Annotated in this window: 92 protein-coding genes, 1 tRNA gene and 1 riboswitch (1 of these 94 only partly in view); of the genes, 23 read left to right on the top strand and 70 right to left on the bottom strand. The window is 64.3% G+C overall.

Going from position 1 to position 115343, the window contains the following annotated elements; translation table 11 throughout:
* Window positions 1-68 precede the first annotated feature (68 nt).
* Window positions 69-1004, top strand: coding sequence for a LysR family transcriptional regulator (locus AC5RTB_RS13260; protein WP_494061537.1), 936 nt, complete (start codon window positions 69-71; stop codon window positions 1002-1004).
* Window positions 1005-1082: 78 nt separating this feature from the next.
* On the opposite strand, the gene metE is transcribed toward AC5RTB_RS13260, so the two are convergent.
* Together metE and AC5RTB_RS13250 are read right to left on the bottom strand one after the other, a co-directional pair.
* A complete protein-coding gene (gene metE / locus AC5RTB_RS13255; RefSeq protein WP_494061536.1) occupies window positions 1083-3410 on the bottom strand; it encodes a 5-methyltetrahydropteroyltriglutamate--homocysteine S-methyltransferase in 2328 nt (775 codons plus the stop codon).
* 35 nt (window positions 3411-3445) lie between these two features.
* Window positions 3446-4390: a methylenetetrahydrofolate reductase gene (locus AC5RTB_RS13250; protein ID WP_494061535.1), complete on the bottom strand. Its 945-nt coding sequence runs from the start codon at window positions 4388-4390 to the stop codon at window positions 3446-3448.
* Between the two features lie 338 nt (window positions 4391-4728).
* On the opposite strand from AC5RTB_RS13250, the gene AC5RTB_RS13245 reads away from it, so the two are divergent.
* Complete coding sequence (locus AC5RTB_RS13245; protein WP_494061534.1) at window positions 4729-5841, top strand: FUSC family protein; 1113 nt, start codon at window positions 4729-4731, stop codon at window positions 5839-5841.
* Here the strand turns inward: AC5RTB_RS13245 and AC5RTB_RS13240 are convergent.
* Complete coding sequence (locus tag AC5RTB_RS13240; protein ID WP_494061533.1) at window positions 5838-7046, bottom strand: App1 family protein phosphatidate phosphatase; 1209 nt, start codon at window positions 7044-7046, stop codon at window positions 5838-5840. The genes AC5RTB_RS13245 and AC5RTB_RS13240 overlap by 4 nt on opposite strands.
* 414 nt (window positions 7047-7460) lie before the next feature.
* On the opposite strand from AC5RTB_RS13240, the gene AC5RTB_RS13235 reads away from it, so the two are divergent.
* A complete protein-coding gene (locus AC5RTB_RS13235; RefSeq protein ID WP_494061532.1) occupies window positions 7461-8390 on the top strand; it encodes a 5'-3' exonuclease in 930 nt (309 codons plus the stop codon).
* On the opposite strand, the gene AC5RTB_RS13230 is transcribed toward AC5RTB_RS13235, so the two are convergent.
* From AC5RTB_RS13230 to AC5RTB_RS13165, 14 genes are all read right to left on the bottom strand, one after another.
* A complete protein-coding gene (locus tag AC5RTB_RS13230) occupies window positions 8387-9589 on the bottom strand; it encodes a MalY/PatB family protein (protein WP_494061531.1) in 1203 nt (400 codons plus the stop codon). The two genes, AC5RTB_RS13235 and AC5RTB_RS13230, sit on opposite strands and share 4 nt — an antisense overlap.
* Window positions 9590-9648: 59 nt before the next feature.
* A tRNA-Ala gene (locus AC5RTB_RS13225) sits at window positions 9649-9724 on the bottom strand.
* Between the two features lie 91 nt (window positions 9725-9815).
* Window positions 9816-10517 carry a histidine phosphatase family protein gene (locus tag AC5RTB_RS13220; protein WP_494061530.1) on the bottom strand — a complete coding sequence of 234 codons (702 nt, stop codon included), beginning with the start codon at window positions 10515-10517 and terminating at the stop codon, window positions 9816-9818.
* Complete coding sequence (gene rsfS / locus AC5RTB_RS13215; RefSeq protein ID WP_494061529.1) at window positions 10514-10951, bottom strand: ribosome silencing factor; 438 nt, start codon at window positions 10949-10951, stop codon at window positions 10514-10516. Before rsfS ends, AC5RTB_RS13220 begins: the two co-directional genes overlap by 4 nt.
* Window positions 10952-10976: 25 nt before the next feature.
* Window positions 10977-12098 (bottom strand): hypothetical protein, encoded by a 1122-nt coding sequence (locus tag AC5RTB_RS13210; RefSeq protein ID WP_494061528.1) that lies wholly within the window; start codon window positions 12096-12098, stop codon window positions 10977-10979.
* Window positions 12099-12197: 99 nt separating this feature from the next.
* Window positions 12198-12842 (bottom strand): nicotinate-nucleotide adenylyltransferase, encoded by a 645-nt coding sequence (gene nadD / locus AC5RTB_RS13205; RefSeq protein WP_494061567.1) that lies wholly within the window; start codon window positions 12840-12842, stop codon window positions 12198-12200.
* Window positions 12843-12898: 56 nt separating this feature from the next.
* Entirely contained in the window at window positions 12899-13129 is a 231-nt protein-coding gene (locus tag AC5RTB_RS13200) for a hypothetical protein (protein ID WP_494061527.1), read from the bottom strand.
* A 151-nt stretch (window positions 13130-13280) separates the two neighbouring features.
* A complete protein-coding gene (locus tag AC5RTB_RS13195; RefSeq protein WP_494061526.1) occupies window positions 13281-14618 on the bottom strand; it encodes a glutamate-5-semialdehyde dehydrogenase in 1338 nt (445 codons plus the stop codon).
* Between the two features lie 43 nt (window positions 14619-14661).
* Window positions 14662-15810, bottom strand: coding sequence for a glutamate 5-kinase (gene proB / locus AC5RTB_RS13190; RefSeq protein ID WP_494061525.1), 1149 nt, complete (start codon window positions 15808-15810; stop codon window positions 14662-14664).
* A 45-nt stretch (window positions 15811-15855) separates the two neighbouring features.
* Window positions 15856-17454, bottom strand: a complete 1599-nt coding sequence (gene obgE / locus AC5RTB_RS13185; protein ID WP_494061524.1) for a GTPase ObgE — start codon at window positions 17452-17454, stop codon at window positions 15856-15858.
* Between the two features lie 131 nt (window positions 17455-17585).
* Complete coding sequence (gene rpmA / locus AC5RTB_RS13180; RefSeq protein WP_026545518.1) at window positions 17586-17846, bottom strand: 50S ribosomal protein L27; 261 nt, start codon at window positions 17844-17846, stop codon at window positions 17586-17588.
* A gap of 56 nt (window positions 17847-17902) precedes the next feature.
* Window positions 17903-18211, bottom strand: coding sequence for a 50S ribosomal protein L21 (gene rplU / locus AC5RTB_RS13175; RefSeq protein ID WP_299165252.1), 309 nt, complete (start codon window positions 18209-18211; stop codon window positions 17903-17905).
* Between the two features lie 151 nt (window positions 18212-18362).
* On the bottom strand, window positions 18363-19973 hold the full coding sequence (locus AC5RTB_RS13170; RefSeq protein WP_494061523.1) for a bifunctional hydroxymethylpyrimidine kinase/phosphomethylpyrimidine kinase: 1611 nt from the start codon (window positions 19971-19973) through the stop codon (window positions 18363-18365).
* A riboswitch (TPP riboswitch) is annotated at window positions 19965-20080 on the bottom strand. (Overlaps the previous gene by 9 nt.)
* A 113-nt stretch (window positions 20081-20193) precedes the next feature.
* A complete protein-coding gene (locus AC5RTB_RS13165) occupies window positions 20194-23523 on the bottom strand; it encodes an Rne/Rng family ribonuclease (protein ID WP_494061522.1) in 3330 nt (1109 codons plus the stop codon).
* 393 nt (window positions 23524-23916) lie between these two features.
* Here AC5RTB_RS13165 and AC5RTB_RS13160 point away from each other — a divergent pair, with 393 nt between their 5' ends.
* Window positions 23917-24555 carry a vitamin K epoxide reductase family protein gene (locus tag AC5RTB_RS13160; protein ID WP_494061521.1) on the top strand — a complete coding sequence of 213 codons (639 nt, stop codon included), beginning with the start codon at window positions 23917-23919 and terminating at the stop codon, window positions 24553-24555.
* A gap of 23 nt (window positions 24556-24578) precedes the next feature.
* Here AC5RTB_RS13160 and dxs read toward each other — a convergent pair whose 3' ends face one another.
* The 4 genes from dxs to AC5RTB_RS13140 form a co-directional block, all read right to left on the bottom strand.
* The gene (gene dxs / locus AC5RTB_RS13155; protein WP_494061520.1) at window positions 24579-26552 is read right to left on the bottom strand and encodes a 1-deoxy-D-xylulose-5-phosphate synthase; all 1974 of its coding nucleotides are present in this window, start codon (window positions 26550-26552) and stop codon (window positions 24579-24581) included.
* 168 nt (window positions 26553-26720) lie between these two features.
* On the bottom strand, window positions 26721-29528 hold the full coding sequence (acnA, locus tag AC5RTB_RS13150) for an aconitate hydratase AcnA (protein WP_494061519.1): 2808 nt from the start codon (window positions 29526-29528) through the stop codon (window positions 26721-26723).
* A 173-nt stretch (window positions 29529-29701) separates the two neighbouring features.
* Window positions 29702-31006: a class I SAM-dependent RNA methyltransferase gene (locus tag AC5RTB_RS13145; protein WP_494061518.1), complete on the bottom strand. Its 1305-nt coding sequence runs from the start codon at window positions 31004-31006 to the stop codon at window positions 29702-29704.
* On the bottom strand, window positions 31003-32979 hold the full coding sequence (locus AC5RTB_RS13140) for an APC family permease (RefSeq protein WP_494061517.1): 1977 nt from the start codon (window positions 32977-32979) through the stop codon (window positions 31003-31005). The genes AC5RTB_RS13145 and AC5RTB_RS13140 overlap by 4 nt, the downstream gene beginning before the upstream one ends.
* An 83-nt stretch (window positions 32980-33062) precedes the next feature.
* Here AC5RTB_RS13140 and AC5RTB_RS13135 point away from each other — a divergent pair, with 83 nt between their 5' ends.
* Both AC5RTB_RS13135 and AC5RTB_RS13130 read left to right on the top strand, forming a co-directional pair.
* Window positions 33063-33737 (top strand): potassium channel family protein, encoded by a 675-nt coding sequence (locus tag AC5RTB_RS13135; RefSeq protein WP_490892359.1) that lies wholly within the window; start codon window positions 33063-33065, stop codon window positions 33735-33737.
* Window positions 33734-34396, top strand: a complete 663-nt coding sequence (locus tag AC5RTB_RS13130) for a potassium channel family protein (protein ID WP_494061516.1) — start codon at window positions 33734-33736, stop codon at window positions 34394-34396. Before AC5RTB_RS13135 ends, AC5RTB_RS13130 begins: the two co-directional genes overlap by 4 nt.
* A gap of 4 nt (window positions 34397-34400) precedes the next feature.
* On the opposite strand, the gene AC5RTB_RS13125 is transcribed toward AC5RTB_RS13130, so the two are convergent.
* The 4 genes from AC5RTB_RS13125 to dut are packed head-to-tail and all read right to left on the bottom strand — an operon-like array spanning window position 34401 to window position 36774.
* Window positions 34401-35138, bottom strand: coding sequence for a DUF3159 domain-containing protein (locus AC5RTB_RS13125; RefSeq protein WP_494061515.1), 738 nt, complete (start codon window positions 35136-35138; stop codon window positions 34401-34403).
* Entirely contained in the window at window positions 35135-35485 is a 351-nt protein-coding gene (locus AC5RTB_RS13120) for a hypothetical protein (RefSeq protein WP_494061514.1), read from the bottom strand. The genes AC5RTB_RS13125 and AC5RTB_RS13120 overlap by 4 nt, the downstream gene beginning before the upstream one ends.
* Window positions 35478-36239, bottom strand: coding sequence for a DUF3710 domain-containing protein (locus AC5RTB_RS13115; protein WP_494061513.1), 762 nt, complete (start codon window positions 36237-36239; stop codon window positions 35478-35480). Before AC5RTB_RS13115 ends, AC5RTB_RS13120 begins: the two co-directional genes overlap by 8 nt.
* 55 nt (window positions 36240-36294) lie before the next feature.
* Complete coding sequence (gene dut / locus AC5RTB_RS13110) at window positions 36295-36774, bottom strand: dUTP diphosphatase (RefSeq protein WP_494061512.1); 480 nt, start codon at window positions 36772-36774, stop codon at window positions 36295-36297.
* A gap of 187 nt (window positions 36775-36961) precedes the next feature.
* Between dut and AC5RTB_RS13105 the strand changes: the two genes are divergently transcribed.
* The gene (locus tag AC5RTB_RS13105) at window positions 36962-37432 is read left to right on the top strand and encodes a DUF3093 domain-containing protein (protein WP_494061511.1); all 471 of its coding nucleotides are present in this window, start codon (window positions 36962-36964) and stop codon (window positions 37430-37432) included.
* 41 nt (window positions 37433-37473) lie between these two features.
* Here the strand turns inward: AC5RTB_RS13105 and AC5RTB_RS13100 are convergent, their stop codons facing one another.
* A complete protein-coding gene (locus AC5RTB_RS13100; protein ID WP_494061510.1) occupies window positions 37474-37773 on the bottom strand; it encodes a DUF4193 domain-containing protein in 300 nt (99 codons plus the stop codon).
* A gap of 276 nt (window positions 37774-38049) precedes the next feature.
* On the opposite strand from AC5RTB_RS13100, the gene sepH reads away from it, so the two are divergent.
* Window positions 38050-39333, top strand: a complete 1284-nt coding sequence (gene sepH / locus AC5RTB_RS13095) for a septation protein SepH (RefSeq protein WP_494061509.1) — start codon at window positions 38050-38052, stop codon at window positions 39331-39333.
* 85 nt (window positions 39334-39418) lie between these two features.
* Here sepH and AC5RTB_RS13090 read toward each other — a convergent pair whose 3' ends face one another.
* From AC5RTB_RS13090 to AC5RTB_RS13075, 4 genes are all read right to left on the bottom strand, one after another.
* On the bottom strand, window positions 39419-40150 hold the full coding sequence (locus tag AC5RTB_RS13090; RefSeq protein ID WP_494061508.1) for a thymidine kinase: 732 nt from the start codon (window positions 40148-40150) through the stop codon (window positions 39419-39421).
* Between the two features lie 3 nt (window positions 40151-40153).
* Entirely contained in the window at window positions 40154-41347 is a 1194-nt protein-coding gene (locus AC5RTB_RS13085; protein ID WP_494061507.1) for an alkaline phosphatase family protein, read from the bottom strand.
* 8 nt (window positions 41348-41355) lie between these two features.
* Window positions 41356-42033 (bottom strand): DUF5998 family protein, encoded by a 678-nt coding sequence (locus AC5RTB_RS13080; RefSeq protein WP_490892369.1) that lies wholly within the window; start codon window positions 42031-42033, stop codon window positions 41356-41358.
* A 75-nt stretch (window positions 42034-42108) separates the two neighbouring features.
* On the bottom strand, window positions 42109-44814 hold the full coding sequence (locus AC5RTB_RS13075; protein WP_494061506.1) for a bifunctional acetate--CoA ligase family protein/GNAT family N-acetyltransferase: 2706 nt from the start codon (window positions 44812-44814) through the stop codon (window positions 42109-42111).
* Window positions 44815-44948: 134 nt separating this feature from the next.
* Between AC5RTB_RS13075 and AC5RTB_RS13070 the strand changes: the two genes are divergently transcribed.
* Window positions 44949-47426, top strand: coding sequence for a DNA gyrase/topoisomerase IV subunit A (locus tag AC5RTB_RS13070; protein WP_494061505.1), 2478 nt, complete (start codon window positions 44949-44951; stop codon window positions 47424-47426).
* 38 nt (window positions 47427-47464) lie between these two features.
* Here the strand turns inward: AC5RTB_RS13070 and AC5RTB_RS13065 are convergent, their stop codons facing one another.
* From AC5RTB_RS13065 to AC5RTB_RS13050, 4 genes are read right to left on the bottom strand one after another with little or no spacing between them, the layout of a single operon-like run.
* Complete coding sequence (locus tag AC5RTB_RS13065) at window positions 47465-48457, bottom strand: GNAT family N-acetyltransferase (protein ID WP_494061504.1); 993 nt, start codon at window positions 48455-48457, stop codon at window positions 47465-47467.
* Window positions 48444-51842 carry a thiol reductant ABC exporter subunit CydD gene (gene cydD / locus AC5RTB_RS13060; RefSeq protein WP_494061503.1) on the bottom strand — a complete coding sequence of 1133 codons (3399 nt, stop codon included), beginning with the start codon at window positions 51840-51842 and terminating at the stop codon, window positions 48444-48446. The genes AC5RTB_RS13065 and cydD overlap by 14 nt, the downstream gene beginning before the upstream one ends.
* A complete protein-coding gene (cydB, locus tag AC5RTB_RS13055) occupies window positions 51839-52861 on the bottom strand; it encodes a cytochrome d ubiquinol oxidase subunit II (RefSeq protein ID WP_494061502.1) in 1023 nt (340 codons plus the stop codon). The genes cydD and cydB overlap by 4 nt, the downstream gene beginning before the upstream one ends.
* Window positions 52862-52903: 42 nt before the next feature.
* Window positions 52904-54478 (bottom strand): cytochrome ubiquinol oxidase subunit I, encoded by a 1575-nt coding sequence (locus AC5RTB_RS13050; RefSeq protein ID WP_494061501.1) that lies wholly within the window; start codon window positions 54476-54478, stop codon window positions 52904-52906.
* Between the two features lie 208 nt (window positions 54479-54686).
* Here AC5RTB_RS13050 and AC5RTB_RS13045 point away from each other — a divergent pair, with 208 nt between their 5' ends.
* Window positions 54687-55058, top strand: a complete 372-nt coding sequence (locus AC5RTB_RS13045; protein WP_494061500.1) for a BlaI/MecI/CopY family transcriptional regulator — start codon at window positions 54687-54689, stop codon at window positions 55056-55058.
* Between the two features lie 6 nt (window positions 55059-55064).
* Window positions 55065-56039 carry a M56 family metallopeptidase gene (locus AC5RTB_RS13040; RefSeq protein WP_494061499.1) on the top strand — a complete coding sequence of 325 codons (975 nt, stop codon included), beginning with the start codon at window positions 55065-55067 and terminating at the stop codon, window positions 56037-56039.
* A 47-nt stretch (window positions 56040-56086) separates the two neighbouring features.
* On the opposite strand, the gene AC5RTB_RS13035 is transcribed toward AC5RTB_RS13040, so the two are convergent.
* Window positions 56087-58183, bottom strand: coding sequence for a DNA gyrase/topoisomerase IV subunit B (locus tag AC5RTB_RS13035; RefSeq protein ID WP_494061498.1), 2097 nt, complete (start codon window positions 58181-58183; stop codon window positions 56087-56089).
* Between the two features lie 239 nt (window positions 58184-58422).
* On the opposite strand from AC5RTB_RS13035, the gene AC5RTB_RS13030 reads away from it, so the two are divergent.
* Window positions 58423-58647 carry a DUF7455 domain-containing protein gene (locus AC5RTB_RS13030; protein ID WP_490892379.1) on the top strand — a complete coding sequence of 75 codons (225 nt, stop codon included), beginning with the start codon at window positions 58423-58425 and terminating at the stop codon, window positions 58645-58647.
* Between the two features lie 126 nt (window positions 58648-58773).
* Here the strand turns inward: AC5RTB_RS13030 and AC5RTB_RS13025 are convergent, their stop codons facing one another.
* The 4 genes from AC5RTB_RS13025 to AC5RTB_RS13010 form a co-directional block, all read right to left on the bottom strand.
* On the bottom strand, window positions 58774-60006 hold the full coding sequence (locus AC5RTB_RS13025) for an RNA polymerase sigma factor (protein WP_494061497.1): 1233 nt from the start codon (window positions 60004-60006) through the stop codon (window positions 58774-58776).
* Between the two features lie 378 nt (window positions 60007-60384).
* Window positions 60385-61632, bottom strand: a complete 1248-nt coding sequence (locus AC5RTB_RS13020) for a DUF4192 domain-containing protein (RefSeq protein WP_494061496.1) — start codon at window positions 61630-61632, stop codon at window positions 60385-60387.
* 95 nt (window positions 61633-61727) lie between these two features.
* Complete coding sequence (locus AC5RTB_RS13015; protein WP_494061495.1) at window positions 61728-63092, bottom strand: MFS transporter; 1365 nt, start codon at window positions 63090-63092, stop codon at window positions 61728-61730.
* Entirely contained in the window at window positions 63061-64107 is a 1047-nt protein-coding gene (locus AC5RTB_RS13010; protein WP_494061494.1) for a proteasome assembly chaperone family protein, read from the bottom strand. The genes AC5RTB_RS13015 and AC5RTB_RS13010 overlap by 32 nt, the downstream gene beginning before the upstream one ends.
* 268 nt (window positions 64108-64375) lie before the next feature.
* On the opposite strand from AC5RTB_RS13010, the gene AC5RTB_RS13005 reads away from it, so the two are divergent.
* The 4 genes from AC5RTB_RS13005 to AC5RTB_RS12990 all read left to right on the top strand — a co-directional run bounded on the left by AC5RTB_RS13005 (window position 64376) and on the right by AC5RTB_RS12990 (window position 69966).
* Window positions 64376-65926: a leucyl aminopeptidase gene (locus AC5RTB_RS13005; protein ID WP_494061493.1), complete on the top strand. Its 1551-nt coding sequence runs from the start codon at window positions 64376-64378 to the stop codon at window positions 65924-65926.
* 173 nt (window positions 65927-66099) lie between these two features.
* A complete protein-coding gene (gene lpdA, locus AC5RTB_RS13000; RefSeq protein ID WP_494061492.1) occupies window positions 66100-67482 on the top strand; it encodes a dihydrolipoyl dehydrogenase in 1383 nt (460 codons plus the stop codon).
* 124 nt (window positions 67483-67606) lie between these two features.
* Window positions 67607-69388, top strand: coding sequence for a 2-oxoglutarate dehydrogenase, E2 component, dihydrolipoamide succinyltransferase (sucB, locus tag AC5RTB_RS12995; protein WP_494061491.1), 1782 nt, complete (start codon window positions 67607-67609; stop codon window positions 69386-69388).
* Window positions 69389-69534: 146 nt separating this feature from the next.
* On the top strand, window positions 69535-69966 hold the full coding sequence (locus tag AC5RTB_RS12990; protein ID WP_494061490.1) for an OsmC family protein: 432 nt from the start codon (window positions 69535-69537) through the stop codon (window positions 69964-69966).
* A gap of 81 nt (window positions 69967-70047) precedes the next feature.
* Here AC5RTB_RS12990 and AC5RTB_RS12985 read toward each other — a convergent pair whose 3' ends face one another.
* The gene (locus tag AC5RTB_RS12985) at window positions 70048-73461 is read right to left on the bottom strand and encodes a S41 family peptidase (RefSeq protein ID WP_494061489.1); all 3414 of its coding nucleotides are present in this window, start codon (window positions 73459-73461) and stop codon (window positions 70048-70050) included.
* Window positions 73462-73493: 32 nt separating this feature from the next.
* Complete coding sequence (locus AC5RTB_RS12980) at window positions 73494-75206, bottom strand: serine/threonine protein kinase (protein ID WP_494061488.1); 1713 nt, start codon at window positions 75204-75206, stop codon at window positions 73494-73496.
* 103 nt (window positions 75207-75309) lie between these two features.
* Here AC5RTB_RS12980 and lipB point away from each other — a divergent pair, with 103 nt between their 5' ends.
* The 3 genes from lipB to AC5RTB_RS12965 all read left to right on the top strand — a co-directional run bounded on the left by lipB (window position 75310) and on the right by AC5RTB_RS12965 (window position 77896).
* Window positions 75310-76032, top strand: coding sequence for a lipoyl(octanoyl) transferase LipB (lipB, locus tag AC5RTB_RS12975; protein ID WP_494061487.1), 723 nt, complete (start codon window positions 75310-75312; stop codon window positions 76030-76032).
* Window positions 76029-77030 (top strand): lipoyl synthase, encoded by a 1002-nt coding sequence (gene lipA / locus AC5RTB_RS12970; RefSeq protein WP_494061486.1) that lies wholly within the window; start codon window positions 76029-76031, stop codon window positions 77028-77030. Before lipB ends, lipA begins: the two co-directional genes overlap by 4 nt.
* A 92-nt stretch (window positions 77031-77122) precedes the next feature.
* Window positions 77123-77896 (top strand): DUF4191 domain-containing protein, encoded by a 774-nt coding sequence (locus tag AC5RTB_RS12965; RefSeq protein ID WP_494061485.1) that lies wholly within the window; start codon window positions 77123-77125, stop codon window positions 77894-77896.
* A gap of 49 nt (window positions 77897-77945) precedes the next feature.
* On the opposite strand, the gene AC5RTB_RS12960 is transcribed toward AC5RTB_RS12965, so the two are convergent.
* Window positions 77946-78383, bottom strand: a complete 438-nt coding sequence (locus tag AC5RTB_RS12960; RefSeq protein WP_494061484.1) for an RDD family protein — start codon at window positions 78381-78383, stop codon at window positions 77946-77948.
* A gap of 307 nt (window positions 78384-78690) precedes the next feature.
* On the opposite strand from AC5RTB_RS12960, the gene glnA reads away from it, so the two are divergent.
* The gene (glnA, locus tag AC5RTB_RS12955; protein ID WP_494061483.1) at window positions 78691-80115 is read left to right on the top strand and encodes a type I glutamate--ammonia ligase; all 1425 of its coding nucleotides are present in this window, start codon (window positions 78691-78693) and stop codon (window positions 80113-80115) included.
* 64 nt (window positions 80116-80179) lie between these two features.
* Here the strand turns inward: glnA and AC5RTB_RS12950 are convergent, their stop codons facing one another.
* On the bottom strand, window positions 80180-83197 hold the full coding sequence (locus AC5RTB_RS12950; RefSeq protein WP_494061482.1) for a bifunctional [glutamine synthetase] adenylyltransferase/[glutamine synthetase]-adenylyl-L-tyrosine phosphorylase: 3018 nt from the start codon (window positions 83195-83197) through the stop codon (window positions 80180-80182).
* Between the two features lie 18 nt (window positions 83198-83215).
* The gene (locus tag AC5RTB_RS12945; RefSeq protein ID WP_494061481.1) at window positions 83216-84556 is read right to left on the bottom strand and encodes a glutamine synthetase family protein; all 1341 of its coding nucleotides are present in this window, start codon (window positions 84554-84556) and stop codon (window positions 83216-83218) included.
* A gap of 207 nt (window positions 84557-84763) precedes the next feature.
* Between AC5RTB_RS12945 and panB the strand changes: the two genes are divergently transcribed.
* A complete protein-coding gene (panB, locus tag AC5RTB_RS12940; protein ID WP_494061480.1) occupies window positions 84764-85630 on the top strand; it encodes a 3-methyl-2-oxobutanoate hydroxymethyltransferase in 867 nt (288 codons plus the stop codon).
* A gap of 31 nt (window positions 85631-85661) precedes the next feature.
* Here the strand turns inward: panB and AC5RTB_RS12935 are convergent, their stop codons facing one another.
* On the bottom strand, window positions 85662-85826 hold the full coding sequence (locus AC5RTB_RS12935) for an SPOR domain-containing protein (protein ID WP_494061479.1): 165 nt from the start codon (window positions 85824-85826) through the stop codon (window positions 85662-85664).
* A gap of 66 nt (window positions 85827-85892) precedes the next feature.
* On the opposite strand from AC5RTB_RS12935, the gene map reads away from it, so the two are divergent.
* Complete coding sequence (map, locus tag AC5RTB_RS12930) at window positions 85893-86771, top strand: type I methionyl aminopeptidase (RefSeq protein ID WP_494061478.1); 879 nt, start codon at window positions 85893-85895, stop codon at window positions 86769-86771.
* 72 nt (window positions 86772-86843) lie between these two features.
* A complete protein-coding gene (gene ppgK / locus AC5RTB_RS12925) occupies window positions 86844-87686 on the top strand; it encodes a polyphosphate--glucose phosphotransferase (protein WP_494061477.1) in 843 nt (280 codons plus the stop codon).
* A gap of 92 nt (window positions 87687-87778) precedes the next feature.
* Here the strand turns inward: ppgK and nrdR are convergent, their stop codons facing one another.
* From nrdR to AC5RTB_RS12800, 25 genes are all read right to left on the bottom strand, one after another.
* The gene (nrdR, locus tag AC5RTB_RS12920) at window positions 87779-88279 is read right to left on the bottom strand and encodes a transcriptional regulator NrdR (protein ID WP_494061476.1); all 501 of its coding nucleotides are present in this window, start codon (window positions 88277-88279) and stop codon (window positions 87779-87781) included.
* Window positions 88280-88452: 173 nt separating this feature from the next.
* Window positions 88453-89805, bottom strand: a complete 1353-nt coding sequence (gene hisD / locus AC5RTB_RS12915; protein ID WP_494061475.1) for a histidinol dehydrogenase — start codon at window positions 89803-89805, stop codon at window positions 88453-88455.
* Between the two features lie 57 nt (window positions 89806-89862).
* Window positions 89863-90375, bottom strand: a complete 513-nt coding sequence (locus tag AC5RTB_RS12910) for a hypothetical protein (RefSeq protein WP_494061474.1) — start codon at window positions 90373-90375, stop codon at window positions 89863-89865.
* Between the two features lie 32 nt (window positions 90376-90407).
* A complete protein-coding gene (dnaE, locus tag AC5RTB_RS12905) occupies window positions 90408-93944 on the bottom strand; it encodes a DNA polymerase III subunit alpha (protein WP_494061473.1) in 3537 nt (1178 codons plus the stop codon).
* A gap of 59 nt (window positions 93945-94003) precedes the next feature.
* Window positions 94004-94939: an RluA family pseudouridine synthase gene (locus AC5RTB_RS12900; RefSeq protein WP_494061472.1), complete on the bottom strand. Its 936-nt coding sequence runs from the start codon at window positions 94937-94939 to the stop codon at window positions 94004-94006.
* A complete protein-coding gene (gene lspA / locus AC5RTB_RS12895) occupies window positions 94923-95525 on the bottom strand; it encodes a signal peptidase II (RefSeq protein WP_494061471.1) in 603 nt (200 codons plus the stop codon). The genes AC5RTB_RS12900 and lspA overlap by 17 nt, the downstream gene beginning before the upstream one ends.
* Before the next feature lie 118 nt (window positions 95526-95643).
* Entirely contained in the window at window positions 95644-96300 is a 657-nt protein-coding gene (locus AC5RTB_RS12890) for a DivIVA domain-containing protein (RefSeq protein ID WP_494061470.1), read from the bottom strand.
* A 151-nt stretch (window positions 96301-96451) separates the two neighbouring features.
* Window positions 96452-96745: a YggT family protein gene (locus tag AC5RTB_RS12885; RefSeq protein ID WP_494061469.1), complete on the bottom strand. Its 294-nt coding sequence runs from the start codon at window positions 96743-96745 to the stop codon at window positions 96452-96454.
* A 57-nt stretch (window positions 96746-96802) separates the two neighbouring features.
* On the bottom strand, window positions 96803-97318 hold the full coding sequence (locus tag AC5RTB_RS12880) for a cell division protein SepF (RefSeq protein ID WP_494061468.1): 516 nt from the start codon (window positions 97316-97318) through the stop codon (window positions 96803-96805).
* 86 nt (window positions 97319-97404) lie between these two features.
* Entirely contained in the window at window positions 97405-98148 is a 744-nt protein-coding gene (locus AC5RTB_RS12875; protein ID WP_494061467.1) for a YggS family pyridoxal phosphate-dependent enzyme, read from the bottom strand.
* Window positions 98141-98857 carry a purine nucleoside phosphorylase YfiH/LACC1 family protein gene (locus AC5RTB_RS12870; RefSeq protein WP_494061466.1) on the bottom strand — a complete coding sequence of 239 codons (717 nt, stop codon included), beginning with the start codon at window positions 98855-98857 and terminating at the stop codon, window positions 98141-98143. Before AC5RTB_RS12870 ends, AC5RTB_RS12875 begins: the two co-directional genes overlap by 8 nt.
* A gap of 3 nt (window positions 98858-98860) precedes the next feature.
* Window positions 98861-100060 (bottom strand): cell division protein FtsZ, encoded by a 1200-nt coding sequence (gene ftsZ, locus AC5RTB_RS12865; protein ID WP_494061465.1) that lies wholly within the window; start codon window positions 100058-100060, stop codon window positions 98861-98863.
* A gap of 183 nt (window positions 100061-100243) precedes the next feature.
* Entirely contained in the window at window positions 100244-101146 is a 903-nt protein-coding gene (locus AC5RTB_RS12860) for a cell division protein FtsQ/DivIB (RefSeq protein ID WP_494061464.1), read from the bottom strand.
* Window positions 101143-102546 (bottom strand): UDP-N-acetylmuramate--L-alanine ligase, encoded by a 1404-nt coding sequence (gene murC / locus AC5RTB_RS12855; protein ID WP_494061463.1) that lies wholly within the window; start codon window positions 102544-102546, stop codon window positions 101143-101145. Before murC ends, AC5RTB_RS12860 begins: the two co-directional genes overlap by 4 nt.
* Complete coding sequence (gene murG, locus AC5RTB_RS12850) at window positions 102546-103658, bottom strand: undecaprenyldiphospho-muramoylpentapeptide beta-N-acetylglucosaminyltransferase (protein WP_494061462.1); 1113 nt, start codon at window positions 103656-103658, stop codon at window positions 102546-102548. Before murG ends, murC begins: the two co-directional genes overlap by 1 nt.
* Window positions 103659-103675: 17 nt before the next feature.
* Window positions 103676-105043: a putative lipid II flippase FtsW gene (gene ftsW / locus AC5RTB_RS12845; RefSeq protein WP_494061461.1), complete on the bottom strand. Its 1368-nt coding sequence runs from the start codon at window positions 105041-105043 to the stop codon at window positions 103676-103678.
* Window positions 105043-106623, bottom strand: coding sequence for a UDP-N-acetylmuramoyl-L-alanine--D-glutamate ligase (gene murD, locus AC5RTB_RS12840; protein ID WP_494061460.1), 1581 nt, complete (start codon window positions 106621-106623; stop codon window positions 105043-105045). The genes ftsW and murD overlap by 1 nt, the downstream gene beginning before the upstream one ends.
* Window positions 106605-107708: a phospho-N-acetylmuramoyl-pentapeptide-transferase gene (mraY, locus tag AC5RTB_RS12835; protein ID WP_494061459.1), complete on the bottom strand. Its 1104-nt coding sequence runs from the start codon at window positions 107706-107708 to the stop codon at window positions 106605-106607. The genes murD and mraY overlap by 19 nt, the downstream gene beginning before the upstream one ends.
* Entirely contained in the window at window positions 107705-109228 is a 1524-nt protein-coding gene (locus AC5RTB_RS12830) for a UDP-N-acetylmuramoyl-tripeptide--D-alanyl-D-alanine ligase (protein WP_494061458.1), read from the bottom strand. Before AC5RTB_RS12830 ends, mraY begins: the two co-directional genes overlap by 4 nt.
* A 6-nt stretch (window positions 109229-109234) precedes the next feature.
* Window positions 109235-110836 carry a UDP-N-acetylmuramoyl-L-alanyl-D-glutamate--2,6-diaminopimelate ligase gene (locus AC5RTB_RS12825; protein WP_494061566.1) on the bottom strand — a complete coding sequence of 534 codons (1602 nt, stop codon included), beginning with the start codon at window positions 110834-110836 and terminating at the stop codon, window positions 109235-109237.
* 55 nt (window positions 110837-110891) lie between these two features.
* Window positions 110892-112682 (bottom strand): peptidoglycan D,D-transpeptidase FtsI family protein, encoded by a 1791-nt coding sequence (locus tag AC5RTB_RS12820; RefSeq protein ID WP_494061457.1) that lies wholly within the window; start codon window positions 112680-112682, stop codon window positions 110892-110894.
* Between the two features lie 36 nt (window positions 112683-112718).
* Window positions 112719-113291: a cell division protein FtsL gene (gene ftsL, locus AC5RTB_RS12815; RefSeq protein ID WP_494061456.1), complete on the bottom strand. Its 573-nt coding sequence runs from the start codon at window positions 113289-113291 to the stop codon at window positions 112719-112721.
* Window positions 113292-113392: 101 nt separating this feature from the next.
* Window positions 113393-114382 (bottom strand): 16S rRNA (cytosine(1402)-N(4))-methyltransferase RsmH, encoded by a 990-nt coding sequence (rsmH, locus tag AC5RTB_RS12810; protein WP_494061455.1) that lies wholly within the window; start codon window positions 114380-114382, stop codon window positions 113393-113395.
* A gap of 214 nt (window positions 114383-114596) precedes the next feature.
* Window positions 114597-115028 carry a division/cell wall cluster transcriptional repressor MraZ gene (gene mraZ, locus AC5RTB_RS12805; RefSeq protein ID WP_494061454.1) on the bottom strand — a complete coding sequence of 144 codons (432 nt, stop codon included), beginning with the start codon at window positions 115026-115028 and terminating at the stop codon, window positions 114597-114599.
* Between the two features lie 284 nt (window positions 115029-115312).
* On the bottom strand, window positions 115313-115343 hold the 3' portion of the coding sequence (locus tag AC5RTB_RS12800) for an SCO2097 family morphological protein (protein WP_494061453.1). 347 nt of this gene lie beyond the right edge of the window; only the last 31 of its 378 coding nucleotides appear in the window; its start codon lies beyond the right edge, outside the window; its stop codon occupies window positions 115313-115315.

Below are 115343 nucleotides of genomic sequence, written 5' to 3'. Positions count from 1 at the left end.
GCACGGAAACGATCCAGCGCCGGGGGCGGCAGGGTCAGGACCGGAATGAGGCGTGAGAAGATGTCGACGTGGTCAATCCCGTTCATCTGCGGACCCTGCTTGAGGTCATTCGGCACGGATCCTTTGCGTCCGCCGCCACCCGGCTCGGGTACACCGCGTCAGCGGTTTCGCAGCAGATGTCGGCCCTCGAACGGGACACCGGCGTCACCCTCTTCACGCGGTCCGCGCGGAGCGCGGTGCCTACGGAAGCCGCCGTCGTAATGTCGCGCCACGCTTCCAAGGTGCTGACCGACATAGATACCCTCATGGCATCAACAGCGAAGGCCGGAGCGGCAGTCACGCAGGAACTGCGGTTGGGCATTTTCCCTAGCCTCGCCACCTTCGCTCTCCCCCGCCTCGTTGGCACCCCGCAGTGGAATCAGCTCGGCATTAACCTGAAGGTCTTCGTCGGCGAGCCGGCGCAGACCATTCATGGACTGCGTACCGGTGGAGAACTCGATCTCGCTCTGGTGTTCCAGGTGGGGCAGGGCGGGTTGGCATGGCCCTCCTCGGTAAGCCGCCAGTGGATCGGCGATGACAATTTCCGCGTGGTGCTGCCGGCGGCGTGGGGAATAGCAGAGGATTCCGCGGTCTCGGCCGAGCAGCTGGCGGATATGCCCTGGATCATGCACCACCCCGGCACCTCGGACGCAACGGTTATCGAGAGACTGTTTGCCAGCTGCAACCTGCACCCGCACATCGCGGCGTACTGCGACGATTTCAATGCCAGCCTGGCCATGGCGGCGGCCGGCATGGGCGCTGCCCTGGTGCCCGAGCTGGCCATGCTGCGCTCACCTGAGGGCATCGTTGCGCTGGATGTTCCCGAGATCCGCCTCGCGCGCAGCATCTTCGCCCTGCAGATTGCGGGAAAGCAGACCACCGAGGTGCGCCTCTTCATGGACCAGCTCACTGATGTCCTGAAGGACCGGCAGATCGCCCCGCGGACGAGCAGCCGTCCGGCGTAACCTCCCGCATCAGATAAAGCAGAAGCGCGGACCGGAAACCGGCCCGCGCTTCAGTCACTTCTTACGGCGAGGTACTGACTAGGAGACCGAAGCCTCCAGCTGGGAGCGGACAGCCACCGTGGCGTTGACGAGGTTCCGCAGTGACTCCTCAGTCTCCGCGTAACCACGGGTCTTCAGGCCGCAGTCCGGGTTGACCCAGAGCTGGCGTGCCGGCACATGCTGGACAGCCTTCTCGAGCAGTTCGACGACCTCTTCCTGGCCGGGAACGCGCGGCGAGTGGATGTCGTAGACGCCTGGACCGACGCCGCGCCTGAAACCATGCGCTTCAAGGTCGTGCACAACCTCCATGCGTGAACGCGCGGCTTCAATCGAGGTGACATCAGCGTCGAGTCCATCGATGGCATCGATGATCGCGCCGAACTCCGAGTAGCACAGGTGCGTGTGGACCTGCGTCTCGGGAGCGGCTGACGACGTCGAGAGCTTGAAGGAGTTGACCGACCATTCGAGGTATTCGGCCTGATCCTCCTTGCGCAGCGGCAGGAGTTCACGCAACGCCGGCTCATCCACCTGGATTATCTTGATGCCGGCGGCTTGCAGATCGGACACTTCGTCGCGGAGAGCAAGGGCAACCTGGTTCGCGGTGTCGCCGAGCGGCAGGTCGTCACGGACGAAGGACCACGCGAGGATGGTGACGGGACCGGTCAGCATCCCCTTGACCGGCTTGTCGGTCAGGGTCTGCGCGAATTCCGTCCATGGAACCGTGATCGGAGCCGGGCGGCTGACGTCGCCCCACAGGATGGAGGGCCGGGTGCAGCGCGAACCGTAGGACTGGACCCAACCGTGAACCGTGACGTCGAAGCCGTCGAGGTTCTCCGCGAAGTACTGGACCATGTCATTGCGCTCGGGCTCACCGTGGACAAGGACGTCGAAGCCGAGCTCCTCCTGCAGGTCAATGACGCGCTTGATCTCGTCCTTCATAAGCTGCTCATACTGCTCAGCGGTCAGGTCGCCCTTGGTGGCGCGGGCACGAGCCGAGCGCACCTCGGCGGTCTGCGGGAAGGAACCGATGGTGGTGGTCGGCAGGGCGGGCAGATTCAGTGCCTCTTCCTGCGCGGCGAAGCGAGCAGTGAAGTCACCGCGGGAGAAGTCCGACGGCGAGAGTGCAGCAGCGCGGTCGCGTACCTCACTGCGGTTCACACCGGGTGCACCGGCACGTGACGCGAGGACCTCAGACGCAGCCTTGATGTCGGCGTCAATCGCTCCCGGGTTGCCGATCGCCTTTGCGAGCGTGACGACCTCGGTCACCTTCTGGTCTGCGAACGCCAGCCAGCTGCGCAGTTGGGCGTCGAGCTGCTGCTCGTCCTCGACGCTGTGCGGGACGTGCTGCAGCGAGGTGGAGGTGGATACGGCGAGTGCGGGCACGGAGGCTTCCAGCTCGGCCAGCTTCGCCGCCGCAGCGCCCAGGTCGGCCTTCCAGATGTTGTGTCCGTCCACGACGCCGGCAACCAGGGTGGTCGAGCCGAGCTTCGCAAGATCCCCGGCAGACGGGACAGCGCCCTTGAACACGTCAATGTGCAGGGCATCGATGGCGGTTCCCGCCAGTACCGGCAGCAGCGAACCGAGCGACCCGTACTGGCTGGTGACCAGGATCGCCGGGCGGTTCTGGGCCTCCGCGGCAAGGACTGAGTAGGCGCGCTCGACGGCGGCGGCTACTTCGCTCTCGGGAAGCGCCTGGTCTGCAACCAGGGAAGGCTCCTCGAGCTGCACCCACTCGACGCCGGCCTCGGCGAGCTTGCCCAGCAGCTCCACATAGAGCGGAAGCAGGTCGTCCAGGCGGCTGAGCGGGTTGAAGCCCGCAGGCGCCTCGTCGGCAGCCTTGCTGAGCAGCAGGAAGGTGACGGGGCCGATCAGGGTCGGGCGCACGGTGTATCCGGCCGCGGCGGCTTCAGCGACGTCGCGCAAAACCCAGTCGTTCGCGAGGGAGAAGGCGGTCTCGGGACCGATCTCCGGCACGAGATAGTGGTAGTTCGTGTCAAACCACTTCGTCATCTCGAGCGGCTGGCGCTCCTTGTCACCGCGTGCAAGCGTGAAGTATGCGTCGAGGCCCAGCGAGCCGTCGCCGTCGTACAGGTCCTTGAAGCGGTCCGACACGGCGCCGAAGGTTACGGCAGTGTCCAGCACCTGGTCGTAAAGGGAGAACGACGCTGGGATCGAGTAGTTGGCTGCCTCCAGCCCGAGCTCGCTCAAGCGGGCATAGGAGGCAGCGCGGAGTTCGGCTGCGGTGGTCTCCAGCTCGGCGGCTGAGGTGCGGCCGACCCAGTAGGCCTCGACGGCTTTCTTCAGCTCGCGGCGGCGGCCGATGCGTGGGTATCCGACGATGGTGGCTTTCGGGAATGCGGTGGTCATAAGGATGTCCTTTTTCTAGCGGTCGTTAGGTTTCGTTATGCGGTACGTCCGAGCCCACCCGGAACGGGGGGACGGCGAAGCTGAAGGTTCTCGAGCACGTCAAGCGCTGCCGCGTGCTCGTTGAAGGTGTAGAGGTGGATCCCCGGCGCTCCGGCGTCAAGCGCTGCGTTGGCGAGGTCCACCGTGGCCTGGACACCGATGCGGCGACGCGCGGCGTCGTCGTCCGCGGCTGCCAGCCGGTCACGCAGTTCGTAGTCCATGTCAATGCCGGCAAGCTCGCTCAGGCGGTCGAGCCGGCGCACGCTGGTGAGCGGCATGACGCCCGGAATGATGGGAATTTCGACGCCGGCTCGACGGGCGGCCGACACCAGTCGCTTGAAGTGGTCGGAGTGGAAAAACACCTGTGTGATCGCGAAATCGGCCCCTGCGGCCTGCTTGGCGAGCAGTGCCTCAATATCGTGGTCGAAGCTCGGTGATTCCGGATGCCTGGTGGCGTAGGCGGCGACGCCTACAGCAAGCCGGCCCGCGCATAGATGCGCCGTCCTTCGGCGCTCGGCCTGACGGATGAGGCTCACCAGGTCGCTGGCGTAGGAGAGGTCACCCCGACCCACGGTGGGATCTTTCGGAGTGTCGCCGCGGAGGGCCAGAATGCCCCGGACGCCGAGGGTGATGAGCTCGTCGACGAGATCCGTCAGGTATTCGCGGGTGTTTCCCACACAGGTGAGGTGGGCTAGAGGCCGCAGTGAGGTCTCGGTGAGGAGCCTGGAGAGCAGTTCCACGGCGGTGTCCCGGTTGGAACCGGAGGCGCCGTAGGTCACCGAGACATAATCCGGGCTGGTCTGCTCAAGTTCACGGATTGTGCGCCAGAGCGTTTCGGCCGCACTGGTACTGCGGGGAGGGAAGAGTTCATAGGACAGGGCGGGGTACGGCTCGCAAGCCGGCGGACCCACGGTATGGACGGACTTTGATAGAGGTGACATTCGTATCCTCGGTCGTTAGGACATCCGGTTGCCGCTCGAAATACACTCAAAAGCAGGCACAACCAGCATGAAATAAGGAAAGGAAGCAGGACAGGACCCAAACACCGCACGGCCGCGCGGCAGGGAACTCCTGCGAAACAAATGTCAGGCCCACATGGGGGCACCCACACTCCCAGCAAAAGGGGAGTCGCTGACCCGTTACGGAAGTAACTTGACGTGAACGTTACGGCACTGCCGAGCAGGCCTTCAACAATGTTGCAGGGGGCTACGCAACATTTCGTCCAGCGCGTCATGAGTGCACTCACGAGACTCTCATAAACGGTTGCCATACTGATGAAATGCCAAGTTCACTCACCGGCTCGGGGGTACGGATCCGAGCCCGGCAGTTACTCACCCACCAAAGGGTGCTCCTGGCGATCAAGACCGCGCTCGCCGCGGGCATCGCATGGTGGATCGCACTGCGGATGCCAGGAGTCGCCGCCCAATACCCGTACTATGCCCCGCTCGGCGCGGTGGCCTGCATGTACCCAACGGTGGCCGGGTCGGCCCGTCAGGGGCTCGAAACCCTGATCGGCCTGGCGATGGGGTTTGCCCTGGCCTTCCCGATCATCCTCATCGGCGATATCTCCGTCGTGTCCGTAGCCATCGTCGTCGGCGTCGGGGTACTTGCGGCCGGACTGCCAAGGGTTGGTGCGGGTCGTGACTGGATTCCGATCGCGTCGCTGTTCGTCCTGCTGGTAGGCGGCGAGAATCCCCAGGAGTACTCCTTCAGCTATCTCATCCAGATGCTGGTCGGTGTGATCGTCGGACTCCTCGTCAACATGCTGGTGTTCCCGCCCCTGAACCTCGACGGCGCCGTCCGCGGTCTCCAGAACTTCCGGGCACTGCTGGCCCAGCAGCTCTCCGACATGGCCGAAGCCATCAATGAGTCCTGGCCGCCCGAACACGAGGAATGGGCGGAACGCGAGAACAAACTGTCCCGGCTCGGCCAAGAGGTACGGTCCGCAGTCCAACTCGCCGACAACAGCAGGCGGGGAAATCCACGAGGGCGGCGCCACAAGCGCGACCTCGCCGCGGACTATCACTGGCTACAGGCAATGGAGCGAATCGCCTTTTATGTTCAGAACATGACTGAGGTGCTCGCCGGCGTCATCTGGCGCCCCCCGGAGTCCACCCCCCTGCCGCCTGCCCTGGTACAGCCCCTCGGCGATGCGATTGCCCGCACTGCCGCAGCCATCGATGAGTGGGATCCGGAAGGTGACACCATGCTGGAGGCTGAGGAGGCTGTTGAACGCCTCCTCCAGCAGATACACACCGAGGCAGCGGAGGGGCGCATCCAGGCAACTGCGGCGCTCGGTATGGATCTGCGACGGATCCTGCTGACGGTGCGCGCTGAATCCGGACCCACCTACGACGGCACCACCGACAGCCCCGAGGACCGGCTGGCCTAGGCTTCGTCCTCGGGGTCAATACGGACAGCGCTTTCGACGATTCCCATGTCGCTCAACTGCTCCGACATGCCGGCGCCGTCCCTCGCGTAGATCCATGGGATGCCGGGTGTGGAACCGGAAGGGTTGGCCTTGGACCGGCCGCCGGCCAGTACTGCCTCGCTCGCGGAGAGCTGCCGGATGGCAATTGCCCGGACGTTTCCGGGGTGGTTTCGGGCGAACTCCGCATAGATTGCCTCGTCATGCTGGCCGTCGTCGCCGATCAGCAGCCACTTCACTGAGGGGAACTCTTCGGCGAGCCGCTCCAGCGATGATCGCTTGTGCTCCTGGCCGCTGCGGAACCAGCGGTCGCGGGTTGGACCCCAGTCTGTGAGCAGCTTGGGCCCGGCGGGGTATAGATTCCTCGACAGGAAGCGGGTCAAAGCGGGTGCCACGTTCCAGGCGCCGGTGGACAGGTACAGCACCGGCGCTGCTGGGTGCTTCCGGACAATCCTTTCCATGAGAACCGACATGCCGGGAGTGGGCGTGCGCGCATGCTCGTCCAAGACGAACGTGTTCCAGGCCGCGAGGAAGGGACGCGGCAATGCTGTCACCATGACGGTGTCGTCAATGTCGGAGACAACTCCAAAGGTTACGTTGTCCTCAACGACACGCACGGGAGCATCCGCCACCACTGAGTCCCCGGACTTGATCCGGACGGTATGCCAACCAGGCTCCAGCGAAGCTTCAACGCGAACGTCGATCACACCGCCCCGGTCCGCATGTACGACGGCGCTTGTTCCGTCGAACTCCACAGTCACCTCGGCGTAGCGCACCGGCGCACTCACGAAGTTGCGCCACCCACGAAGCCCTTCCTTGAGGGGCTTCATCATCTCCTTGCCTTCGAGCGGTTTGAGGTCCCGCGGGTTGGACAGAACCACCCGTCCCAGGATCCGGATCCACTTGGTGGTTCCGTAGCCGGTGTAAGGAATGATTGTCTCGACGCGGCCCCGCTGGTGCGCGACGCGTGTCTGCACTGCGTGCCACGTGTCGCCGATCTTAAGGCCGAGATGCGTTCGTTCCCGGACCTCATCCTCGTGTGGCGGCAGCGGCGGAGGCGCGGACTGCACGTTCTCGGATGGAGTCTTGTCAGCCGGAGGTGCATTAAGTGCCTCAGCTGGTGCTCCGTCAGATGGGGCCTGCTCGGAAGGTGCCTGGTCGGTTGCCATGCCTTTAGTCTTGCATGATCGAACGGGGTTGCTACAGGTCAGTGGGCCGCCCGCGGTGACTGACCGTAATGCGAAAGACCTACGCCGTGGCTTTGGCGTGCTGCTCGACAGGTTTCCAGATGGTCACCGTCTTGTGACCGGGGTTAAGGAAAGTGTGGTTCCGGGACGTGACCGTTTCGGCAGCCCTGGTCTCGACGATCCAGGTTCTCTGACACTGGCGGCACCGCATCTGTCCAGTCATAATTCCCCACAATTCGCTTGTACTTCAGGTTGCCCGACACCAGTTTGAACCTGTCTGCTCAAAGCTTCAAGGGTTTTCGTCGATCAAATGGATTTATTTCTGAAGGTGAAGTCGCCCGCTCGTTTCCGTGCCGACGTCGTGGTTCCGGGCTCCGCCCGTGAAAGGATCAGAGGGTGGCCGAACGACTGATGCTTCTGGATACTCCGTCCCTGTATTTCCGTGCCTTCTACGGGCTGCCCGACAGCCTCAAGGCAGCAAACGGGATGCCGGTCAACGCCGTGCGCGGGCTGCTGGACATGATCGCCCGCCTGACGACCGACTACGAGCCAACACACCTTGTGGCCTGCTGGGACGATGACTGGCGGCCCAGGTGGCGGGTAGACCTTATCCCCAGTTACAAGGAACATCGGGTGGCCAGGGAAGTTCCGGACGGCCCAGATGTGGAGGAGACGCCGGAGGGCCTGGTTGCCCAGCTCCCCCTCATCCGCGAGGTCCTTGCCGCGCTCAACCTGCCGATCATCGGAGCCACGGATCACGAGGCCGATGACGTCATCGGCAGCCTTGCCAGCCAGGCCACCTCGCCAGTCGATATCGTGACCGGTGACCGGGATCTGTTCCAGCTGGTCGACGACGGCACGGCAGTTCGCGTTCTGTACACCGCCAGGGGAATGAGCAAGCTTGAGGCAGTGACCGATGTGACCGTGGTAGGCAAGTACGGCGTGCTTCCCGGCCAGTACGCCGACTTCGCCGCGCTGAGGGGTGACACCTCCGACGGGCTCCCCGGGGTCTCCGGCATCGGTGACAAGACGGCGGCCAGCCTGCTCAGGGAATTCGTCGATCTCGACGGGATTATCGAGGCGAGCAAGGACCCGTCCAGTGCCATGTCGGCGTCGGTACGCCAAAAACTCACGGCTGCTGCCGATTACCTGGCTGTCGCTCCTACGGTCGTGGGCGTTGTCCGGGACCTGGATCTGGGATCGTTCGATTCACGGATTCGGCCGCTTGATGCCGGGCAGGAAGAGACACTGAAGAAGCTCGCCACCGAGTGGAACCTCGGTGGTGCGGCGGACCGCGTGCTCAAGGCGTATGCCGCCCGGCGCTAGCCCACTCTCCGTTCCTTGAGCGCACGGTCCATGCGCTGGATAGCTTCGGTGAGGATGTCGGGGTGGGTGGCGTAATTGATCCGCGCGTGGCCCGCTCCCCCGTGTCCGAAGACGTGCCCCGAACTCAGGGCAACGCGCGCGTGATCGAGGAAGAACCGTGCCGGTCCGGCAACCTCGGTAACCACGGCGAGATCCCCGGATTGTGATGACTCGTCGAGGTCCAGTGCACGGAAGTCGAGCCACGCCAGATACGTCCCTTCCGGGCGCAGGAGTGAAGTCTCTGGGAGATGCTCGGAGACCAGCCCGTGGAGAAGCTCGCGATTGTCTTCAAGTCCGGCCAGCAGGGCGTCAAGCCAGGAACCTCCCTCGCGGAAGGCAGCCGCATGTGCAAGGACGCCAAGGTGGCTTGGACCGTGACTGACTTCTTCCGGAAGCCGGGCGAGGTCGGATGCCGCGGCCCTGCCCGCGATCAGGAGCGCCGCCTTCAGGCCGGCAAGGTTCCACGCCTTTGATGCGGAAGTCAGTGCGAAGGCGTCCTCGCTTCCCTCAACGCTGAGGTACGGCGTGAAGCGGGCGCCGGAAAGAACAAGCGGCCCGTGGATCTCATCGGATATAACCCGTACGCCGTAACGACGGGCAAGGACTGAGACCTCTTCGAGCTCCTGCCGGGTGTGAACCACTCCGGTGGGATTGTGCGGGTTGCTCAGCAGGAACACGGGATGCTCGGACTGGGCGCGCGCATGCTGGAACACGCCATCGAGACGGTCCAGGTCCAGGCGGCCGTCGCCGCCAAGCGGCGCTTCGACGATGGACCGGTCGGCATGGGTGACGAAAGCGAAGAATGGTGCATAGACAGGAGGAGTGATCACAACCACGTCTCCCGGCTTCGTGATCAGCCGCAAAGTCTCGACGATCCCCATCATGACGTCGGGGACGAGGGCCGTCCGGTGCAGTCCGACGTCGTCCCAGCCCCAACGGTCGGCTGCAAAGCCGCGGAACGCCTCTGCGTAGTCATCCCCCGCGGGATAGCCGGTGTCACCGAGGTCTATCGCCCGCCGTAACGTGGCATGGACGGGTGGCGCCAGCGGAACATCCATCTCAGCGACCCACAGTGGGAGCACATCTGCCGGGTATCGCCGCCACTTGATGCTGGTCCGTTGCTGCAGCTGTTTCAGGGTGAGTTCGGTGAGCGGGTTCATGAGGTCAATCTAAACAAAAATGCCCCGCCGTGAGGCGAGGCATTTCCGATGGGTGAATTTGGTGGAGCTGAGGGGACTCGAACCCCTGACCCCCTGCATGCCATGCAGGTGCGCTACCAGCTGCGCCACAGCCCCAAACTCGTTTGCCCCGTCCTGACCGGCCGAAGCAACTTGTCCAGTTTAGACAATTTTCCGGCCCCCGCAAAATCGGTGCGGTTGGGCCGTTTCAGCCCTCCAATGGGGTGGACGGCATGGAAGCCAAACCGACATTGTGCTCGGTCAATTGCCATCTCAGCGGTACCGGTGACGACGACGGATTCAGCTCCTCCAGCACCGACCAGTGACAGTTCGCCACACCCGCCAATGATCCCCACAGCTCCGGTGGAATGCCCATCAGAGCGGCAACGCCTGCACGGATGGCTCCACCATGGCTGACCACCACGAGGGTCTGGCCGGGCCGTAGTTCGGCGACCGCGTCGAGCGTTCCCGCTTTCATGCGTTCCCCCACCGCAAGCCGGCTCTCTCCCCCGCCGGCGGTGACACGAGGATCGCCCTCATGCCAGGCCTGCTGGTCTGCCGGGAACCTGCGTCCGATCTCGGCGAAGGCAAGGCCCTGCCAGCGGCCGGCGTAGGTCTCCCGGAACCGCGCGTCAGTGCTGGCGGTGACCCCGGTGGCTACGCACAGCGCGGCAGCGGTTTCCCGCGCCCGCTCAAGGTCGGACGAGACAATGAGCGACGGCCACAGGTGCTTCAACTCGTAAGCAGCCTGCGTGGCCTGTTGCCTTCCGAGATCGTCGAGGGCAATGTCTTCCTGGCCCTGGAACAGGCCGCGCGCATTCCACTCAGTCCGCCCGTGCCGCCAGAATACGATCCTGCGACCCTCGGGCGCGGAGTCACCCGCCGCGCTGTCGACGGCGCGTGGGCTCACTCGGCGTCGGCGGGCGCTGTGCCGGCAGGTGCCGCGTCAGCAGACTCATTGTCGGAGGCCGCGACGTTTGCGCCGTCCTCCAACTGGAGGTCCACCTTGGGGCAGTCGCCCCACAGTCGCTCCAAGGCGTAAAAGACTCGGTCCTCCTGGTGCTGGACGTGGATGACCACCTCTGCGTAGTCAAGCAGCACCCAACGGCCTTCGCTGCGGCCCTCGCGGCGTACGGGCTTCAAATCCTGCTTGGAGAGTTCTTCCTCGATGCCGTCGACAATCGCGTTGACTTGCCTTTCGCTGGGGGCCGAGGCCACGAGGAAGACGTCAGTGATCGCGAGGCGTTCACTGACATCCATGGCCACGATGTCCTGTGCAATCTTGTCCGTTGCCGCACGTGCTGCGGTGCGGGCAATCGCAATGGACGATTCCGATGCGCTCACTAATCTCCTAGGGTGTGGTCAGCAGCTAAGCGCCGCTGACAATCATCATGATTCCGGTAATGAGCGCGAGCGCGCCCAATCCAACTACCGAATACTGCGCTATCCGCATGCGTTGAACGCGAGCCAGGCCCGCGGTCATGGCGTCAAGGGGGTCCAGTCCGTGGGCGCTGCGCGCACGGATGGGGGTGACGCCGTCGGACCCTGGACGGCGCTGCTGGCGCACCATCGCTTCCGCTTCCGCGAGTACGCGTGAACGTCCCGCGGAGTCAGGAGACAGAGCCGACGACGGCGGGTTACTCGGCACAGCCGGGGCGGTAACGACCGGCTGCTCTGCGTCCCTGCCGTCGGACGCCGTGCGCTGGGGAGGCGCTGGAGGCGCCGCGGGGCCAGGTGAGCTGCTGCTCGAGGCCGGCGGAGTTTTGGTCACGACAGGAATATGGGAGGTTGACGGCGCCGGAGCGTCCGGGCTCTCTACCAGGGGGCGAATGAACTCCACGGGCGAGACGATCGAAAGGTTGTGCGCCGTCGTCGGGTCACTGAGCAGCGGCTTGCGCTGCCGGTTCTCCTGCGTGAGCTGCTGAATCTTCTGCGCACGCGTATTGAGCACGGCAGCCCGCTCGGCAAGCGCCTTCTGCTGGGCGAGGATTTCCAGGTCCACCGAGAAGGGATCTTCCTTGGCGGCTGCCTCCATCACCGCGACCTGGTTCTTTGCCTGGTTGATGATCGCTTCGCGGGCTGCCAGCGCCTGCTCCACGGTCATCTCGCCCCGGTGCGCAGTGTCCGGCTGGCCGTCCTGGTCATCCTGGTTGATTGGCGGGACCGCTTCGGCCTGCAGCGCCTTTTCCCGGGCGGCCTGCTGCTGAAGACGAAGCTGCCGCCGAGTGGGGACGCTGGAGGGCCGCTCAGCCTGCTGGTCCGCCAGCGCACGATAATTGCGGAGCATTTCGCGGTCGCGGGCGCGCACCTGCGACACACGTTCCGTCGAAGGAGCAGACGACGGCGCGTCCACCGGAGCATCCGCTGCCCGCCGGCTGCGCCGCTCGCGGGCCGGCGCAGGCTCAAGGCTGACGGCCGCCGGTTTGGCGGACTTCGCAAGCGGCCGGTGTACGGACGCCGCGCGCGCCTCGGAACCTCCAGGGGACGGCAATTGATGCTCCGCGCCAGAAGTCGCGCGCGCTTGCCGGAGCGACCTCCGGCTCTGTGCGGACTCGTGACCGTTACTCATTACTTCTTCACCCAGTGATTGTCATGTTGTTGTGGACACTTCAGGTTGGACCGGCGTTCCCGTAGTAGGCCCGCCCTTCCGGTAGAGCCCATGCTTGGCGATGTACTGCACCACGCCGTCCGGCACGAGATACCAGACCGGTTCATCATCGGACACCCGCCGCCGGCAGTCCGTCGAGGAGATCGCCATCGCCGGGACCTCCATCAGGCTGACATCCTTGCGCTGCGTACTCAGCTCATGTCCCGGCCTGGTGACCCCGACAAAATGCGCAAGCGACCACAGCTCATCAACGTTCTTCCACGACAGGATCTGCGCCATCGCGTCCGCGCCGGTAATGAAGAACAGCTCGGCTTCCGGACGTGTTGCGTGCAGGTCGCGGAGCGTATCGATCGTGTAAGTAGGGCCCGGGCGGTCGATATCCACCCTGCTCACCGTGAACCGCGGGTTCGACGCCGTGGCCACCACGGTCATCAGGTAGCGGTGTTCCGCCGGGCTGACTTCCTTGACGTTCTTCTGCCACGGCTGGCCGGTGGGGACAAACACCACTTCATCCAGATCGAACGCCGCGGCTACCTCACTGGCCGCTACGAGGTGACCGTGGTGGATCGGATCAAAAGTTCCACCCATCACCCCCAGACGCCAGCGACCTGAACCGCCGGAGCTCAGAGCGCTCAGATGAATCCCCTGCTCGGTAGTGGACTTGGGAGGAACGGTCAAGGAGATCAGTGCTGGGAAGCTTCGCCGTGATCGTGCTTGTTCGGGTGCTGACGATGCGGATCCGCGTGCTCCGGAACCGCCTCATGGCGGTGCCCCAGACTGGTGAACGAAATGGTCGCGAACATCAGCACCAGCAGTGCTCCCATAATGAGGGCACCGTACGCGATGGCAGGCATAGGAAGCTCAGCGTGGTGTTCGGCAGTCTCCGCTGCAACGTTGAGGATCTGGGTCAGCATTCTTCTCCCCTTGGGAACGAGATGTCCGCACGCCGGCGGGGCACGGATCAAGGCGTAACTTCAGTACAGTTTCCGTACTATCCTACGCGCTAACGGCAGGCCGCTCGAACTGCGGCTCAGGCGAAACGCGCCCGAGCCGCCCGTCAGTGACCTACCGCCGAATTTGCCCGTCGCCCTGAATGATCCACTTCGTGGTGGTGAGTTCGCGCAGACCCATGGGGCCGCGCGCGTGCATCTTCTGCGTGGAGATACCCACCTCCGCACCCAGGCCCAGCTCGCCGCCGTCCGTGAAGCGAGTGGAGGCGTTCACTATGACCGCGGCTGAATCCACACCGGCGATGAACTGTTCGGAGCGCGCCAGATTATTGGTGATGATTGCTTCAGTGTGACCGGTGCTCCAGGTCCGGATGTGTTCCAGGGCTTCGTCCACCGTGTCCACCATGGCCACCGCAATGTCCAGGTCCATGTACTCACGTGCCCAGTCGTCGTCGTTCGCTGGTTCCGCCGTGACGCCCTGGGGGAGGATGGCCTGGACCCGGCTGTCCGCGTGGATGCGGACGCCGGCCCGGGACAGTGCTTGCAGGACGGCCGGGGCTGCCACCGCGTCCTTGTGGACAAGAAGGGTCTCAACCGTGTTGCAGACGCTGGGACGCTGGGTCTTTGCATTGAGCAGGATGTCGACCGCCATCTCCTCGTCCGCGCTCTCGTCGAGGTAGATGTGGACGTTGCCCTCACCGGTTTCGATGACGGGCACCGCGGCATTCTTGACGACGGTCTGGATCAGGTCATGGCCGCCCCGGGGAATGAGGACATCCACCCGGCCGCGGGCCTTCATCAGCACGTTGGCTCCCTCGCGGCCGAACTCGTCGACGGTCTGGACGGCGTCGGACGGCAAACCTGTGCGATCGAGGGCGTCGCGGATGATGCCAAGCAGTGCGGCATTGGTATGCGCGGCTGCGCTTCCCCCGCGGAGGATGACCGCATTGCCGCTCTTCAGTGCGAGGCCGGCAATGTCCACCGTGACGTTGGGACGCGCCTCGTAGATGGCCGCCACCACGCCGAGGGGAACATGCACCTGCCGGAGGCGGACGCCGTTGGGCAGCGTCTGGCCGCGTTCGATGGTTCCTACCGGATCGGGCAGTCCTGCAAGGTTCTCGAGCGCTTCAGCCAGCCCGGCAATGCGCTCCTCGCTCAGGCTGAGCCGGTCCAGCAACGCCTTGGACGTACCGTTGGCGCGCCCGGCTTCGAGGTCCTGCTGGTTGGCACGCAGGATGACTGCCTGTTTGGCAACCAGTGCCTCACCGATCGCCACGAGCGCCTTGTCTTTATGGGAGCGGTTGGCTCGGGCGATGATTCGCGAGGCGGTACGGGCACGGTCCGCGATGGCGTGCACAGCCTGCTCGACGTTCACCGGTGTGGCCGGCTGCTCGCCGCCTGCAGGGTCGGTGGTGGTCTGGTGGGCAGTCTGCTGTGTAGTCACGTCAGTCATCCCTCCAGTCTAACGAGGGCGTCCCCACAACCCCAGCCGGGGGTCAGTCAGATGGGGCGGCGTTCAGGACGACCAGGTCATTGACGTGAACCACCGAGCGCTCATACTCGCGGCCGAGCTCCCGCGAGAGCTCACCGGTGGACCTGCCCAGCATCCGCGGCAGTTCGAACGAGCTGTAGTTCACGAGCCCCCGGGCGATCACTGTGCCTGCGTGGTCCACCATCTCGACGGGATCCCCCGCCTCGAACTCGCCGCTGACCGAGACGATCCCTGCCGGCAGCAGCGACCGCCGCCGCTGCCCGACAGCCTTCGCCGCGCCGTCGTCGAGAGTCAGCGTGCCCTGAATGCGGGCCAGATGAGCCAGCCACAGCAGACGGATGGGCTGGCGGCGGCCGTTCGTGGTGAACCAGGTGCCGACGTCCTCACCTGCAAGGGCGCGCCGCGCGTTCTCCGTGGAGGTGACCAGAGCGGGAATGCCGGAGGAAGCAGCGATGGTGGCAGCTTCAACCTTCGTAACCATGCCGCCGGTTCCGACGCCGGCTTTCCCCGTCCGGCCTATGCTCACGCCCTCGAGGTCCTCGGGTCCGCGGACCTCGGGAATGCGCTTCGCTCCCGCCTTGGGCGGACCGTCGTACAGGGAGTCGACGTCAGAGAGCAGGACGAGCGCATCGGCCTTCACCAGGTGCGCCACCAGTGCGGCGAGGCGGTCGTTGTCTCCGAAGCGGATTTCAGAGCTGGCTACCGTGTCATTCTCGTTGACGATGGGAACGACGCCGAAGTTCAGCAGCCGTTCCATTGCACGGTGGGCGTTTGCGTAGTGGCTTCGCCGCATCAGGTCATCGAGCGTCAGCAGCACCTGGCTGACCGTGACACCGTGAGCACCGAACGCATGGGTGTAGCGGGCCATGAGCAGCCCCTGTCCCACGCTGGCTGCAGCCTGCTGGGATGAGAGCTGGTTGGGCCGCCGTGCCAGGCCCAGCGGAGCCAGGCCGGCTGCGATCGCACCCGAAGAAACGAGGATGACCTCGGTGCCTTCGTTGTGGCGCGCAGCCAGCACATCGGATAGAGCGAATAGCGCTTCGTCGGAGAGTCCTCCGGAGAGTGACGTGAGAGAGGACGAACCTACCTTCACAACAATTCTCTTGGCTTTCGCCAGTCCGGAACGGGTCTTGAGGGGGCGCTTTACGGTCATCTATTCCTTCTGTCGGTTTTCTACTGTCTGAAGTAAGGCGGTGTGTCAGGCTCCGTCGTCAGAGTTGCCGTCAGAGCCGCCGTCACTGCCCGCGGGCTTGGGGCCGGAGTTCTTGTAGTTGACCGACTCAGTCCAGATGCCGGCTTTCCTCTCCGCCTCGAGCTCGGCGCGCGCGGCAGCCCGGGCGTCCTTGCGGGTCTGGTGATCCTCACGCTTCTGGTCACGTGTGGGACGCACGAACTCCGCAAGACGAATATCGGTGCCGCGGGGTGATGCCAAGAGTTCAGCACCACCCATCATGGTGGGCTCCCAGTCGAAGACGACGCCGTCGCCTTCGCCGATCACCACGGTGTCACCGGGCTTGGCGCCGCTCTTGAAGAGCTGTTCCTCAACACCCAACTTAGCGAGCCGGTCGGCAAGGTACCCAACGGCCTCATCATTTGTGAAGTCGGTCTGCTTGACCCAGCGCTCAGGCTTCTCGCCCAGAACACGGAAGAGCGGTTCGAGGTTCTTTTCCTCCCGCCGGATGACGAATCCCTTTTCGTTGACTGCGCGCGGGCGCAGGACGGCGGGGGTGACAACCGGAGGCGCGGATGCGAGCTTGTTACGGGCATCGCGCACGATCTCGGCCATGGCGAAGCCGAGCTGCCGGAGGCCTTCATGGCTGGCAGCGGACACCTCGAACACCCGGTATCCGCGGGATTCCAGTTCAGGCCGCACGAACTCGGCCATGTCGCGGCCGTCGGGGACGTCGACCTTGTTCAGTGCCACGAGGCGGGGACGCTCGTTGAGGGGCACAACCTCGCCGCCGGGACCGGCGTAACTCATATCGACGGCGTAACGATCGAGTTCACTTTCGATGATCTCGAGATCCCGGAGGGGATCCCTGTCAGTTTCCAGCGCGGCGCAGTCCAGCACGTGCACGAGCGCAGCGCAGCGCTCGACGTGGCGCAGGAAGTCATGTCCCAAACCTCTGCCCTCGCTCGCTCCCTCGATGAGACCGGGAACATCGGCAATGGTGAAGCGGACATCGCCGGCCTCCACGACACCGAGGTTCGGGCGCAGGGTGGTAAAGGGGTAATCCGCGATCTTCGGCCGAGCAGCGGACATGGCGGCGATCAGGCTGGATTTGCCCGCGGACGGGAAACCGACAAGCGCGATGTCCGCGATCGACTTGAGTTCCAGGACGATGTCACGGGCATCACCTGGAATGCCGAGGAGTGCGAAACCGGGCGCCTTGCGCTTTTGCGACGACAGCGACGAGTTGCCGAGGCCGCCCTGTCCCCCGGCTGCGGCGACGAACTCGGTTCCCTCACCAACCAGGTCAGCGAGCACCTCGCCGTCGCGCGTCTTCACTACCGTGCCGTCCGGAACGGGCAGGATGAGCGTTTCGCCCCTGCGGCCCTCACGCCAGTCACCCATACCGTTTCCACCGTTGGTGGCGTGCCGGTGCGGGGCATGGTGATAGTCCAAGAGGGTAGTTGTCTGCGGGTCAACGCGCAGGATGACGGCTCCACCGTCGCCGCCGTTTCCGCCGTCAGGCCCGCCCAGCGGCTTGAATTTTTCCCGCTTGACCGAGACGCACCCGTGTCCGCCGGTGCCGCCCGAGACGTGCAGAACTACCCGGTCAACGAAGCTTGCCACGGTGTACTCCTCTTGAGAATCTCACATCAATGCCGATTTTATCCGGCTTAAAAGAAAGTGGGGTGAGCCGGTCCGGCTCACCCCACCCTAGTGCTTATATATAACGCTGCTATGGTGTGCGGTTGCGAGTACTACTCGGCAGCCGCACCCACGATGTTCACAACACGACGCCCGCGGCGGGTGCCGAATTCAACGGCACCGGCTTCGAGAGCGAAAAGCGTGTCATCGCCACCACGGCCAACGTTGGCGCCGGGGTGGAAGTGGGTTCCGCGCTGGCGGACAATGATTTCGCCTGCCTTGACGACCTGTCCGCCGAAGCGCTTCACGCCGAGGTACTGGGCGTTGGAGTCGCGACCGTTGCGAGTGGAACTCGCACCCTTCTTATGTGCCATCTGTTATGCCTGCCTTTTTCTGAAACAGAATCTATGGATCGAGTAACCGGTGAGGGTTACTTGATGCCCGTGATCTTGACCTTGGTGAGCTCTGAACGGTGACCCTGGCGCTTCTTGTAGCCGGTCTTGTTCTTGAACTTCTGGATAACAATCTTCGGGCCCCGAAGATTCTCAACGATTTCGGCAGTCACAGTTACCTTTGCCAGGTCCTGTGCTGCTGAAGTCACCTTGTCGCCGTCTACCAGAAGGAGAGCAGGCAGCTGGAAGCTGCTGCCGGCCTCACCGGGGACGCGGTCAAGGGTAACGAGGTCTCCCACGGAAACCTTTTCTTGGCGGCCGCCTGCGCGGACAATCGCGTACACCACTTCGGAACTCACTTCTCTCGACGATCTAACTGTTTGCATACTGTTCCGGGACCATACGCTGTTGATAGCGCAGCCGGAGGGGTGCTTGTGCACTCACGGCACAGTCACGCCCCAAAATAGTCATACGAGGGCGCAGCACCGAAGATCTAGATTACGGCAATTTCGCGGATTCCCGCAAATCAACGCGGGTCGGCGCGTCGAAGAACTCGTGCTCATACCAGGCCGAAGCTTCGAAAGCGTCGATCATCGCGGCTTTATCTGCGGTTGACGCACCGGCATAGGCGGCGTCAGCGAAGGCAATAGCGCGCGCAGTGGCTTCAGCGAACGCCGGATCGGCATACGTCTGAATCCAGTCAGCGTACGGATGCTCCCGACTGGCTCCGGAGCCGCTCCACTGTGCATGGAGGGCGTTGCCGACGTGCGCATAGAGCCAGAAGCACGGCAGTACCGCTGCCACGAGGACCGCGTAGCCGACGTTGGCAGAAGCTGCCAGCAGGTGGTCCACATACGCTTTGGTCACCGGCCCTTGCCTCGTCGGCAACTCACGCCCGGAAAGCCACGTCCGGTGGAGCTCGGACTCCACCTCCAGGCAGTTCAGCGCGGACCCTGCCCAGAAGCGTTGTTCAGCTTCCGTGGGTGCAAGCGAACTGGCCCTGGAGAGCACGCGGGAGTAATCCCTCAGGTAGAGAGCATCCTGTGCCAGGTAGTAGGCGAACTGATCATCGGGCAGTGTGCCGTCCCCAAGAGCCCTCACGAAGCCCAGCGCATCGATGGCAGAACGATGACGGGAGGTGAGCTCCCACACCTGCTCGCTGAAGGGACGGGTGTCCTGCCCGATGCCCGGAGTGCTCGACGTCCAGGCCGGCACGAACTCGTGGAAGTGGTTGATCGGCCCGCTACCCTCCCCCACGTTCAATTCGTCCGCGCGTTCGAGAGCGCCCCGGAGCCACTTCTTCACAATGAGCAGCGACTGGTGCCAGTCCCGGGTCTGCACCTGGACCGTAGCGAGTGCCGCGGACAGCGAGCAGCCTGTGCCGTGCGTGTTTCGCGTGTTGATGCGGGTCCCGCCCACCACGGTGACGGCGCCGCCGTCGTCGGACGGGTCAACGAGCGCATCGGGGCACGCCGAGTCACCAGGCTGGTCGCCTATCCCGGTCGCGAGGTGGCCGCCCTTGACCAGCACTGAGGTGCCTGTAGAGGCTGCAAGCCGCTTACCCTGCTCCAGGGCTGCTTCCCAGCTTGGGGCAACCGGCTCATTCAGCAGGACTCCGAGTTCGGGCAGGTTGGGAGTCACGAGGTCCGCCAGCGGCACCAGGGCGCGTAGCTCGTCCTCGGCGTCCGTAGCCAGCAGCCTGTCCCCGCTCGTCGCCACCATAACCGGATCGAGGACGACGACGGCACCCGACGCCCGCGGTAGCCACCGGCGCACCGTCCGGATGGTCTCCACGTCACCGAGCATGCCGATCTTCACAGCATCGATGGCAACGTCGTCACTGACAGCGACCAGCTGCTCCTCCAGGAAGGCAGCCGGCGGGGTGTGCACACTGCGCACTCCCCGCGTGTTCTGGGCGACGAGGGAGGTGACAACCGCCATCCCGTACCCGCCCTGCGCCCCGATGCTTTTCAGATCCGCCTGAATGCCGGCGCCCCCGGTGGGATCCGTACCCGCGATGCTCAGGACGCGCGGGACGGTCCGCACCCGAGCCTGGGCCGACAATGGTTCGTTGTGTTCTACAGGTTCCACGAGCGTGCGAATACTCATCCGCGACATCCCTCCGCTAGGCCAAAGGCCGCCTGTCCGGCGGCCATCTCTAGATCAGGTTCAACGCGTTTCATCTCAGCCCGGACCGGGCACCGCGTGTCACTACGTCCTAGCCTACCCTGCGTCTGCTCGCGGGGGTCGTCACAAAAAGACCACATACATAAACGAAACACGCCGCTCCCTGCTGGAGGGAACGGCGTGTTTGAGAAGCGGAGGAAACCTAGAGCTCTGAGGCGGGGACTCCGACTCCGAGGATCATCGGCTCTTCCGACTGCTGAGTCTTCGGTGCAGGCTTCCCAGCCCGAGCAACGTACTGCGTTCCGGTCGCAGTTGCGCTGGCCTCACCGGCGGCTCTCTCGATCGTGGCGTTCGCGGCCGAGCCCTGCGCGCTGCTGGCAGCGCGGTGCCGCCGGGCACGACGCCCGGACGAGGGCGCTGAACCGTCGACTGCGGCGACGCTCTGCTTCTCCGGCTCCGGACTGGAGGGAGCTTCCTGTACGGGATCGACGGGCACGCTGTCGACCTGCACAGGCTCCTCCGGGGCAGGAGCGGCGGGCTCAGTCTCATCACCGGCCGGGAAGCGGTCAAAGGCCTCCGTCAGGCTTTCCAGAGTCAGCCGTGGCTCAGGGCGCACTGAAACGGGTGCGTTATCCGCGCGCGGGAGGACCACCTGCTCGCCGTTGATCGTCAACACTGCGCCAGGCGCCAACGCTTCACCCACGGGGTGATCCTCGTGCTCGTGATCGTGTTCATGTGCGGCATGTGTAGCGGCCGCAATGTTGGCGAGGGCTGCCCTCGCGGCTTCGGCGCGGGCCTGGCGCTCGGCGTCGTCGGGCTTCTGCTCCGGCGCAGGAACGTGTTCCTCCGCCGGTTGGCTCTTCGCCCGCCGCTTGCGTTCGCTGCGGGACATCTTCTCCTGCCGCAGGTGCTGCTGATGGTTCTCCGGCGACACGACGTGCCTACGGTGCTCCACCGGCTCCTCGTGAGTGACGACGCCGCGACCACCACAGTGCTCGCAGTTTTCGCCGAACACTTCAAGCAGTCCCGTTCCCATACGCTTGCGCGTCATCTGGACAAGGCCGAGCGAGGTGACCTCAGCGACCTGATGCTTGGTGCGGTCACGTCCCAGGCACTCCACGAGCCGCCGCAGCACGAGATCGCGGTTCGCTTCGAGCACCATGTCGATAAAGTCGATGACAATAATGCCGCCGATATCCCGCAACCGAAGCTGCCGGACAACTTCCTCGGCTGCTTCGAGGTTGTTCTTGGTGACGGTTTCCTCGAGGTTGCCGCCGCTGCCGGTGAACTTGCCGGTATTCACGTCCACCACGGTCATGGCTTCCGTCCGGTCGATCACCAGCGAGCCGCCCGAAGGCAGGAACACCTTGCGGTCCAATGCCTTGTGAATCTGCTCATCGATGCGCCGCGCAGCGAAGATGTCCTCGTCCTTGGTCCACTTCTCGAGCCTGCCCACCAGATCGGGCGCAACGTACATGACGTACGCCTCGATGGTGTCCCATGCCTCTTCGCCGGAGACGATCAGTTTGGAGAAGTCCTCGTTGAAGACGTCCCGGACCACCTTGATGGTGAGGTCCGGCTCTCCGTAGAGGAGTTCCGGTGCGAGGGTCTTGGTGGACTTCGCCTTGCCCTCGATCGTCTCCCACTGGGAGCGGAGGCGATTGATGTCGTGGGTCAGTTCCTCTTCGCTGGCACCCTCGGCCGCTGTGCGTACGATGACCCCGGCGTTCTCCGGCAGCCGGTCCTTGAGGATCCGCTTGAGCCGATTGCGTTCGACGTCGGGAAGCTTCCGGGAGATGCCGGTCATCGAGCCGCCCGGCACGTACACGAGGTAGCGCCCGGGCAGGGAGATCTGGCTGGTCAGGCGTGCACCCTTGTGGCCCACCGGATCCTTGGTGACCTGCACCAGCACCGAGTCGCCCGACTTCAGCGCCAGTTCGATGCGCCGCGGCTGACCGTCCAGGCCCGCTGCGTCCCAGTTGACCTCGCCGGCGTACAACACAGCGTTGCGTCCGCGCCCGATGTCGATAAACGCAGCCTCCATGCTGGGCAGGACGTTCTGCACCTTCCCGAGGTATACGTTGCCGATCAGCGAATCCTGCTGGGTCTTGGACACGAAGTGCTCAGCGAGAACCCCATCCTCCATGACACCGATCTGGATCCTGTCGTCGCGCTGCCGGACCACCATCTGGCGGTCGACGGACTCGCGACGGGCAAGGAACTCCGCCTCGGTGATGACATGGCGGCGCCTGCCGGAATCGCGTGACTCACGACGACGCTGCTTTTTGGCTTCGAGACGTGTGGAGCCCTTTACGCTGGTGACGCGGTCCGACGGCGCTTCCTGGGTCTGCCGGGGCGCGCGGACGCGCGTGATCGTGTTGGGCGGATCATCATCCTGGCCGCCGGTCAGTTCAAGGTCCTCTTCACCCCGACGGCGGCGGCGACGACGACGGGAGGTCACCGACTCGCTCTCCTCGCCGGGTTCAGCGGGACCCTGAGTCCGCGACTCCGACTCTGCGCCTTCACCCTCAGCGGACCGATTGCGGCTCCGGCTGCGCCGGTTGCGGCGGCGCCCGCGTCCACCGTCGTCGTCACCTTCGGTTTCATCTTCCGGTTCGGCGTCGGGGGTGGTCTTCGGTGTAGTCCGCGGCACGACGGCCGTGAGGTCGGGGGCGTGGAAAAGCAGTGAAACCGGCGAGTCCGGAACCGCGAACGGGTCCAGTCCGCGCCGGTCATCCGCTTCTGCGGCCTTGGAAGTTTCTGCCTCATCGGCTACCGGGGATGAGGCTGCGCTCTGGTCACTGGGGGAAGCCTGCGAGCCAGCCTCAAGGCCGGCCGCCGCAGTGTCCGCCTCGGAACTGGTCGCTTCGGCTGCATCGGACGCCTGCTCGCCGCCGCGCGTTCCCCGACGGTTACGCGAACGTGTCGGGCGGGAACGTTCGGAGACGGACTCGCCAGCAGCATCGACGGACTCAGCGTCCGTTCCTGCGGACTCGGATACTGCCGCCTCAGTTGCTGCCGGCTCGGTTGCTGCCGGCTCACGAACTGCGTCCTCAGTGGTTGCGGCTTTGGTGCTCACACGACGGCGTCGGGCAGGGCGTTCCGGTGCGGATTCGTCCGTAGCGGGAACCTCTGCGGCTGGCTCTGCAACCGGTTCGGCGCTGTCTGCAGCAGGAGATTTACGGGTGCGCCGGGCGCGTGCGGGCTTGCGCTCCGCCGTTGCGTCCTCGCCCGGCGGCTGACCGGCTTCAACGGCGCCGGCCTCTCCGGAAGGAACGTCTGCGGAAGCCGTGGGCAGATCTGTTCCGACCGACGGTGGCTGGGTTGGTGACTCGGGCACAGTGACCTCGGGCTGCGTCGCCCGACGGTTGGCACGGCGGCGCACTGGCTGCGGGGGCTCGGGTGACGCTCCCGAGCTCTCGGCTAGGTCGTCGACCTTCTTGCGGCGCGTACGCGGCGCCTTGCGTGCAGGTGCTTCTTGCTCGACTGCATCCGTCAGGACCTCGGAGGTATCTGATGCGTTTGTATCCATATTCGGCTGTGCTCCACCCCCGGGAACCCCGTCCACATTCCGGCGCCCCGAGGCGCTTGGTCGGGTGTCCGCGGCGCTGATGCACGCGTCACCCGGAAGTCGTTATTGTGTCGTTCAAGGTCGCGCCAACCATGGGGCGCGGCATCACTCGAAGACCAGTGGCGCTTTTCCTGCCGATCGCTGAAACCAGCGCGGGTTCTGCCCGGCGGATTCTGCGGGGTTCACCATGGAAGTGCCAAATCCGCAGGAGCGTCGCCGGTAGAACCGGAAGCCTGTCACTGGACCGGCACCGGAATGTGGTTCCTGCGCCAGCCACGTTCATTGTCTCATACGCCCATCACTGCCCGCTGTTCCGGCCGTTAGACTCGCTGGTGGGTGACCACAGGAGGGTGCATGGATGAGGGTTCCAGGGGCGGCCAAAGAGGCTCCCACGGCCTGAGGGGAGGCGGCGTGCCTGCCTTCGCCACAGATCGCGGTATGGCATGGCTCCTGGCGGTGTGCGGCGTCGTCGGCTTCCTAGCCTCCGGCCAGCTGGTTCTCGAGCGGCTAGCCCTGTATCAGGACCCCGGCTACGTCACCTCCTGCGATATCAGCCCGTTCGTCTCGTGCGGCGAGGTCTTTGGCACCTGGCAGGCCGCATTGTTCGGCTTCCCCAACCCGCTCATCGGCAGTGTCGCGTTCCCGGTGGTCCTGACAACGGCAATGGTCCTGTTCTCAGGCGCACGTCCGGCCCGCTGGTACTGGCGCGGGCTGCAGGCCGGAGTGAGCCTCGGTTTCGTGTTCGTCGTCTGGCTGTGGAGCCAGGCACTGTTCACGATCCATATCCTCTGTCTGTACTGCATGGCAGTGTGGGCGGTCATGATCGTGCTTACCGTACTGCTGACGGCCCGGAACGTGGTCCAGGGAGATCTTCCGGCTCCGGCGAGCCTGCGCCGCTTCCTTGCCGAATGGGCCTGGCCGCTGGCCGTGCTTCTCCTGGTGGGAACCGCCGCCTCGGTGTTCTTCAGCTTCTCCCGCGCGTTCCTGGGCTGAGACGCCAGGGCCGCCCAGACGTATCAGAGCTTTGGCAGCTGCCCCGTAGCAGAGGGCACCTCGCCGGGCAGCGGACGGGCCACGGGAACCTTGGTGCCGAGTACCTGCTCAACGATGTCCTGCGCAACCTTTCGGGCCGTCAGTCCAACCCTTTCCATCACCTCACTGCGCGAGCCGTGGTCCAAAAACTCCACCGGCAGGCCCACCTCGTTGAGCGCCGTGTCAACGCCCGCCGACCGCATCTCCTGGCGAATGCGGGAACCGACCCCACCGGCACGCACCCCATCCTCGATAACGACGACGATGCGGTGCTCCGCAGCCATCTGAATGACCGAGCGGGCCACGGGCAGCACCCATCGGGGGTCGATGACGGTGGAGCTGATCCCCTGTGCTCCCAGCCTGTTGGACACATCGAGGGCCATCTCGCTCATGGCGCCGACGCTGACGAGGAGGACGTCGTTCTGGCGCGAGCCTGCCGGCCTGCGGCAAAGGACATCCACACCGTCGGAGAGCCGCTCGATGGCTTCAACCTCAACGCCGACGTTTCCCTTTGAGTAACGCACTACCGAGGGCGCGTCGCTGATGGCAACGGCCTCACGGAGCTCCTCCCGGAGCCGGCTGGCGTCCCGCGGCGCGGCCAGGTGCAGCCCGGGAACGATCTGGAGCATCGAGAGGTCCCACATGCCGTGGTGGGATGCACCATCCGGGCCGGTCACGCCGGAGCGGTCCAGCACAATGGTCACGCCCGCCTTGTGGAGCGCGACGTCCATCAGGAGCTGGTCGAACGCGCGGTTCAGGAAGGTGGCGTACAGCGCGACCACGGGATGGAGGCCGCCGAAAGCCATGCCGGCGGCACTGGTGAGCGCATGCTGTTCCGCAATACCGACGTCGAACACGCGGTCCGGATGCTTCGCTGCGAACTTGTGGAGTCCAACCGGAATGAGCATGGCGCCGGTGATTCCGACAATGTCCTTCCGCTCATCGGCGATGGCCGCAATCTCCTCCGCGAACACCGACGTCCACGACTGCAGACCACCCGCGCCAATCGGCTCGCCGGTCTCGGGATCGATGATTCCGACCGCGTGAAACTGATCTGCCTCGTGAGCCCGTGCGGGCGCGTACCCGTGGCCCTTCTCAGTGATGGCGTGGACAATGACCGGGCCACCGTAATTCTTCGCGTGGGTCAGGGCGTTCTCCACCGCAGCGAGGTCGTGGCCGTTGATGGGGCCGATGTACTTCATGCCCAGGTCCTCGAAGAGGCCCTGGGGCGCCCACCAGTCCTTCACGCCCTTCTTCGTTGCGTGCAGGCTCTTGTATGCGAAGCGGCCGACGGGACCGCCGTTCTGCAGCTTCCGTTTCCACCAGTCGAGGGTTCCCTCATACACGCGGTGGGTACGGACGGAGTCCAGGGTGGGACGAAGGGACGCAAGATAATCGGCCACGCCGCCGATCGTGGGTGCATAGGAACGCCCATTGTCATTCACGACGATAACGACGCGGCGGCGTTTGTCCGCCGCAATGTTGTTGATGGCCTCCCACGCCATGCCGCCCGTGAGCGCACCGTCTCCAATGAGAACGACGGCGGAGCGGTCCTCCTCGCCGTTGAGCATCCGCGCGCGGGAGATTCCATCCGCCCAGGAAAGCGAGGACGAGGCATGTGAGCTCTCAACGACGTCGTGCACTGATTCTGCCCGCGAGGGGTAGCCCGAAAGTCCGCCCTGCTGCCGGAGGGAGGCGAAATCCTGACGGCCGGTGAGGAGCTTGTGTACGTAGGACTGGTGGCCGGTGTCGAAAACGATGCTGTCGCGGGGAGAGTCGAACACACGGTGAATGCCGATCGTGAGTTCGACGACGCCCAGGTTCGGGCCGAGATGGCCGCCCGTACGAGAGACAGTACGGATGAGGAAGGCTCGGATTTCCGCGGCCAGGCGGGAAAGCTGCTGTCCTGACAATCTGGTGAGGTCTTGTGGGCTGTGGATGGTCTCCAGAAGTCCCATCGCGCCTCCTTCTGATACTTGTGATCTACGACACCTATGCGTGCTCACTCGCCGTTAACTCTAACGTGGCCCGCCGTCACTCCGTGCCCCGCCGGTGACCGCGCCGCCCCTCAACACAGAACACGCCGCCTCCGTGACCGGAGACGGCGTGTTCTTCGGAGCAGTCGGTTAGGACGCTGCCGCGAGCTGGCGCAGCACGTACTGCAGGATGCCGCCGTTACGGTAGTAGTCGGCTTCACCCGGCGTGTCGATGCGCAGAACTGCGTCGAACGTCACGGGGTTGCCTTCCTCTTCCGGAGTCGCGGTCACCTTGACGGTTGCCGGCGTATTGCCGTCATTCAGGTCCGTGACGCCCTCGATGGAGAACGTTTCGGTACCGGTCAGGCCAAGCGTTGCGGCGTTCTGCCCGGCCGGGAACTGCAGCGGCAGCACGCCCATACCGATCAGGTTCGACCGGTGGATGCGCTCGTAGCTTTCGGCGATAACAGCCTTGACCCCGAGCAGCGCGGTTCCCTTGGCAGCCCAGTCACGCGATGAGCCCGAACCGTACTCCTTGCCCGCGAGGACCACGAGCGGCGTGCCTGCTGCCTGGTAGTTCATGGCGGCATCGTAGATGTAGGCCTGCGGGCCGCCGGTCTGGGTGAAGTCGCGGGTGAAGCCGCCCTCGACGCCGTCCAGCAGCGTGTTGCGCAGCCGGATGTTCGCGAAGGTGCCGCGGATCATGACCTCGTGATTGCCTCGGCGGGATCCGTAGGAGTTGAAGTCCTTCCGGGCGACACCGTGCTCGAGGAGGTAGCGGCCGGCCGGGCTGTCGGACTTGAACGAGCCTGCGGGGCTGATGTGGTCGGTGGTGACCGAATCGCCGAGTTTGGCGAGTACGCGGGCTCCCTCGATGTTGGAAACCGGCTCCGGCTGCGCCTGCATGCCCTCGAAGTATGGGGGCTTGCGCACGTAGGTGGAATCGTTGTTCCACGCGAAGGTGTCGCCCTCGGGGGTATCCAGTGCCTTCCAGCGCTCATCGCCGTCGAACACGCCCTCGTAACCCTTGGCGAACATGGCCTCGTCGATCGAGGAATCGATGACCTGCTGGACTTCGGTGGGGCTCGGCCAGATGTCCCGGAGGAAGATGTCGTTGCCCGACTCATCCTGACCGAGGGCATCGTTCTCGAAGTCAAAGTCCATGGTCCCGGCAAGTGCGTAAGCAATCACCAGCGGCGGCGACGCGAGGTAGTTCATCTTCACGTCTGGGTTGATCCGACCCTCGAAGTTGCGGTTGCCCGAAAGCACTGCAGCGACGGAAAGGTCATTGTTCTGGATCGCGTGGGAGATTTCTTCCTCGAGCGGGCCCGAGTTACCGATGCAGGTAGCGCAGCCATACCCGACAATGAAGAATCCGAGCTTCTCCAGGTAGGGAGTGAGTCCGGACTTGTCGTAGTAGTCAGTGACGACCTTTGAACCGGGAGCGACCGACGTCTTGACCCAAGGCTGGGAGGTGAGGCCCTTTTCGACGGCGTTGCGCGCGAGCAGTGCTGCCGCCAGCATGACCGAGGGGTTCGACGTGTTGGTGCACGAGGTGATCGAGGCGATGCTCACCGCACCGTGGTCCAGGACGAACTCGCGGCCATCGGCCATTTTCACGTTGACCGGTTTGGAGGGACGTCCGCTGGCCGATGCCGCAGCTGAGTGCTTCAGCGTGGACGTCATGGCCGGCACATCAGAGGCGGGGAAGGACTCCTCGAGGGCCTCATCCAGGGCTGCCTCGTCACCGTGCCCGGTGTAGTTGTGGATGTCCTTGCGGAACTGCTCCTTGGCGTTGGTCAGCGCGATGCGGTCCTGAGGGCGCTTGGGCCCTGCAATGGAGGGAACAACCGTGGACAGGTCGAGCTCGATGTACTCGGAGAAGCGGATTTCACGCGAGGGATCGTGCCAGAGGCCCTGTTCCTTCGTGTAGGACTCCACCAGCGCGACACTCTCTTCCGAGCGCCCGGTGAGGCGCAGGTATTCGAGCGTGACGTCATCGATGGGGAACATTGCTGCCGTCGAGCCGAACTCCGGGCTCATGTTGCCGATGGTGGCGCGGTTCGCGAGTGGAACCTCGGCAACCCCCTCGCCGTAGAACTCCACGAACTTGCCGACGACGCCGTGCTTGCGCAGCATCTCGGTGATGGTCAGGACGACGTCGGTTGCTGTTGCACCAGCCGGGATTGCACCGGTGAGCTTGAAGCCGACGACGCGCGGGATCAACATCGATACGGGCTGTCCGAGCATCGCTGCCTCGGCCTCAATGCCGCCTACACCCCAGCCCAGCACACCGAGACCGTTGACCATGGTGGTGTGCGAGTCGGTGCCGACGCAGGTGTCAGGGTAGGCACGCAGCACTGTGCCGGCTTCGGTGTCCACCTCACGCGTCATGATGGTGCGGGCCAGGTACTCGATGTTGACCTGGTGCACAATGCCGGTTCCGGGCGGAACAACCTTGAAGTCATCGAAGGCGGTCTGGCCCCAACGCAGGAACTGGTAACGCTCGCCGTTGCGCTCGTATTCAATTTCCATATTCCGCTGGATGGCATCCGAGTTACCGAAGACGTCAATCTGCACGGAATGGTCGATCACCATTTCGGCAGGCGCCAGCGGGTTCACGCGTGCCGGGTCACCACCCAGCTCCTTGACCGCTTCCCTCATGGTCGCCAGGTCCACCACGCAGGGCACACCGGTGAAGTCCTGCATGAGGACACGCGCCGGCGTGAACTGGATTTCGGTGTTCGGCTGGGCGTCGGCGTCCCAGTTCGCGAGGGCGCGAATATGATCCGCAGTGATGTTTGCGCCGTCCTCGGTGCGCAGCAGGTTCTCGAGCAGAACCTTGAGGCTGTACGGAAGGCTCTCGGCGCCTTCAACTGCATTCAACCGGAAAATCTCGTATTCGGCACCGGCGACGTCTAGTACGCCTTTGGAACCGAAGCTGTCCACACTACTCATGTCAGGACTCCTCTCGCCGTCTTCTATCCTTGTTCCGGCGGGCGCGAGCTGCTAGTTAGGAGCACCTAATACTCCGGCAGGAGCAGGTATCGGTTTCGCAGGTACATGTTGGCTGCGAGTCCATCCGGAACAACCATTTTCATCCTATCCGTTTGTGGGCAGCCAGGGGCGGCTCACGCCGGGCGCAGCACCGCTACGGACTCCATGTGGTGGGTGTGGGGGTACAGGTCGAAGACGCGCAGCGAGTCAAGGTGCCATCCCGCCGCCGCGAAGTACGCGACGTCGCGCGCGAAGGATGCCGGATCGCAGGATACGTACACTACGGCCTTCGCGCCGGTCCCGGTGATTGCCCGGACGGTGTCCTTTCCGGATCCCGCCCGTGGCGGGTCAAGGACGACGGCGTCGAAGTGCGGCCTGCGTTCACGCAGCACTTTCTCAACCTTCCCTTGCACGATGTCCACGTGCACCTGTCCGTGGAGGTTCCGCCGTGCGTCGCGGCTGGCCGCCGGAGAACCTTCGACGGAGAGTACCGAACCTGTCTCCCCCACGCGTTCGGCAAGGGCAGCGGTGAACAATCCGGCACCGGCGTACAGGTCCGCCACCCGTTCTCCCGGTGCCGGATTGAGTCCCTCCAGCACTGCCTCGGTAAGGACCCGTGGCGCACTGCGGTGGATCTGCCAGAACCCCTCCCCGGTTACCCGGAAGCTATGGGCTCCCACGACTTCGCGGACCCACGTACGGCCGCGCAGCCGCGTAACGGATCCCGACTCAGGGTTCCAGGTCACCACCGACGCACCCTCGATTCCGTCAGCCAACGCGCGGATCTCGGGTCCGGGCCTATCCTGCCGGGTCTTGAGCAGCACCAGCGGCTCATCGTCACCGGAGCCCGCTGCGACCTCGACACCATCCACTCCGCTGAAGTCCAGGTTCCACAGGGCGAGTTCATTGATCGCAGGAACGGCCAGCGGCATCTCCGCCACCGGAATGAGCACGGTCGAACGGTGCTCGTGCATTGCAAGGTGCCCGTCCGGATCGACGGCGAATCCCACGCGGGTTCGCCACCCGAGTCCGTCCGGGGTCTCATCCGGTACGGGTTCCACCGTGACCTGACGGTCGACCTTGCCCAGACGCGCAAGCTGTTCGGAGAACACGTCAGCCTTCAGACGGCGCTGGGCTGGCAGGTCGATGTGACCGAACTCCGCCCCGCCAACGGGCCGGGTACCGCGCATCCCGGCGAGGACAGCATCCGCGAGCGGCCACGGGTGGTTCACCCGGTGCGGGGAGGGCTGCACCACTTCGGTGGCGTCCGCACGCCAGAAGCGGGCACCGTCGTCGTGCTCGGTCAGGCGGGCCTTCACCACTTCGCCCGGCAGCGCGTGGCGCACGAAGATCACCCGCCCCTCGTGCCGGGCAACGCAGTGCCCGCCGTGCGCGGGCGGTCCGATGGTCAGTTCGAGTAGTTCTGGAGTCTGGGTCACCTGAGGTCCTGGAATTTTCGGGCTGCTTCGGAGGATGCCAACTGCCACGGCACGCTTGCCACCATAACCCCCGGTTCGAAGTGCAACCGGGTCTTGATGCGCAGCGCCGTCTGGTTGTGGACCAGTTGTTCCCACCACTTCCCGACGACGTACTCGGGGATGTAGACAACGATGAGGTCGCGTGGTGAATCCCGCCGCATGGACTGGATGTAATTCATGATCGGCTGGATCGTGTCGCGGTAGGGAGAGGCGAGGACCGTAATCGGCACCGGTACCTCGAGGCGGTCCCAGTCTTCCAGCGTGCGTCTTGTCTCCTCGGGGTCGACATCGACCACGATCGCGTCGAGCCTCGAAGGGCGGGAAGCGCGCGCAAAGGCGAGCGCGCGCAGCACGGGCTTGCGCACGTGCGAGACAAGGATGATGGCGTGGACGCGTGAGGGCAGGGCACGCGCCGAAGCGGCATCGTCAATGGCCAGTTCGCGGGCAACCTTGTCGTAGTGGGCCTTGATGCTGAACATGACCACGAACAGCACAGCCATGGCCAGGACAGCGATCCAGGCACCGAACTCGAACTTGGTAACAAGCACCACCACGAGCACGGCGGCAGTCAGCACGAATCCGATCGAGTTGATGGCACGGGATTTGTTCATCTGCCAGCGGCGCTTCTTGTCGACGGTGCTGCGCAGCTCGCGGCTCCAGTGCTTGATCAACGCAAGCTGGGTTGCGGTGAAGGACACGAACACGCCGACGATATACAGCTGCACCAGCTGCGTGACATCCGCCCGGAAGACAAAAATCAACAGGATCGCACCAAGGCCGAGGGCCATGATGCCGTTGCTGAACGTCAGGCGGTCCCCGCGGGTGCGCAGCTGGCGTGGAAGATATCCGTCCTTGGCGAGAATCGATGCCAGTACCGGGAAACCGTTGAATGCGCCGTGCGCCGCCAGCAGCAGGATGAGCGCAGTCGCCGCGACAACGACGATGAACGGCAGGCTTCCCCCGTCGAAAATGGTCCGGGCAAGCTGGCTGATGACTGGGTTCTGGACGTAGGACTCCCCCACGGGCTCACCGTCGAGCAGCAACTGCTCGGACGGGTTCTGCACCACGTGAACGCGAGTGGCGTTCGCCAGGTAAATCACGCCGGCGGTCATCAGCGACGCGACCACTCCCAGGATGAGCAGGGTGCTCGCCGCGTTCCTGCTGCGTGGCGCCTCAAAGCTGGGCACGTTGGCGCTCGGGGCTTCAACGCCCGTCAGCGCCGCTGCACCCGAGGAGAATGCGCGCAGGATGAGCAGTGCACCGGCAAGCCCCACCAGCCCGCTCTCGAAGGCAGGGTCCGGGATGATCTCGAAGCGTGCGCTCGGCGCCTCACCGAGCGTCCCCGTAAGGCGTTGCACAATGCCGGCCGTACAGAGCGCCAGGATGGCGCCCATGAAGACATAGGACGGGACAGCCAGGACGCGCGCGTCCCGAGTGAATCCCCGCAGGTTCACGAGCACCAGGACGACGACGGCGCCCACCGCCAGGGCGCTCTGCGTGCCTGCCAGCCCCGGCGCCAGAGAGATCACGTAATGCGCGCCCGCCGAAACCGAAACCGCGACGGTGAGGACGTAGTCCACCATGAGCGCCGCGGCCACTGTCACGCCCGCGCCGTCGCCCAGGTTGCGCCGTGCGATCTCGTAGTCACCCCCGCCGGAGGGATACGCGTGGACGGACTGCCGGTAGGACGCGATAACAACCAGCAGAACCACAATGACGGCAAGGCCCACCCACGGCGATACGGCAACAGCAGCGACGCCGGCCAGCGCGAGCGTCAGGAGAATTTCGTCCGGTGAGTAGGCGGCCGACGACAGCGCGCTGGTCGAAAACAGCGGCATGGCGATCTTCTTGGGCAGCTTTCCATGCCGAAGCCGGTCATTGCGGAACGGCTTGCCCACCAGCACCCGCTTGGCGGCCTCGAAGAAAGTCAGCACAGCCCACAGACTAGCGCGTTTGTACCGTGCTCCCTCCACTAGGCTTGGAACATAACCAGCAGTAGACAACCGAGGGTGGCGCAGTGGCGCATTTCGTAATCATGGGCTGCGGCCGGGTCGGAGCCAGCCTGGCGCACACGCTGGACGAATCCGGCCACAGCGTAGCGATCATCGACCAGGATGATCGCGCTTTCCGGAGGTTGCGGGGCTCCTTCGGCGGCCGCAAGGTGACCGGCGTTGGGTTTGACCGTGACACGCTGAAGAACGCCGACATCGAGAGTGCCTACGCCTTTGCCGCCGTCTCCAGCGGAGACAACTCCAATATTCTCGCCACCCGCGTTGCCCGCGAGATCTTCCACGTACCGCATGTCGTCGCGAGAATCTATGACCCCGGACGCGCCGAGATCTACCAGCGGCTGGGCATACCCACTGTGGCGGCGGTCCGCTGGAGCGCCGACCAGGTACTGCGCCGGATCCTCCCGGAACAGAGCATCAACGGTGACTTCCGTGAGTCCTCCGGGCGGCTGATCCTCGGTGAGCTTGCGCTTCACGAAGGGTGGCTCGGACGGTCGATCAAGGAGATCGAGGCGGCGGCAGGTGTTCGCGTCGCCTATCTCACCCGTTTCGGCGAGGGGATGCTGCCGGGAAGAGGTACCAGTTACCAGGAAGGCGACGTGGTCCACGCCATGATGGAAACCGCCGCAACGGACGAAGTGGCGCGGGTGCTGTCCAAGCAGCCGCCGGAGGAGCAGGAATGAAGGTCGTCATCGCCGGGGCGGGAAGCGTCGGGTCATCGATCGCCCGGGAACTGCTGTCCAATAACCACGACATCCTGTTGATCGACGAGAAGCCCGAGGCAGTAGGCCGCAGCGGCCTGAAGGGCGCGCGCTGGCTGATCGGCGACGCCTGCGAGCTCACCACGCTGAAGGACGCCAAGCTGGAGGAGGCGGACGTCGTCGTTTCCGCCACGGGCGACGACAAGGTGAACCTGGTGGTCTCCCTGCTCGCCAAGAGCGAGTTCGGCGTGGGACGCACCGTAGGGCGGGTGAACAATCCGAAGAACGACTGGATGTTCGATGACTCCTGGGGTGTGGACGTAGCCGTGAACACGCCGCGCCTCATGACCGCCCTCGTGGAGGAAGCAGTCGAGATCGGCGACCTCGTGCGCCTGCTGACGCTCCGTACCGGAGTGTCCGCGATCGTCGAGTTCACTGTGGCGCAGGATTCACCCCTCATCGGGCGCCTGCTCGGATCGATCGAACTTCCAGCGGACTGCACGGCGGTGGCGATTCTCCGCGACGACACCCCCATCACCCCCAGCCCCGATGATGTTGTCGAAGCCGGCGATGAGCTGTTCTTCGTCGCCACCATTGCCGCCGAGGACGCGCTGCGGTCCGCTCTCCGGCCTGCTTCCTAGCGGATTATGCCGGCGGGTGCTGCTGCTTCTCCAGCGCCGGCCGGGACACCAACCAGGCGAACCAGAGGCCCAGCGCGTAGAGCGGGACGCCCATGGCAACTCGGGTGGCGCCGAGAGCTGCGATGTTGTCGGCAAGGTACAGCGGCACCTGGACGACGAGCCGCAGCGCAAGCACCGCTACGATCAGCAAGGTGGCAATCGAGTACGCCCGAACCCTCGATGCGTGCTTGCGCCAGTCCGTGCCCTCACCCCGGATGAAGCCGAAGAGCAGCCCCGCCAGCGGCCAACGCACAGCGATGGAAATGACCATCCCCACGATATAGGCGGCGTTGGTGAAGAATCCGGGAAGGAAGAAGTCCTGCGCATTGCCTGTCCGGTTAGCTACGAACGCACAGATACCGACGCCGACCAATCCGGACAGGGCCTGCGTGAGGGGCGTCTTGGTAAGCAGCCGGATGACCGTAAAGACGGCGGAGACAGCCAGGGCAACGATCAGCGACAACTGCAGGTCCCGCAGGACGGTGAAGACGACGGTAAAGAGCAGGCCCGGCAGAATGCTCTCCGCTAGCCCCCGCACGCCTCCGATTGACTGCAGAACGTCAATGCGCCCGCTTTCGTCCTGACGGACTCCGGCCTTGGCGGCATACTGGCCCGCGATTGCTCCCATACCCTGGTCCGCGGCCGGCTCGTCGTGCTTGTCAGACGCATTGCTGCCGGGGCGGTCCTCAGCGGGCTGGTTCACGGTGACTCCTCAGGACGGCCGACAATTTCGTACCGCGGGTTATGAATAGTGGGGATTCCATCGACCATGCTGACCATCCCCTCGAAGGCGAGGTGAATTCCGGGGTCGATCCCGGGTATTCTGCGCTGGCCGGTCCACACGAGTTGGACACGGTTGCCTGCATGGGCAGCCTGATCACCGGTGGCGGAGCGGTCGGTGCGCAGGGCCACCATTGCCGAAAAGTGCGGCGCGGCGCTGCGGGGCATGATGGTCACCCGCTCGACGAAGCCGCTGCCGGCGAACCGTCCGCGACTCGGCAGCGGGACCCCCGACCCTGCCGGATAGCTGGCTGAATCCTGGTCAGCCAATGTGGGTTATCTCGGGACCTCGCCGTAGCGGGTCCTCCGGTGTCGCCTTGGGCTGTTCGGGCTGCTGCTTCGGCGCTCCGGCATCCTTCGGCAGCCTGAGCGGCAGCAGTTCGCGTGGAGGCAGTGGATGGTCTCCGCGAACCACCACGACGTTCCGGAAGAGCTGCTGCATCGGCTCGGCTACGGCAGGATCCACGGCTGCCGGGCCCCCGAAGACGCCGCGGAGGAACCACCGTGGCCCGTCCACGCCAACGAACCTGGCGACGCGGAATCCGGCACGGCCGTCGGGCGTCTGTGCCGGGAGCTTGGCGATCAGTTCGGTCCCGAACTCGCCCTGGCGCTCCGCAACAGTTCCGCCCTGTGAGCCTACGGATGCGGAGATCTGTCCCCGGATCTCGTCCCAGAGCCCTTCGGAACGGGGGGCGGCAAAGGCCTGGAGCTGCAGGTTAGAACCCTTGATATCCAGCGTGACCGCGATAACCCGTTTGGTACGCTCCTCGACCTCCAGGCGCAGCTGAAGGTTCTCGGCAGCAGCAATGCGCAGCGCGCCAAGGTCGATGTAGCCCTCGGTTGTTTCCTTCTCCGACTCATCGAACGGCCCTGTTGCTTCGCGGCCGGCCGCCGTCTGGTCCTCAGCCGGAGCATCGGCGGCTTCGGTTTCTTCGCGGACGTCTGCAGCCTCTTCAGCGGGGCTCGATGGTGCGCTGGAGTCCGTGTCTGATTCATTCTTTTTCTTGCGGCGCCCGAAGATCATGGTCGGGTTCCTCCTTCAATGGTCATCGGCAGCCTGTCGCTGCCAGTCGATTGCTTCAGCGTGTTGCACCGGCGGTGGGAGCGAATCCTCCGGTTGACCCGAATCCGCCGGCTCCGCGTACAGAGTCGGGCAGCTCTTCCACGGCCACGAACGTTGCCTGCTCCACCTTCTGGATGATCAGTTGGGCGATCCGGTCCCCCCTGCGGAAGGACAACGGAGTGGAGGCATCGGTATTGAGCAGCGTCACGGCAATCTCTCCCCGGTAGCCTGCGTCGACGGTGCCGGGGGCATTGACGACGGTGATTCCGTGCTTGGCTGCCAGGCCGGAGCGGGGATGGACAAATGCTGCGTAACCAACCGGCAAGGCGAGCGAGACGCCGGTGGGAACCAGTGCGCGCTCTCCGGGCTGGAGTTCAAAGTCAACGCGGGTGCGAAGATCCGCTCCCGCATCCCCCGGATGTGCATAGGCAGGGGGTTCCAGGCCGTCGTCGAGCATTTTGATCTGTACGGACAATGCTTCAGCGGTATCAAGCATGTCTTCTCCTGCACGGTTTTTGGGTGGCGGGCGTGGCTTGCGCCGCCCATCGGCGCGATGCGCCGAAAGTGCGGAATGCATCGGAGCCCTCTGCTCCATTTACTGTATCGCTTTCGTCCACTCGTCCACTCGTCCACTCCTCCGCACCAGGATGAAAAGCCGCCGGAAAGATGCTTAGCTAGCTGACATGCCTACAGGATCTGCCGGTGAATCCGTCGTGTACGAAGAGAAGTTGTGGCCGGCACCGTGGATCTGGATGGTGGTTGCAGGCGCGTCCGTCGCCTCGGTCTTCACGTTCATTCCAATCAGCGTCCAGGCGGGGATTGTGGCCGCCGTCGTCGTTGCAGCCGTTCTGACCACTCTGCTCATTCTGTCCACCCCTGCCATCAGGGTCACCCCGACGGAACTTCAGGTGGGCAAAGCCCAGATCGAGCGGAAGTATCTCGGGGACGTGGAGGCTTTCACCGGCGCCGCTGCGACCGCACAACGTGGGACCGAGCTTCATGGAAAGGCGTATCTCTGCATTCGGGGATGGATCTCCCCCGTCGTCAAGATCGCCATCAACGATGCCGAGGACCCCACTCCGTACTGGTTAACGTCGACGAGGCGGCCTGAGCAGCTGACAGCCGCCCTGACCGCCCCGTCGCGAGGAGCGTAGGAGCGCTTACGCGCCCGCTTTGAGTTTCTGAATCCTGCAGGTCAGCCTTCGCAGTCCTTGCAGAAGGTCAGCCCGTCCTTCTCCTTCGCGATTTGCGAGCGGTGACGTACCAGGAAGCAGGAGGAACAGGTGAATTCGTCGGCCTGGGCGGGAAGAACCCGCACGAGCAGTTCTTCGCCGGAGAGATCGGCGCCCGGAAGTTCGAAGCCTTCCGCCGCATCGGCCTCGTCCTCGTCGACAACCGCGGATTGCTTGTCCGTGCGACGCGACTTCAGCTCTTCAATAGAGTCTTCGCTGAGCTCGTCGTCTGTCTTCCGCGGCGCATCGTAGTCAGTCGCCATAGTTAGTTGTTCACGCTCCGGTGGATATATGTGGTCTATGAGTGTCACGGTCGAATCGGCAATACAGGATCGGTGCCGTGAAGCACAAGCTCCTGTCCGTGTCACAACGCTGAGGGGGTGCAATTTGTGCCCGTACCGCAGAGATTGTTGCCGATCGCCCCTTTAAAAGCGAATCGGTGCATAAGTTCCGCGCCACACCAGGGATGAAGTAGGAACGGGCCTCTTTGAATGGCAGAGTTTCACCGGAAGTAATGTATGTCGGCTGGAGGGTTTTTCATGCAGGAGCTACGGCTGGTAGGCGTGGATGAGGGCGGAGGTCATCTGCTGCTGAGCGGTGAGGGTGGAGCTTCCTTCCACCTGCCTATCAACGAGGCGCTGCGGATGGCGAGCACCAGGCCATCCACACGTCCGGCGCAACATAAACCGTCCGTAGACAAGGACAAGCGGCCGGCCTTGAGCCCCCGCGACATCCAGGCGAGGATCCGCGGCGGTTCAACTGCCCAGGAAATCGTCGACGAAACCGGCGTAGACCTGCAGCACGTTCTGCGTTACGAAGGCCCGGTCCGGGCCGAACGTGACTACATGGCCCAGCTGGCGCAGCGTGTGGAAGTTGCCTCTCCCCTGCCCTCCAACGACGGCTACCGCTCCGCCTTCGGCGAGAACCCGGCCCAGCTCGACGACATGGTCCGGTACCGCCTGCAGGCCTTCGGAGTGGATCCCGAGACCGCCGAATGGGATGCCTGGCGCAAGCCCGACGGTCTCTGGACCGTCGTCGTCCGGTTCGAGCTGCCCACCGGATCTGCCGCATCCGTCGGCGAGGAACCACCGGCACAGTGGACGTTCAACCCGTCCCGGCGCACCGTGCTGAACGCCAACCGCTGGGCCCAGGTACTGAGTGAACTCGAACCGCTTGACGGGCCGCTTCCCTCGCGGAGGCTGAGCGCAGTTGCGGACCGGGTATTCGACTTCGAGACGGATGCAGCTGTTGAGGAGCCGGAAGGTGCCGGCTCTGATTCCGGGGCCGACGCCGACGCCGATGAACTGCTGGACGTACTGCGGTCGCGTCGCGGCCAGCGGCTCGGTGTGGATGAGGACGGCGATGACGCGTTGGCTCTCATGCTCGCCAAGGGCCATATTCCGGCCGCCCATCCCCGCGAGGGTCACGATGGAACAGAAGAAGCTGACGGTTCGCCGGCTGCCGCGGAGCCTCGCGGCTTCCCCGGTCTGAGCCTTGCTCCCTCGATCTTCGAGGGCGAGACTGCTGAGGGCACGTACGACGACGGCACGCCCCGCCTGTTCGAAGGTGTCAGCACGGATACACGTGAAATCAGCGTGATCGCCCGCCCGCAACCCATCGTGGGTGAGAATGAGAGCGCGCCTGACGCCCCGCGTCAGGAGAACCACCGCCCCGAGCGGGCAGCCGAACGCTCCCCCGATCCTGATGAATCCCACGTTGCGGCCCCCAAAACGCCGGATCACCACGCCGATCGCAAGCTCAAACCCCGGCGTTCCAGCGTGCCGAGCTGGGACGAGATCGTGTTCGGAACGAAGGGCGACTAGCCGACTTCAAGTGGGTGGGACGCTCGTCCGCCCAGTTCCGCTGATCCAGGCGAAGTCCTCAGAGACGCGCTGACGGAGCGAACTCCTAGAGCCGTGCGGCCGCTGGATGGAACGGCAGCGGAACGTCGCTGCCGGCGTGCCTGCGGGCAGTATGGGCCGTTACCTTGCGCATATGGTGCCGGCGGCACAGTGTTTCGTAACTGATCATGGGACCGACGGGTGAATCAAATTCATCCAGACCGCCGCCGGTCAGCCGGGGCTGACCAGGATCACGCTCAGCGGCGGGCGGTTCGACATCCCCGACCACCATTTGTTCACCCTCGACGACCATGACGCCGTCCACAGTGCGCGCATTGTGGGTTGCCCGGCGACCGCACCAGCACAGTGCCTCCACCTGCAGCACCTGGGTCCTGTCCGCCAGTTCGATCAGCCGCTGCGATCCGGGAAAAAGCTGGGTTCGGAAGTCGGAGGTGATGCCGAATGCGAACACGTCGACCTCCATGTCATCGACGATGCGCGCCAGCTGCTCGATCTGCTCCCGGGTGTAGAACTGCGCCTCATCACAGATCAGGTAGTCGACGCGCGTCCCGTGGGTGCGCCGTCGTACGAGTTCCTCCCAGAAGTCAGTGTCCGGGCGAACTTCCACCGCCTGGGTACTGAAGCCCAGGCGGCTTGAGATGACTGATTCGCCTGCACGATCGTGCGAGCTGAAGAGCAGCCCGCCGCGCCCCCGGGCACTGTGGTTGTAGTCCATCTGAAGGGCCAGGGTCGATTTGCCGCAATCCATGGTTCCGGAGAAGAAAACCAGTTCAGCCATCGGTCAGCGCCCAACCATGCGCAGCGGGCCGGGGCCCGGCTTCGCGAGCGTCAACAACGGTACCTCCCGCTCGGCGCGCGTAATGGACCCATGCTGCCCGATAACTTCAAGAGCGGAGTCAGGAACCCTCCGGGTGTCGTAGAACGCCACGAGTTCCCGGGCAGCCACCAGTACGTTCCCAATCCGCGGCTCGACCTCCGGAGCGACCTCCCCGAAGAAGCCCGCAGCAATCGCCTCTGCCCGGGTGAGAACCCAGGCCCGCGCCCCGTGCGCCTGCCGCCAGGACTCCACCAGACGCTCCAGACGGGTCTCCGTCAGATCGGGTTCTGTGTAGAGATGAACCATCCGCGGCTCGCCACCGGTGTGCGCCACGCCGTCGACCAACGCCGGATCCGCCGAGAAATCGACGTGCTGCTCCGGAGCTACGTCCACCATTCCGTGATCAGCCGTCAGCAACAGAAGCGTGTGGGGCGGCAGCTTCGCGGTGAAGGACCGCATAGTCCGGTCGATGTCTTCAAGCCGGTCACCCCATTCGGGTGACGTGCAGCCCGAGCGGTGCCCGGTCTTGTCCAACTCGTTCAGGTAGAGGTACACCAGTGCCTGATCCGTGACCGCAAGTGCCTTGCACGCCGCCTGCACCCGGACTTCGGGAGTACTCCCCGCCACATACCTGCCGCCGCGCAGCGCCGCCCGGGTGAGCCCGGAGCCGTCGAAGCGCGTAAGCCCGACGCTCGTGACCGGCAGCTGAGGGGCCACCCGTTCGAATACCGTCAGGTGCGGCTGCCAGTATTCCGGCTTCACCGCGGCATCCCACCCGCCGAGCATGTTCACGACCCTGCCCTGCGCGGGATCGAGGACGTCATAGCCGACCAGACCGTGCTGCCCGGGCGCCATACCGGTGCCGAGTGAGGCGAGGGCGGCCGCCGTCGTGCTGGGAAAGACGGAACCGAGCTTGCGCGACGAATCCAGGAACTGGCGCAGGAAAGGCGCGTGTCCGGAGCGCTGCCGCAGCAAAGAGGCACCGAGGCCGTCGACCAGCACCACGCAGACCCTCTGGGCGGCGGGCAAGTCCAGGGTGTTGGAGAACCCGGGAACGCCGAGGGCTGCAGCGGAGCTGGTGAAAACCTCGGCAATCGTTGAGCGGCCGTACGCCGGGGCAGCCGGGAGTGGCTCCCGGTGGAGAGGAGTTGCTGTCACGGGTCGGATTACCGCCCGTGGTGTGCGCGGCTGAAACGGGTGGTCAGCCCGGGTTGCCTCCGGCTGGTGCCCTGCTGATTGACGACGACGCCGGCGACGGACGGATTTGCAGTACTCACAGTGCGCAGTGCCCGCGCGAACGACTTGGCATTCTGCACGGCCTGCAGCCCGTCCGCTTCCGCGCTGACGCGCAGCACGATGTCTTCCTGCGCGATGGTTCCGGTGTATCCGTGGTCGGCATCGCATTGCGGATCACCACAGCTGGCCGGTCCCATATCAATACGCTGGCCGCCGGACCAGGCGATTCCGAGGGTGAGCTCGCGCGCGGGGTCGGACGGCTTGTAGCTCTGTGGCTGCGAGTAAAGGTAGCTGAGTACCACTGACCGGATCTGGCTGACCGGCACCGACTCTGTGGATACCTGCGCCGTCATCTGCTCCCCGGCGTCGTCCAGCTGCTGGTCATCAACGTGCGTGACAACGAGCATGTCTTCGGTCAGGACGAGGACGGTGATGTGCCTGCGTACCTCCGTGCGCTCGAAGTGGGTCTCCAGATGAACCACGTGGGAGAGCGGTTCCCTGCCGTCCAGGGCATCATGGACGACGTCGGCCACCAACCGCGGATAAAAACCCGCTCGTTCGAGGGAGGCATCCAGGTCGCGGCGTTCCGCCGACAGCGATGGAGTCATGGTTCCAGTGTGACTTATGGCTATGGTGCACGCCTAACCGGCGTGAGGCCCCCGGGAGATGCCGGCCTGCGGGGGTCAGTCGCGCATGGCCCGGCGGGCGCTGTCCGTTCGCTGCTGGGGGTTTCCGACGCTGATCTCCGCGTTCAGGACGGCAAGCCCAGCCGGTGAAACCAGGACCGGGTTAAAGTGCAGCAGCGCAATTTCGGGATGCCTGTCCTTGAGCAGGGCGACCCGCAGCAGCAGATCCTCCACAGCCGGGATGTCCACCGGCGGCAGGCCTTGGTAGCCGAACAGCCGCCTGCTTGCCCGCGGCGTCCGGACCAGGTCCTCCGCGTCGACAGTGGTGAGCGGCGGGATGCCGTGGGCCCAGTCATCAAGCAGGTTGACCGCATCGCCCGCCATGCCGAACGAAACCACCGGTCCGAGGAGCGGATCCTCGATGGCCCGCACGACACACGCCTGCCCGGCCGGTGCCATGGTCTGGACCTCCAGGCCATGGTCACCGAATTCGCGGAGCTCGGCGCGCATGGCCTCAATCCCTGCGCGCAGCGCTGCCGCATCGGGAATGTTGAGGCGCACTCCGCCGAAGTCCAGGCGGTGCCGAAGATGCTCATCCACGGTCTTGAGCGCCACCGGCCAGCCCAGCGACTCAGCGGCCTGAACGGCCTCCTCAGCGGAGTCGACCGGGATCGAGGGCAGAGCTTCGATTCCGTAGCTGCCGAGGAGCCGGCGTGTCTGGTCGCCGTCCAGACGGCGCAGGCCCACATCCCTCACACCGGACAGGACGCCGCCGAGCAAGGTGGCGGCATCCTCCTCGTTGACGTCGCTGAGCTCAGCGAAGACACCGTGCTCGCCCACGCGCCACCGGCTGTAACGTACGACGGCGCCCAGCGCCGACACGGCCGCGCCCGGACTGGCGAAACACGGCACTCCCTCGCCCTCGTCCTCGCCCTCATCGACCGGCCGCGCCGCGGCGGACCACAGGCCTTCAAGCTGCGCGGCTGGGTCCAGTACACCCGTGAAGCACGCAACTACCGGCTTTCCCGCTGCCTTGCCGCATTCCTGCAGTACCGGCAGGATCGCTTCGGGTGCGAGCCCTACAGCGGGAATGAGCGTCAGGATCAGCGCGTGAACGGCTGGATCATCGAGTGCCTCGGTGAGCGATGTCTTCAGCGCGGGCAATGCCACTGACTGGCCTGCGTCCAGATCGAGGTGCGCATTCATCCGGACCACCTCGAGCTCGTGCGCAAGAGCTGCGTCTGCGAGGACTCTCCCGAGGGCGAGGGAATTGCTGAAAACGGTTACGCCGGGGCCAGCGGGAACAGGCTGGCCGACCACAATCTGCGCCACGTCCATCAGCTGCTCGGTGGTCTCCACCCGAATCACGCCGGACTGGCGCAGCATGGCGTTCAGAGCCCCGCTCGGGGCCTGCGTCGTGCGCACCGCGTGACCCGGCGGCAGCTGCAGTCCCATCACATCGGACTTGGCGACGATGACAGGCTTCGTCCGCGACAGCCGTCGGGCTATGCGTGAGAACTTGCGCGGGTTGCCGATCGACTCCAGGTACAGCGCAACTGCCCGCGTCCTGGGATCGTCTTCCCAGTACTGCATCGCGTCATTGCCGGACACGTCGGCACGGTTGCCCGCCGACAACGCCGAGGACAATCCAAGCGACCGCCGGCTGGCGGCGGCGTGCAGCATGACGCCGATCGCCGCCGACTGGCTGAAGAGGCCGAGCCCTCCGCGTTTCGGCAGTTCCGGCGCCATTGAGGCGTTCAGTTGGACTGCCGGATCGGTATTGATGATGCCAAGGGACGCCGGCCCCACCACCCGCATGCCATAGGACCGGGCGCTGTGCACCAGCGCGCGCTGCCGCGCAAGCCCCTCGCCGTCGTCGTCGGCGAAGCCTGCCGTCGCCACGAGCAGGCCCTTCACGCCCGCACGTCCGCACTCCTCCACAACAGGGAGGACCTGGTCGTAGGGCACCGCGATCACGGCGAGGTCAACGGGACCCGGCACCTCCTCAATGGAGCCATACGCAACCATGCCGTTCAGTTCGAAAGCTTCAGGATTGACCCCCGCGACGGGCCCGGTGAAGCCGCCGTCGACGATGTGCTCGAGGAGGGAATAGCCCACACTCCCCCAGCTGCGGCTGGCCCCGATCACCGCGACTGACGACGGCATCAGCAGGGTCTGCATGCTGCGGGCCTCCGCACGGTGCTCCCGTGCTTCCATGACCGCGCGGGACCTGTCAGTCGGGTCGATGTTGAAGGTCAGTTCAACCACGCCGTCGTCGAAGCGGCGATCCACTTCGTAGCCTGCTTCGGCGAATACTGTGATCATCTTCCTGTTTTCAGGCAGCACCTCGGCGGTGAAGCGCCGGATGCCATTCTCCCGCGCTGCCACCGCGAGGTGCTCCAGCAGGATGGATCCGAGTCCCCTGCCCTGGTAGGCGTCCGAGACGTTGAAGGCCACCTCGGCCTCGTCAGGGTCATCGAGGCGGTCGTAGCGGCCGATGCCGATGATGTCTTGGCCCCGGGTCACCACGAAAGCCACCCTGCCCACGTAGTCCACCTCCGTGAACCGCTTGAGTTCCTTCTCGCTCAACGAGGACTTGTACGTGAAGAAGCGGAGGTAGATGGAGTTCTGGGACTGCCTCATGTGAAAGGCCTGAACGGCGTCGGCGTCCGACGGCGCGATGGGCCTCAGATGGCCGGTCGATCCGTCCCGCAACACGACGTCTGCCTCCCAATATTCGGGGTATAGTCCGTCAGCCACCATAGACTCACAGTAGTGGGCGGCTGCGGCTTCCGTCAGCTAAGCACCACTGCGGCCCAACACCGCGGCCAACACAGCCGTCACGACGACTACGCAAACACAGTTACGCAATCAGCTGCCGAAGGACCCGAAACACCATGGCCAGGCGCCAAGCCACACCACCGGACACGGACTACACCGAGAAGATCATCGACATCGACGTCACCTCCGAGATGGAGGGCTCCTTCCTGGAGTACGCCTATTCGGTGATCTATTCGCGCGCACTTCCCGACGCGCGCGACGGCCTGAAGCCGGTGCAGCGCCGGATCCTGTACATGATGACTGACATGGGTTTGCGCCCCGACCGCGGCCACGTGAAGTCAGCGCGCGTCGTAGGCGAGGTCATGGGCAAGCTCCACCCCCATGGCGACGCCGCCATCTACGACGCCATGGTCCGCATGGCCCAGGATTTCTCGCTGCGTCTGCCGCTCATTGACGGGCACGGGAACTTCGGATCGCTCGACGACGGCCCGGCAGCAGCCCGTTACACCGAGGCCCGGCTCGCCGCAGCGGCGCTGACAATGACGGACCACCTCGGCGAAGATGTCGTCGACTTCATCCCGAACTATGACAACCAGCTCACACAGCCCGAAGTCCTGCCCGCAGCCTTCCCGAACCTCCTCGTCAACGGCGCAACGGGCATCGCCGTCGGCATGGCCACCAACATGGCGCCGCACAACCTCGGTGAGGTCATCGCGGCGGCACGCCATCTGATCGACAACCCGGACGCAACGCTGGATGACATCATGCGCTTCGTTCCCGGCCCTGACCTCCCGAGCGGTGGCAAGATCGTCGGGCTGGACGGTATCCGGGACGCCTATGCCACGGGCCGCGGATCGTTCAAGACACGGGCCGCGGTGGAGGTTGAGCAGCTCTCGGCCCGCCGTACCGGCCTCGTGGTCACTGAACTGCCGTACATGGTGGGGCCCGAGAAGGTCATCGAAAAAATAAAGGATGCCGTGACTGCGAAGAAGCTGCAGGGCATTTCCGACATCGTGGACCTGACGGACCGAACGCACGGATTGCGGCTGGTCATCGAGCTCAAGAATGGGTTCAATCCGAACGCGGTGCTCGCGCAGCTCTACCGGTACTCCCCGATGGAGGACTCCTTCGGCATCAACAACGTCACCCTGGTGGACGGCCAGCCGCGAACCCTCGGGCTCGTGGAGCTGCTGCAGGTGTACATCAGCCACCGCATCTCGGTTGTCCGGCGCCGCACCTCCTACCGGCTTGGCAAGAAGAAGGATCGTCTCCATCTGGTGGAGGGCCTGCTGATCGCCATCGTGGATATCGATGAGGTCATTCAGATCATTCGTTCCTCCGATGAGGCAGCGGCGGCCCGGACGAGGCTCATGTCGATCTACGACCTGACGGAGATCCAGGCCAACTACATCCTCGAGCTTCGGCTGCGCCAGTTGACCAAGTACTCGCGGATCGAGCTGGAGAAGGAGCAGGACGAACTGCGCAGGGAAATTGCTGAACTCGAGGAGATCCTCGGGTCCGAGCAGCGGCTGCGCGGGCTGGTTTCCGAGGAGCTCGCCGACATTGCGGAGCAGTTTGCCACCCCGCGGCGCACCGTACTGCTCGAATCGGAGGCAAGCGCCCCGCTGAAGGGCACCGTCCTGCCTACGGCGGCGGGCAACGGTGCCAAGGCGCCGCTGACACTCGAGATCGCGGACGATCCGTGCTGGGTCATCCTTTCGACCTCCGGTCAGCTTGCACGCACAACGGGCCAGGAGCCCATTGCCGACGGTGGCCAGCGGGTGAAGCACGACGCCTTCACCTCCGTTGTCGCGACCACCGCCCGCGCGGAGATCGGAGCCCTGACCTCATCCGGACGCATGGTGCGGCTGCAGGTGGTGGACATGCCCGCGCTTCCTCCCACGAACGGTATCCCGAACCTGGCCGGCGGAGTCTCGGTCAAGGAATTCATCACGCTCGAGCGCGGCGAGTCTCTGGTGGGCCTTGTGCCTCTGGACAAGTCCTTCGCGCTCGGTACCGCGCAGGGCGTGGTTAAGCGCGTTGTGCCCGAGTACCCACTCAACCGCGACGATTGGGAGGCGATCACCCTCAAGCCCAAGGACAGTGTGGTGGGTCTTGCTGCGGCCGACGACGCCGACGACCTCGTTTTCGTCACCCGTGAGGGGCAGCTGCTGCGCTTCAATGCCTCCGCCGTTCGGCCGCAGGGTCGCATGGCCGGCGGGGTTGCCGGCATCAAACTCGCCGGTGACGACGCCGTCGTCCACTTTGGTGCGGTGAAAGCGGACGATCCTGGCGCCGTCGTCGTGACGATTGCAGCGGGAAGCGAGGCCCTGCCGGGGACCACTGCGGGTTCGGTCAAGGTGACGGAGTTCGCCGAATACCCGGCCAAGGGACGGGCCACCGGCGGCGTGCGCTGCCACCGCTTCCTCAAGGGCGAGGACCATCTGGCGCTTGCGTGGGCCGGTCATGGGCCGGCGCGGGCGGTGTCAGCTACGGGGGTGGCCCGGGCGCTCCCGACGGAGCACGGCCGCCGCGACGGATCCGGTGTGGCGCTGTCACAGCCGGTCGAGGCGATCGGGCCCAGCCCTTCCTAGGCCCTGATTACCCGGACTCCGGCGAGGCTGTTCAGGCGCTATTCCGGCGTCCCGAGATGCTTCTCGAAGGCCATCGACCGGCGGGTCGGCGTGTATCCCATGCGCTCGTACAGGCCGAGGGCGCCCGACGGATTCTCGGTGTCCACGCCGAGGCCGGCGTTTTCCATGCCGCTGGCCTTAAACCGGCGCATGGCTTCGGCAAGGAGTGCCGGTGCAAGGCGGCGTCCGCGCCAGTCGCGCCTCACGCCCAGGAGCTCAATGTAGCCCTCGTCGTGGCCGACGAGCTCCTTTGACTCAGGGTCATAGCTGGCGATCGCATAGCCCGCGACCTCACCGGACGAATTGTCGATCACCACAGGGCTCCACTCGGCCCGGAACTCGGGGTGCGTAACGGTGAACCGCCAGCTTTCCTCGTCGCGTGGTTCACTTCCCCAGTGGTCCCGGAATGCGTCGTTGTGGGCCAGGCGGATTGCTTCGGAGAGGTCGTCGCTGAAGGTCACGATCTCGAATTCCGGATCAAGATCGACTTCCGGAATATCCTCCGACAGATCCCGCGTCATTTCCGTGAACCAACGGACGATGATGCCGCCTTTGGACTCCATCAGCGCCCGGTGGCCCGGGTTCAGCTCTTCGACGTAGGAGCGGATGAAACCGCCCTCGACGCCGGCGTCCCTCAGCCGTTGCCGGGCGCGCGCGAAGTGCCAGTCATGAATCGAGCTGCCGATCCCTCTCCGCCGCCACGCAGGGTCGACACCTCCGAAGACGTGCACCAGTTGTGAACCGGGATTCGCGCTGATACGGCCGAATGCCCGGGGGGTTCCGTCCTCATCCAGGCCCAGAATCGTGTCCAGCTCAGGGTCGTTCTTCGACGCCTCAAGGACTTCCTCGAGATCGGCGCGCTGCTCGATCCAGTCCGGCTTGTCCGCGACGGCCATCCGGCGCAGCAGGGCTTCCCAGCCGTCGATGTCCGCGTCCGTTATTGCCCGCCAGCTCAGCTGCTGGTCGGTGGGTTTAAGCTCAGGCGTAGGCATGCTCCCAGCGTAGGTGATTGCCTGTATTGCGGGGGGAAAGTTCGACGCCGGTGTCACACCTGAGTGCCTCCGCCAGGTCGTGGGTGACGAGCAGAACAGGCCTGTCCCCCAGGCCGTTGCGCAGGTCGCGCATGAGCCGGCCGGCGCCGTCGGAATCCAGGTGGGCAGTCGGTTCGTCGAGGATGAGTGCCCGAGCGCGGGTCAACAGCGCGCGTGCCACGGCAAGGCGTTGCCGCTGTCCGCCTGAGAGCCGGCTCCCGCCGGGCCCGATCCTGGCATCCAGTCCTCCGGTGCGGTCACGTACGGCGTCGGCCAGTCCGACCCGGTCGAGCACGCGCCAGAGCTCACCGTCGTCGGGCAGGTCAGTTGGGTCGCAGGCGAGCAGAAGGTTCGCGCGCACGGAAGAGTCGAACAGGTAACCTTCCTGCGGGCACCAGGCGGCAGGAAGCGTGCCCTGCCCGGAATCCTGCGAAGCCTTGACCAGATACCTGCCGTGGTTCAGCGGGAGGAATCCAAGCAGTGCGCCGATGAGGGTGGACTTGCCGCTGCCCGAAGGACCGGTGAGCGCCGTCCAGGAACCGCTCCGCACCTCAAGAGTGACGCCCTCCACCACACGGGTGCCCGGCTCGTACCCGACGGCGGCGTCCACCAACGCGAGCGCGGGTGCTTCCTCTCCCCGCACGGTCTCCGGTGCACGCCCCGGGTCCGTCTGACCGTTCGCGGCGTGCCGGGACTCCAGGTTCGCGTCCAGTCTCCGCGTCACAGCGCCGAACGGGGCCCACTGCTGCATGGCCGCAACCCCGAGCACAAGCGGCTCGATGAGCGCAAGCTGCATGAGTACGACGACGGCCACCACCTCCGCGGACTGCCCGCCGGAGCCAGCGAGGATGGCGATCGCGGCGGCGGTGCAGCCGAGGATAACGAGCGCCTGCCCGGTGCCTGCTGCCCAAGAACTGCGCCGCAGCCCGCGGGCGGCGCGGGCTTCCAGCCGCGCGAGGCGGTCGAGGGTCCGGCCCGTGAGCCCGTTGACGGAGATGTCCCGCGATGCTTCGAGAAGACTGGTTGTTTCCGCAAGGGATGCCGCCCGCAGGCTAATTCCCGCCGCTCCTGCAGAACGTTCCGCGAGCAGTGCCGCGGCCGGGGCTGCCAGGAGCCCGACGGCGACGGCGAAGACCTGCCAGCCGATGGCGGAAGGCAGGAGAAGCGCCGTCGTTCCGATGGCAGCCAGGCCGGTCAGGACGGCGGTAAGCGGTGGAAAGACTGCCCGCGCAGCGGTGTCGCGCAGCTCGTCGATGTCACCCACAAGACGTTCGATACCTCCCGACCCGCGGGAAAGCGAGCGCCACGATTCCGCACGTCCCAGCAGGGTTTGCCATAGCCGCAGCCGGATAGCGTCGGCCGTCTGAAGGATGCTTTCATGCAGCCACAGGCGCTCGCAGTAGCGCAGCAGGGACCGGCCTATTCCGAAGAACCGCACACCGACAATGGCTGCCAGCAGATAGAGGATGGGTGGTTGCTCGGATGCCCGGACGATCAGCCACCCCGAGAGCGCGGTAAGCGCGACGGCGAAGACCGACGAGCCCGTCCCGAAGGCGAGCGCCGCGAGGAACCTTGGAGACCAGGGACGCACCAGGGCGAGCGCACGGAGAACGGTGTGCCGGTTCCGGCGGTTGTCCGACGGCTCATGCCCGTCCTGCTGGACAGGCGCCTCTACTGCAGTTGCGGGCTCTGCCTGTTTCTGCGCAGGGTCTCGGTCGAATGGAACACCAGAGCGACGATGCTGTCCGGCCTGCATCGCCGGGTCCACCGCTGACCCGAGGTCGATCGTCCGGTCGGCAAGGGCTGCGGTCTCGTCGTCATGCGCGATGAGCACAACCGTCACGGTTCCGCGCAGGTTATTGACGGTGCGGCGGATGATGTCGGAAGAGGCGTCGTCCACGTGCGCTGTGGGTTCATCGAGCAGGAGTGTTCCGCCGGTGGGCTGAATACGCAGCAGGGCCCTCGCCAGCGCAAGCCGCCGGAGCTCTCCCGGGCTCAACTCGCCCGTCGACTTGTCCAGCAGGTGCGTGCCGCCCACCCCGGCGAGCGCCAGCAGGAGCTTCTCATCGTCCGGGGCTGAACTGGCGTAGAAGGCGAGTTCTTCCCGAACGGTGTCCAGGAGCGGCTCCGGATGCTGCGGCACCCAGGCGAGTGGTCCAAGAATCGGTGTCACTGCTCCTGTTATCTGGAGGCCGGACTGTGGCATTCCGGCGAGCAGGCCCATTAGCGTGGACTTCCCGGAGCCGCTGGGTCCGCGCACCGCGGTGATGGTCCCCGGCACCAGCGTGAAGCTGAGGTTCTGGACAATCGGCGCCTCGGAGCCGTCGAAGCGGAGGGTGAGTTGTTCTGCCCCGGCGGGTGCGCCGTCGCGCTGAACCTGTGCCCGTCGGGGAGTCGGGGGGGCGTCGATGATGCCGCGCACGTTGCGTCCAACCTCAAGTCCGTCGTCGCTGGCGTGATGCGCGGCTCCCAGGTCCCGAAGCGGCAGGTAGCACTCCGGGGCGAGGATGAGGGCGAGCAGGCCGACCTCGAGTCCCACGTCACCGTGAATGAGGCGTATGCCGACGAAGACGGCCACTACGGCAACCGAGATCGTGCTGATGAGTTCGAGTGCGAGAGAGGACAGGAAGGCGATGCGGAGGGTTTCCATGGTGCGGCGTGAGTAGCCCGCGCCGATGTCCTGCAGCGCGCGTGTCTGGGCGCTGGCCCGGCCGAGGCCGACGAGTGCCGGCAAGCCCTTGGCCAGTTCCAGCAGGTGGTCCGACAGCCGGTCCAGCGATGCCCGCGCCTCAGCCGTGCGGTCCTGTGTGTGCCAGCCGATGAGCACCATGAATACCGGGATCAGCGGAATGGTCACCACGATGACGACTGCGCTGATCCAGTCGGCGGCGAGGATGCGCGCGCCGACCAGCAGAGGGACCACGGCGCAGGTGATCAGGGCGGGCAGGTACTGCGTGTGGTACTTGTCGAGGCCGTCGAGTCCGCGCGTGAGTAGCACGCTAAGCGCTCCCGTGCCCTGCTTGCCGCTTCCGGTACCGCCGTCGGTGAGCACCCGCTCGAGGGCTTCGCGGCGCAACTGCTCCTTCACACCGTGTGCGAGGCGCTGGGCGGTTCCCTGCTGTGCCCAGGCAGCACCGGCGCGGAGCACGGCGCCCGCAAGCCCGACCCAGAGCAATTCCACGGCGGGCACCAGGCCGCCCGCGAGTGCCGCAACGCCGCGGGCGATCGCTTCCGCGACCAGAATCAGGCCCGCCGCCTTGACCGCGGCGAGGACGCCCAGGACGTAGATGGGCCTTACCGGAACGGAGGCGCCCGCGGGTCCGCGGGCCAGCAACCGGTCGATCACAGCGGGCTCACGGAGTGCGCTTCGGGAATGCTCTGCTCAGTGACGCGCTTACGGAAGACCCAGTAGGTCCAGCCCTGGTACGCGAGCACCAGCGGCACGCCGAACGCCGCGATGATGCTCATCAGCCCAAGCGTGTAGGGCGAACTGGACGCGTTCTCGACCGTGAGGCTGAACGCCTCGTTGAGCGTGGACGGCAGCACAACCGGGTAGACCGAGCCGAAGATGCACGCCAGTGACAACGCAAGCGCAACTCCCAGCCAGATGAAACCCCAGCCGTCGCGCGAGGACCGCTCCGCAAACCACGACGCGGCGGCCGCGAGACCGGCACCAATCAGGGCGAGGCCCGTCCAGACGGTTCCGTCCGCGAGGAACACCTTCCCGGCCCAGAGCAGCAAGGGCACGACGGCGACGGGCAGCAGCCGCACCAGGAGCCTGCGTGCCCGCTCCCGGATGGGGCCGCCGGTCTTCAGGACCAGGAACGCCAGCGCATGGGCAATGCAGAACAGCACGACGGCGGCTGCGCCGAGGAGCGCGTCGAACGTCAGCCAGACGAAGGGTCCCCCCACCCGGTCGCCGTTCTCGTTGAGCGGCAGGCCGGTGGTCGTCAGTGCGAGGGCAGCACCGATTCCTGCCGCCGAGGTGAAAGAGCCGAAGAAGATCGCCCGGTCCCAACGGCGGCGCCAGCGGTCACTGTTCATCTTGCCCCGGTACTCGAAGGCGACCGCCCGGAAGATGAGCGCGAGGAGCACCAGAACGAAGGGCAGGTAGAGGGTGGAGAGCAGCGATGCGTACCAGAGCGGGAAGGCCGCGAGGGTGGCGCCGATGGCAGTCACGAGCCACACCTCGTTGCCGTCCCATACCGGGCCCACGGTGTTGAGGAGGACCCTTCGCTCCAGGTCCGTCCGTGCGAAGAGCTTCATCAGCATGCCGACGCCGAGGTCAAACCCCTCGAGGAAGAGGTAGCCGGTCCACAGCACTGCGATCAGGATGAACCAGATCGTGGGAAGCAGCTCGTTCATGCGCGGGGTTCCTTTCCGCGGGGTGGGATTAGGTTCGGGATGTCAGTAGGCGAAGGCGAGCACATCGTCGTCGTCCTTTCCGCGCGGGGAGCCGTCGTCGTCGCTGTGGGCGGCAAGTTCCGGCATCGCGGAGGCAACGCCGCCGCGCACGTAGGTGAAGAGCAGCTTGACCTCGACGACCAGCAGGACGGCGTAAACGAGGGTGAGCGCCACCAGGGAAAAGACGAGTTCGGACAGTGACACACCGGGCGATACCGCCGCGGCAGTGAACATGAAAACGCCGTCGATGCCGCTGGGATCCGGGTTAGGCGCAACGACGAACGGCTGGCGACCCATCTCCGTGAAGATCCAGCCTGCGGAGTTGGCTCCGAAGGGCGCGAGAATCCCGAACACTGCAAGCTGCATGAGCCGGCGCGATTCGGGGACTGTCCCCTTCCTAAGGATCCAGAGGGTGACCAGGGCAGCAAAGGCCGCCATCGCGCCGAAGCCGATCATGATCCGGAAGCCCCAGTAGGTGACCTCCATGACCGGGAGGTAGTCGACGGTCATCCCGGCGCGCTCGCCGTACATGGGGTCGTTGGGAAGGGTCTTCCCGTACTGCTCCTCGTATTCGGGCAGGAGCGTGTTGACCCCCTTGACCTCGGTGGTGAAATCGCCGTTCGCGAGGAAGGACAGTAGGCCGGGCACTTCGAAGACCGCGACAATGTCATCGCAGTTCTGGGAACCCAGGTTGCCCACTGACAGGACGGAGAAACCGGTGCCGTCGTGGCAGGCGGCCTCGGCTGCGGCCATCTTCATGGGCTGCTGTTCGAACATCAGCTTCGCCTGCAGGTCGCCCGAGACTGCCGTCCCGGCGAAGGACACAAGCGCGACGATGGCGCCGATCCGTGCCGAGCGCAGCCACACCTGGTGGTCCATGAGGCCGCGCGACCGGGAGTCATCCTTGCCGACGACCACCTTGCCGTCGTCGTCGACCGTGTCCAGGCCGTCGTGGCGCCGCTTCCAGAGGTGGTACCAGGCGATGCCGAGGAGGAAACCGCCGGCCACGGCGAGGGCACCGAATATCGTGTGCGTGAAGGCAACGAGCGCGGTGTTGTTGGTGAAGACTGCCCAGGCGTCAACCATGCGTGCGCGCCCGTCCACAAGCTCGACGCCGACGGGATGCTGCATCCAAGAGTTGGCCACGATGATGAAGTAGGCCGAGAAAACGGACGCCAGAACCGCCGCCCACAGCGAACCGAGGTGCAGCACCTTGGGCAGCCGCTGCCAGCCGAAAATCCAGAGGCCGAGGAAGGTCGACTCGACGAAGAACGCGAGCAGCGCTTCCATGGCGAGCGGTGCGCCGAAGACGTCACCGACAAAGCGGCTGTATTCGCTCCACGCGAGCCCGAACTGGAACTCCTGCACCAGTCCGGTCGCCACGCCCATGATGAAGTTGATGAGGAAGAGCTTTCCCCAGAACTTGGTCATGCGCAGGTAATGTTCCTCGCCTGTCCGGTACCACTGGGTCTGCATGACGGCGACAACCAGGCCGAGGCCGATCGTCAGCGGCACCATCAGGAAGTGGTAGACGGTGGTGATGCCGAACTGCCACCGGGCGACTTCAAGTGCTTCCACAGGTCCTCAATTCCACGAGCACAGGCGATGAGAGCTGTTTCTACATGCCGTAGAAGAGCATCTTCTACACATCGTAGAACAACTTCTGAGCACTCTTCTACATGGCGTAGAACCTTTCGGAAAAAAGTTGTAGATTAGAGGAGTTGGGACCGGCTTTGCGACCGCAATACCCGGTAGACCAGCGCAACACATGGACGAAGGAACAAGAATGGCTACGCTCGGTGAACTCGAACGCACAGTCATGGACCTGCTGTGGGGTGCCCCGGAGGCCTTGACCGCCAATGCTCTTCGTGATGCATTGGCGCTTGCCCCGGAAGGCACTGCGGAGGGCAAGGAACTCGCGGTGACCACTGTGCTGACCGTACTGTCCCGCCTGGAAAAGAAGGGCCTGGTGGAGCGTGAGCGGGACACCCGCCCGCACCGCTACCGCGCGGTGACCAGCCGGGAAGATCACACCGCAGAACTCATGCATGAGGTTCTGGTGACTGCTCCGGATCGCGAAGCAGTCCTCGCACGCTTCATCGGCAGCGTTTCCGAGAGCGAGGCCCGTACCCTCCGGCGGCTCCTGGGCAGCAACTAGCACCCGATGTTCTGGGCCTCCCACTTTCTGGCCACGCTTGCCGTGGTTCTGGCGTGGCCTGCCCCGATCGCCCTCTCAAGGGCGCAGTGGCCCTCGCGGTCGCCGTTCACCGCCATGATTCTGTGGCAGGCGATCGCCCTCGCCGGCGGCCTTTCGATGATCGGCGCCATGCTGGTCTGGGGACTCGAGCCGCTGGGAGACAACCTGCTTCAAGCGTTACGCGGGCTCTGGGACATCCTGGTGAACAATCGACCGGCAGACACTCTCGGGCTGGTTCATGTATTCGCCCTCAGTGCGGCGACCCTGCTGACCGCGCATCTTGTCTTCACGCTGCTCATCACCTATGTGCGGATCACGGGACAGCGACGGCGGCACCGCAATCTGCTGAACCTGCTGAGCTCACCCTCGCACTCGAATCCGTCCACCCTCGTGATCAAGCACCCGACCCCCGTCGCCTATTGCCTGCCCGGTGGCGCCCGTTCTGTAACGGTCCTCTCGGACGGATTGATGGGGTTGCTCTCGGAGGAAGAACTGCGGGCGGTACTGGTACATGAACGTGCCCACCTGAGCCAGCGCCATCATTTGTTGCTGTGGGCCTTTGCAGCGTGGCGCTCCGCCCTGCCCTGGCTGCCGACGTCGCGGCTCGCCCAGCGGGCAGTCAATGAGCTCATTGAAATGCTCGCCGACGACGAGGCAGTCAAGCAGGTAGACCAGGAAACCCTCGTCGGCGCGATCGCGATAGTGGCTACCGGGTCGCACGGGCCGGCGCCTGTTGCTCCGAAGCAGCCGCTGCCCGAGGGCAGCGTCGACCCGGACCCGGATCAGGAAGACGCCTCGCTCTCAACCGTTCGCCGGCTGCGCCGGCTGCTGGAACCCAAGCGGCCACTGTCCCCCGTGCAGTCTTTCGCCGCGCTAGCGACGTCGGCGCTGCTCCTTTTGGTCCCAACTGTGCTGCTGATCGCGCCGGGCCTCTTCGACTGACGGACCGCCTGCCGTCGCCAGGTGCTACGCGCCGGTTGTGTCGCCTCTCAGGCGTCGATGCGTTCGCGATCCAGCGACGCAGCTCCAGCGACTATGAAGTCTTTCCGCGGAGCGACATCGCTGCCCATCAGCAGGTCGAACACCCGTTCGGCAGCTTCGGCCTCCTGTATGCGCACCCTGCGCAGCGTGCGGTGGCGCGGGTCCATGGTGGTTTCCGCCAATTGACCGGCGTCCATCTCACCCAGCCCTTTGTAGCGCTGGATGGGCTCCTTGTAACGCTTTCCCTCACGTTCGAGCGTGGCCAGCAGCCTGTGCAGTTCCTGCTCCGAGTAGGTGTAGACGGTTTCGTTCGCCTTGCTCCCCGGATTGAGGATTTCCACCCGATGCAGCGGGGGGACGGCCGCGAAGACACGACCTGCATCCACGAGCGGGCGCATGTACCGGAAGAAAAGGGTCAGGAGCAGGGTGCGGATATGGGCGCCGTCCACGTCAGCGTCGGTCATCAGGATGACCTTCCCGTAGCGTGCTGCGTCGAGTTGGAAGCTGCGCCCCGATCCTGCGCCAACAACCTGGATCAGGGCTGCGCACTCGGCGTTGGAGAGCATATCGCCGACCGAGGCCTTCTGGACGTTGAGGATCTTCCCGCGAATAGGCAGCAGAGCCTGGTAGTCGGAGGACCGGGCAAGCTTGGCTGTGCCAAGCGCACTGTCTCCCTCAACGATGAAAAGTTCCGAACGCTCGACATCGTCGATGCGGCAGTCAGCAAGTTTGGTGGGCATGGAGGATGTCTCCAGCGCATTCTTCCGGCGCTGGGTCTCCTTGTGCACGCGCGCCGAAACACGCGACTTCATCTCGGCGACGACTTTCTCCAGGAGAAGCGCGGACTGGGCCTTGTCTCCGCGGGCCGAAGAATTCAGCTTGGCCAGGATCTGCGTTTCCACGACCTTCCCGACGATGGCCCGGACAGCGGATGTTCCGAGGATTTCCTTCGTCTGCCCTTCGAACTGCGGCTCGGCCAGACGAACGGTAAGCACCGCCGTGAGTCCGGCGAAGACGTCGTCCTTCTCCAGCTTGTCATTGCCTGCCTTCAGCTTGCGGGCATTGGCTTCGACTACCTTCCGGAAGGTCTTCAGGAGCGCCTGTTCGAATCCAGCCTGATGGGTTCCGCCCTTGGGGGTGGCAATGATGTTGACGAAGCTCTTGACCGTCGTGTCATAGCCGATCCCCCAGCGCAGAGCGATATCCACCTCGCAGTCGCGTTCGACTTCCGCGATCCGGCTGTGTCCCTGGTCGTCTAGGACAGGGACGGATTCCTTGAACCGACCGGAGCCGTGCAGCCTCCACACGTCGGTTACTGCGTGGTCGATGGCGAGGAATTCCACGAACTCGGAGATTCCGCCGTCGTGGTGGAACACTTCCTCCACCACGCCGTCGTGGCCGGGAAGCCCGCGCTCGTCCCGCAGCGTGATGCGCAGACCTGGAACGAGGAAGGAGGTCTGCCGCGCCCGTGCCTGCAGTTCTTCGTAGGAGAACTTGGCATCGGCAGTGAAGATCTGGCGGTCTGCCCAGTAACGGATCCTGGTACCGGTGACGCCCCGTTTTGTGGTGCCCACGATTTCGAGTCGGGAGCTGTCGACGAAGGGAGAGAACTTCGCTGTCGGAGAGGGCTTGCGCTCGTCGGCGAAATTTCCGGGTTCGCCCCTGCGGAAGGACATCTGGTAGGTCTTGCCGCCCCTGTCCACCTGCACGTCGAGGCGGGCGGAGAGGGCATTGACCACGCTGGCGCCGACGCCGTGGAGGCCGCCGGATGCGGTATAGGAGCCGCCTCCGAACTTTCCGCCGGCGTGGAGCTTGGTGAAGACCACCTCAACGCCGCTAAGCCCCGTCTTGGGTTCCGCGTCTACGGGAATTCCGCGCCCGTCGTCGTGCACTTCCACCGAGCCGTCGGCATGGAGGATGACCGTAATGCTTTGTCCATGGCCTGCCAGGGCCTCATCGACGGAGTTATCGATGATCTCCCAGAGGCAGTGCATGAGGCCGCGGGAGTCAGTGGAGCCGATGTACATACCCGGGCGCTTGCGTACCGCCTCAAGACCCTCGAGTACGGAAAGATGGCGGGCTGTGTATTCAGAGCTGGGGGCCACTTCCTTGGAAACTCCTTGGGATTGCGGTCTATCTCGGGGTGGTCTGCGCGACGGGAGCGGCGCGCCGTACCAAGCATATTCTGTCGTTTGCCCTAGTAACGGCAGGCTTGCCGGGCCGATCAGGACGCGCTTTGACCGCGCGCGCGACGATACGCGCTCAGCGAAAGCACACCCAGCTTGCGAAGAAACGGCTACGAATAGTGGTTATATGAACTACAGGAACCACTAAGGAGGCATCCATGACAACAGCTACAGCAACCCGCGAGCTGACCGCACTGCATCGTTGTGACCGGTGCGGGGCCCAGGCGTATGTGCGCGCAGTCCTTCAGTCCTCCGGTGGTGAGCTTCTCTTCTGCGGCCATCACGCACGCGCCGTGGAGAGCACTCTCCGTCCGCAGACTTCGGAGTGGCAGGACGAAACTGCCCGGTTGACCGAGAAGTCCCAGAGCGCTGTAGAGGCTTAATCGCGCATCGTAGTGGGAGCCTCCTACTGGATGGCACAACATACAGGAAGAACCCCCTCCTCGGAGGGGGTTCTTCCTGTATGTTGACTGTTCCAGGCCCCACGCGGGTTCCCGGTCCGGAGGTTTTTAGTCGAGGTAATCCCGCAGAACCTGGGACCGCGACGGATGCCGCAGCTTCGACATGGTTTTGGACTCGATCTGACGGATGCGCTCACGGGTGACGCCGTAGACCTTGCCGATTTCGTCGAGGGTCTTGGGCTGACCGTCGGTCAGGCCGAACCGCATCGCTACCACGCCGGCCTCCCGCTCCGACAGAGTATCGAGGACGGAGTGGAGTTGCTCCTGCAGGAGGGTGAAGCTCACGGCATCAGCGGGAACGACAGCCTCGGAGTCTTCGATCAGGTCGCCGAACTCTGAGTCGCCGTCTTCGCCCAGCGGGGTATGCAGCGAGATGGGTTCACGGCCGTACTTCTGGACTTCCACGACCTTCTCGGGGGTCATGTCTAGTTCAAGTGCCAGCTCTTCGGGGGTCGGTTCCCGGCCGAGGTCCTGCAGCATCTGGCGCTGAACGCGGGCCAGTTTGTTGATGACCTCAACCATGTGAACCGGAATACGGATGGTTCGGGCCTGATCGGCCATGGCACGGGTGATCGCCTGGCGGATCCACCATGTTGCGTAGGTGGAGAACTTGAAGCCCTTGGTGTAGTCGAACTTCTCGACCGCGCGGATGAGGCCAAGGTTGCCTTCCTGGATCAGGTCCAGGAAAAGCATGCCGCGGCCGGTGTAGCGCTTGGCCAGCGAGACGACCAGACGGAGGTTCGCTTCCAGGAGGTGGTTCTTGGCGCGCTTTCCGTCATGGATAACCCATTCGAGTTCACGACGCAGTTTCGGGTCGATGTTCTCGTTCGCCGCAAGCTTCTCTTCGGCGAAGAGACCAGCCTCGATGCGCAGGGCCAGATCCACTTCCTGCTCAGCATTGAGCAGTGCTACCTTGCCGATCTGCTTCAGGTAGTCCTTGACCGGGTCCGCGGTGGCGCCTGCGGAAACGACCTGCTGCGCGGGCGCATCGTCGTCGTCAGCGTCCGAGTAGACGAAGCCGCTGCCGGTGGGTGCTTCCGCAACCTCCGGCTCTGCTGCCTCCGTGTCTGCACTGTCGACGTCCGCGGCGCTGGGCTCGATCTCCTGCTCGGGAAGATCCTCCGCTGGAGCCTTCGTGTTTACGCTGCCCTCGTTTGCCGCGCGCTTGGCACCGCGCGCGGTAGCGGCCTTCGACGCCGGTTTAGCGGCGGAGGCTTTGCGCTTGGTTGCAGTTGTACCGGGTTCTGTTAACACCGGTGCTGTTGTCTTCTTGGCCGACACTCAAGAACCTTTCATACGGCGGTTTGCGGCGCCACCAAGGGGGCAACACCACTATGACCCTGTCAAGTCCGTGTTTGAATTCAGACCCATCTTCGGAAACTGTTGATACACACAACAGCTCCGCCGAGTGCGCTATTCCCTTGCGGAGATGCAGTGGTGTGAACCCTACATCCGCAGATCTGCTGCGCGTCGATCTGAAACACGAACCCAACCGGGTCTCGGTTCCATTGTCGCACGCTTTGCGGACGGCACGTAATTCCTGAAGATAGGATCGGGGGCACGGGCGTTGGCGTATACGGGCCGCGGCGCAGCCCGCGACACGCGGGCGGTTCCCATGTATGCCGGATAGTTCACATATGTGCCGGCTGTTCGGCCCGCTCAGGCGGCGCGGCGGGAATCGGAAGTCCAGGCGGTTTCGCGTCGGCGAGCCCAGGGAGCGAGTGACCCGGTGCCGACCAGGGCCAGCAGGAGTTCAGCGAGGGTATATCCAGGAGTCTCTTCCAGTGCCTCCTGGAGGTAGTGGTGGGCACGGGAGCCCCTGCCGCGTGCCCACTCAAGCCAGCCGAGGATGCTGAGGAGGGCAGACCGCGACTGCCCGCTCGCTACGGTTGTCAGCCTCAGGAAGAGGGCATGTGCTGCATCCAGACGATCCCAGTCGGGTGCGCTGAGCGTGGCTAGGAACACCTCGCGGAAGAGGTAGGCGGGATTGCCGGCAGCCTCGGGCTCCACGGCGGCCTGCTCCGCGGCTTCACCCGCATGCAGACCCTTCTTCACCACTTCGCATGCCTCGGGAAGTTCCACCTCCTCCGGGTGCGCCGGCAGGACACCGGCTTCGACAGCCGCCGCCTGGGCAGCGCTGAGACCGGCGGCGGCCAGCACGATGACGCTGTCGCGCACGGGAGCGCTGGCCAGCCCGGCAAGGAGAAAGGCAAGCACTTCCGGCGCTTCCCCGGCGCTCCCGGCGTCCCCCGCATCCGTGATCAGTGCATCCCAGAGAGCAAGGCAGTCACGGCCCAGACTGGACCTGTCCCACCTGCCGTGCCACCGCTCCATGTAGGCGGAGGTGAGTCTGTGGATCTCTTCGTTGTGAACGGCGTCGACTGAGCCCACGGCCGCTTCGAGCGATTCGGCGTAGGTGCTGCCCTGGAAGACCAGCTCAGCGTTGAGGATGCTCTCAGTGATGTGGGTAAGAGGGTGGCCCGGCCAAGGACAGCAGGAAGCGTCCTCGCAGAAGTAGTCGCGCCAATGGGTGGAGCTGACCAGCCACCCGTCCAGCAGGGCCAGGCCGGCGGTGTCGAGGACCAGATCAAGGCAGTGGATCATCGGAGCGTGTGGCGGCGAATCAGGCTCGACCCATGCGGTGTCGGTGTAGATGACCATCAATACGCCGTCGGCCGACGAATCGGACTCGAGGTAGTCCCGCACTGTTGCTGCGTAGTCCAGCGGATCCGTGTCCGGGGACGGAAGGTCCAGACGGAGGGTGGCACCGACGCGCTTGCCTGACATGGTGAGGAACACCAGGCTTTCGCGCGGCTGGAAGCCGAGAATGTGCGGGACGTAACTGAGGATATCGGCGGGAGTGCTGACCTTGATGGGTGCGTCGGAACGGGATGCGTTGGCTGTCATGGTTACGACTCTGATACCGCAGCCGGCACCGGTGGCGCTGTTGCTGCGCTATGTGGGTAAGCGCCACGAACTGAGCCGGTGTGGAGGAAGGGTCGCTACCTGCGGGCCTCGCGGCGTCGTCGTAGTTCTCTTGCTATCGCCTGCCGAAGCGGGGGCACAACGATTGATTGGCGCGCCAACTGGGCACGAACACGGCGACGGAGCACCACAATCGCGACCGTACCGATTCCCAGGACCAGGAACTGCACCGAAAACGCGATCCTGAAGGAATCAAGGGCATACAGGTCGCCATTGGAGAAGCCGCTTGCCAGCAGCACATCGAGAATGAGTCCGACGGCGAACATTGTGAGAAGGGCGGCTGTGAACCCACCGATATTGACGATGCCGGTTGCCGTCCCTAGCCGGGACGCCGGATTGAACGTGCGGGCGAAGTCGAAGCCGATCATGGATCCAGGTCCCCCGACCGCCAGGGTCACGACCAGCAGCACCAGCAGCCAGACGGGTGCGCCACCCGGATAGGTCAGAACCACAAGCCAGGCCAGTGCGGTGACCGCCGTGATCGCCAGGACCATGGTCGAGCGGCGCAGCGGGTGCCTGGCAACGTAGACGCCAAGAAGCGGACCGCAGATCATGCCGACCACTACGAAGAGCGTCATCAGCAGTGAAGCCGTCGGGGCCGCGAGTTCCTGCGCACTCACCAGGTACGGGTAGCCCCAGATGAGGACGAAGACCGTTCCCGAGAACTGCGTCGTGAAGTGGCACCACAGGCCGAGGCGGGTTCCCGGTTGTTTCCATGCCTCGGACAGGGAGACGCCGGTCTGCCGCAGGGATATGCGGTTTCGCTGGTCGTTTCCTTCCGGGTGATCACGGATCAGTGTCAGGCCAAGCACAGCGGCGAGGATGCCAAGCCCGGCCGCAGAGAGAAATGCGCTGCTCCATCCCGCGACCTGCAGTATGGCGAGGAAGGGTACGACACTGAGGATCTGTCCGAACTGCCCGAGGATGCCTGTCAGTTGGGTCAGCACCGGAATCTTCGGCGTTTCAAACCAGGCAGGAAGCAGTCTGAGCACCGCGACAAACGTCATGGCGTCGCCGCCACCGACCAACAGGCGTCCAACGATTCCCGCCGTGATGGACTCAGCGAAGGCGAGCTGGGTCTGTCCCAACGCCATCAGGATGGCGCCGCTGACAATCATGATGCGCGGGCCGAACCGGTCCACCAGCACCCCTACCGGAATCTGCATTCCTGCGTACACCACGAGCTGCGCCACAGTGAAGACAGCCAGGGCGGACGCCGTGGCGTCGAAACGTTCGGTTGCCTCAATACCCGCTACCCCAAAGGAAGTGCGCTGGGTCACCGCGATCAGGTACGCCAGGACACCGGCGCCCCATACCACCCAGGCACGCCGGCCCGTCCGGTGTTCCGAATCAGTCCCCAGTCCGTTCCCCTCCGTCTTCACTGGGTGCCGGGGAACTGTCGTCGTCCGTGGTAGGTTCGGAAGCCACGCTGCCAGGCTCGGCATTCTTATTTTCGGCTGCACTGTTCAGCGTCTCGGCGAGCTCGTCGGCTGCGCGCGGTCCGGCCAAGAAGGCCTCAACGTCTGCTGCGAGCTCCTCGGCGCTGGCCAACTCCATGTTCTGCTTGACCAGCAGGGAACGCCGGGAGCCATCCGAATGCTCGTCGTAGCGCTTCTCCAGCGAGGACACGACCCCCTGTACTTCGGCTGAATTGTCCACCTGCCGTGTGATCTGCCGCTCCACGTCCCGGCCGGCTTCCCGCATCCGGTCGGTGGGCAGTACGCGTCCGATGGAAGCGCCCAGGTACTCGAGGGCAGTCACCGCGGCGGGCGGGTACTCGGCCTCCGCCAGGTAATGCGGCACGTGCACCACGTAACCGACGACGTCGTGTCCCGTCTCCGTGAGCCGCAGTTCAAGGAGATGGCCGACAGAGGACTGCAGCTCCGCGGTGGGTTTCCAGGCGGTTCCCATCCCCTCGATGAGGTCGTCCCGATTGCCGTGCACCGTCACGCCGAGCGGGCGCGTATGGGGAACTGGCATGGGAAGCGAATGGACCCATGCAACCAGCGGCACCTCAAGCAGGGAGATCAACTGTCCGACGGCGGCGCAGAATCTTTCCCATTGAAGGTCCGGCTCCATGCCGCTCAGCAGCAGAAACCTCTCCCCCAACCCGTCTTGAAGTACCCGAAGCTCAAGCGCCGGCGGCTGGTAATCCCTTAGATGGTCCTGCTCAAAGGTGATGCGTGGGCGGCGACTGCGGTAGTCGATGAGTTGGTCGGTGTCGAAAACCGCCAGCACCTCATTGTCAAGCGAACCCAGCAGCTCATCGCGGACTTGTGCGACCACTTGGCCGGCATCGACGAAACCGGTGAACCCGGCGATCAGTGGAAGTCCCCGCAGTGTCGGATCTTCGCTGATTGAGTTGCTTACGTTGTAAAGGCTTCGCGGCTCCAACATTGCTTCCTCCTCAGCTCAGGTCAATAGAATCGCCGCCGATGCCGCGATGCTTCTTCACAGTAGGTACCACTCTGGTTGTCAACCCTAGTTGATCGCCTGTAGATCTCGGTTGTGTAACACCCCCGCAGCTCGTACTCATTCCCCAGAACGCGCCCATGGGACGCATGTCACAGGGTGCGGCTACGATCGGTAGGAACGCCAAAAGGGTGGCGAAAACCCGCACGCCCGTGCAGCAACCTCCGACCATCGGAAGCGAGGACGAACCTTCGTGAGCAATACCCGCGACATTCACCTGACCGCAGTCTCCCGGGATATCAAGAAATCCGCGTGCGAGGTGCTGGTGATCGGCACCGCCCAGAGCCCGGACGGTCCGGTACTTCTGGACAGCCCACTCTCGGCGAAATCCGCCCGGGCGCTGACCGATACCCTCCCGTCGCTGGGAGTCACTGGAGCAGCTGACGAAGTACGCCGTTTTCCCGGACTCCCCGAGACCGGCTCAGACGTGCTGGTCCTTGCCGGCACCGGACGCACCTCTGCCGGCACCCCGCTATCCGACGAGAGCCTCCGCCGTGCGGCTGGAGCCGCCGCGCGTCAGCTGGGCGGCGTGGAAAGCATTGCCGTTGCCCTTCCCGCAGCCACCGTTGAGCAGGCCGCTGCCGTAGCCGAGGGCATCCTGCTCGGCAGCTACACCTACACGGAGCACTACACGGCAGTCGGTGGGAAGGCCCCGCGGCCCTCGGCCAAGACCCTCTCGCGTGTCACCATTCTGACTCCGGCTGCTGAGGACCGTTCGCTGCAGGCAGCCCTTGACCGTGTGGAGGCGCTCGTGCGCGGAGTCAATGTGACCCGCACCCTGGTCAACCAGCCGCCGAGCCACCTCTACCCCGAGTCGTTCGCGCAGTTCGCACGGGACCATGTCAAGGGCCTGCCCGTCAAGGTGACCGTTCTGGACGAAAAGAAGCTTGAGAGGGACGGCTACGGCGGAATTCTTGGCGTTGGCAAGGGCTCGTCCCGTCCGCCGAGGCTCGTCAAGCTGGAGTACACCCCCGCCAAGTCGAAGATCAACCTCGCGCTGGTGGGCAAGGGGATCACGTTTGACTCCGGCGGACTGTCCCTGAAGCCCGGTGCCGGGATGCAGACGATGAAGCTGGATATGGCAGGCGCCGCCGTCGTACTCACCGCGGTCGCGGCAATCGCCCAGCTCGGCCTCCCGGTGAGCGTCACCGGTTGGCTGTGCCTTGCGGAGAATATGCCGTCCGGCACTGCTCAGCGGCCTTCGGACGTGCTCACCACCTTCGGCGGCCGGACTGTTGAGGTGCTCAATACCGATGCCGAGGGACGCCTGGTCATGGCGGATGCGCTGGCGGCTGCCAGCGCCGAGTACCCCGATGCCATCATTGACGTAGCCACGCTCACGGGCGCTCAGATGGTCGCCCTCGGTAAGCGGGTTTCCGGGGTGATGGGTGATGACGGCGTCCGGGATGCTGTGAAAGCTGCCGCCGATCGGGTGGGTGAACAGTTCTGGCCCATGCCTCTACCAGAGGAACTGCGGCCTAGCCTTGACTCGACAGTGGCTGACATCGCAAACATCGGTGAGAAGTTCGGTGGCATGATGACCGCCGCGGTGTTCCTCCGTGAGTTCATCGGAGAAGTGGATGGGCAGAAGATTCCTTGGGCACACCTCGATATTGCGGGTCCTGCCTTCAATGAGGGGGGAGCCTACGGTTACACGCCAAAGGGAGCCACGGGCGTGGGAGTACGTACCCTCCTGGGCTACGTGGAGGACGTCGTCGAATGTGCCGGGAAGCAGTCCGTCTGAACCTGCACGCGCCGGGGTGAGACTCGACACATAGGGGTGTGCTTCACCCTTCATCAAGTGGCTGATGGTGTGATCTGGCGATAGGGTGAAGCCAGATCACACCAAGCATTCCGCCAGACATCAATTGACGCGCGAACCTAAGTGCGTCACCGATCACGCGAGGGAGCGTCCAAGTGGCCGATACGGCAACTGCGCAAGAATTCGACATCCTGATACTGGGCGGAGGCAGCGGGGGCTACGCCGCCGCTCTTCGCGCCGTTCAGCTCGGCTTCACTGTCGGGCTGGTCGAGAAGGCCAAGCTCGGGGGAACCTGCCTTCACAACGGATGCATTCCCACCAAGGCCCTGCTGCATTCGGCCGAGGTTGCAGACAGCGCGCGGTCGGCTGAGAAGTACGGCATCAAGGCCACCTTCGAGTCCATCGACATGACGGCAGTGAACGCCTACAAGGACGGCATCGTTGCCGGCAAATACAAGGGCCTGCAGGGACTTATCAAGTCCAAGGGCATCACCGTCATTGAAGGTGCAGGCCGGCTGACCGGCCAGAACACCATTGAGGTTGACGGCACCACCTACACCGGCAAGAACATCGTCCTTGCTACCGGCTCGTACTCGCGTTCACTCCCCGGTCTCGAAATCGGCGGCAAGGTCATCACCTCGGACCAGGCCCTCACCATGGACACCATCCCTTCAAGCGCGATCGTGCTGGGCGGCGGTGTTATTGGATGTGAGTTCGCCTCCGTGTGGAAGTCCTTCGGCGTCGACGTCACCATCGTTGAGGGCCTGCCGTCCCTGGTGCCCAACGAAGACGCCGTGATCGTCAAGAACCTCGAGCGCGCTTTCAAGAAGCGCGGCATCAAGTTCAACACCGGCACCTTCTTCGAGAAAGTCGAACAGAGCGACGACGGCGTCAAGGTCACCCTCGTCGACGGCAAGACTTTCGAAGCAGATCTGCTGCTGGTCGCTGTTGGCCGCGGCCCGGTCACGGACGGCCTGGGCTACGAGGACGCCGGCGTCACCCTCGACCGCGGATTTGTAATCACTGACGAGCGGCTGCACACGGGCGTCGGCAACATCTACGCTGTGGGCGACATCGTGCCCGGCCTCCAGCTTGCGCACCGCGGGTACCAGCAGGGCATATTCGTCGCGGAGGAAATCGCCGGGCTCAAGCCGGTCGTTGTTGAAGACATCAATATTCCGAAAGTCACCTACTGCGAACCGGAGATCGCCTCGGTCGGCCTCACTGAGAAGGCCGCCAGGGAGAAGCTGGGCGATGACAAGGTCGACACCCAGGAATACAACCTCGCGGGGAACGGCAAGAGCTCCATTCTTGGTACCGGAGGCATCGTCAAGCTGGTCCGCGAGAAGGATGGTCCGATCGTTGGCGTCCACATGATCGGCACCCGCATGGGCGAGCAGATCGGCGAGGCCCAGCTCATTGTGAACTGGGAAGCTTACCCGGAGGACGTGGCCCAGCTGGTTCATGCACACCCCACACAGAACGAATCGCTGGGCGAAGCGCACCTTGCCCTCGCCGGCAAACCGCTACACGGCTAACCGCAGCTTCCGCTGCCGCTCAGAGCTGCACCAACTTCATAAAGCATCACTGGCAACCTCACACCGACCGGCTGTTCCCGGTACCGGCGGTCGAAGGTAGAACGAACAAGGAGAACCGGACACCATGTCTGAATCCGTGAACTTACCGGCCCTGGGTGAGAGCGTCACTGAGGGCACCGTCACCCGTTGGCTCAAGCAGGTCGGCGACCGCATTGAGGTTGACGAGCCCCTGCTCGAGGTATCAACAGACAAGGTCGATACAGAGATCCCTTCCCCGATTGCCGGTGTCCTCGAGGAGATCCTGGTCGCCGAAGACGAGACCGCCGAGGTAGGTGCTCCGCTCGCGAGGATCGGCGACGGCTCGGGTGGTTCGGACAGTTCGGATGAAGGCGGGTCGGCTGCGGAGGCTCCTGCAGAGGAAGACGAGCAGGAGCAGCCGGCGGAATCCGCTGGACAGGGTGGCGAGGAAACAGCTGCCCCGGCCGCAGAGCAGCCCTCGGAATCCGGGGACAGCGACGGCGGCGGACAGGGAACCGAAGTTACTCTGCCCGCGCTCGGAGAAAGCGTCACCGAAGGAACCGTCACGCGTTGGCTCAAGGCGGTCGGTGACGAGGTAGAGGTTGACGAGCCACTCCTTGAGGTTTCCACCGACAAGGTAGACACCGAGATTCCCTCTCCTGTTGCCGGAACGCTGCAGGAGATCCGGGTCAACGAGGACGAGACCGCTGAAGTGGGATCTGTTCTCGCTGTGATCGGGTCCGGCAGCGCCGCTCCGGCGCAGGCTGAGCCGAAGTCGGCCGAGCCGGTTGCCGCCGCTCCGTCGACCGAGCGCGAGGAGCCGGCAGTTGAACCGGAGGCGGCGCAGGCCGAGTCCCAGCCGGAACCGGCCAAGAGCTCCGAGCCTGCTCCTGCCGAGGAAGCTCCGGCACCCGCGGCAGCGCAGAAGCCGCAGGAGGAGTCCTCCGGAACGGACTCCGTATACGTCACTCCCCTGGTCCGCAAGCTCGCCAACCAGCACGGCGTGGATCTCGGATCGGTCAAGGGCACGGGCGTGGGTGGACGCATTCGCAAGCAGGATGTCCTCGAGGCTGCCGAAGCCGCGAAGGCCCCGAAACAGGACACGCCAAGTGCTGCCCCAGCCGCTGCGCCGTCCGCACCTGCTACTGCTCCGGCGGCTTCCAAGCTGCGTGGCACCGTAGAGAAGGCTCCGCGCATCCGCCAGACCATCGCGCGGCGCATGCGGGAGTCCCTCGAAGCTTCCGCACAGCTCACCCAGGTGATCGAAGTCGATATGACTCGCGTAGCCCGCCTCCGCTCCAAGGCCAAGGACACCTTCCAGGCGCAGAACGGGGCCAAGCTGACCTTCCTGCCTTTCATTGCCAAGGCAGTGACGGAGGCCCTGAAGCAGCACGCCAAGCTGAATGCATCATTCGACGAAGAGGCCAAGGAAGTCACCTACCACGACGCCGAGCACCTGGCTATCGCGGTCGACACCGAGAAGGGCTTGCTGGTTCCGGTCATCAATGATGCCGGCAACCTCAATTTGGCTGGCCTTGCCAAGAAGATCGCCGATGTTGGTGCACGCACCCGCACCGGTCAGATCGGACCCGACGAGCTTTCCGGTGGGACTTTCACCATCACAAACATTGGCTCTGTCGGGGCTCTGTTCGACACTCCAATCATCAACCAGCCGCAGGTCGGCATCCTGGGAACCGGGGCCATCGTCAAGCGTCCGGTAGTGGTTACCGACGCCGACGGTGAAGACACCATCGCAATCCGATCCATGATGTACCTGTGCCTCACCTATGACCACCGTTTGGTGGACGGCGCAGATGCGGGCAGGTTCCTGCAGTCATTGAAGACCCGTCTTGAGGATGGGGCATTCGAGGCCGATCTCGGTCTGTAATCGCCACGTAAATGCAGAGAGCAGCGTTCCGGTTTCGCGGGGCGCTGCTTTCTGTCTTTCGCGTGGCTGCAAAGACTTCCCTATCGAACTGATGGGGAAACACCGGACGTTCCGTCCGGTGATTCAACCATTGAACAGGAGAACTCATGGCTACCGTACGCTCAGCACACACTGTCTGGACCGGTGATCTGCCCTCGGGATCAGGGCAGGTATCACTCGACACCTCCGGGGTCGGCACCCACGACGTCACGTGGAAGGCCCGGGCGGAGCAGGCAGGAGGCAAGACAAGCCCCGAAGAACTGATCGCAGCAGCGCATTCGGCATGCTTCTCCATGGCCTTCAGCCACGCGCTCGGCGGAGAAGGGAAGACACCTGACCGCGTCGAGACCAAGGCTGAGGTGGACTTCCAGCCCGGAGAAGGGATCACCGCCATCCGGCTCACCCTGAAGGCATCGGTTCCGGACCTGAGCGAGGAGGACTTCCAGCGCCTCGCGAACGAAGCGAAGACCGGGTGCCCCGTCTCCCAGGCCCTGGCGGCCGTCAAGAACATTTCCCTGGACGCAACCCTCGAGTCCTGATTTCCGCACCACCAGGCAATACACACGGCGCCCCGGTCACCTTCAGTGGTGACCGGGGCGCCGTCTGCATTGCGTCAGTATTCAGCGTCGGCGCGGGAGCGGCGGCGGAGCAAGGTTCGGATAGTTGTTCCGCACCGGCGGGACGTCCGTAGGCAATTCCTCCAGCATCTCGCGGAGAATACCGACGGCGTGCTCAAGCTGCGGATCCTCCTGGGCGGCATACGCATGCGGTGGGAACGGCACCTCGATATCCGGCTCCACTCCGTAGTTTTCCACACCCCAGTCCACGCCTCCGGTCATCCAGAAGGCATAGCGAGGTTGCGTGACACCGGTACCGTCGGCCAGTTTGAACCGCCCGTCAATTCCGACGACGCCGCCCCACGTCCGCGTACCGATGACGGGGCCGATGCCCCGAAGCTTCGCGACCTGGGTGATTATGTCGCCGTCGGACCCTGCGAACTCGTCCGTGAGGATCACTACGGGGCCACGCGGTGCGTGCGCGGGGTACGTGCCGGGCTGTTCGCCCCGCGGAAGCGACCAGGCCGTGACCTTGCGTCCGATGAGTTCGGCCACGAGTTGTGAGGTGTGTCCGCCGCGGTTGCGACGAACGTCGATGATGAGCCCGTCGCGGGCTGTCTCGCGGTCGAGGTCCCTGTGCAGTTGTGCCCACCCGCGGGCGACCATGTCTGGGATATGGAGGTATCCAAAGCGCTCGCCGGAGGCCTCGTGCACGATCGTGCGGTTCGCGTTCACCCAATTCTGGTAGCGGAGCCGTTCTTCGCTGCGCAGCGGTACGACCGCCACCCTACGCACTGCAGGTAGACCGCCGTCGTCGTGTCTTGCGATCGTTAGCTCGACGGCGCGCCCGCCCGCTCCGGTAAGGAGGACAGACGGGCCAAGTTCGGGCGGGACCGGAACGCCGTCGACCGCCTGGATGATATCTCCGGGTTCCACGGCTACTCCCGGAGCAGCCAGGGGCGCGGCCGCCTGCGGGTCCGACGATTCACCAGCGAAGATGCGGTCCACCCGCCAGCCACGCTCGGACCGGCTGAGCTCGGCACCAAGGAAACCCTGCGCGCCGGCACCCGGCTCGCTGGCAAGTGCCGGGGTGACATAGGCATGGGACGTACCGAGCTCACCATGAAGCTCCCAGAGGACATCCACGAGGTCGTCGTGGGACCCGATGCGATCCAGCAGCGGCCGGTAGCGATCACGCACATCCTCCCAGTCAAGGCCCCCCATGTCCTCGGCCCAGAAAAAGTCCCGCTGCAGACGCCACGCGTCCTCAAAAGCCTGACGCCACACGCTCGGAGGATCGAGCAGGACGCGGATGCGGTTGAGGTCCACAGTGACCCGCTCGGCTGAGTCAGGATCAGCCGGGCCGGACGTCGGCACCGCGGTAACGGCTCCGGCGCGGATGACCACAGCCCGTTTGCCGTCACCGCTGACCTCGAAGGAGTCCACCTCCTGCACCAGCGTTGTCGTTTCGCGCTTGACCATGTCGAAGCGCTCGAGCCGCTTCGCAGGCTCTTTGGCGTCTGTGGTGGCACGGCCGTCTCCGGTGATCCCCATTGTGTCGGCCGCTACCCAGAGCAGCGCGTTCTCGATGGCCCGCAGGCCCTCGTACGACCCCTGCGGCACCGGAACGGGAATAATCCGTTCGGCAAGCCGTTCCGCCGCGACCTCGACGACAGGCCCGGACTCGTTCTTTTCCGCAAGAGGAGCGGGCCGGTCGTGAACAGCCGGTCCGAATGGTGAAGCCGTACCGGCATCAAGAGCCACGAGGAACGGTTTGGTTGAGCTGGGAAAGCTGAGGTCGAAACGGTGGGTGTCATACACGGGATCGAAGCTGCGGTCTGAAAGGAAGGCAATGAACCGGCAGTCGGGCGTGAAAGACGGCGCGTGATCGCGAAAGCGTCCGTCGGTCACGTTGAGGATCTGCGCATCCCTGGCGGCTCGGGCCAGCCGGATGCGGGTGCGTGCTCCCTCGCCCGTTACGGGTTCCGCCCAGACCAGCCACGCGGAGTCGGGAGAGAATGCGAGGTCGTCGATTGCGCCGTGGGACGTCGTCGACAGGGTGAAGAAATCGGCACTCCCCACCTCGTGAATAAGTATTTCGCCCATCTCGCCTGCGACCGCGATGACCTTGCCATCGGGACTCACCGCAAGATTGCTTGCCCTGAACTTCCCCTCAAAGGCAATGCGGGACAGTGCGGCGCTGCCGGCATGATCCTGCGCGACGACGACGGCGGCGTCCGGCGCGCCGGCATCAGCAGTGGGATCCGACTGGGCAGCCTCCTGGTCTCCGCTGGAACCGTCCCGTTGGGTAGCCGGCACGGGCGCCGGCAGACCGTCATCCGCGGTGGGTGCTTCTGGGAGAACCTGACGGTCCGTGGCAGGAAGGTCAACGTCGAACACGTTGCGGATGTACAGCGACTCTTCACCGTCATGGTCAGCGATGTACGCAACCATGTCCTCCCCCACCGGCCTGCCGAGCCGTGCCCGCACACCCGCGGTTGCATCCACGACGCGGGAAGGTCCGTCACGATGGGTAAGCAGGTGAAGAGTTCCATGCGATTCAACGACGCTGGCCCGCCCATCGGCGACCGGAACGGCAGCCGCCAGATGCCGCGCGACGTTGAGCGGCTGTGGTCGCCGACCGGTGGAAGCCGAACCCAGCGTGATTTCCAAAAGCTGCGCATCGGCGTCGAGGTTTTCGAGAAGCCAAAGCGTTCCGGTCGATTCATACACCACGCGACTTCCGTCAGTGCTTGCGTGACGAACGTAGAACTCCTCGCTGTCTGTGTGGCGTCGGAGGTCCTCGCCGTTCGCCCTCACGGAATAGAGGTTGCCGTATCCCTCGTGGTCCGACAGAAACGCTAGCCGCCCGCCAACCCACATGGGATCCGTCAGGTTGCCGTCCAGTTCGGGAAGGAAGCGGCTGAAATCACCGGATCCGTCCGCATCAATCCAGAGCTTGCCCGCGGTGCCCCCGCGGTAGCGCTTCCACCAGGCCTGTTCCCGGGTGATCACGCTGCCGATGACTACAGGGCGCTCGTCCCCGACCGCTTCGCCGTGAACGATCGCGTCGAGGGGGCCATAGGGAACAACGCTGCCCGGGGAACCATCGGCAGGGAGGGTATACGCCCAGGTATGCCGTGGGTCCTCGTGACGGAAGGCGCTCGTTGCGATGATCTGACCGTCCGCGGTGAAACCCTTCACCCTGGTGCTTTGGTGCCCCCAGTAGGTGAGCCGGCGGAAATTTCCGCCGTCGGTATCTGCTGCAACAACCTCGGGGGCAGCTCCCTGTACCACTGTCCACGCGATGGTGGAACCGTCAGGTGAGAACCTCGGACTCCGTACGGGCTGCTGAAGCGCCGATATCCGCCAGGCGCGCCCTCCGGACACGGGAGCAACCCAAATATCGTTTTCTGCTGCGAATGTGACGAGATCACCGGACAGATGCGGATAGCGCAGATAGTGAGAGGGAGCCATTACCCGATCATAACCACACAGGAGGAGGCCTCTCAGACGCCGCCCGGGTTGTGTACTCCGTCGATTTTCCACGTCTCCTCCTGCTTCACGAGTACAAAGACGAGGTCCTGCGGCGTCGAATCGGCGACCTGCCGCACTGCCGCGCCTGTGCTGTCGATCTCCGTGTATCCCGACATGATCACCGTCGCGCTGACGGCTGCAGCGCCGTCCGGAACAGTAATCGAGTCGGTGAGAACCGCCTCCTGAAGGCGGATGGTGAGGCCGTTGAAGACGTGCCCGCGCTCATGCAGCCCCGACAGGAGCTCCCGGTCAGCGTTCATTGCCTCCGATTCGCTGACGTTCACGTGTGACAGCAGACCGGCATCTCCAGTTGTCAGGGCCATTGCTCTCACTGTTGTGAGGGCGGAAAGCGCCTTGACCGGATCCGCGTCTCCCAGCCTTTCCCGCATCTCCGCGGAGAGGTCCATCCCCGGTGCCTGCCCGGGCGAATCACTCTCCGCTCCGGTTCCTGCGTGCTGCTGCGCCGGCTCCCCAAGGTTGCCGCCCTCCCGCGCGTTGCTCGACTCCTCAACAGCTACGGGCTCCTGAGCTGAGTTACCCGTTGATAATCCGGCCGCCTTGAGAAGGTACGGGCCGACCAGCAGCGCTCCGCACAGCACAAGCAGTGCGGCAGCGACGCGGGGCGCCGCTGCACTCCATCGGATGCGTGAACGCCGGCGAATCCGTTCTCTTCGGCGGCCTGCCTCTCGGGGCTCCGGCCTTGGCTCAACCCGCCGCGATATCGGCTTTCCTGAGCGAAACCGCTCGAGAACCGCAGAAAACCGGCGCCGCTTGTTCTCCCCCTGGTTGGCTGAACCGCGCCGGGTAAGCAACTCAGGAAGAACGGCGGGATGCACCGCAGCCACGAGGTCCAGAGGCTGCGGAGCTGCCGAATGCAGGACAGCCTCCGCGACTTCGGCAGCGGAGGGACGATCTTCCGGGTCCTCGTGTAACCCGGCTTCAAGAATGTGGAGCAGTTCCAGGGGTACTTCAGGCACGAGCAAGCTAAGCGGCACTCGATCCCTCGCCCGGCCGGGCGGGCTCCCGGTGAGCGAGTACCAGCCGATCGCAGCGAGCGAGAACACATCGGACGCGAAACCCGAGGTTTGCCCTTCTACGTGTGCTTCTTCACCGAAGCCGGGTGTGCCGGCCGCCGGTACGCCCCCTTCACCGAGAAGACGGCCTACTCCCAGATCAGCGAGCAACGGTTTCCCTTCTGCCGTGAATAACACATTCCCCGGCGACACATCACCGTGCTGAACGTAGGCAGCGTGGAGGTGTGCCAGCGCCTGGCCAATCGGCGCGAGAACGGTTATACATTCGCCGACACTCAATCGCCGGCGAGCAGTCACGAGATTGAGAAGGGAACCCCCGCCGGCGTAGTCCATGAGGATTGCCTGGCCCTGATCGGTGGTGACGACGCCATGGAGCCCAAGGAGGTGGGGGTGGTCCAGTGTGCCCAGTACTGCGCTCTCCCGATTCAGCTGTGCACGTTGCTCTTCCCCGTCTTGGGGGCCTGGGAACACTTTGAGCGCCCTGGCGGCACCTGTGCGCTCCTCCTCGACCAGCCAAACTCGTGAACTTCCGCCAACACCGAGCAGCCTTCCGGTACGGTAGCCGCCGAGTGTGGGGGGCAAGTGTGGATCCGGGCTGCACGTGGCCCCGGCTACCTGCCCTACTGCGGTTTGGCGAAGGAAGTTATCCATGGTCACCAGTCTTGGCCATCACAATTCGCCGTGCAGGAGTTATCCACACCCTCTCCATTCCAGCGAATGTGAGAACACCGCTGGCCGGGTCTACCCTTGAGGAATGACTCTGGAGTTCTCCCGAATCGGATTCGACCCTCACTTCATCGACTACCTCGAAGGATGGGACCGGCAGAAGGCGCTGCATGAATCGGTTGTTGCCGGGACGTCGCCGAGTACCGTTCTCCTCCTCGAGCACTCGCCCGTCTACACCGCGGGCAAAAGAACTGAAGAACACGAAAAGCCTTTCGATGGCACTCCCGTTGTCCCAGTGGACCGGGGCGGCAAACTCACGTGGCACGGACCGGGCCAGTTGGTGGGCTATCCCATCCTTGCCCTTCCCGAACCCACCCGGGTCGCTGACTACGTGGGAATTCTCGAGGATGTCATCATCGCCGTCCTGGGCGACTACGGCATTAAGGGAATTCGGATCGAGGGAAGGTCGGGGGTGTGGCTAGCCGCCGATCACCGCGGACCGGCACGGAAGATCGCTGCCATCGGCATTCGCATCAACCGGCGAGTGACTATGCATGGGTTCGCGATCAACTGCAGCAATGACCTCGCGCCTTTCGCCCAAATCGTGCCCTGCGGCATCACGGACGCCGGGGTAACGAGCATCACCGAGGAACTCGGCCGGACGGTGTTGCCCGCGGACATCGTTTCCAGGATCGAAGAAGAACTGCGCAACAATGAGATGTCACTGGTGCTCGGTGCCGAAGGCAACCCCCCAGTACCCGAGACAGCACAGGCCGTCGCCAACGACCGGCCGGAAGGAGCTTTACTATGAGTCTGGCCCCCGAAGGAAGGCGCCTGCTGCGCGTCGAAGCACGGAACGCCGCTGTTCCGGTCGAGCGCAAGCCTGACTGGATCAAAGCCAAGGTAAATATCGGTCCCGAATTCGTGGCGATGAAGAATCTGGTGAAGAAGGAAGGGCTGCACACCGTCTGCGAGGAAGCAGGGTGTCCCAACATCTTCGAATGCTGGGAGGACAGGGAAGCAACATTCCTGATCGGCGGCTCGGAGTGCACCCGCCGCTGTGACTTCTGCCAGATCGACACCGGACGACCGGCACCTCTTGACCGCAGTGAACCGCTCAAGGTTGCCCAGTCGGTTCAGTCAATGAACCTGCGTTACGCAACGGTCACAGGAGTGGCGCGCGACGACCTCGAGGACGAGGGAGTGTGGCTCTACGCCGAGACCATCCGTCAGATCCATGCGCTCAACCCGGGAACCGGCGTCGAAATCCTGATTCCTGACTTCTCGGGCAATCCGGAACACATCACCGGGATCTGTGACGCACGACCGGAAGTGTTCGCGCACAACGTGGAGACGGTGCCCCGCATCTTCAAGCGCATTCGTCCCGCGTTCCGTTACGAGCGCTCGCTCGACGTGATCACACAGGGCAGGGATCAGGGCATGGTCACGAAGTCCAACCTGATTCTCGGAATGGGCGAGACCCGCGCCGAGATCTCGGAAGCGCTCCGAGACCTGCACGCTGCCGGATGCGATCTGATCACGATCACCCAGTACCTGCGCCCAAGCGAACGGCACCTTCCGGTGGACCGCTGGGTCAAGCCGCAGGAATTCGTGGAGCTTCAGCAGGAGGCAGACGAGATCGGCTTCCTGGGCGTGATGAGCGGCCCCTTGGTCCGATCCTCCTACCGCGCGGGCCGGCTCTGGGCACGGGCGATGCGGAAGAAGGGTCTCGAGCTGCCGCCGGAGTTGGCCCATATCGAGGACTCGGGAAGCACCCTCCAGGAAGCGTCCAGCCTCCTCGCCGGGTAATACGGCAACAGCTGATCCATCACTTCATCGGACGTTCGCGCCAACGCGCGGACGTCCGATGCGCGTTGGGCATCCCGTAGACTTAACGCACTATGGCCAACAGTACTGACAACAGTTCCAGCACTCCTTTCGACGCTGACGGATCGAAGCGACGGCGCCGTCCTTTCTCGCGTAAACCGAAGGCGGACAAGCCCCCGAAGAAGCCGGGGACATTCAAGCGCATCGGTGAGGTGTTCGCGATGACGCGGCGCAATGATCCGAACGTGGTCTGGATCATGTTGCTGGCCTTCCTGTCCGTGATTGCCGTTGGACTCCTCGTAGGATTCCTGATCAACAACGTCATCACGATGCTCATCATTGCCATCCCGCTGGCATTCCTGGCTGCGCTCTTCATCCTATCCAGGCGCGCCGAACGCGCCGCCTTCGCGCAGATCGAGGGAAAGCCCGGAGGTGCAGGAGCTGCCCTTAGTGTGTTGCGCCGTGGCTGGATCCTGAAGGATGAACCGGTCGCGGTGAACGCCCGCACCCAGGACGCAGTCTTCCGCGCCATCGGACGCCCCGGGATCGTCCTCGTAGCCGAAGGTCCGATCAGCCGCGTCAAGCCGCTGGTCAACGCGGAGCGGGTCAAGATGAACAGGGTCGTCCCTGGTGTCCCGGTCCACGTGGTGCACGCCGGCAAAGGCGAAGGCCAGGTTCCCCTGCAGCGTCTCTCCAAGACGCTGCAGAAGATGAAGAAAAACCTCACCAAACAGGAAGTGTCCGCCGTCGACAAGCGTCTTAGCGCGCTTGCAACACGGATGCCTATCCCCAAGGGCGTCGACCCGTTCAAGGCGCGCCCAGACCGCAAGGCAGCCAGGGGCCGCTAGATGAGCGCGCCGGTACGCTTGATCCGCACCGGCCAAATTCGCATCATCGCTAGATCCGCACCAGCACCGTGCCGACGGCTCGGTCATGCAATCCGCGCTGATCCTCATCGAAAACCACCGCGGGAATCACCAGGCAGATCAAAAGCGTGCGCACAATGGCGGCGCCGAGTCCGGCTGGCTTGCCTGCCAGTCTCTGTACCTGCATGCCGAAGGCGCGGTGCCCAATGCTGTATCCGAGTGTGCCGACGAGTAGCATCTGTTCGAGCGCGAAAATGCCGAGCGTTGCAAAGCTGTCGTAGTTGAAGAATGCTGCGGAGATCAGGCTGCACAGCGCCCAATCGACTAAAAGCGCACCCAGCCTGCGTCCCGGGCGTGCAATCGACCCGGCGCCGTCCCTCGGCCTGCCGAGGCGCTGACCCGGCCAGTGGCCTTCACCGCGCGACGGCGGCCCTTCCAGCCAGGAACTGATGTCTCTGCGGTCTATCACCCTTCCACTCTACCTGCGTGCCCTGGCCGCCCCGAGGGCACTCGAGCGGACACCCGCCCGGGCCGCATGCCCGCGGCAACCCGTGGTGTGCGTGAGAGTCGAGGAGAGACCGATAGGGTAGAACACGAGCACCGATGCGTGGCGGCCCACTTAAGTTACATGCCGGAAACATTTGCGACACCAGTGGGTAACTGCGCATTCATAGTGTGGAGGCTGTTGCGACCGCAGCAGGTAAAGCCTTGCGGCGTTCCCCCGCGCTACCGGCCCCGGTCGCTCTCCCCCGAATATGCGTTAGGAGCATAATCCGATGTTCAAAAATGCGGACGAAGTCCTCAAGTACATCGCCGACGAAGATGTGAAGTTTGTCGATATTCGTTTCACCGATCTTCCAGGCGTGCAGCAGCACTTCAACGTCCCTGCGAAGTCCGTCGATGCTGACTTCTTCATCCACGGCCAGCTGTTCGACGGATCGTCAATCCGCGGCTTCCAGGGCATCGCGGAATCCGACATGCAGCTGATTCCGGACGTTACCACCGCATTCATCGACCCGTTCCGGATCGAAAAGACCCTTGCGTTGAACTTCTCCATTGTGAATCCCCGCACCGGTGACCCTTACCACCGCGATCCGCGTGGCGTTGCCGAGCGTGCGGAGGCCTACCTGGCATCGACTGGCATCGCGGACACCGCGTTCTTCGCTCCCGAGGCAGAGTTCTACATCTTCGAGAACATCCAGTACGAGTCCAGCCCGCAGGGCAGCTTCTACAAGGTCGACTCGATCGAAGCGCCATGGAACAGCGGCCGTGAGGAAGTCGGCGGCAACCTCGGCAACAAGACCCCGTTCAAGGGCGGCTACTTCCCCGTCGCTCCCGTGGACAAGCAGGCTGACCTCCGCGACGCCATCTGCGTTGAGCTGGATGCCGTCGGTCTTGAGGTTGAGCGTTCGCACCACGAAGTCGGTGGTGCAGGTCAGGCCGAGATCAACTACAAGTTCACCACTATGGTGCACGCTGCAGATGACCTGCAGAAGTTCAAGTACATCGTGAAGAACGTCACCAACGCCTGGGGGAAGTCAGCGACGTTCATGCCCAAGCCGATCTTCGGCGACAACGGGTCCGGCATGCACTGCCACCAGTCGCTGTGGAGCAACGGTGAGCCGCTGTTCTACGACGAGCGTGGGTACGCCGGTCTGTCCGACCTCGCACGCTGGTACATCGGCGGCGTCCTGAAGCACGCTTCGGCTGTCCTCGCCTTCACCAACCCGACGGTCAACTCGTACCGCCGCCTGGTCAAGGGCTTCGAGGCCCCCGTCAACATGGTGTACTCGCAGGGTAACCGCTCAGCCGGCATCCGTATCCCGATCACCGGTTCGAACCCGAAGGCAAAGCGCATCGAGTTCCGCGCTCCGGATCCGTCGTCCAACCCTTACCTGGCCTTCGCGGCGCAGCTGATGGCGGGTCTTGACGGAATCAAGAACCGAATCGAGCCGGCGGACCCGATCGACAAGGACCTCTACGAGCTCCCGGCCGAGGAGGCCAAGGACATCCAGAAGGCTCCCGGTTCCCTCGAGGAAGCGCTCCTCGCTCTGGAAGCCGATAACGAGTTCCTTCAGGCCGGCGGTGTATTCACCCAGGACCTGATCGACACCTGGATCGCGTACAAGCGCGAAGTGGAGATCACCCCGCTCGCCCTACGCCCGAACCCCTATGAGTTCGAGCTGTACTACGGCGTCTAAGAACCGATAACAGCGAAGGGTCGCATTCCGGTGCGGCCCTTCTGCTGTTTAAGGTGCGACGGCGTCAGTCGCCGTAACCGTAGAAGTAGCGCTCGAAGATCGCGCGGCTCCGGCGTGTCAGCCGCAGATAGTCCTCTTCAAGCTGTGTCCCTTTCCCCGGTCCATAACCGCACCAGCGGGCCACCGCTTCGAGGTCGCGACGGGAGGACGGCAGCACATCGGACTGTTTGCCGCCCCACACCGTGTTTGCTGCCCTCACACGGGTGGCCAGCCGCCAGCTCGCACGCAGGGTGGCGACGTCGTCGGCCGGAAGAAGACCGTGCGCCTCCGCCGCCTCCATCGCCTCAAGGGTCGAGGTGGTCCGCAGGGCGGGTATACCGCGGGCGTGCTGCAGCTGCTGGAGCTGGACGAGCCACTCAACGTCGCTCAACCCTCCTCTGCCCAGCTTCAGATGGCGCGATGGATCCGCTCCGCGTGGCAACCGTTCGGATTCCATGCGCGCCTTGATGCGCCGTATCTCACGCAGATCGGCATCCGTGACGTCCCGCTCGTAGCGCAGCGGGTCAATGAGCCGCACAAAGTCGGCGGCAAGCTGATCATTGCCTGCCATGGGCAGTGCGCGCAGCAGTGCCTGTGACTCCCACACCAGCGACCAGCGCCGGTAGTACTCACGGAAGGACTCCAGGGAGCGCACCATGGGCCCCTGCTTGCCCTCGGGCCTCAGGTCAGCGTCCACCTCGAGGACCCGTTCTGCAAGGATCGGCGGCGTGCAGGGTTGCTGTAGGAGCTGGCGCAGCTGACCGACAATCTTCTCGGCCTGGGTCTGCGCGGCCGCAGGGTCGGCTCCGTCGCGTGGCCGGTGCACATACATGACATCGGCGTCGGATCCATAGGTGATCTCACGTCCACCCTGGCGTCCCATGGCGATAACGACCACGTCGGTCAGCGGCTCCTCCCCGGCGTACACCTCGGCTTCGGCTACGTTGAGCGCACCGAGAACGGCCGCCCGATCGGCGTCCGCCAGTGCCGGACCGACATCCTCCTGCGTCAGTAACCCGGAGCTGTCCGCAATGGCGATCCGCAGGATCTCGCGACGCCGGATCAACCGGATGAGGCGCATCGCCTCCTTCGGTGCGGGGTGGCGGGACATCTTTGACTGGATTTCCTGCCATTGAGCCTCGAATGGCAGCGGCAGCAGCTTTTCGTCGGAACCAAGCCACTTCGTCGATTCAGGAGAGACCTCGAGCAGGTCGGTGATGAATCGACTCGAGGAGAGAATGTGACACAAGCGCTCGGCTGCAGCCCTGGAGTCCCTGAGCATCCCCAGGTACCAGTGTGTCTCGCCCAGTGACTCGCTGAGGCGCCGGAAGCCGAGCAAGCCGGCGTCCGGGTCCACGCCGTCAGCGAGCCAGTCAAGCAACACTGGCAGCAGCTGTCGCTGCAACGCCGACCGACGGCTGATTCCAGTGGTCAATGCCTCAATATGGCGCATCGCTCCGCGCGGATCGAGATAGCCGAGTGCCGCGAGCCGGGCGTGGGCGGCTTCCGGCGTCAGACGGACCTCGTCAGCGCTGAGGTTTGCCGCGGCGTTCAGCAGCGGCCGGTAGAAGATCGCTTCATGCAACCGCCGCACAAGCCGTTTGGTCTGCTGCCACTGTTCGGTGAGCGCAGCCGCCGTCGGGCGTGTATCCAGCAGCGAGCTGGCCGAGGATTTCGCCAGCGCCTTCAGGCTCGCTTCATCCTCAGGCATGAGGTGGGTGCGGCGCATCTGAACGAGCTGGATGCGGTGTTCAAGGACACGGAGGAACCGGTAGGCCTCGTCGAATTCCCGGGCATCCCGCCGACCGATATAGCCCGCCGAACTCAGCGCTGCTATTGCTGCCGTGGTGGCTCGGGTACGGATTGACTCGTCAACTTTCCCGTGGACCAGCTGCAGCAACTGCACAGTGAACTCGACATCCCGCAATCCGCCTGCGCCCAGCTTCAGCTGGCGGTTGACCTCGTGGGACGGGATATTGTCGGTGACCCGCCGTCTCATCCCCTGCACCGACTCCACGAAACCTTCACGTTCCGACGACGTCCAGACAAGATCGGATACCGCCGCAGCATAACGAGCGCCCAGTGCCGGATCTCCTGCGATGGGACGGGCCTTGAGCAGCGCCTGGAACTCCCAGGTCTGGGCCCAGCGCGCGTAGTACATCAGATGCGAGTCGAGAGTGCGGACGAGAGGACCGTCCTTGCCCTCGGGACGCAGGTTGGCGTCAACCTCCCAGAGCCCCGGTTCCCGGCCAGCCGAGGTCACCGCGCGCGAAATGCCCGCCGCAAGGCTTGTCCCGATGCGGACGGCGGTGTCCTCTCCCAGGTCGTCCGCCTCAATGACATAGATGACGTCGACGTCAGAGATATAGTTGAGCTCGCCTGCCCCGCATTTGCCCATCCCGATCACGGCCAGCCGGACAGACGCGACATCCTCGGCCCGGAAGGTGCCCTCGAGTTCCACGCGTGCGACGGCGAGAGCCGCTTCGAGTGCCGCTGCCGCAAGGTCGGCGAGTTCCTGCCCGACGGCTGGAAGGAAATCGGTCGGCGACGCCGCACCAAGGTCGCGGATGGCCAGTTCAGTGAGATGACGGCGGTAGCGCGTTCGCAGGGCGCGGTACGCTTCCTCTCCCGTCTGAACGGCTATGGGATTACTGTCCCGCGCGTCTGCACCGACGGAATCCAGCAGGGAAGTCCGCAGCGATGCTGCGTCCACCTGTCCGGGTTCAGCGCTGGTCCTTACCCGAACCACGTCGGCGTGCTCCGGATGACGCATGAGGAACTCCGCGAGAGCTTCGGAGGCTCCGAGCAGGCGGAACAGCGCCTCCGGGCCAGCGTCGTCCTCCTGCACCAGGTCGCGGATCCCGGGCTGGACCGCGAGCAGACGCACGAGGGACTGGAGCGCAAGGTCGGGATTCGCGGCATGGGCGAGCCCTGCGAAGAGCCTGTCCTCGGGGATATCGCGAAGTTCGGCAGCGGCGAGGAAGCGGCTGCTCTTATCGAGGTCCGTGAATCCTCTGCTGATCAGTTCCCTGTTCAGGCTCATATACCGCCTCTTTCGCGACTAAAGGATCCCGAGGTTACGCCTCAGTTCGTAAGGGGTCACCTGGATCCGGTAGTCATGCCACTCGGCACGTTTGTTGCGGAGGAAATTTTCATACACCTGCTCGCCGAGGATTTCGGCAACCAGTTCGGAATCCTCCATGGCACGGACGGCGTCGTGCAGGCTGGCCGGCAGCGGGTCGTGGCCCATTGCACGCCGTTCCGCTGCTGTCAGGCTCCAGACATCGTCTTCGGCTGCGGGCGGCAGGTCGTACCCCTCTTCAATACCCTTCAGGCCCGCACCGAGCAGCACGGAGTAGGCGAGGTAAGGGTTGGTGGCCGAGTCTATGCCTCGGTACTCGATGCGGGCGGACTGGCCCTTGTTCGGCTTGTACAGCGGGACCCGTACGAGGGCAGAGCGGTTGTTGTGTCCCCAGGACAGGTAGCTCGGTGCTTCGCCGCCGCCCCACAGACGCTTGTAGGAGTTGACGAACTGGTTGGTGACTGCGGTGAATTCAGGTGCGTGGTGCAGGATTCCCGCGATGAACTGCCGCGCGGTTTTCGAGAGCTGGAACTCCGCGCCCGCTTCGAAGAATGCATTGGTGTCGCCCTCGAACAGTGAGAAGTGCGTATGCATGCCCGAGCCCGGGTGGTCGGAGAAAGGCTTGGGCATGAAGGTTGCGTAGCTGTCCTGCGTCAGCGCCACCTCCTTGATCACCGTGCGGAACGTCATGATGTTGTCAGCGGTCTGCAGCGCGTCAGCGTAGCGGAGGTCGATCTCGTTCTGTCCCGGACCGCCCTCATGGTGGCTGAACTCGACGGAGATGCCGACTGATTCGAGCATTGCAACGGCGGTGCGCCGGAAGTCCTGGGCAACCCCGCCGGGCACGTGGTCGAAGTATCCCGCCTGATCTACGGGAACGGGCTGGCCGTCCGGGCCGAGCTCGTCCGACTTGAGCAGGTAGAACTCGATTTCGGGGTGGGTGTAGCACGTGAAGCCCATGTCGGCGGCCTTGGCCAGGGTCCGCTTCAATACCCCACGCGGATCGGCCGACGACGGCTGGCCGTCGGGAGTGAGGATGTCGCAAAACATCCGGGATGTCTGCTCTTTCTCACCGCGCCACGGAAGAATCTGGAAGGTGGATGGATCGGGCTGGGCGAGCATGTCGGACTCAAAGACCCGCGCGAGCCCTTCGATCGAGGATCCGTCAAAGCCGAGGCCCTCCTCGAACGCACCCTCTACCTCTGCCGGCGCGAGCGCCACCGACTTCAGCGAGCCAACGACATCGGTGAACCACAGCCGTACGAAACGGACGTCACGTTCCTCGATGGTGCGTAGGACGAACTCCTGCTGACGATCCATTCCAACCTCTTTCCCACTTCACAGCTTTTCCCACTGCCCGTCGGTCGATACGACCTCCCGCAAAACCGGAGCGTCTGCTCCGCAGTCCGCTGCTCACTTTACTGACAATGCCACGTCAACGCGGGAACCTCGTCCCCGGAACTGCACGCCATACAGTATGGGGGGCTTGTGTTACGTCGGCGTTACCCGTGAAGTAGGCTCGTGGTCATGAATTCCGCGGAAATCCCAGCCCCCTACGGCGCCGGATCGCTGCCCGGCAGCACGCCGTCGTCCCCGCCGGCGGCCCGAATTCGGACCCATCATCTGCAGGCCGCGAAGGACGAGGGTCGGCGGTTTGCCATGCTCACTGCCTACGACCAGTACGCTGCCGAGATCTTCGATGCAGCCGGTATCGAGGTGCTGCTTATCGGGGACTCGGCGGCGAACAATGTACTGGGCCACGCCACCACGCTGCCGATCACTCTCGATGAGATGATCCTGTTCTCACGCGCAGTAACGAGGGGGGCGAGCCGCGCGCTTGTGGTCGCGGACCTCCCTTTCGGGAGCTACGAGGTTTCTCCTGAGCAGGGCGTCGAATCGTCTGTCCGTCTGATGAAGGAAGGACTCGTGCACGCCGTGAAGATGGAGGGTGGAGCCCATTACGCGGACACCGTGCGCGCCATCGTCCGCGCAGGTATACCCGTCATGGCTCATGTGGGCTTCACGCCGCAGAGCGAGCATTCACTGGGCGGCTACCGGGTCCAGGGCAGGGGCGAGGCCAGGCGGCAGGTGATCGACGACGCCATTGCCCTCACCGAAGCGGGAGCCTTCTGTGTGCTGATGGAAATGGTGCCCGCCGACGTGGCGGCTGAAGTTGACCGTACGGTCAGTGTGCCGACCATCGGTATCGGGGCGGGTTCGGCAACCACCGGGCAGGTGCTCGTGTGGCAGGACATGGCCGGTATACGCTCGGGCAAACAGGCCAAGTTCGTCAAACAGTTCGCGGATGTCCGCTCCGTCCTCGCCAATGCCGCACGTGCTTACGGCGACGAGGTGCGCGACGGGAGTTTTCCCGGCCCGGAGCACAGCTTCTAGGCAGCACCCCTTTCAGGGGGTCCGCAGCGCGCTATTCCTCGTCCTGCGCCTCCCATGCCCGGTTGCGCTCCTGCACCTTCTCCAAAGCCCGCTCCGCTTCCGCGCGTGTGGGGTATGGACCAATGAGCTGGCTCCAGTCGGACTGTGCGTCCTCTTCAACCTCGTGGGTTTGAATGTTGTACCAGTACTCCACCATCGCGGCCCTCCTTAGTCTTACTTTCACTTTCGGCTCCGGTGGTTCCACACCGATAGGATCTAGGGTATGCCCCACCATTCCTCCACCGCACCCGTTGGCACGCTCACGCAGGGGAACCTCAGCCCTCCCCGCAAGGTGCCGTCGTCGATCCAGCGCCCGGAGTACGTGGGCCGGCCGAGTCCCGCCAAGTTCGAAGGGTCTGAGGTCAAGTCACCTGAAACGATCGAGCGCATCCGCCGTGCGGGCAGGATTGCAGCACAGGCCATTCAGGAGGTCGGCCGCCACATCAAGCCGGGCGTCACCACGGATGAGCTCGACGCAATCGGGCACCAGTTCATCATCGACCAGGGGGCCTACCCGTCCACGCTCGGGTACCGCGGGTTCCCGAAGTCGCTGTGCTCCTCGCTCAATGAGGTCATCTGTCACGGAATTCCGGACTCGACTGTGCTTTCCGACGGCGACATCATCAACATTGACATCACCGCCTACCTTGACGGTGTGCACGGGGACACCAACTACACGTTCCTGGTCGGCGAGGTGGACGAAGAATCGCGGCTGCTGGTCGAGCGCACCCAGGAGTCCCTGAACCGGGCCATCAAGGTGGTTGCGCCCGGACGCGAAATAAACGTCATTGGCCGCGCCATTGAGTCCTACGCGAAGAGGTTCGGCTACGGTGTTGTGCGGGACTTCACAGGTCACGGAGTCGGCGAAGCCTTCCACACGGGGCTGATCATTCCGCACTACGATGCTGCGCCGGCCTACAACCGGATCATCGAACCCGGAATGGTGTTCACCATCGAACCCATGCTTACCCTCGGAACCATCGAGTGGGACATGTGGGCCGATGACTGGACCGTGGTGACCAAGGACCGCAAGCGCACCGCCCAGTTCGAGCACACGCTCGTGGTGACCGAGACCGGCGCCGATGTGTTGACGCTCCCCTAGCAAGACCCAGCAGCACCTGCGCGCGCCACTCGATGCGCGCCGAACACACCCGAAAACGATCCTTGGAGAATCATGGGCAAGAACAGCGACAAGAAGAAGGACGGCAGGAAGCTGCCCTCCACAGTTATCGGTATTGATATCGGCGGCACCGGCATCAAGGGCGGCATTGTGGACCTGGCCGCAGGGGTGATTCTGGGCGATCGATTCCGTGTGGAGACGCCGCGGCCGGCCACACCGGAGGCGGTCGCCGTCGTCGTCGCCGACATCGTCGCCGAGCTGTCCACGCGAGAAGGTGCGCCGCCGCAGTCACTGCCGATCGGAGTGACCTTCCCGGCGATCATCCAGCACGGTGTTGCACGCTCAGCAGCCAACGTCGACGACAGCTGGATCGACACCGACGTTGATGCCCTTTTCACCAGGGTCCTTGGCCGTGATGTACACGTCATCAATGATGCGGACGCCGCCGGTCTGGCAGAGGTCCAGTACGGTGCGGGCAAGGGCGTCAACGGTACGGTCCTTGTGATCACCCTCGGCACCGGCATAGGTTCGGCCTTCATTTTCGACGGCAAGCTCGTTCCGAATGCGGAGCTCGGGCACCTTGAAATTGACGGACACGACGCCGAAACCCAGGCATCAGCCGTTGCCCGCGAACGACTCGGGCTGGACTGGGAGGAGTACTCGGTCAAGCTGCAGCGCTACTTCTCCCACGTCGAGTTCCTGTTCTCGCCTGAACTCTTCATTGTGGGTGGCGGCATTTCCAAGCGCAGCAAGGACTTCCTGCCCAACCTCTCGCTGCGTACGCCCATCATCCCTGCAGAGCTGCGGAACCATGCAGGCATTGTGGGAGCAGCACTGCAGGCGGCGCTTCACTTCAAGAGCGAGCCCGTCGAGGCACAGCCCATCGAAGTGAAGTAACGCAGACGGCCGTCGTTCCAGGGGCCTGAAGAACAGGGCATTGTTGGTGCCGGTGGTGGCAGCGGCTTCCCCTCCGCGGCCACCACCGGAGATCAGGTGGCCGTGAGCGGCCGTTGTGTGCCGGCGGGAACCTTACCCGCCGCGTTCTCCGCTTCGCGGCGGAGTTTCTCGATTGCCTTCTCGAAGTCCTCAAGGGAGTCGAAGCCCTGGTACACGCTGGCGAAGCGAAGGTAGGCTACCTGGTCCAGCTTCTGGAGCGGCCCGAGGATGGCCAGGCCCACCTCGTGGGCATCAATTTCTGCGACTCCGCTGGCACGGATCGACTCCTCGACTTCCTGCGCCAGAAGGGCCAGGTCATCTTCCGTGACCGGACGGCCCTGACATGCCTTGCGCACGCCGCTGATTACCTTGCTCCTGCTGAACGGCTCGGCTACTCCCGAACGCTTGATGACCGCCAGGCTGGTGGTCTCCACCGTCGTGAACCGCTTGCCGCATTCGGGGCACTGCCGACGACGACGAATCGCTGATCCGTCATCGGTCAACCGGCTGTCCACGACGCGGGAGTCGGCACTGCGGCAGAACGGACAGTACATGCCACACCTCGTCTCAGCTCAGCCCGATTCACCGTTTGATCGGATAACAGACGGCCTTGGAGCCTTGCCGTCCAACTCATTCTAGAACTAGATGTAGTGAAACTACAACAGTGTTATTACTACATGTAGTGGTCGCAGTGCTCGCCGAAAACCAGGGTTATCTACTGGAATGCTCAGGGGAAGCGGACACGCACTGCATCGCCGTGTCCAGGCAGGTCCTCCGCCTGTGCAAGCTGGACGACGTGTTCGCTGACCTCGCGCAGTGCGTCGGCACTGTAGTCGATGACCTGCATGGCGCGCAGAAAAGTAAACACGCTCAGCCCCGAAGCGAACGCCGCTGTGCCGGCAGTAGGCAGGACGTGGTTGGAGCCCGCGCAGTAGTCGCCGAGGCTCACAGGGCTGTAATCACCCACGAACACGGCCCCGGCATTACGTATGCGGGCAGCAACCGCTGACGCCGCTGCTGTGTGGATCTCGAGGTGCTCGGCAGCGTACGCGTCACACACCGCGATCCCGTGATCGACGTCATCCACCAGGATGGTACCGGACTGCGGCCCGGCCAGGGCTGTCTCCACGCGCTCGCGGTGCCGCGTCGACTCGACCTGGACCGACAGCTCCGCGCGCACCGCGGCCGCAAGCTCAGCCGAGGGGGTAATCAGAACCGATGCGGCGTTCGGGTCGTGCTCCGCCTGGCTGATGAGGTCAGCAGCGACGAGCCGGGGCTGTGCCGTCTCATCCGCCAGCACAGCGATCTCCGTGGTGCCGGCTTCGGCGTCGATACCGACGACGCCCTTGACCAGCCGCTTCGCCGTGGCAACGTAGATGTTCCCTGGCCCGGTGACAACGTCCACCGGCTCGATCGCGTCACGGCCGTCGTCGCCAGCCACTCCGTAGGCGAAGGAAGCAATGGCCTGTGCACCGCCGATTCCGTACACCTCGTCGACGCCCAACAGCTCAGCGGCCGCCAGGATCACGGGGTGGGGCAATCCGTCGAAGTCCTTGTGCGGTGGCGAGGCCAGTGCGATGGATTCTACGCCGGCGGCCTGCGCGGGCACTACATTCATGATGACCGACGACGCCAGCACTGCGAGACCGCCGGGGACGTAGAGTCCGACCCTGCCCACCGGCACCCAGCGCTGGGTGAGTGTTGCGCCGGGGCGGATGTCGACGCCAATGTCATCGGGCTTCTGTGCCAGTGCGAAGGTCCGAGCACGGGCAATTGATTCCTCCAGCGCCGCGCGTACGTCCGGCGCAAGTGTCCGGAGAGCTTCACTCAGCGCTTCCGCCGGAACCCGCGGATGGATCTGGTCAACACCATCGAACCGCTGTGTTAGGTCGCTGAGCGCGTCGAACCCGCGAGTGCGGACGTCGGCGATGATGCCTTCGACGCTCGAGGCGACGGAATCAAAAGACGCGGTGGTGCTCCGCGGCATGGCGGCCCTCAGCTCAGCTGCGGACAGATGCGTTCCGCGAAGATCGATAGTGCGGAAGGCGTCATAGGAAACGGGGGCGGTCTGAGCAGTCACAGCCGCAATTCTACCGGCGCCCGCCTTTGCTCCTGCCCACTTCCACGTCCGAACGTTTTACGGCTTCTGCCGAACGAGCAGCAGAGCGAGCAGTGAGGACAGGAAAACCACCAAGGCTGCCGCCGCCGGCCAGATCATTGCCACCCCCAGGGAACGCAGGACAAAGGGGAACTCGGTATCTCCACCCGAGAACAGTGATCCGAGCCCCTGCCCCACCGCAACGGCCAGGACAGAACCCAACACGCTTCCTGCGACGGCGGCGCACACGCGTTGCCACGCCCCGGGGAAGTCCACCCGGTTGGCCAGCAGCCACCCGACGACGACGCCGGCCACAAGTTCCAGACCGCCCAGCACCAGATCGCGGACCAGCCAGGTCTCGGCCGTGGCGCGGTCGCCGTAGAGTGCTCCGCCAGGTGCAGCGACCCACCAGAGCACACCAAGGACAGGGCCCAGCAGTGTCATGGCCGCGGCCCACCAGAGCAGAGACGACGGCGGTACAGGCGTCTGGGTGGCGGGACCGGCATAGACGGGTGGCGGATAAGTACCCGGCTCCGCGGTTGATTCCTGCATCTATTTACTCTAACCGGGCAGAACTGCTCGTATCACGCATCGAGACACGTTGGTCCGAGCAGTACTTTGAGGTCTCCGAACAGCGCCGGTGTGGGATTGACCCGAAGGTCGACCGGCAGCGAGAGCACTGCCAACTGCCGTTCCTTGCGCACGTGCAGCCGCACCTCGGAGTTCCCCCGGTGCTGCCTCAGCACGGACCCGAGCTCGTGAATAACGGGCTCGGTAGCGCGGTGGTGGAGCATGGAGATGACTACCGGGCCGGAGTGGCCCTCGGTCAGGTCCGGAACGGAAAGCTCTTGCGCGTTCAGCGTGACCGTACCGTCGTCGCGCCGTTGCAGGCGTCCGCGGACCACCACGATCAGGTCCTCCTCCAGCACCGAGGCGATAGGCCCGTATACCTGGCCGAAGAACATGACCTCCATTGACCCGCCGAGGTCCTCAATCTCTGCCCTGGCGTAGGCGTTGCCGCTGTTCTTGGCGATCCGGCGCTGCAGGGAAGTGATCATGCCGGCGATGGTCACCGACGCGCCGTCGGCCGGGCCGTCTTCTCCGATGATCGACGTGATCGCCGAGTCGGCATGCTGGCTGAGGAGCCCCTCCAGGCCCTGCAGCGGGTGGTCGGACACGTACAGTCCAAGCATGTCGCGTTCGAAAGCGAGCTTGTCCTTCTTGGCCCACTCCGGCAGGTCGGGCACCTCGACCGAGAGGCCGGTCCCGGCACCCGGATCGTCGAAGGCGCTGAAGAGGTCGAACTGGTTGGCGGCCTCGTTCCGTTTCAGTACGACGACGGAATCCACCGCTTCCTCGTGGATCATCGCCAGCGCACGGCGAGGGGGTCCCAGCGAGTCGAATGCACCGGCCTTGATGAGCGACTCAATGGTCCGTTTGTTGCAGACCACAGCGGGAACTTTCTGCAGGAAGTCCGAGAAGGAATTGAAAGCACCCTTCTCTTCGCGGGCACCCACCATGGCGGCCACCACGTTGGCGCCGACGTTTCGAATGGCGCCCATGCCGAAGCGGATGTCCGTACCGACAGGGGTGAAGTTCACACTCGACTCGTTGACGTCAGGCGGCAGCACCGTGATGCCCATACGCCGGCACTCGTTGAGGTAGAGCGCGAGCTTGTCCTTGTCATCTCCCACGCTGGTGAGCAGGGCCGCCATGTACTCGGACGGATAGTGGGCCTTGAGGTAGGCGGTCCAGTACGCCACCACGCCGTACGCGGCGGAGTGCGCTTTGTTGAACGCGTAGTCCGAGAAGGGCAGGAGGATGTCCCAGAGGGTCTTGACCGCGGCGTCCGAATAGCCGCTGTCCTTCATGCCCTGGGAGAATCCGGCGAACTGCTTGTCCAGCTCCTCCTTCTTCTTCTTGCCCATGGCGCGGCGAAGGATGTCTGCCTGACCCAGCGAGTACCCGGCAACTTTCTGTGCGATGGCCATGACCTGCTCCTGATACACGATCAGGCCGTACGTGGTGTTCAGGATCTCTGCGAGCGGTTCCTCAAGCTCCGGGTGGATCGGAGTGATTTCCTGGACTCCGGTCTTCCGCAGCGCGTAGTTCGTGTGCGAATTGGCTCCCATGGGGCCCGGCCGGTAGAGCGCAATAACAGCGGAGATGTCCTCGAAGTTGTCAGGACGCATGAGTTTCAGCAGCGAACGCATAGGCCCGCCGTCGAGCTGGAAAACGCCCAGCGTGTCACCGCGCGCGAGCAGCTCGTAGGACTCCTTGTCCTCGAGGGGAAGTGTCTCCAGGTCAAGCTCGAAGTCGCGGTTGAGCTTGATGTTCTCAAGCGCGTCGGTCATGATCGTCAGGTTTCGCAGCCCGAGGAAGTCCATCTTGATCAGGCCGAGGCCCTCACAGGTCGGGTAATCGAACTGCGTGATGATCTGGCCGTCCTGGTCGCGGCGCATGATCGGGATGATGTCGATCAGGGGTTCGGAGGACATGATGACGCCGGCAGCGTGCACGCCCCACTGCCGTTTCAGGCCCTCAAGGCCAAGGGCGGTCTCGAAGACCTTCTGCGCGTCGGCGTCGGCCTTCAGCAGCTCCCGGAGCTCCTCGGCCTCCGAGTAACGCTTGGCTTCCTTGTTGTGGACATCGGCCAACTGGATGCCCTTGCCCATGACGTCCGGCGGCATCGCCTTGGTAAGCCGCTCCCCCATCGAGAACGGATAACCCATGACGCGGGATGAATCCTTCAGCGCCTGCTTGGCCTTGATCGTTCCGTACGTGACGATCATTGCCACACGTTCATCGCCGTACTTTTCGGTCACGTACCGGATTACTTCTGCGCGGCGGCGATCATCGAAGTCGACGTCGAAGTCGGGCATGGAGACGCGGTCCGGGTTGAGGAAGCGTTCAAAGATCAGGCCGTGGCGCAGCGGGTCGAGGTCCGTGATGCGCATGGCGTACGCGGCCATGGAACCGGCACCGGAACCACGGCCTGGACCAACGCGGATGCCGTTGTTCTTGGCCCAGTTGATGAAGTCGGCGACCACCAGGAAGTACCCGGGGAAGCCCATCTGCGAGATGACCCCGACCTCGTAGTCCGCCTGCTTGCGGACGTCATCCGGAATTCCCCCCGGGTAGCGGTAGTGGAGGCCCTTCTCCACTTCTTTGACGAACCAGGACTGCTCGTTCTCCCCTTCGGGGACGGGGAACCTCGGCATGTAGTTGGCGCTGGTGTTGAATTCCACCTCACACCGCTCGGCGATGAGAAGCGTGTTGTCACAAGCGTCCGGGTAGTCGCGGAAGATTGCCCGCATCTCCGCAGGAGATTTGAGGTAGAACTCATCCGCGTCGAACTTGAACCGCTTGGGATCCGCCATGGTGGAACCCGATTGAACGCACAGCAGCGCCGCGTGCGCCTTCGCGTCTTCCGCATGGGTGTAGTGCAGGTCATTGGTTGCAACGAGGGGCAGACCAAGCTCACGGGCGAGCTTGATGAGGTCCGCCTGGACATTGCGCTCGATGTCGAGCCCGTGGTCCATGAGCTCGCAGAAGAAGTTGTCCGGGCCGAAGATGTCGCGGAAATCGGACGCTGCCTGCACTGCTTCCCGGTACAGACCGAGCCGCAGCTTTGTCTGGACCTCACCCGAGGGGCAGCCCGTGGTTGCGATCAGGCCCTTCCCGTAGGTCTGCAGCAGGTCACGGTCCATACGCGGCTTGTAGAGGTAACCCTCCAGAGAGGCCAGGGAGGACATCCGGAAGAGGTTGTGCATGCCCTCGGTGGTCTCCGACCAGAGAGTCATGTGGGTGTATGCGCCGGCGCCCGAAACGTCGTCACGTCCGCCGCCGCCCCACTGGACGCGCGTCCTGTCCGCGCGTGCGGTCCCCGGCGTGAGGTAAGCCTCGACGCCGACAATCGGTTTGACGCCAGCGTTGCGGGCTTTGTTCCAGAAGTCGAAGGCGCCGAACACGAACCCGTGGTCCGTAGTGGCCAGCGCATTCATGCCGAGCTCGGTTGTATGGCTGAACAGATCGTTCAGGCGGGCAGCGCCATCGAGCATCGAGTACTCGGTGTGGTTGTGAAGGTGGACGAAGGAGGAGGACGGAGCTGAGGAAACCACCAACTCATTCTAGCGAGCACCGGTGACGGTTCCGGGGCACGCCGGGCGGGTGTCGGTTCTCAGACCCTCCCGTTGGTCAGCGCGTCAAGGGCATACTGCAAATCCATGGGGAACCCGCTTTCAACGGCGACCCGCTCGCCGCTGCGTGGGTGCTCAAAGGAGAGCATGCTGGCGTGCAGCCACTGCCGCGTAAGCCCCAGTTCGGCTGCGAGCCGGGGATCGGCGCCGTAGGTGAGGTCACCAGCGCAGGGATGCCGGAGCGCTGAGAAGTGGACGCGGATCTGGTGGGTCCGGCCGGTTTCCAGCCGCACCTTGACCAGGCTCGCCTTGCCGAAAGCCTCCTCCACCGCATAGTGGGTGACCGAGGGACGGCCGTCCTCCATCACGGCGAATTTCCAGTCGTGCGCGGGATGGCGGCCGATGGGTGCCTCTATTGTTCCCTCAAGGGGGTCCGGCAGGCCCTGAACCAGGGCGTGATACTGCTTGGCCACCGTACGTTCCCGGAAAGCCTGTTTCAGAGCGGTGTAGGCGTGCTCAGTCTTCGCTACCACCATCGCGCCGGAGGTGCCGACGTCGAGCCTGTGAACGATGCCCACACGCTCTGGGGCGCCGGAGGTGGAAATTCGATAGCCGGCAGCGGCCAGAGCTCCCACAACGGTAGGACCAACCCACCCCGGCGACGGGTGGGCCGCAACCCCCACCGGCTTGTCGATGACTACGAAGTCATCGTCATCCAGCAGGATCCCCATCCCCTCAACAGGCTCCGCCACGATCTGCAGCGGGTCCGGTTCATCCGGTACGACGACGGTGAGCCGGCTCCCCGGCACCGCGCGGACAGACTTCTGCACGGCCGCACCGTCCATGGTGACGTACCCGGCACTGCACCACGCCGCCACTGCGGAGCGGGAGGTTCCCATCAAGGCTGCCAGGACGGCATCTATGCGCTGACCTGCCGCCGATTCCGGAATGTCGTAGGTACTAGGCGCGTTCGTCATCGACCACCTCGGTGCCGCTTTCGTGCTCCTGCTCCTCATTGCTGCGCCGTCCGTCCAGGCCGATGCCACGAAGGGTAAGCAGGCAGATAAGAATGACGCCGCTCACGACGGCGGTGTCAGCGATATTGAAAATAGCGAAGTTCGGCAGGGCTATGAAGTCGACGACATGCCCCTGACCGAAGGTGGGTTCGCGGAACAGCCTGTCGGTGAGGTTGCCGAGGGCGCCGCCCAGAACCAGCCCGAGCGCGATAGCCCAGCCTTTGGAGGCGACCTTTCGAATTTGGGTGATTATGGCAATGGAGACAAGCGCCTGGATGATCGTAAAGACCCAGGTGATTTCGGTGCCGATGGAGAACGCCGCGCCCGAATTGCGGATGAAGTGCCAGCTCAGAACAGGTGGCAGCACGTCGGTGACCTGGCCCTCCACCATGGTGGAGACAACCCAGATCTTGGTGAGCTGGTCGATGATGTAAGCGACGAGCGCGAAAACAATCAGGAGCAGCGCGTATCGTGCTCCGATCCGTTTGCCGTGCTTGCGGTGCGTACGGCCTGAATCGGGGCCTGAGGCGGGAGGATGCTCGGTCATGGTGCTTTCGGTTGTACGCGCCGGAGGCGGCGGTGGACGCGGGCTCACATCCAGAGTACGGCAGAGGCCAGCCGCCGGATAAACCGGCGACTGGCCTCTATGAAACGTTGGCTGCTGCTTAGACGTCAGCAGTTTCTGTTGCGACGGAACCACGGGAATCGAGGTCGCGCAGCTGTCCCTCGATGTATGCCTTGAGGCGTGAACGGTAGTCGCGCTCGAAGCTGCGAAGCTGTTCCACCTTGCGCTCGAGGACTGACTTCTGCTGCTCAAGGGCACCGAGAATCTTCCGGCTCTTGTCCTGGGCTTCATTGACGAGGCCGCTGGCTTCGATCTGCGCCTCGGCGATGATCTTGTCACGCTGCTCAACACCGGCATTGACGTACTCATCGTGAAGCTTCTGTGCCATGGCGAGAACGCCGGCAGCCGACTCAGCGGTGGCGCTTTGCTGAACCGGAGCAGCTGCAGCAGCCGGCTGGGGAGCAGGGCGCTCTTCTGCCTTCGGCGCTTCAATCTTGGGCTCCTCGGGCTTCTCTTCCTCGCGGACCTCTTCGGTCTTGGTGCTGGCGGCAACGGGAGCCGGGACAGCAGCGTTCTGCGCCGTGCCCGTGGAAACTTCCGAAAGCTGGCGGCGAAGGTCGTCGTTTTCCTGGTTCAGGCGGCGCAGTTCGACGACGATCTCGTCGAGGAAATCGTCTACCTCGTCCTGGTCGTAGCCCTCTCGAAACTTAGTGGGCTGAAACCGCTTGTTGACAACATCTTCTGGCGTCAGGGCCATCTGGTCACCTCATAGTGGATTTAGTCGAAGCCGCCTGTCGAGCAGACCTGACAACGGTACTGAATTGTGGACGTGCTTGTGGAGGCTGACCCCCTGCTTCACACAATATGTGAGTCAGCGTATATCTTTTAGGTCCCGAAAACTAACCGGATCAAGCCACTGCCAACGAGCCCGCGATGGTCTTGAGAATTGTGGCCCCAAGAAACACCACGATGAACGCCATGTCGAGCGACACGCCGCCCAGACGAAGAGGCGGAACCAGCCGACGGAACAACCGGATGGGCGGGTCCGTGACCGCGTACACCATGGAGGCAAGAACAAGTGCCAGCCTGCGGGGACGCCAGTTGCGGGCAAACATCTGGACGGCGTCATAGACGATACGGATGATCAGCGCGAGCTGGAACAGCATCAGCACCAGGTAAAGCAGGGCGAAGACCAAGCTCACGTGTCAGTCACAGTCCTCTGGCATGAACGGAATAGTTACCAGTACCAGTAAACCGCGTCAGCTTTGATTGAAGAAACTCGCCTGGCCATCGCTGGCCTTTTGGTCTTCCCCGAGGACCTCGATGTAGGAGGGGGACAACAGGAACACCTTGTTGGTAACGCGCTCGATCGAACCATGGAGGCCGAAGACGAGTCCTGCCGAAAAATCCACGAGCCGCTTCGCGTCAGCCTCGCCCATGTCTGTGACGTTCATGATGACAGGAATACCATCGCGGAAGCTTTCTCCGATGATCTTGGCGTCATTGTAGGACCGCGGGTGCACCGTGGTGATCTGGCGCAGCGACGAAGCGTCCTCGCGTGAGGACTGGGCGCGCTTGATGGGGGTAACCGGGGCGCGGTACTCCTCGGGAGCCGCCTTCACCACCGGCGCAGCCTCGACATGGCGCTCGTCACGGTCGTAGTCCACGGAGTAGTCCTCATTCCTGCTGTGAGATGTCTTGGGCTCAGGCTCGTAGTGCTCATCACCGTCGGCGAGCCCAAGGTAGATCATTGTCTTGCGCAGTGCGCCAGCCATGGTAGCTCCTGTCATTCCTTCGTCATGCACCCATCGGGCAAGATGGTCCAGGACGCCCCTTGACGCCCGCGGTTACAGCGTCGACGCTACCCCACGGGAGGGCGAGCACCGAGAACATCTGAACCGACGCGCAGGTGTGTCGCACCGGCCTCGATTGCGTGTTCAAGGTCACCGCTCATCCCTGCGGATATTCCCGTGGCACCGGGGAAGCGGGCGACGACGTCGGCCGAAATGTCAGCCAGGCGGCCGAACGCCTCACGGGGGTCACCGCCGAGCGGCGCGACAGCCATTACTCCCGCCAACCGGAGGTGGCCGGCGTCGTCAATCCCTGTCGCGACCTCAAGCACGTCGGAAGGGTGGGCTCCACCGCGACCGGGTTCGTCGACCGACAGGTTCACCTGCACATAGCAATCCAGTGGGGCCGGGCGGACGACCGCGCCCTCCTCCCCCGCCAACCCGGCATCCTGGGCACGCCGCACCATGGCCTTCTGAAGCGCGTTCACCAGTGACGTACGGTCGACGGAGTGGACCGAATGCGCGTAACCGGCGACCGACCGGGCCTTGTTGGTCTGGAGTTGGCCAATGAAGTGCCAACGCAATTCCGGGTCGGAGATTTCCTCCGCTTTGGCAGCGGCTTCCTGGTCCCGGTTCTCGCCGACGTCGCGCACTCCCAGCTCGGAGAGCAACGCCACATCCGATGGCGGGAAATACTTCGTCACTACAATGAGGGTCGGCCGGTCGGTGCGACCGCATGCCGCCATCGCACGATCGATGCGATCGTTGACTCGCCGTAGATTGGACTCGATTTCCGAGCGTCTGCCGTCAGCCACAGTGCCACACCAACCCGGCCAAACGCCCCACCGGGCGACCCTGCCCGACGGCCCGATGCGAAAACAGGCTTTCATTCTCGAGGGTGCACAGCGTGCTGACCGTCCCAAGATCCTGCACCCTCACCCCCACCGATTGGAGCTGTCCACGGACGCCCGCCGGAAGGTCGAGGGCAGGCGTTCCCCATCGAGTGCGGCTGGAGGTCAGCGGCACAACACGAGCGACCTCGTCGCGCATTTGTTCAGGTACCTCATAGCACCCGCCGCACACCGACGGACCTATCCAGGCCGAGATCGACTCAGCCCCGCGCTGCCGCAGCTCATCAACGGTACGGCCCGCGATGTTGCCTTCAACCCCCTTGCGACCGGCGTGAATCACCGCCGTGACGAATGCATCGCGCGCAGTCGAACCGACCAGCACCACCGGGACGCAGTCGGCTACAAGGACGGCAAGTGCGTCAGTGCCGGTGGGGCTGACAAGCGCGTCAGCCTCCGAAGTATGCCCGGCGAGGGCCTCAGCGACAACCGTGGAGTGGGTCTGGTTCATGAAATGAAGCGCGCCTGTTCCGATCCCGAGTTCGGCCTCCAGTACCTGCCTGGAACGAGCGGCGGCACCCGGGTCGCCTCCGACCCGTGGAGCGAGGTTTCCCGCACCACGGTCGGTAAAGGCGACCCGGATGCCGGGCGCTACAGGCGATGTCCAGAAGAACACCGCTTACTTCAGGAAATCGGGAACGTCCAGATCATCGGAGCGCCCGGTCGAGTAATCGGGCTCGACGACCGCCGGGAGGTCAACGTCGAATCCGGCGTCACCGGGAACGTCGTTACCCCGGCCGTTCGACGAGTGCTGCGACCAGGACCCGTAACCGGCTCCGGCGGCAACCGCCTGCGGTGCCTGAGCATGTTCGCGACCAATGGCCGGTGCGGATGCCGGCTTGGCGGCCGGCGCTGCCGGCTGCGAGGTGGCATCCACCTGGTCAAAACCCGCTGCGATGACCGTAACCCGAGCCTCGTCTCCCAGTGCATCATCGATCACGGCGCCGAAGATGATGTTTGCCTCGGGGTGCGCAACCTCCTGGACCAAGCGGGCAGCCTCGTTGATCTCGAACAGTCCGAGATCGGAACCGCCCTGGATGGAGAGCAGCACGCCATGGGCGCCGTCAATGGAGGCTTCAAGAAGCGGTGAGGCGATGGCCAATTCGGCCGCCTTGACCGCGCGGTCCTCGCCACGGGCGGATCCGATTCCCATCAGGGCCGAACCTGCGCCCTGCATCACGGACTTCACATCAGCGAAGTCGAGGTTGATCAGGCCCGGAGTGGTGATGAGGTCGGTGATGCCCTGGACACCCGAGAGAAGCACCTGATCCGCCGAACGGAACGCGTCAAGCATTGATACGTTGCGGTCACTGATGGACAGGAGGCGATCGTTCGGGATCACGATGAGGGTATCGACCTCATCGCGAAGCGTGTCGATGCCGGTCTCCGCCTGGTTGGAACGACGGCGGCCCTCGAAGGTGAACGGCCGGGTTACAACGCCGATGGTCAACGCGCCGAGCGAGCGGGCAATTCGCGCTACTACGGGCGCTCCGCCGGTGCCTGTGCCACCGCCCTCACCTGCCGTGACGAAGACCATGTCTGCCCCGCGAAGGACTTCCTCGATCTCCTCTGCGTGGTCCTCGGCGGCCTTGCGCCCAACTTCCGGGTCTGCGCCGGCGCCCAGACCGCGGGTGAGCTCACGGCCGACGTCGAGCTTCACATCGGCATCGCTCATGAGCAGTGCCTGCGCGTCTGTGTTGATGGCGATGAACTCAACGCCGCGCAGGCCAACCTCGATCATTCGATTGACGGCGTTCACGCCACCGCCGCCGATGCCGACGACCTTGATGACGGCCAAGTAATTCTGCGGTGCTGCCACGTCCTGTGTCCCTTGTTCGATCTGTGCGCTGGTTGGGTCTTTTGTGGGCTGGAGGTTCCAACCTTCAACCTGACTAACATTCACCTTCAGGTTGAGAGTTAATGTTATGTCAAGTAACTTCTTATTGAGACGCTAGGTGCATGGCCACTGGCATGCAATGACCACTCCCGCGTGTCGGCAAACTTACCGAGTTACTGGTCGCGACGGCGTGCTCACGTCATAGACCTTCACGGGCGGATCCTGGTCCCGGAGAGACAGCAGAGCCTCGACAACCCGTGCTTTTGCAGCGTTTTCCTCAGCGCTGCCCCAGAAGATCGTCTTGCCGTCGGTCAGCTTCAGCTGGACCGAGTCAATTGACTTGGCGGAGGCGTGAACCAGCCTCCCCCTGATATCCGCAGGCAGAGCGGCGAGCACATCGGCGATGGAAGAAAACACTGCGCTGTTGACTGCGTTCGCACCGCCGTCGATGAGCGGCAGTGCGACGGATTTGCGGTCGGTCACGGTTGTGAGCTGACGACCCTCGGCGTCAATGAGGACGAACTTCCCCTTGTTCTCCAGAATCGCCACGGGCGTGCGCTCGATCACCGTCACACTGAGGGTCGACGGCGGAGCCGCCGCTACGGAAACATCCTCAATCGGCGCGAAACCGTCGAGCAGGGCACGGACATCGTCGTCGCCTATCCGGGTAAGCGACGTGCCCACCAGTGGTTCCAACGCGGCGGTCACCTCGTCCTCCGTCACCAGGCTGTTTCCCTGTACGTCCAGCGTGCGCACCGCCAGCGCAGGTGAGAACACCAGGTACGCGATCAGACCCGCGACGAGCACCACGACCGAAATGATCCCTGTCAGCCACCATCTCCTGCGCCGCCGTCGAGGGGACTCCGGAAACGCTATGACCGTGCCGGCGTCCTTACCGCGGTCCAGCAGCGCCACCGGAGCTTCCTTCGACGCCGAGATGCGCTCCGGGCGCGAAGTGTCCCGTTCCGGAGCGGAGACATGCTTCTCTGCGGTGATGGTCTCGCTGACCGAGAGTCCGCTGGAGGGTTTTCCTATACTTCTGGGCTTGCGTGGAGGCCGAGAGGTCACCGGGAACCTCCCTGCCGGGCGAGGAGGTCGACCAACAGCGGCCCGAAGCGGGTAACGTCACCCGCCCCGACTGTCAGGATGATGTCACCGCTGCGTGCGGAATCAACAATGCCCTGCATCGCTTCATCCGGGTTGGGCGCGTACCCTCCGGGGACCGTAAGCCGATCAGTGATCAGCCGGCTCGTCACGCCCTCCACCGGGTCTTCCCGTGCGGCATAGATATCGAGGACCCGCACAGAGTCGGCCAGCGACAGAGCAGCCGCGAACTCCTCCGCGAATTCCTCCGTGCGTGAAAACAAGTGCGGCTGGAACAAGACATGCACCCGATGTTCACCCGCAACCGTGCGGGCAGCGCTGAGTGCTGCCGCGACCTCTGTGGGGTGATGGGCGTAGTCGTCAAAGACACGCACACCGAACGCCTCGCCCTTCGTCTCGAAGCGGCGGGCGGCACCGGAGAAGGAAGCGAGGCCGGCCGCGGCGGCAGCAGGATCAACGCCAAGCTCAAGGCCGACGGCGAACGCGGCGGCCGCATTGAGGACATTGTGCCGGCCGGGGACCGCGAGTTGGAGCTCCTGCTGGCTTTCCAGGCCGTCAACCGAGAAGGAGAGGATGCTGTTCGAGGTGCTGCCGAGGGCACGGGTGCTGCTGATCCGGACGTCTGCGCCCGCGTTGTAGCCGTAGGTTCGCACGCGGCGGGATCCGGCGGTCCGCTCCGCGAGGGACGCAGCGCCGCCGTCGTCATGGCACGCGACCAGCACACCGTCCCCTGCGGGCAGCAGGGCAGCGAACCGGTCGAAGGATTCAAAAACCGCCTCGGCTGATCCGTAGTGGTCCAGGTGGTCCGCTTCGACGTTGGTGACCACGCCGATACGGGGACGATAGTTGAGGAAGGATCCGTCGGACTCATCGGCTTCGGCCACAAACACCTCGCCGTCGGCCCATTCGGCGTTGACGCCCAGCGCCGCCACATCACCACCGATCGCGAACGACGGATTGGTTCCCGCGGCCTGCAGCATGACGGTGATCATGGCCGTCGTTGTGGTCTTGCCGTGGGTGCCCGCAACAGCGACGACCTCGCGTCCGTCCATTGCGGCGGCCAGCGCCTCGGAGCGGTGCAGGATGCGCAGTCCGCGTGCCTTCGCTTCAACAAGTTCGGGGTTGGATTCCCGGATGGCAGTGGACACCACAACTGTGTCGGCGGCCCCGAGGTTGGCGCTGTCATGGCCGACGTGTACCTTCGCACCAAGGGCGGCGAGAGCCTGCAGGCCGCGAGAGTCGGCGGCGTCGGATCCGGAAACGGTCACTGCGCGGCCGAGAAGGACGCGCGCCACCGCAGACATTCCCGCTCCCCCAAGCCCGATGAAATGGACCTGTCCTAGGTTCTCAACGACGGTACTCATCAGCGGCCTCCGGCAGCATCGATAATCAGGTTTGCCATGCGCACGTCCGCGTCCCGCACGCCGAGCGGCGCCGCAGCCATGGACATCCTGTCGAGTCGCTCGGCGTCCTGCACGAGCGGGAGGGCTTCGGTGAGCAGCCAGTCGGCCGTAAGCCGGTCGTTCTCAACCATGAGGGCTCCGCCGGCCTCAACGAGTTCCGCGGCGTTACGCCGCTGCTCCCCGTTGCCATGGGGCAAGGGAACAAAGACGGCCGGCAACCCGACCGCCGCAACTTCACAGACGGTCGCCGCGCCCGCTCGCGCGAGCAAAAGGTCAGCCGCCGCATACACCTTCTCCATGCCGTCAACATATTCGACCTGACGATAACCCTCTGCGGCGAGCAGTGCGCCGTCGGGCGCCGTTACGTGCTTGCCACGCCCGGTGATGTGAAGGACCTGCACCCCCGGGTGGCTGTCGGCGAACTTCGGTGCTGCTGCAGCCAACGCCCGATTGATACTCGCGGCGCCGGAGGACCCGCCGGTGACGATAAGCGTCGGCAGGGAGGGATCAAGCCCCAGAGCGGCACGCGCTTCACGGCGGTCAGCCGCCCTGTCGAGGGTGGAGATTTCCCGGCGCATCGGCATGCCGACCCACTGCTCCGCCGGCAGGCCCGTGCCATTGAATGCCACGGCGACCGCCCGTGCGATGCGGGCTCCCAACCGGTTCGCAAGCCCCGGGTGGGCGTTTGCCTCGTGGATTACCACCGGGACGCGGCGAATCCACGCCGCAAGGTACAGCGGTGTCGACACATAGCCGCCAACACCGACGACGACGTCGGCATGCGCCGTGTCGACGATCTTCAGCGCCTGCCGCACGGCACAGACCAGGCGGACGGGCAGCTTGAACAGGTCGGCGGACGGCCGGCGTGGCATCGGAACGCGCTCTATGGTTTCAAGCCGGAACCCCGCCGCGGGCACCAGTCGGGTCTCCATCCCGGCTGCCGTGCCGACGGCGAGCACACGGGCGTCAGGGCACGCCTCGACGAGGGCACGGGCAATGGCGAGGAGCGGGCTGATGTGCCCAGCGGTCCCCCCGCCGGCGAGGACAACCGACAGGGCAGCAGATTCAGTCAATGGGTTCTCTTGATCTTTCACTTGGATTTCGAGGGAGCAGTCTCGACATTGTCAGCGGACCCGGTGCTGCCCGCCACCGCCGGGGGCATGCGCCGCGCGAAGGCAAGAAGAACGCCGACGGCGGCGAGCGTGAAGGTGAGCGCCGAACCACCGTAGGAGATGAACGGCAACGGCACGCCGATCACCGGCAGTACGCCCGTAACCATGCCGATGTTCACGAAAGCCTGGCCGATCAGCCACACGAGGATGGATCCCATGAGGATCCGGACGAAGGGGTCGGTGTAACGGCGGGCCACCCGGAGCGTCGCGACGGCCAGGATGCCGAACAGCGCAATGACCACAAGGGTGCCGATCAGCCCGAACTCTTCACCGATGATGGCGAAGATGAAGTCGTTGTGGGCTTCAGGGATCCAGTTCCACTTCTGCCGGCTCTGCCCGATCCCCACGCCCCACCAGCCGCCCGAGGCGAGAGCGAACAGGCCCTGGTTGGACTGGAAACAAGGATCCGACGCGGAGTCACAGTTCAGGCGCAGCCAGGCTTCGATACGGGTGCTTCGGGTGCTGTTCAGCAGGACGGCGCCGAATGCCAGGGCAATCCCCGCAAGCCCCGCGATGCTGAACATCTTCATGGGCGCGCCCGCGAAGAAGAGTGCGGCCGCCATGATCATGCCGAGGATGATCGCTGTACCGAGGTCACCGCCCAGCATCACGAGCAGGAGGATGATGCCTCCGAGCGGCGCGACAGGTACAAGTGCGTGCTTCCAATTCCGGATCAAGCCGCGTTTGCGCTCGAGGACCGTGGCGCACCACAGCGCCAGAGCGAGCTTCGCCGGTTCGGAGGGCTGCAGTGACTGGTTTCCGATCCGGATCCAGTTCTGGTTGCCGTTGATGTTCTCACCGATCAGGAGCACCAGGACCAGCAGCACAATGGCTACGCCGAGGCCCGGCCAGGCGAGTATCTTGAAGATCCGCGGGCCGAGCCTGGCCAGGATGAGCATGAGCACCACGCCCAGCACCGCATACACGCTCTGTTTGAAGAAGAAGTCGAAGACAATTGCGCCCTCGTCCGTGGGCTCAACTGTTGACGCTGCATTGGCGATCGACTCGACCGACGACGCCGACAGCACCATCATGAGCCCGATGGCTGTCAGCGCGAGCGTCGCGCCGAGAATCATGTAGTAGCTCGAGCCGCTGGTCTGCCTGTCAGAGCCCTCAAGGAAGCGCCACATGCGCGCGAACGCTCCGAGGACTCGTTGACGCCTGGGTGCGGCTGCTGTCCCGGCTAGCGAAGATCCCGATGGAGATCGCCGCTCGGGTGTGCTGGAGCTGGAGTGCTGCCGCACCGCCGGCTTCCGGCGCGAATGCCGGGTGGGCGTGCTGACCATTACAACTCCTTAGCGGTGAATCCCTGCCCCTCCACAATCCCGCGTACCGCCTCAATGAAAGCGGCGCCGCGGTGAGCGTAGGAGGGAAACTGGTCCATCGACGCTGCTGCCGGGGCCATGAGAACAGTGTCGCCGTCCGCGGCGATGCGCAGCGCTTCTGCAACCGCCGCGCGCATGGCCTGGACGCCGTCTGAACCCACGTGCTGGGAAGGCAACACGTCCTTACCAGTGTGACCCGCTGCCAGGTCTATCACCGGAACATCCGGCGCGTGTCGGCGCAGAGCGGACGCGAGATCGGAACTGTCGCGGCCGATAAGAACGGCCGCTTTGAAGCGGGCCGCGTTGTCCCGGACCAGATCGTTGTAGTCCACTCCCTTGGAGAGCCCGCCCGCAATCCAGACAACGCTGTGGAAGGACGACAGGGCAGCGTGTGCAGCGTGTGGGTTGGTCGCTTTGGAGTCGTTGATCCACAGGACGCCGTCCCGCGCAGTGACCAGCTCAATGCGGTGTCCGGAAGGCTGATAATTCCGGATTCCCTCGCGCACGGCAGCCGCAGGAACCCCTGCTGCGCGCACGAGTGCGGCGGCGGCCAGGGCGTTCGCGACCAGATGGCGGGGAACCACTTCTCCGAGATCCGTCACCGACGCCAGCTCGGCGGCGGAATCCTTGCGCTGTTCGATGTACGCCCGATCCACCAGCAGGCCATCAACGACTCCGAGCATGCTGATGGCAGGTGTATTGATGGTGAAACCGATCGCGCGGCAGCCTTCCTGAACGTCCGACTCCTCCACCATCCGCTCAGTGGCCGGGGCCTCGGCGTTGTAGACGCACGCAACACGGGTGTTCTCGTAGATCTTTGCCTTGTCCGCACGGTAGGCCTCAAACCCGCCATGCCAGTCCACGTGGTCTTCCGCGAGATTGAGGCAGACGCTCGCAAGAGGAGCAAGGCTGGAACTCCAGTGCAGCTGGAAACTGGAAAGCTCGACGGCGATGACATCGTATCCCTGTGGATCCCGGATGGCGTCAAGCAACGGCGTTCCGACGTTCCCGGCTGCGATGGCGCGAAGACCCGCTGCGCGAAGCATCGATTCCGCCAGCGTGACGGTTGTGGTCTTGCCGTTGGTTCCGGTGATCGTCAGCCATTCGGCGGTGGGCCGGCCCTCACGAACCCGTACACGCCAGGCGAGTTCAACGTCGCCCCAGATCGGAATTCCATCAGTATCCGCGGCGGCCAGCAGCGGCTGGGTTGGGCGCCAGCCCGGAGAGGTCACAACCAGTTCGGGTGCCTCCCCGTCGACCAGTGGGAGTGTGGCGGCCGCTTCCGGCCCGAGCAGGACATCCACGGCTCCGACGATGCGGAGGGTGTCCGCCTTCGCCCTGTTCTCTTCGGAGTCTGTGGCGTCAACCACCACAACGCGCGCGCCGAGTTCGATCAGCGTGTCAGCCGCGGAGAATCCGGACAGGCCGATCCCTGTCACCACGACGCGCAGTCCTGCCCAGTCGGCGTCCCAGGACATCAGGTGCTCAAGGCGTCCGGGATGGTCTTGTGCATCGGCAGTGCTCACAGAAGTACAACCCATTCAGCGTAGAAAATGCCGAGCGCGACGGCCACGAACAGACCGGCAAGGACCCAGAAGCGGACAACAACCGTGACCTCCTGCCAACCCTTCAGCTCGAAGTGATGCTGCAGCGGAGCCATCTTGAAGACCCGTTTGCCCCCGGACAGCTTGAAGAAGCCAACCTGAATGATCACGGACAGCGTGATCATCACGAACAGTCCAGCCATGATCACGAGAAGGAGCTGCGTGCGGGAGAGGATCGCGAAACCTGCGATTGCTCCACCGATCGCCAGTGAGCCGGTGTCACCCATGAAGATCTTGGCCGGCGAGGTGTTCCACCAGAGAAACCCGACCAGGGCGCCGCACATCGCGCCCGCGATCAGCGCGAGGTCCAGCGGATCGCGGACCTCGTAACAGATGTTCGCGGGCACGTCCGGAGAAGCGCAACGCTGGTTGAACTGCCAGATACTCATCAGCATGTAGGCACCAAAAACAAAGACGGATGCACCGGTGGCCAGCCCATCCAGGCCGTCAGCGAGATTCACGCCGTTCGTGGCTGCGGTGATGATGAGATTTGACCACAGGACGAACAGGATGGCCCCGATGACCGAACCGGCGAACGCCAGATCGAAAGCGGTGTCCCGGACAAAAGAAATAGCTGTCGACGCCGGTGTGCGGCCGTTCTCATCCGGGAAATTCAGCGCAAGGATGGCGAACACCACACCCACCATGGTCTGGCCGATGATCTTCGCCGGTGCGCTGAGCCCCAGGCTGCGCTGCTTGGAGATCTTGATGTAGTCATCAAAGAAACCCACCAGACCCATGCCGACAGTGACCATGAGCAGCAGAAGCCCGGACACCGTCGGACCGTCTGAATCACCCGCGCCCATCATGATCAGGTGGGTGGCAAAGTACGCGAGGACAACCGATCCCACAATGACGGCACCGCCCATCGTGGGCGTACCGCGTTTCGTGTGGTGGGCCGTTGGTCCGTCGTCCCGGATGAACTGGCCATAGCTCTTGCTTACGAGAAGCCTGATGAACAGAGGGGTTCCGACCAGCGCAAGAACGAGGGCGGACGCTGAAGCAATCAGCAGCGAAATCACAGCGAGGGGCCCCCCTGGTTCATTGGACCGGGTCCGTTCGATTCAGCCTGTGGCCCCGGTTCAGCCTCGGGCACCGCCGTCGATTTGTCTGACGCTAATGCTAACCGATCACCCAGATGCCGCAGACCGGCGCCGTTGGAGGACTTCACCAGGACCAGGTCGCCGGGCTCCAGTTCGCTGTCCAGAATCTCCTCGGCCTCGGATACGTCGCGTACGAAGATCGCTTCGTCTCCCCACGATCCTTCAAGCACTGCGCCGGTGTGAAGCGCTTTCGCTCCCTCTCCGACGACCAGCAGCTTCGAAATGTTCAACCGGACAGCCACCCTGCCCAGGGCGTCATGGGCGATGACGGAGTCCTCGCCCAGCTCGAGCATTTCGCCGAGCACAGCCCAGGTACGCCGACCGCGGCCGAGCTCAGCGAGCGTTGCAAGCGCCGCGCGCATCGACTCCGGGTTGGCGTTGTAGGCATCGTTGATGACAGTCACCCCGTCCGGCCTGTCAGTACGCTCCATGCGCCAGCGGCTGACCGCCCGGGCTCCGCTGAGGCCGGACGCGATCCGCTCCCCCGGGATCCCCAGCACATGGGCCGCGGAGGCGGCAGCGAGGAGGTTTGCCACGTGATGCCGCCCGATCAGCAGCGGCCGCACCTCCCGACGGTCCCCATCCGGAAGGACCAGCGTGAAGCAGGGATTGCCTTCGACGGAAAGTTGCACATTCTCGGCCCGGACGGCGCTGCTGCCGGGTCGGTCGAACGTCGGATCCTCAGAGAAGAAAACTGTCTGCGCCTGTGTCTCGTCGGCCATTGCGCTCACTCGCACGTCATCACCGTTGAGAATTGCCACGCCGTGGGCGCTCAGGGACCGGGGCAGTTCGCCCTTGGCCCGCGCAATCATCTCCACTCCGCCGAACTCCCCCGCGTGGGCGGAGCCGACGCAGAGCACGATTCCGATGTCGGGCTCCACCATGGACGCGAGGTACTCAATGTGCCCGACGCCGGTCGCTCCCATTTCGATAACCAGGTAGCGGGTGCCGTACTCGGCCGAGAACACGGTCAGCGGAACGCCGATCTCACCGTTGTACGAACCGATTGGGGCAACAGTGGGACCTTCCTGCCGCAGCAGCTGCGCCAGGACATCCTTGGTGGTGGTTTTGCCGGCCGAACCCGTGATGCCTATGACCGTAAGCGGTGAGTGCGCGCGCAGACGGCGCACCGCTTCGGCCGCCAGCTTGCCCATCGCTTCGACCACGTCGGGTACCACCACGGCAGGAAAGTCCGTGCCGTCGTCGTCGGTGATCACCCGCTCCACGAGCGCGAGGACGGCGCCGTTGGAAAAGGCGCTGGCTATGAAGTTGTGGCCATCGGTGGAATCACCCGGCTTGGCGATGAAGAGGCCGTCCGGGCGGCTCTCGCGTGAGTCCGTGGTGGCCGAACGGACCACGACGGAGGGAGCCTTTTGAGCCGACTCCGAGAGCGTGCCGCCTGTGACTGCCGCGATGTCGGCTGCGTTGAATTCAATCATGACGATCTAGGACTCTATCCTGTTGCCGGAAAGCACAGAGAATCCATGCCGTGTCAATGCGGCCCCCAACTCCACGCGGTCATCGAGAGGCAGATTCACTCCCTTGACCTCCTGCCATATCTCGTGTCCGCGCCCGGCGACAAGGATCACGTCGCTGGGACGAGCGAGTGACACCGCATGGTCAATTGCCTCTGCACGCGGGAAAACCTCGACGATTTCACAGTTCAGGTTCTCGGATTCGCGGGCAGCACGAGCACCCTCGAGAACGCCCGCCCGAATCCCCGCTTCCTCTTCGTCGTGGGGGTCGTCGTCGGTGACGATCACCACGTCTGCCCGGCGCGCTGCCGTGGCGCCCATGATGGGGCGTTTGGACACGTCCCGTTGTCCCGTGGCTCCGAAAACCACCAGCACGCGGGAGTCTGCGTCAGGCACTCGAACCGAGTCCAGCGTCAGTGCCAGCGCATCGGGATTGTGCGCAAAATCAACGATCGCTGCGGGGCTCTCACTGATCAGCTCCATGCGCCCGGGAACCTGGGTGGTGAATGGATCGTGCTGGTCCGCGGCTCGCTGCAGATCCGCGGCATCCACGCCCGAGGCAAGGACCATCACTGCGGCCAGCGCGGCGTTTGCTACGTTGAAGTTCCCGGGAAGCCCGCAGCGAAGCCGCAGTTGCGCATCCCCGGGACCGATGAGGGTGAAAGCGTGACCAAGTCCCGTCCGCTGCACCTGCGAGACGGTCCAGTCCGCCTCCGCCGTACCGGTAACGGACACCGAGACGGTGTCCACCCCGGCTTCATCGGCGATGCGGCGGCCCCACGCATCGTCGACCAGGACGACAGCGCGGGCCGCGCGTTCCGGCCGGAACAGGGCCGCCTTCGCTGCGAAGTACTCCTCCATGCTTCCGTGGAGGTCAAGATGGTCCTGGGTCAGGTTGGTGAAACCCGCGACATCGAAGCGGACCCCGTCCACCCGCCGGTACTCGATGGCGTGCGAGGAGACTTCCATGGCGGCGGCGTCGATGCCGCGCTCCCGCATCAGCGCGAGAAGACCGTGAACCTGGGGAGATTCCGGGGTAGTCAGGATCGAAGGAATGACGGTCTCGCCCGCCCGGATCTCAATCGTCCCGATCAGGCCGGTGCTCTTTCCCAGCGCCGACCCGAGCGCGTTCAGGAAGTAGGTGGTGGTCGTTTTCCCGTTGGTGCCGGTCACGCCATAAAGGACAGGGCGGCCGGACGCGGGCTGGCTGTCGAAGACGACGGCGGCAAGCGGACCCACGTAATCGCGCACCGGAGCGGCCCGGTACAGCGGAACCCCGGAACCGGCGAGCACCGCCGAAGCGGCAGCCGTGCCGGCGTCGTCGGTGAGCACGGCTGCTGCTCCTGCTGCGACCGCCTGTTCCGTGAAGTCGGCTCCGTGCCGGCCCGTGCCGGGAACCGCGATGTACAGGTCACCCGGACGGACCTGCCGTGAATCGATCGTGACGCCGGTGATCGTGGCGCCGGTGGCGTCGTCGTGCGCTGTGGCTACGCGCCGCACAGGCGCAAGCTCCCGCGGGAGCGCGGCGAGCACCTCATCCATGGATCGGGGGACGACGACGTCCGGCCGCATGGGCGCGGCGGAAGTGGACTGTTCATTTATGGACACGTGGGGCCTGCTCTGCGGATCAGTACACAACCGGATAAGTCTTGGGCTTACCGGTTGAGGGCGGGACGTTGTTCGAATTGAGAACGTACTTCATGACCTTCTGGAAGGATTCCCCCGGAACCAGATAGTACAGGTCTCCCTGAGGCCGCTGCAGTGTCACGACCACGACATACTGCGGGTCCTCCATAGGCGCCATGCCGGCATAGGACAACGTATACCCGTCGTAGCCCCCCTGCGCGCCGGGTGCTTCTGCAGTACCCGTCTTCGACCCCACGCGGTATTCCTCGAGGGCACCGGATGCGCCGGATCCCTCCACCGTGACGGTCTCCAGCATGGTATGGAGTTCCTTGGCCGTATCCTCGGAGACGACCCGCGTGCCCTCAGCCTCGGGAACCTTGTGTTCTGTTCCGTCCGCGTCAATATAGGCATCAATGAGCCGCGGCTTCAGCCGCACTCCGTCGTTGGCGATCGCCTGGTACACCATGGCCGTGTGGAGCGCGGTCTGCGCCAGTCCTTGGCCGAAAAGCACAGTGTATTGTTGCCGTTCGTCCCAGGTGTCCGGAGTGGGCAGGATGCCTGCCGTTTCTCCATTGAGACCGACGTTGAGGGGTTCACCGATACCGAACTTCCGCAACCAGTCATACCGCTCCTGTCTGCTCAGCTGCTCGCCGATCATGACGGTTCCGGTGTTCATCGACTTCGCGAAGACTCCCGCCGCTGTCCGCTTTTCCGTCCCGTGCTCGAACGCGTCCTTGAAAGTCTGTCCGTCGACCGTGTAGGTGGGCGGGATCTCGAACCTGCTGGTCGGTTCGATGATCCCCTCCTCCAGCCCCGCGGCCATGGTGATCAGCTTCGTCGTGGAGCCCGGTTCGAAGGACGACGTAACGGAGAGTGGTTTCCAGAACACGGGATCAGTGGCGGCATAGTCGTTTGGATCCGGCGACGTGGATTCAGCCATTGCCTTGATGGCGCCGGAACGGGCCTCGACAACGACAATGTTGCCCCATTCGGCGTTGTAGTCCTCTACCTGCGCTGCAATGGTCTGCTGCGCGAAAAACTGCAGGTCCTGATCGATCGTGAGCCGCACTGACTGACCGTCCTGTGCCGGCACATCTTCGTTGGTGGCGTACGGAATACGAATGCCGTCGCCGCCGATCTCGAAGGTCCGGCTGCCTGGTGTTCCGGTGAGTTTTTCGTCCTGGGTGAGTTCGATACCGCCCAGGGCGCGTCCGTCGCCGCTCATGAAACCGAGAATCGAGCCCGCAACCGCTCCTGAGGGGTAGGTGCGCAGGGTAGTGGGATCGGCGTACACGCCGGGCATTCCAACGGCAAGGGCCTTGTTTCTGACTTCAGGTGTCACGGAGCGAGCAACGAATGCGAAGGACGCATCGCCCAGGATGGAGGACTTGAGGGCCTGCACGTCCTGTCCGAGGATCGCGGAGAGCTCTTGGAAGCCTTGCTCCATAGGGACGTCCTGGACCCGTTTACCGGTCTCAGGATCGTAGCGATCGAAGGTCTCACCGCCGCTGAGCCTCTGATCCACCACAATGTCGAAGCGCTGCACCGTGTGCGCCAGCTCGTTGCCCTCGTCATCCAGAATGCTTCCGCGCAGAGCCGGCACCTGCTGGGTCACCAGGCGCTTGTTCAGACCTGCCTGAGCCATTCCGTCAAAGTCGAGGCCCTGAACCTGAAAAAGGCGAACGCCGAGGACCATCAGCAGAATCAGTACGAATGCCAGCCCGACCCTGAGCCTGGCTGCCCCGAGCGCGACCCGTCGTGTTTCCTGCTGGGGGTTGTCGGCTGGTGCCACCGTGGTTCCTTGCTGGGTCGGTTGAGTGTGGGTCTCTTACTGTCCGGGAGCGGCCTGCGTGGGTGCCGGGATCGTTCCGCCGTTCGGAATCTCTGCCGGTGCCGGCGCTTCGGCAGCGCCAGGTGCGTCAGCCCTGGATTCCGCGGCGGATTCTACAGGCTCTGAAGCAGCGGGCACCGGAGCTTCAGTCGGCACGTTCACAGCGGGCGCCGGTACAAGAGCTGGCGGTGCATCGGACTCCTTGGCTGGTTCCGGGCTTCCGGTGACTGCCAACGAATCTACATCAACGGTTCCGAAAGTCGGGGAGGCGACCATGTCGAGTTCATGCGCCGCCGCCGCAAGGTTTTGCGGCGCCCTGAGGTTCTCAAGCTTTTGCGTCAGGGCCTGGTTCTTCTCAGCGAGGGCTACTTCCTCTCCGCGCATCGAAACCAGTTTGTACTGACTGCTCGACACGGAGATGTTGAGCATGAGGACAACAACCAGCGCGGCGATCAAAGCAGCCATCGAGAACACGGCGAATGGGACCCGGCCCCGCGTGGGAGCGGCGGGAACCACCGAGAGGGGGCTGCGGCGTCGCTCCCGCCCCGGTTGTACCTCAGGATTCGACACCGCCGGATGTTGGAGGGTGCGAGCGGTGTTTCCGGCTACCGCGCCCCTCGCTGCGTGAGCGCTGTGATGCACAGACGGCCTCTGCTGCACTGATTGGCTCATCATGCGTTCCTGTCTGTCGTGCTGGTTCTAGTACGTTCCACGGCCCGGAGCTTGGCCGACGCGGCCCGTGGGTTGTCGGCAGTTTCCTGGTCGGTGGGAGCTTCGGTGCCCTTGGTGAGGGTCTTGAGATATGGCTTGTGTTCTTCGAGCTCCACGGGAAATCCGACCGGTGCAGACGATCGCGTTCCAGCCGTGAAGGCCGCTTTCACGATCTTGTCCTCGAGGGAGTGGTAGGACATCACGACCACTCTCCCGTGAACGCCGATGGAGTCCAGTGCGGCCGGAATGGCGCGGGTGAGCACGGAGAGTTCCTCGTTGACCTCGATACGGAGTGCCTGGAAAGTGCGCTTCGCCGGGTGTCCCCCGGTTCTGGCGGCACCCGCGGGGACTACCGAGCGAATCACGTCGACGAGTTCGCCGGTGGTCGTGAACGGTTTGTCCTGCCGCGCAGAGGTGATTGCCGACGCGATGCGTCCTGCGAACTTCTCCTCGCCCCAGGTCCGGATGATCCGCCGAAGCTCGTCCTCGGAATAGGTGTTCACGACGTCCGCGGCGCTCTGCCCCGTGCTGGTGTCCATCCTCATGTCGAGGGGCGCGTCGTAGGAATATGCGAAGCCGCGCTCACGCTCATCAAGCTGCATGGAGGAAACACCCAGATCGAAGAGCACACCGTGCACCCGGTCAATGCCGAGGTCCTCGAGCACCGAGGGAATTTCGTCGTAGACGGCGTGCACGAGGTCCGTGCGGCTTTGATACGGTGCGAGTCGCTCTCCGGCGAGTCGCAGAGCCTGCTGGTCGCGGTCTATTCCCACGAGGTGGAGCCCGCTGAACCGTTGCAGCAGCGCTTCGGAATGGCCACCCATGCCGAGGGTGGCATCGACGACGACGGCGCCCTCGCCGGCAGCTTCGATGGCGGGAGCGAGGAGATTGATGCACCGACCCAGCAGAACGGGAACGTGCCGTTCCTCGGTGGGACGCTCCTCCCCCATACGCCCGCTCCTTCCTGCTGACTCGTTCAGGCTGCACCTGTGTGTGAACGTTGTGTTGGTTCTTCGATCAGATCCCCATCCGCTCCTGGCCTCCGCCTGCCTGACTCCGGGGAAGGTGAGTCAGGTAGTCGTCCGCTGGGCGGCTGGAGGTCTCATCCAAGATCCTCCGGCAACTCAGTAATGCTGCGTTGTCGTTCGTGGCTGGCAATCACTGTCAGATGATCCCCGGCAGTGCATCTTCGTCAGTTTCGGAGAAGGCGGTTTCCTTCTCTTCGAGATAGTCATTCCAGGCGGTTGCGTCCCAGATCTCAGCACGGCTTCCCGCTCCGATTACTGCGAGCTCCCTATCCAGCCCCGCGTAGGTGCGCAGCGCCTGCGGAATGGTCACCCTTCCCTGCTTGTCCGGCACTTCGTCTGAAGCGCCGGACAGGAAAACGCGAATGTAGTCCCGCGCCTGACGCGATGAGATTGGCGCCTCACGCATCTGCTCATGAACCTTCTCGAACTCCCGCTGACTAAAAACGTAGATGCAGCGCTCCTGCCCCCTGGTCAGAACCAAACCGTCGCTCAGCTCGTCTCGGAACTTCGCCGGAAGGATCAACCGCCCCTTCTCATCCAGCCGTGGCGAGTGTGTTCCGAGGAACATCTGCCACCGCCTGTCTGTTCGGGGAGGGCCAAGCGCAACCACTACGCTCTTATATCCACCACTTTACTCCACAATCCTCCCCCGTCAATGCGAAACCGTCCCCGCCGCTCCCCTTTCGCGATCGAAAGCGGCTCGCTGGAGCGGAATGAGGAGCGTGGAGGGCGGTGGAGGAAAAATTCAGCACGCAGAACCCTTCGCAACCCGAAAAGCGCGTGTGCACACGTTAAAGGCCACAGGGCCCGCCTCTCGGCGGGCCCTGTGGGGGAAAGTGGAGGGAGTGGGGGCTAGGGTTGATCCCGTTTACGCTCGTCCCAC

The organism is Arthrobacter sp. M71 S08, assembly GCF_059089725.1.
Note: the sequence above shows the minus strand (reverse complement) of the source record. Positions and strands in the feature narration are given on the sequence as shown.

Coding starts and splice junctions, on each gene's coding strand:
- AC5RTB_RS13160 (WP_494061521.1), top strand. CDS start 23,917: ATGGATGAGGGTTCCAGGGGCGGCCAAAGAGGCTCCCACGGCCTGAGG.
- AC5RTB_RS13165 (WP_494061522.1), bottom strand. CDS start 23,523: ATGGATACAAACGCATCAGATACCTCCGAGGTCCTGACGGATGCAGTC.
- AC5RTB_RS13030 (WP_490892379.1), top strand. CDS start 58,423: ATGACAACAGCTACAGCAACCCGCGAGCTGACCGCACTGCATCGTTGT.
- murC (WP_494061463.1), bottom strand. CDS start 102,546: ATGAGTACCGTCGTTGAGAACCTAGGACAGGTCCATTTCATCGGGCTT.
- sepH (WP_494061509.1), top strand. CDS start 38,050: ATGCAGGAGCTACGGCTGGTAGGCGTGGATGAGGGCGGAGGTCATCTG.
- AC5RTB_RS13240 (WP_494061533.1), bottom strand. CDS start 7,046: ATGGCAACCGACCAGGCACCTTCCGAGCAGGCCCCATCTGACGGAGCA.
- dxs (WP_494061520.1), bottom strand. CDS start 26,552: ATGGGACTTCTGGAGACCATCCACAGCCCACAAGACCTCACCAGATTG.
- ppgK (WP_494061477.1), top strand. CDS start 86,844: ATGGGCAAGAACAGCGACAAGAAGAAGGACGGCAGGAAGCTGCCCTCC.
- AC5RTB_RS13065 (WP_494061504.1), bottom strand. CDS start 48,457: ATGCCTACGCCTGAGCTTAAACCCACCGACCAGCAGCTGAGCTGGCGG.
- AC5RTB_RS13245 (WP_494061534.1), top strand. CDS start 4,729: ATGCCAAGTTCACTCACCGGCTCGGGGGTACGGATCCGAGCCCGGCAG.
- AC5RTB_RS13230 (WP_494061531.1), bottom strand. CDS start 9,589: ATGAACCCGCTCACCGAACTCACCCTGAAACAGCTGCAGCAACGGACC.
- AC5RTB_RS13200 (WP_494061527.1), bottom strand. CDS start 13,129: ATGCTGACCCAGATCCTCAACGTTGCAGCGGAGACTGCCGAACACCAC.
- AC5RTB_RS13105 (WP_494061511.1), top strand. CDS start 36,962: ATGCCTACAGGATCTGCCGGTGAATCCGTCGTGTACGAAGAGAAGTTG.
- AC5RTB_RS12830 (WP_494061458.1), bottom strand. CDS start 109,228: ATGATTGAATTCAACGCAGCCGACATCGCGGCAGTCACAGGCGGCACG.
- AC5RTB_RS13115 (WP_494061513.1), bottom strand. CDS start 36,239: ATGATCTTCGGGCGCCGCAAGAAAAAGAATGAATCAGACACGGACTCC.
- AC5RTB_RS12980 (WP_494061488.1), bottom strand. CDS start 75,206: ATGGATAACTTCCTTCGCCAAACCGCAGTAGGGCAGGTAGCCGGGGCC.
- AC5RTB_RS12990 (WP_494061490.1), top strand. CDS start 69,535: ATGGCTACCGTACGCTCAGCACACACTGTCTGGACCGGTGATCTGCCC.
- murD (WP_494061460.1), bottom strand. CDS start 106,623: ATGGGTTGTACTTCTGTGAGCACTGCCGATGCACAAGACCATCCCGGA.
- AC5RTB_RS13170 (WP_494061523.1), bottom strand. CDS start 19,973: ATGAGTATTCGCACGCTCGTGGAACCTGTAGAACACAACGAACCATTG.
- AC5RTB_RS12880 (WP_494061468.1), bottom strand. CDS start 97,318: ATGGCTGGCGCACTGCGCAAGACAATGATCTACCTTGGGCTCGCCGAC.
- AC5RTB_RS13070 (WP_494061505.1), top strand. CDS start 44,949: ATGGCCAGGCGCCAAGCCACACCACCGGACACGGACTACACCGAGAAG.
- AC5RTB_RS12950 (WP_494061482.1), bottom strand. CDS start 83,197: ATGAGCCTGAACAGGGAACTGATCAGCAGAGGATTCACGGACCTCGAT.
- AC5RTB_RS12900 (WP_494061472.1), bottom strand. CDS start 94,939: ATGACGAACGCGCCTAGTACCTACGACATTCCGGAATCGGCGGCAGGT.
- AC5RTB_RS13080 (WP_490892369.1), bottom strand. CDS start 42,033: ATGACTCCATCGCTGTCGGCGGAACGCCGCGACCTGGATGCCTCCCTC.
- AC5RTB_RS13090 (WP_494061508.1), bottom strand. CDS start 40,150: ATGGCTGAACTGGTTTTCTTCTCCGGAACCATGGATTGCGGCAAATCG.
- rpmA (WP_026545518.1), bottom strand. CDS start 17,846: ATGGCACATAAGAAGGGTGCGAGTTCCACTCGCAACGGTCGCGACTCC.
- lspA (WP_494061471.1), bottom strand. CDS start 95,525: ATGACCGAGCATCCTCCCGCCTCAGGCCCCGATTCAGGCCGTACGCAC.
- lipB (WP_494061487.1), top strand. CDS start 75,310: ATGACTCTGGAGTTCTCCCGAATCGGATTCGACCCTCACTTCATCGAC.
- cydB (WP_494061502.1), bottom strand. CDS start 52,861: ATGAACGAGCTGCTTCCCACGATCTGGTTCATCCTGATCGCAGTGCTG.
- glnA (WP_494061483.1), top strand. CDS start 78,691: ATGTTCAAAAATGCGGACGAAGTCCTCAAGTACATCGCCGACGAAGAT.
- proB (WP_494061525.1), bottom strand. CDS start 15,810: ATGACCGTAAAGCGCCCCCTCAAGACCCGTTCCGGACTGGCGAAAGCC.
- AC5RTB_RS13010 (WP_494061494.1), bottom strand. CDS start 64,107: ATGTTGGAGCCGCGAAGCCTTTACAACGTAAGCAACTCAATCAGCGAA.
- AC5RTB_RS12825 (WP_494061566.1), bottom strand. CDS start 110,836: ATGCGGCCGGACGTCGTCGTCCCCCGATCCATGGATGAGGTGCTCGCC.
- acnA (WP_494061519.1), bottom strand. CDS start 29,528: ATGAGTAGTGTGGACAGCTTCGGTTCCAAAGGCGTACTAGACGTCGCC.
- dut (WP_494061512.1), bottom strand. CDS start 36,774: ATGCTTGATACCGCTGAAGCATTGTCCGTACAGATCAAAATGCTCGAC.
- AC5RTB_RS13075 (WP_494061506.1), bottom strand. CDS start 44,814: ATGGTGGCTGACGGACTATACCCCGAATATTGGGAGGCAGACGTCGTG.
- AC5RTB_RS12945 (WP_494061481.1), bottom strand. CDS start 84,556: ATGGATCGTCAGCAGGAGTTCGTCCTACGCACCATCGAGGAACGTGAC.
- AC5RTB_RS13100 (WP_494061510.1), bottom strand. CDS start 37,773: ATGGCGACTGACTACGATGCGCCGCGGAAGACAGACGACGAGCTCAGC.
- ftsW (WP_494061461.1), bottom strand. CDS start 105,043: ATGGTCAGCACGCCCACCCGGCATTCGCGCCGGAAGCCGGCGGTGCGG.
- AC5RTB_RS13250 (WP_494061535.1), bottom strand. CDS start 4,390: ATGTCACCTCTATCAAAGTCCGTCCATACCGTGGGTCCGCCGGCTTGC.
- lipA (WP_494061486.1), top strand. CDS start 76,029: ATGAGTCTGGCCCCCGAAGGAAGGCGCCTGCTGCGCGTCGAAGCACGG.
- map (WP_494061478.1), top strand. CDS start 85,893: ATGCCCCACCATTCCTCCACCGCACCCGTTGGCACGCTCACGCAGGGG.
- AC5RTB_RS13040 (WP_494061499.1), top strand. CDS start 55,065: ATGTTCTGGGCCTCCCACTTTCTGGCCACGCTTGCCGTGGTTCTGGCG.
- mraZ (WP_494061454.1), bottom strand. CDS start 115,028: ATGTTCCTCGGAACACACTCGCCACGGCTGGATGAGAAGGGGCGGTTG.
- AC5RTB_RS12935 (WP_494061479.1), bottom strand. CDS start 85,826: ATGGTGGAGTACTGGTACAACATTCAAACCCACGAGGTTGAAGAGGAC.
- AC5RTB_RS12890 (WP_494061470.1), bottom strand. CDS start 96,300: ATGGCCCTGACGCCAGAAGATGTTGTCAACAAGCGGTTTCAGCCCACT.
- panB (WP_494061480.1), top strand. CDS start 84,764: ATGAATTCCGCGGAAATCCCAGCCCCCTACGGCGCCGGATCGCTGCCC.
- nrdR (WP_494061476.1), bottom strand. CDS start 88,279: ATGTACTGTCCGTTCTGCCGCAGTGCCGACTCCCGCGTCGTGGACAGC.
- AC5RTB_RS13045 (WP_494061500.1), top strand. CDS start 54,687: ATGGCTACGCTCGGTGAACTCGAACGCACAGTCATGGACCTGCTGTGG.
- sucB (WP_494061491.1), top strand. CDS start 67,607: ATGTCTGAATCCGTGAACTTACCGGCCCTGGGTGAGAGCGTCACTGAG.
- AC5RTB_RS13020 (WP_494061496.1), bottom strand. CDS start 61,632: ATGACAGCCAACGCATCCCGTTCCGACGCACCCATCAAGGTCAGCACT.
- AC5RTB_RS13130 (WP_494061516.1), top strand. CDS start 33,734: ATGAAGGTCGTCATCGCCGGGGCGGGAAGCGTCGGGTCATCGATCGCC.
- metE (WP_494061536.1), bottom strand. CDS start 3,410: ATGACCACCGCATTCCCGAAAGCCACCATCGTCGGATACCCACGCATC.
- AC5RTB_RS13195 (WP_494061526.1), bottom strand. CDS start 14,618: ATGACTGACGTGACTACACAGCAGACTGCCCACCAGACCACCACCGAC.
- AC5RTB_RS12965 (WP_494061485.1), top strand. CDS start 77,123: ATGGCCAACAGTACTGACAACAGTTCCAGCACTCCTTTCGACGCTGAC.
- AC5RTB_RS12910 (WP_494061474.1), bottom strand. CDS start 90,375: ATGCAGGAATCAACCGCGGAGCCGGGTACTTATCCGCCACCCGTCTAT.
- AC5RTB_RS12985 (WP_494061489.1), bottom strand. CDS start 73,461: ATGGCTCCCTCTCACTATCTGCGCTATCCGCATCTGTCCGGTGATCTC.
- rsmH (WP_494061455.1), bottom strand. CDS start 114,382: ATGGGGGAGGAGCGTCCCACCGAGGAACGGCACGTTCCCGTTCTGCTG.